Annotated in this window: 96 protein-coding genes; 33 read left to right on the plus strand and 63 right to left on the minus strand. The window is 61.3% G+C overall.

Annotation, left to right across the window (positions count from 1 at the left end):
* The 4 genes from ACOYQJ_RS16510 to ACOYQJ_RS16525 form a co-directional block, all read right to left on the minus strand.
* A partial coding sequence (locus ACOYQJ_RS16510) for a CoA transferase subunit A (RefSeq protein ID WP_422907148.1) occupies positions 1–350 on the minus strand: 350 nt, incomplete at its 3' end.
* Positions 347–1,207: a 3-oxoadipate:acetyl-CoA acetyltransferase gene (locus tag ACOYQJ_RS16515; protein ID WP_422907149.1), complete on the minus strand. Its 861-nt coding sequence runs from the start codon at positions 1,205–1,207 to the stop codon at positions 347–349. The genes ACOYQJ_RS16515 and ACOYQJ_RS16510, both read right to left, overlap by 4 nt.
* 236 nt (positions 1,208–1,443) lie before the next feature.
* On the minus strand, positions 1,444–2,301 hold the full coding sequence (locus ACOYQJ_RS16520) for an alpha/beta fold hydrolase (protein ID WP_422907150.1): 858 nt from the start codon (positions 2,299–2,301) through the stop codon (positions 1,444–1,446).
* Positions 2,298–2,678, minus strand: coding sequence for a hypothetical protein (locus tag ACOYQJ_RS16525; protein ID WP_422907151.1), 381 nt, complete (start codon positions 2,676–2,678; stop codon positions 2,298–2,300). The genes ACOYQJ_RS16520 and ACOYQJ_RS16525 overlap by 4 nt, the downstream gene beginning before the upstream one ends.
* A 284-nt stretch (positions 2,679–2,962) precedes the next feature.
* Here ACOYQJ_RS16525 and ACOYQJ_RS16530 point away from each other — a divergent pair, with 284 nt between their 5' ends.
* Both ACOYQJ_RS16530 and ACOYQJ_RS16535 read left to right on the plus strand, forming a co-directional pair.
* Positions 2,963–3,838, plus strand: a complete 876-nt coding sequence (locus tag ACOYQJ_RS16530) for a dioxygenase family protein (protein WP_422907152.1) — start codon at positions 2,963–2,965, stop codon at positions 3,836–3,838.
* A gap of 98 nt (positions 3,839–3,936) precedes the next feature.
* Positions 3,937–4,827: a LysR family transcriptional regulator gene (locus ACOYQJ_RS16535; protein ID WP_422907153.1), complete on the plus strand. Its 891-nt coding sequence runs from the start codon at positions 3,937–3,939 to the stop codon at positions 4,825–4,827.
* Between the two features lie 40 nt (positions 4,828–4,867).
* Here the strand turns inward: ACOYQJ_RS16535 and ACOYQJ_RS16540 are convergent, their stop codons facing one another.
* The 20 genes from ACOYQJ_RS16540 to ACOYQJ_RS16635 all read right to left on the minus strand — a co-directional run bounded on the left by ACOYQJ_RS16540 (position 4,868) and on the right by ACOYQJ_RS16635 (position 28,006).
* Positions 4,868–5,566 carry an ABC transporter ATP-binding protein gene (locus tag ACOYQJ_RS16540; RefSeq protein WP_422907154.1) on the minus strand — a complete coding sequence of 233 codons (699 nt, stop codon included), beginning with the start codon at positions 5,564–5,566 and terminating at the stop codon, positions 4,868–4,870.
* On the minus strand, positions 5,559–6,302 hold the full coding sequence (locus tag ACOYQJ_RS16545; RefSeq protein ID WP_422907155.1) for an ABC transporter ATP-binding protein: 744 nt from the start codon (positions 6,300–6,302) through the stop codon (positions 5,559–5,561). Before ACOYQJ_RS16545 ends, ACOYQJ_RS16540 begins: the two co-directional genes overlap by 8 nt.
* Positions 6,295–7,299 (minus strand): branched-chain amino acid ABC transporter permease, encoded by a 1,005-nt coding sequence (locus ACOYQJ_RS16550; RefSeq protein WP_422907156.1) that lies wholly within the window; start codon positions 7,297–7,299, stop codon positions 6,295–6,297. The genes ACOYQJ_RS16545 and ACOYQJ_RS16550 overlap by 8 nt, the downstream gene beginning before the upstream one ends.
* A gap of 4 nt (positions 7,300–7,303) precedes the next feature.
* Positions 7,304–8,173 carry a branched-chain amino acid ABC transporter permease gene (locus tag ACOYQJ_RS16555; protein WP_422907157.1) on the minus strand — a complete coding sequence of 290 codons (870 nt, stop codon included), beginning with the start codon at positions 8,171–8,173 and terminating at the stop codon, positions 7,304–7,306.
* 57 nt (positions 8,174–8,230) lie between these two features.
* Positions 8,231–9,403, minus strand: coding sequence for an ABC transporter substrate-binding protein (locus ACOYQJ_RS16560; RefSeq protein WP_422907158.1), 1,173 nt, complete (start codon positions 9,401–9,403; stop codon positions 8,231–8,233).
* 41 nt (positions 9,404–9,444) lie between these two features.
* Complete coding sequence (benD, locus tag ACOYQJ_RS16565) at positions 9,445–10,224, minus strand: benzoate diol dehydrogenase BenD (RefSeq protein WP_422907159.1); 780 nt, start codon at positions 10,222–10,224, stop codon at positions 9,445–9,447.
* The gene (gene benC / locus ACOYQJ_RS16570; protein ID WP_422907160.1) at positions 10,221–11,243 is read right to left on the minus strand and encodes a benzoate 1,2-dioxygenase electron transfer component BenC; all 1,023 of its coding nucleotides are present in this window, start codon (positions 11,241–11,243) and stop codon (positions 10,221–10,223) included. The genes benD and benC overlap by 4 nt, the downstream gene beginning before the upstream one ends.
* Before the next feature lie 70 nt (positions 11,244–11,313).
* The gene (gene benB / locus ACOYQJ_RS16575; RefSeq protein ID WP_422907161.1) at positions 11,314–11,841 is read right to left on the minus strand and encodes a benzoate 1,2-dioxygenase small subunit; all 528 of its coding nucleotides are present in this window, start codon (positions 11,839–11,841) and stop codon (positions 11,314–11,316) included.
* Between the two features lie 12 nt (positions 11,842–11,853).
* Positions 11,854–13,242, minus strand: a complete 1,389-nt coding sequence (gene benA / locus ACOYQJ_RS16580) for a benzoate 1,2-dioxygenase large subunit (protein WP_422907162.1) — start codon at positions 13,240–13,242, stop codon at positions 11,854–11,856.
* A 69-nt stretch (positions 13,243–13,311) separates the two neighbouring features.
* Positions 13,312–14,460, minus strand: coding sequence for a muconate cycloisomerase family protein (locus ACOYQJ_RS16585; protein WP_422907163.1), 1,149 nt, complete (start codon positions 14,458–14,460; stop codon positions 13,312–13,314).
* A 256-nt stretch (positions 14,461–14,716) separates the two neighbouring features.
* The gene (locus ACOYQJ_RS16590) at positions 14,717–14,860 is read right to left on the minus strand and encodes a hypothetical protein (RefSeq protein ID WP_422907164.1); all 144 of its coding nucleotides are present in this window, start codon (positions 14,858–14,860) and stop codon (positions 14,717–14,719) included.
* A 247-nt stretch (positions 14,861–15,107) separates the two neighbouring features.
* Entirely contained in the window at positions 15,108–15,728 is a 621-nt protein-coding gene (gene bchJ / locus ACOYQJ_RS16595) for a bacteriochlorophyll 4-vinyl reductase (protein ID WP_422907165.1), read from the minus strand.
* Positions 15,728–17,419, minus strand: coding sequence for a magnesium-protoporphyrin IX monomethyl ester anaerobic oxidative cyclase (gene bchE / locus ACOYQJ_RS16600; RefSeq protein WP_422907166.1), 1,692 nt, complete (start codon positions 17,417–17,419; stop codon positions 15,728–15,730). The genes bchJ and bchE overlap by 1 nt, the downstream gene beginning before the upstream one ends.
* 312 nt (positions 17,420–17,731) lie before the next feature.
* Entirely contained in the window at positions 17,732–19,636 is a 1,905-nt protein-coding gene (locus ACOYQJ_RS16605; RefSeq protein WP_422907167.1) for a heavy metal translocating P-type ATPase, read from the minus strand.
* Between the two features lie 357 nt (positions 19,637–19,993).
* The gene (locus ACOYQJ_RS16610; protein WP_422907168.1) at positions 19,994–20,620 is read right to left on the minus strand and encodes a class I SAM-dependent methyltransferase; all 627 of its coding nucleotides are present in this window, start codon (positions 20,618–20,620) and stop codon (positions 19,994–19,996) included.
* A gap of 22 nt (positions 20,621–20,642) precedes the next feature.
* The gene (locus ACOYQJ_RS16615; RefSeq protein ID WP_422907169.1) at positions 20,643–23,675 is read right to left on the minus strand and encodes a hypothetical protein; all 3,033 of its coding nucleotides are present in this window, start codon (positions 23,673–23,675) and stop codon (positions 20,643–20,645) included.
* A gap of 342 nt (positions 23,676–24,017) precedes the next feature.
* Positions 24,018–24,902, minus strand: coding sequence for a ribokinase (locus ACOYQJ_RS16620; RefSeq protein WP_422907170.1), 885 nt, complete (start codon positions 24,900–24,902; stop codon positions 24,018–24,020).
* A 9-nt stretch (positions 24,903–24,911) separates the two neighbouring features.
* Positions 24,912–25,769, minus strand: coding sequence for a MurR/RpiR family transcriptional regulator (locus ACOYQJ_RS16625; RefSeq protein WP_422907171.1), 858 nt, complete (start codon positions 25,767–25,769; stop codon positions 24,912–24,914).
* Between the two features lie 111 nt (positions 25,770–25,880).
* Entirely contained in the window at positions 25,881–26,858 is a 978-nt protein-coding gene (locus ACOYQJ_RS16630) for a sugar phosphate isomerase/epimerase family protein (RefSeq protein WP_422907172.1), read from the minus strand.
* A gap of 122 nt (positions 26,859–26,980) precedes the next feature.
* Complete coding sequence (locus ACOYQJ_RS16635) at positions 26,981–28,006, minus strand: aldo/keto reductase (RefSeq protein WP_422907173.1); 1,026 nt, start codon at positions 28,004–28,006, stop codon at positions 26,981–26,983.
* Between the two features lie 94 nt (positions 28,007–28,100).
* On the opposite strand from ACOYQJ_RS16635, the gene ACOYQJ_RS16640 reads away from it, so the two are divergent.
* The 3 genes from ACOYQJ_RS16640 to ACOYQJ_RS16650 are packed head-to-tail and all read left to right on the plus strand — an operon-like array spanning position 28,101 to position 31,497.
* Complete coding sequence (locus tag ACOYQJ_RS16640; RefSeq protein WP_422907174.1) at positions 28,101–28,907, plus strand: BtpA/SgcQ family protein; 807 nt, start codon at positions 28,101–28,103, stop codon at positions 28,905–28,907.
* Positions 28,904–30,004: a M20/M25/M40 family metallo-hydrolase gene (locus ACOYQJ_RS16645; protein WP_422907175.1), complete on the plus strand. Its 1,101-nt coding sequence runs from the start codon at positions 28,904–28,906 to the stop codon at positions 30,002–30,004. The genes ACOYQJ_RS16640 and ACOYQJ_RS16645 overlap by 4 nt, the downstream gene beginning before the upstream one ends.
* Positions 30,001–31,497 (plus strand): FGGY-family carbohydrate kinase, encoded by a 1,497-nt coding sequence (locus ACOYQJ_RS16650; protein WP_422907176.1) that lies wholly within the window; start codon positions 30,001–30,003, stop codon positions 31,495–31,497. Before ACOYQJ_RS16645 ends, ACOYQJ_RS16650 begins: the two co-directional genes overlap by 4 nt.
* Positions 31,498–31,552: 55 nt before the next feature.
* On the opposite strand, the gene ACOYQJ_RS16655 is transcribed toward ACOYQJ_RS16650, so the two are convergent.
* The 3 genes from ACOYQJ_RS16655 to ACOYQJ_RS16665 all read right to left on the minus strand — a co-directional run bounded on the left by ACOYQJ_RS16655 (position 31,553) and on the right by ACOYQJ_RS16665 (position 35,281).
* Positions 31,553–32,470 (minus strand): carbohydrate ABC transporter permease, encoded by a 918-nt coding sequence (locus ACOYQJ_RS16655; protein WP_422907177.1) that lies wholly within the window; start codon positions 32,468–32,470, stop codon positions 31,553–31,555.
* 1 nt (position 32,471) lies between these two features.
* Positions 32,472–33,575: a carbohydrate ABC transporter permease gene (locus ACOYQJ_RS16660; RefSeq protein ID WP_422907178.1), complete on the minus strand. Its 1,104-nt coding sequence runs from the start codon at positions 33,573–33,575 to the stop codon at positions 32,472–32,474.
* A gap of 62 nt (positions 33,576–33,637) precedes the next feature.
* Entirely contained in the window at positions 33,638–35,281 is a 1,644-nt protein-coding gene (locus ACOYQJ_RS16665; RefSeq protein WP_422907179.1) for an extracellular solute-binding protein, read from the minus strand.
* Between the two features lie 266 nt (positions 35,282–35,547).
* Between ACOYQJ_RS16665 and ACOYQJ_RS16670 the strand changes: the two genes are divergently transcribed.
* From ACOYQJ_RS16670 to ACOYQJ_RS16685, 4 genes are all read left to right on the plus strand, one after another.
* The gene (locus tag ACOYQJ_RS16670; RefSeq protein WP_422907180.1) at positions 35,548–36,612 is read left to right on the plus strand and encodes an ABC transporter ATP-binding protein; all 1,065 of its coding nucleotides are present in this window, start codon (positions 35,548–35,550) and stop codon (positions 36,610–36,612) included.
* Between the two features lie 10 nt (positions 36,613–36,622).
* Positions 36,623–37,075 (plus strand): RbsD/FucU family protein, encoded by a 453-nt coding sequence (locus ACOYQJ_RS16675; protein ID WP_422907181.1) that lies wholly within the window; start codon positions 36,623–36,625, stop codon positions 37,073–37,075.
* Positions 37,072–37,986, plus strand: coding sequence for a ribokinase (gene rbsK, locus ACOYQJ_RS16680; protein ID WP_422907182.1), 915 nt, complete (start codon positions 37,072–37,074; stop codon positions 37,984–37,986). The genes ACOYQJ_RS16675 and rbsK overlap by 4 nt, the downstream gene beginning before the upstream one ends.
* 195 nt (positions 37,987–38,181) lie before the next feature.
* A complete protein-coding gene (locus ACOYQJ_RS16685) occupies positions 38,182–39,189 on the plus strand; it encodes a LacI family DNA-binding transcriptional regulator (protein WP_422907183.1) in 1,008 nt (335 codons plus the stop codon).
* On the opposite strand, the gene ACOYQJ_RS16690 is transcribed toward ACOYQJ_RS16685, so the two are convergent.
* Together ACOYQJ_RS16690 and ACOYQJ_RS16695 are read right to left on the minus strand one after the other, a co-directional pair.
* Complete coding sequence (locus ACOYQJ_RS16690) at positions 39,190–40,323, minus strand: Gfo/Idh/MocA family protein (protein WP_422907184.1); 1,134 nt, start codon at positions 40,321–40,323, stop codon at positions 39,190–39,192. It abuts the gene before it with no gap.
* A gap of 169 nt (positions 40,324–40,492) precedes the next feature.
* Positions 40,493–41,590 (minus strand): Gfo/Idh/MocA family protein, encoded by a 1,098-nt coding sequence (locus tag ACOYQJ_RS16695; protein WP_422907243.1) that lies wholly within the window; start codon positions 41,588–41,590, stop codon positions 40,493–40,495.
* A 119-nt stretch (positions 41,591–41,709) separates the two neighbouring features.
* Between ACOYQJ_RS16695 and iolD the strand changes: the two genes are divergently transcribed.
* The 6 genes from iolD to ACOYQJ_RS16725 all read left to right on the plus strand — a co-directional run bounded on the left by iolD (position 41,710) and on the right by ACOYQJ_RS16725 (position 48,724).
* The gene (gene iolD, locus ACOYQJ_RS16700; RefSeq protein WP_422907185.1) at positions 41,710–43,572 is read left to right on the plus strand and encodes a 3D-(3,5/4)-trihydroxycyclohexane-1,2-dione acylhydrolase (decyclizing); all 1,863 of its coding nucleotides are present in this window, start codon (positions 41,710–41,712) and stop codon (positions 43,570–43,572) included.
* The gene (iolC, locus tag ACOYQJ_RS16705) at positions 43,572–44,552 is read left to right on the plus strand and encodes a 5-dehydro-2-deoxygluconokinase (RefSeq protein ID WP_422907186.1); all 981 of its coding nucleotides are present in this window, start codon (positions 43,572–43,574) and stop codon (positions 44,550–44,552) included. Before iolD ends, iolC begins: the two co-directional genes overlap by 1 nt.
* A gap of 9 nt (positions 44,553–44,561) precedes the next feature.
* Positions 44,562–45,401 (plus strand): 5-deoxy-glucuronate isomerase, encoded by an 840-nt coding sequence (locus ACOYQJ_RS16710; RefSeq protein ID WP_422907187.1) that lies wholly within the window; start codon positions 44,562–44,564, stop codon positions 45,399–45,401.
* Positions 45,398–46,240 carry a class II fructose-bisphosphate aldolase gene (locus ACOYQJ_RS16715; RefSeq protein WP_422907188.1) on the plus strand — a complete coding sequence of 281 codons (843 nt, stop codon included), beginning with the start codon at positions 45,398–45,400 and terminating at the stop codon, positions 46,238–46,240. Before ACOYQJ_RS16710 ends, ACOYQJ_RS16715 begins: the two co-directional genes overlap by 4 nt.
* Positions 46,241–46,333: 93 nt before the next feature.
* A complete protein-coding gene (locus ACOYQJ_RS16720) occupies positions 46,334–47,911 on the plus strand; it encodes an oleate hydratase (protein WP_422907189.1) in 1,578 nt (525 codons plus the stop codon).
* A gap of 528 nt (positions 47,912–48,439) precedes the next feature.
* The gene (locus ACOYQJ_RS16725) at positions 48,440–48,724 is read left to right on the plus strand and encodes a hypothetical protein (protein ID WP_422907190.1); all 285 of its coding nucleotides are present in this window, start codon (positions 48,440–48,442) and stop codon (positions 48,722–48,724) included.
* A gap of 53 nt (positions 48,725–48,777) precedes the next feature.
* Here the strand turns inward: ACOYQJ_RS16725 and ACOYQJ_RS16730 are convergent, their stop codons facing one another.
* Entirely contained in the window at positions 48,778–49,551 is a 774-nt protein-coding gene (locus ACOYQJ_RS16730; RefSeq protein WP_422907191.1) for an aspartyl/asparaginyl beta-hydroxylase domain-containing protein, read from the minus strand.
* Positions 49,552–49,949: 398 nt separating this feature from the next.
* Between ACOYQJ_RS16730 and ACOYQJ_RS16735 the strand changes: the two genes are divergently transcribed.
* From ACOYQJ_RS16735 to ACOYQJ_RS16795, 13 genes are all read left to right on the plus strand, one after another.
* A complete protein-coding gene (locus tag ACOYQJ_RS16735; RefSeq protein ID WP_422907192.1) occupies positions 49,950–50,588 on the plus strand; it encodes a hypothetical protein in 639 nt (212 codons plus the stop codon).
* Between the two features lie 9 nt (positions 50,589–50,597).
* On the plus strand, positions 50,598–51,260 hold the full coding sequence (locus ACOYQJ_RS16740; protein WP_422907193.1) for a hypothetical protein: 663 nt from the start codon (positions 50,598–50,600) through the stop codon (positions 51,258–51,260).
* A gap of 42 nt (positions 51,261–51,302) precedes the next feature.
* Entirely contained in the window at positions 51,303–52,037 is a 735-nt protein-coding gene (locus tag ACOYQJ_RS16745) for a hypothetical protein (protein WP_422907194.1), read from the plus strand.
* 134 nt (positions 52,038–52,171) lie between these two features.
* The gene (locus tag ACOYQJ_RS16750) at positions 52,172–54,748 is read left to right on the plus strand and encodes a lipase family protein (RefSeq protein ID WP_422907195.1); all 2,577 of its coding nucleotides are present in this window, start codon (positions 52,172–52,174) and stop codon (positions 54,746–54,748) included.
* Between the two features lie 2 nt (positions 54,749–54,750).
* Complete coding sequence (locus ACOYQJ_RS16755; protein ID WP_422907196.1) at positions 54,751–55,824, plus strand: hypothetical protein; 1,074 nt, start codon at positions 54,751–54,753, stop codon at positions 55,822–55,824.
* A gap of 46 nt (positions 55,825–55,870) precedes the next feature.
* Positions 55,871–65,410: a DUF6603 domain-containing protein gene (locus ACOYQJ_RS16760; protein WP_422907197.1), complete on the plus strand. Its 9,540-nt coding sequence runs from the start codon at positions 55,871–55,873 to the stop codon at positions 65,408–65,410.
* 30 nt (positions 65,411–65,440) lie between these two features.
* Positions 65,441–67,024 (plus strand): hypothetical protein, encoded by a 1,584-nt coding sequence (locus ACOYQJ_RS16765; RefSeq protein ID WP_422907198.1) that lies wholly within the window; start codon positions 65,441–65,443, stop codon positions 67,022–67,024.
* A gap of 6 nt (positions 67,025–67,030) precedes the next feature.
* A complete protein-coding gene (locus ACOYQJ_RS16770; protein WP_422907199.1) occupies positions 67,031–68,020 on the plus strand; it encodes a hypothetical protein in 990 nt (329 codons plus the stop codon).
* The gene (locus ACOYQJ_RS16775; RefSeq protein ID WP_422907200.1) at positions 68,017–71,865 is read left to right on the plus strand and encodes a hypothetical protein; all 3,849 of its coding nucleotides are present in this window, start codon (positions 68,017–68,019) and stop codon (positions 71,863–71,865) included. The genes ACOYQJ_RS16770 and ACOYQJ_RS16775 overlap by 4 nt, the downstream gene beginning before the upstream one ends.
* Positions 71,865–73,301, plus strand: a complete 1,437-nt coding sequence (locus ACOYQJ_RS16780; protein WP_422907201.1) for a hypothetical protein — start codon at positions 71,865–71,867, stop codon at positions 73,299–73,301. The genes ACOYQJ_RS16775 and ACOYQJ_RS16780 overlap by 1 nt, the downstream gene beginning before the upstream one ends.
* 21 nt (positions 73,302–73,322) lie before the next feature.
* A complete protein-coding gene (locus ACOYQJ_RS16785; RefSeq protein ID WP_422907202.1) occupies positions 73,323–73,604 on the plus strand; it encodes a hypothetical protein in 282 nt (93 codons plus the stop codon).
* A complete protein-coding gene (locus ACOYQJ_RS16790) occupies positions 73,601–74,836 on the plus strand; it encodes a beta-ketoacyl-[acyl-carrier-protein] synthase family protein (protein ID WP_422907203.1) in 1,236 nt (411 codons plus the stop codon). Before ACOYQJ_RS16785 ends, ACOYQJ_RS16790 begins: the two co-directional genes overlap by 4 nt.
* Positions 74,837–74,842: 6 nt before the next feature.
* On the plus strand, positions 74,843–76,483 hold the full coding sequence (locus ACOYQJ_RS16795; protein ID WP_422907204.1) for an AMP-binding protein: 1,641 nt from the start codon (positions 74,843–74,845) through the stop codon (positions 76,481–76,483).
* A 37-nt stretch (positions 76,484–76,520) separates the two neighbouring features.
* On the opposite strand, the gene hypE is transcribed toward ACOYQJ_RS16795, so the two are convergent.
* From hypE to ACOYQJ_RS16915, 24 genes are all read right to left on the minus strand, one after another.
* Positions 76,521–77,552: a hydrogenase expression/formation protein HypE gene (gene hypE, locus ACOYQJ_RS16800; RefSeq protein ID WP_422907205.1), complete on the minus strand. Its 1,032-nt coding sequence runs from the start codon at positions 77,550–77,552 to the stop codon at positions 76,521–76,523.
* A complete protein-coding gene (gene hypD, locus ACOYQJ_RS16805; RefSeq protein WP_422907206.1) occupies positions 77,549–78,697 on the minus strand; it encodes a hydrogenase formation protein HypD in 1,149 nt (382 codons plus the stop codon). The genes hypE and hypD overlap by 4 nt, the downstream gene beginning before the upstream one ends.
* Entirely contained in the window at positions 78,694–78,984 is a 291-nt protein-coding gene (gene hypC, locus ACOYQJ_RS16810) for a HypC/HybG/HupF family hydrogenase formation chaperone (RefSeq protein WP_422907207.1), read from the minus strand. The genes hypD and hypC overlap by 4 nt, the downstream gene beginning before the upstream one ends.
* A 3-nt stretch (positions 78,985–78,987) precedes the next feature.
* Positions 78,988–80,472, minus strand: a complete 1,485-nt coding sequence (locus tag ACOYQJ_RS16815; protein ID WP_422907208.1) for a sigma-54-dependent transcriptional regulator — start codon at positions 80,470–80,472, stop codon at positions 78,988–78,990.
* Complete coding sequence (gene hypB, locus ACOYQJ_RS16820; RefSeq protein WP_422907209.1) at positions 80,472–81,326, minus strand: hydrogenase nickel incorporation protein HypB; 855 nt, start codon at positions 81,324–81,326, stop codon at positions 80,472–80,474. The genes ACOYQJ_RS16815 and hypB overlap by 1 nt, the downstream gene beginning before the upstream one ends.
* The gene (gene hypA / locus ACOYQJ_RS16825; protein WP_422907210.1) at positions 81,327–81,668 is read right to left on the minus strand and encodes a hydrogenase maturation nickel metallochaperone HypA; all 342 of its coding nucleotides are present in this window, start codon (positions 81,666–81,668) and stop codon (positions 81,327–81,329) included. It lies immediately after the preceding gene.
* Entirely contained in the window at positions 81,661–82,512 is an 852-nt protein-coding gene (locus ACOYQJ_RS16830) for a hydrogenase expression/formation protein HupK (RefSeq protein WP_422907211.1), read from the minus strand. The genes hypA and ACOYQJ_RS16830 overlap by 8 nt, the downstream gene beginning before the upstream one ends.
* Positions 82,512–83,345 (minus strand): [NiFe]-hydrogenase assembly chaperone HybE, encoded by an 834-nt coding sequence (gene hybE, locus ACOYQJ_RS16835; RefSeq protein WP_422907212.1) that lies wholly within the window; start codon positions 83,343–83,345, stop codon positions 82,512–82,514. Before hybE ends, ACOYQJ_RS16830 begins: the two co-directional genes overlap by 1 nt.
* Complete coding sequence (locus tag ACOYQJ_RS16840) at positions 83,342–84,178, minus strand: hydrogenase expression/formation protein (RefSeq protein WP_422907213.1); 837 nt, start codon at positions 84,176–84,178, stop codon at positions 83,342–83,344. Before ACOYQJ_RS16840 ends, hybE begins: the two co-directional genes overlap by 4 nt.
* 13 nt (positions 84,179–84,191) lie before the next feature.
* Positions 84,192–84,572, minus strand: coding sequence for a thioredoxin domain-containing protein (locus ACOYQJ_RS16845; protein WP_422907214.1), 381 nt, complete (start codon positions 84,570–84,572; stop codon positions 84,192–84,194).
* A complete protein-coding gene (locus tag ACOYQJ_RS16850; RefSeq protein WP_422907215.1) occupies positions 84,569–84,889 on the minus strand; it encodes a HypC/HybG/HupF family hydrogenase formation chaperone in 321 nt (106 codons plus the stop codon). Before ACOYQJ_RS16850 ends, ACOYQJ_RS16845 begins: the two co-directional genes overlap by 4 nt.
* 4 nt (positions 84,890–84,893) lie before the next feature.
* Positions 84,894–85,502, minus strand: coding sequence for a HyaD/HybD family hydrogenase maturation endopeptidase (locus ACOYQJ_RS16855; protein ID WP_422907216.1), 609 nt, complete (start codon positions 85,500–85,502; stop codon positions 84,894–84,896).
* A gap of 271 nt (positions 85,503–85,773) precedes the next feature.
* The gene (gene cybH, locus ACOYQJ_RS16860; protein WP_422907217.1) at positions 85,774–86,529 is read right to left on the minus strand and encodes a Ni/Fe-hydrogenase, b-type cytochrome subunit; all 756 of its coding nucleotides are present in this window, start codon (positions 86,527–86,529) and stop codon (positions 85,774–85,776) included.
* A gap of 10 nt (positions 86,530–86,539) precedes the next feature.
* Positions 86,540–86,725: a hypothetical protein gene (locus ACOYQJ_RS16865; protein WP_422907218.1), complete on the minus strand. Its 186-nt coding sequence runs from the start codon at positions 86,723–86,725 to the stop codon at positions 86,540–86,542.
* Positions 86,726–86,749: 24 nt separating this feature from the next.
* Complete coding sequence (locus ACOYQJ_RS16870) at positions 86,750–88,540, minus strand: nickel-dependent hydrogenase large subunit (protein WP_422907219.1); 1,791 nt, start codon at positions 88,538–88,540, stop codon at positions 86,750–86,752.
* A gap of 3 nt (positions 88,541–88,543) precedes the next feature.
* Positions 88,544–89,632, minus strand: a complete 1,089-nt coding sequence (locus tag ACOYQJ_RS16875; RefSeq protein WP_422907220.1) for a hydrogenase small subunit — start codon at positions 89,630–89,632, stop codon at positions 88,544–88,546.
* Between the two features lie 256 nt (positions 89,633–89,888).
* Entirely contained in the window at positions 89,889–92,141 is a 2,253-nt protein-coding gene (gene hypF / locus ACOYQJ_RS16880) for a carbamoyltransferase HypF (RefSeq protein WP_422907221.1), read from the minus strand.
* Between the two features lie 70 nt (positions 92,142–92,211).
* Positions 92,212–93,642, minus strand: a complete 1,431-nt coding sequence (locus ACOYQJ_RS16885; RefSeq protein WP_422907222.1) for a nickel-dependent hydrogenase large subunit — start codon at positions 93,640–93,642, stop codon at positions 92,212–92,214.
* Positions 93,639–94,631 (minus strand): NADH-quinone oxidoreductase subunit B family protein, encoded by a 993-nt coding sequence (locus ACOYQJ_RS16890; protein WP_422907223.1) that lies wholly within the window; start codon positions 94,629–94,631, stop codon positions 93,639–93,641. The genes ACOYQJ_RS16885 and ACOYQJ_RS16890 overlap by 4 nt, the downstream gene beginning before the upstream one ends.
* Positions 94,628–95,947 carry a sensor histidine kinase gene (locus ACOYQJ_RS16895; RefSeq protein WP_422907224.1) on the minus strand — a complete coding sequence of 440 codons (1,320 nt, stop codon included), beginning with the start codon at positions 95,945–95,947 and terminating at the stop codon, positions 94,628–94,630. Before ACOYQJ_RS16895 ends, ACOYQJ_RS16890 begins: the two co-directional genes overlap by 4 nt.
* A 114-nt stretch (positions 95,948–96,061) precedes the next feature.
* The gene (locus ACOYQJ_RS16900) at positions 96,062–96,520 is read right to left on the minus strand and encodes a MarR family winged helix-turn-helix transcriptional regulator (protein ID WP_422907225.1); all 459 of its coding nucleotides are present in this window, start codon (positions 96,518–96,520) and stop codon (positions 96,062–96,064) included.
* A 4-nt stretch (positions 96,521–96,524) separates the two neighbouring features.
* Entirely contained in the window at positions 96,525–96,725 is a 201-nt protein-coding gene (locus ACOYQJ_RS16905) for a DUF2783 domain-containing protein (RefSeq protein WP_422907226.1), read from the minus strand.
* Positions 96,726–96,730: 5 nt separating this feature from the next.
* Positions 96,731–98,347 (minus strand): FAD-dependent oxidoreductase, encoded by a 1,617-nt coding sequence (locus tag ACOYQJ_RS16910; RefSeq protein WP_422907227.1) that lies wholly within the window; start codon positions 98,345–98,347, stop codon positions 96,731–96,733.
* A gap of 57 nt (positions 98,348–98,404) precedes the next feature.
* Positions 98,405–99,355, minus strand: a complete 951-nt coding sequence (locus ACOYQJ_RS16915; protein ID WP_422907228.1) for an MBL fold metallo-hydrolase — start codon at positions 99,353–99,355, stop codon at positions 98,405–98,407.
* A 56-nt stretch (positions 99,356–99,411) separates the two neighbouring features.
* On the opposite strand from ACOYQJ_RS16915, the gene ACOYQJ_RS16920 reads away from it, so the two are divergent.
* Positions 99,412–99,975, plus strand: a complete 564-nt coding sequence (locus ACOYQJ_RS16920) for a DUF2585 family protein (protein WP_422907229.1) — start codon at positions 99,412–99,414, stop codon at positions 99,973–99,975.
* A gap of 2 nt (positions 99,976–99,977) precedes the next feature.
* On the opposite strand, the gene fahA is transcribed toward ACOYQJ_RS16920, so the two are convergent.
* The 4 genes from fahA to ACOYQJ_RS16940 all read right to left on the minus strand — a co-directional run bounded on the left by fahA (position 99,978) and on the right by ACOYQJ_RS16940 (position 104,091).
* Entirely contained in the window at positions 99,978–101,243 is a 1,266-nt protein-coding gene (gene fahA / locus ACOYQJ_RS16925) for a fumarylacetoacetase (protein ID WP_422907230.1), read from the minus strand.
* A gap of 36 nt (positions 101,244–101,279) precedes the next feature.
* Positions 101,280–101,459: a hypothetical protein gene (locus ACOYQJ_RS16930; RefSeq protein ID WP_422907231.1), complete on the minus strand. Its 180-nt coding sequence runs from the start codon at positions 101,457–101,459 to the stop codon at positions 101,280–101,282.
* Entirely contained in the window at positions 101,460–102,821 is a 1,362-nt protein-coding gene (hmgA, locus tag ACOYQJ_RS16935; RefSeq protein WP_422907232.1) for a homogentisate 1,2-dioxygenase, read from the minus strand. It abuts the gene before it with no gap.
* Between the two features lie 145 nt (positions 102,822–102,966).
* The gene (locus ACOYQJ_RS16940; RefSeq protein WP_422907233.1) at positions 102,967–104,091 is read right to left on the minus strand and encodes an ROK family transcriptional regulator; all 1,125 of its coding nucleotides are present in this window, start codon (positions 104,089–104,091) and stop codon (positions 102,967–102,969) included.
* A 263-nt stretch (positions 104,092–104,354) separates the two neighbouring features.
* On the opposite strand from ACOYQJ_RS16940, the gene ACOYQJ_RS16945 reads away from it, so the two are divergent.
* The 3 genes from ACOYQJ_RS16945 to ACOYQJ_RS16955 all read left to right on the plus strand — a co-directional run bounded on the left by ACOYQJ_RS16945 (position 104,355) and on the right by ACOYQJ_RS16955 (position 107,464).
* The gene (locus tag ACOYQJ_RS16945) at positions 104,355–105,389 is read left to right on the plus strand and encodes a sugar ABC transporter substrate-binding protein (protein WP_422907234.1); all 1,035 of its coding nucleotides are present in this window, start codon (positions 104,355–104,357) and stop codon (positions 105,387–105,389) included.
* Positions 105,390–105,617: 228 nt separating this feature from the next.
* A complete protein-coding gene (locus tag ACOYQJ_RS16950; RefSeq protein ID WP_422907235.1) occupies positions 105,618–106,685 on the plus strand; it encodes an ABC transporter permease in 1,068 nt (355 codons plus the stop codon).
* The gene (locus tag ACOYQJ_RS16955; protein ID WP_422907236.1) at positions 106,682–107,464 is read left to right on the plus strand and encodes an ATP-binding cassette domain-containing protein; all 783 of its coding nucleotides are present in this window, start codon (positions 106,682–106,684) and stop codon (positions 107,462–107,464) included. The genes ACOYQJ_RS16950 and ACOYQJ_RS16955 overlap by 4 nt, the downstream gene beginning before the upstream one ends.
* Positions 107,465–107,553: 89 nt before the next feature.
* Here the strand turns inward: ACOYQJ_RS16955 and ACOYQJ_RS16960 are convergent, their stop codons facing one another.
* From ACOYQJ_RS16960 to dctP, 5 genes are all read right to left on the minus strand, one after another.
* Positions 107,554–108,570 carry a carbohydrate kinase family protein gene (locus ACOYQJ_RS16960; protein WP_422907237.1) on the minus strand — a complete coding sequence of 339 codons (1,017 nt, stop codon included), beginning with the start codon at positions 108,568–108,570 and terminating at the stop codon, positions 107,554–107,556.
* 3 nt (positions 108,571–108,573) lie between these two features.
* Entirely contained in the window at positions 108,574–109,548 is a 975-nt protein-coding gene (locus ACOYQJ_RS16965) for a hypothetical protein (protein WP_422907238.1), read from the minus strand.
* Positions 109,549–109,646: 98 nt separating this feature from the next.
* Positions 109,647–111,047: a TRAP transporter large permease gene (locus tag ACOYQJ_RS16970; RefSeq protein ID WP_422907239.1), complete on the minus strand. Its 1,401-nt coding sequence runs from the start codon at positions 111,045–111,047 to the stop codon at positions 109,647–109,649.
* A 12-nt stretch (positions 111,048–111,059) separates the two neighbouring features.
* Positions 111,060–111,692, minus strand: coding sequence for a TRAP transporter small permease subunit (locus tag ACOYQJ_RS16975; RefSeq protein WP_422907240.1), 633 nt, complete (start codon positions 111,690–111,692; stop codon positions 111,060–111,062).
* An 81-nt stretch (positions 111,693–111,773) separates the two neighbouring features.
* Positions 111,774–112,787 (minus strand): TRAP transporter substrate-binding protein DctP, encoded by a 1,014-nt coding sequence (dctP, locus tag ACOYQJ_RS16980; protein WP_422907241.1) that lies wholly within the window; start codon positions 112,785–112,787, stop codon positions 111,774–111,776.
* A 434-nt stretch (positions 112,788–113,221) separates the two neighbouring features.
* Here dctP and ACOYQJ_RS16985 point away from each other — a divergent pair.
* A partial coding sequence (locus tag ACOYQJ_RS16985) for an acetyl-coenzyme A synthetase N-terminal domain-containing protein (protein ID WP_422907242.1) occupies positions 113,222–113,470 on the plus strand: 249 nt, incomplete at its 3' end.

Here is a 113,470-nt window from a genome sequence, read left to right on the forward strand (position 1 = left end):
CCGGGAATGCCCGCGCCGCCAGCCCGCATACGCTCGGCCAGGGTGCCCTGCGGGTTGAATTCAAGCTCAAGCTCTCCGGCCAGGTATTGACGCATGAATTCCGCGTTCTCGCCCACGTAGGAGGACATCATCTTCTTGATCTGCTTGGTCTCGAGCAATTTGCCCAGGCCAAAACCGTCCACGCCCGCGTTGTTCGAGGCCACCGTCAGATCCTTGACGCCGCTCGCAACGAGGGCATCGATCAGCAGTTCCGGAATACCGCAAAGCCCAAAGCCCCCAGCGGCAATCAACATCCCGTCGTGCAAAAGACCGTCAAGGGCCTCCGCAGCCGAGCCATATACTTTCTTCATGCCGCTTGTCCTTCTGTTCTGTCTTTCGGAAGACGCAGTCCAAGAATTCTGCGCGCCTCGGTCCAGGTCGCGATCGGTCGATTGTGTCGTTCGCAAATTTCAGCGGCCCGGCGGACAAGCGCGGCGTTGGACGGGGCCAGCCTGTCGCGATCGAGGCGGACATTGTCTTCAAGCCCGGTCCGGGCGTGGCCACCCGCGGCGATGGCCCATTCGTTCAGCGTCAGCTGGTTGGAACCGATGCCCGCGGCGCACCACGGTGCACCCGCGCCAAACAGCCGATGAACTGTATGGATGTAGTAATCGAACACGTCCCGATCGACCGGCATCGCATTCTTCACCCCCATCACGAACTGCACATAAGGTGTACCTGCCAACTGCCCCTTGTCGGCCATGTCCTTGGCTTTCAGGATGTGACTCAGGTCAAAGGCTTCGATCTCGGGTTTGACGTCATAGGCCAATATTTCCGAGGCCAGCCAATCCACCAGATCCGGCGGGTTCTCGTAAACGCGGGTCGGGAAGTTGTTGGAGCCGACCGAGAGCGACGCCATGTCTGGCCCCAGCGACAGCATTCCGCCGCGTGTCTGGCCAGCGCCCGAACGTCCGCCCGTCGAGAATTGTATGATCATGCCCGGGCAGTGTTTCTCGATCCCCTCTTTCAAAGCCGCGAATTTCTCTGGGTCAGAGGACGGGGTTTCATCGTCATTGCGCACATGGGCATGAACGATGGAGGCACCCGCCTCGAAAGCTTCGTGAGTGGACTCTACCTGCTCCGATACGGTGATCGGAACAGCGGGATTGTTGGCTTTCGTGGGCAAACTACCCGTGATTGCCACGCAAATGATGCAGGGGCTTGTCATGATATCGTTCCGTTTGGACAGGTCGACAAACTTCAGTTTGGTCGAGGTCAATCTTTGGTCAGGGATGCGCGGCGGCCGGTGCAGGCGCTTTGCGGTTGCTCAAGACTTCCATCTCGTCACGTTCGTCATTCGTGAAGAACATCCAAACAGCGTCAGATGTCTTGTGTTTCTTGCATCCCGGACAGGGGTTACCTTCGTTCTTGCACATGGTTCCTCCTCCCGTGCGGTTCTGGGCATCAGGCGACTTTGGCAGCCGCTCCTGGCATTTTTTCGAGGGCTTCGACAAAAAATGGACGGAACCCGTCCGGGTGCTCGCTCATTGGGAAGTGTCCCAGCTCGTCCATCACAGCCAGCGTCGCTCCCGGGATTGCATTGGCGGTGCGTTCGGCGTCTTCCGGCGTGCAGGTCAGGTCGTATGCCCCAACGATGATGTGGACCGGCGTTTTTGCGGTGTCGATCGTCGGCAGACGCGGGATCAGGCTATCGTCGCGAGTGTAGAAGCTCAGGTCGCCCCGGAACACGCCCGGTCCGCTTTGCATGAACATCCAAAGGGTGTTCCAACGCTCGGAATTGGGCGCATATGGTGAGATATTGGCGGAAACCAGCGCCGCGCCCATCTCGCCACCATGGGCGTCGGGGCGGTGGAACCAGTCGATGTCGTACCAAGCGGGCTGGAAATCTGATGCCTCGATAGCGATAAAGCCGCTGAATTTCTGCGGGTGCAGTGCAGCAAGTTGCAACGCAATACGTCCACCCATCGAACAGCCCGCGAGAACGGGGCGATCCAGACCAAGCCCATCGATCACAGCGAGCACGGTCTCGATATAGGCCTCGGTCGTGAGAAGGTATTCCTCGGTCTCGAAACCTTCGGGGGGCAGCGATTTGCCATGCCACGGCATGTCAAAGGCGATCAGGCGGTTGGACGCGGTGACCTCGGCATCATTCATCAGGTGGCGCCATTGACGGGTATCGGCGCCCGCGGTGTGCAGGCAGATGACCGGACGGCCCTGCCCGGCCTCTTCGAAATAAATGCGGCGCGGTGCACCCTGAACAGTGACCGTCACGTAGCGGCCGGTGATGGGTTCGATGCTCATGCGGCCAGCTCCCTTGTTGCGCGGGCAAGCGTCAGGACTTCCTTGAAGAAACGCAGGTTCTTGACGAGCGACAGGATGTCTCCGTCGATCCGGCCGCGACCGATCTTCACCAGTCCAAAGACGTCGTGAAAGCCCGGTTCTGGCCGTGCCTGCCAGAGTTTCCCAAGGGCCTCGGCGTCCGTGCGCAGGGCAAAGCGCCATGGGGTTTTTCGGCTCGGGCCTTCGATCACCGAAAGGATGTGGCCCTTTTCGAAAGTCAGGTAGTATTCGTTGCCATCCACATCGATCAGGACTGTCTCTGAGAACAGACGCCCCAGACGCAGAAGATGCGGCGTTTCCTCAAGTGTGGATTGGATGTGCTTGAAGGTTTCTATCACCTGAGCCTCCCATGGGTTGATGTGTTACCCTTTGCTGGCACGAACAGCCGCACAGAGGCCATGCCACTGGGGGTATGGGTCAATACTCTGGGATTGATCGAGCCAGGAATATTCTGACAAACGGGGGGGATCTCATGGCACGGCCATCTTGCCTCGCTACGGTATCACCCGATACCGCCACAGGCATTGGGGTCTGAGCCCTTTTCGAGGAAGTCTGTTCGGTGACAGGGGGCGCCCAAACGTCCCGTGATCAGATTTCAGACTGCCAGGAGGAGGAAAGACCCATGGGCATCGTAAACCAAGACAACATCACGGACGTCGTGATTGAAAGCCTCGGCAAGAACGGCGATATCACCAATCGCCAGCGCGAGATCATGACCTCGCTGATCAAGCACATGCACGGCTTTATCAAGGACGTGAAGCTGCAGCACAGTGAATTTCTGGAAGCCTGCAACTACCTTGTACGGGCCGGTAAGCTGAGCAATGACAACCGTCAGGAATTCATCCTGCTGGCAGACATCATCGGTGTCGAGGTTCTGGTCGACATGATGACCAACCCGGTCGAAGGCAACGCCAGCGAATCCACGGTTCTTGGGCCGTTCTACCGCGAGAACCCGCCGGTTCTGCCCAAGGGCGGCTCGACCATTCAGAAGCATTATGAAAATGAAGAAACCGCCTATTACGAAGGTTACATCCGCGACGAGAATGGCAATGGCGTGGCCGGAGTGACCATGGACGTCTGGGAAGACGCTCCGAACGGCGTGTACGAGAACCTCGACCCCGACCAGCCGGAATACAATCTGCGTGGCCGCTTCGAGACCGACGAGAACGGGCACTATGCCTTTGTGGCCGTGCGTCCCGTGCCCTATCCGATCCCCGAAGATGAAACCGCCGGTGAGTTGCTGCGCTACATGGGGCACCACCCGAACCGCCCCGGCCATATGCACTTCATCATCTCAAAGGACGGCTTCCGCCCGCTGATCAGCCAGATCTATGACGCGGACAGTGCCTGGCTGGAAGATGACAGCGTCTTCGCCGTCAAGGAAAGCCTGATCGGCAAGTTCAAGCCGGCGCCGAAAGAGCTGGGAACCGACCTGCACTTCGAATTCGACTTCGTGCTCAAGGCAGCTGCTGCCGATCAGGCCGTCGCCGCCGAGTGAATTGCCGAAACCTCCCTGAAGACTGGCCCCCGACCAACGGGGGCCTTTTTTCGTTCAGAGGTATCGCTTATCGTAAATGCTTGGGGGAGAGCGAAAAAATGAACTTCAAACAATTGAGCTATTTCATCGCGGTTGCCGAAGAACTCCATTTCGGGCGGGCCGCTGATCGGCTGGACATGGCGCAGCCGCCGCTTAGCCGCCAGATCAAGCAGTTGGAAGAAGAATTGGGGGCCATTCTGTTCAACCGGGGCCGCAGCGCAATCACTCTGACGCAGGCCGGTGAACGTCTGTTGGCCCGAGGAAAGTCGATCATCGCACAGCTGGACGATACCCGGCTCGAGGTGCGCCGCTTGGGTCAAGGGGCCGAAGGCCGCCTTCGCATCGGTTTCGTGGGTTCAGCGACGTTTGGAATTCTACCCAATATCATAAGATCTTATCGGGCAAACTATCCCGAGGTGAACCTGAGCCTGAACCCCATGAACAACGCCGACCTGCACAGAGCTTTGGTCTCGCGCGAGCTTGACGTCGTGTTTGCACGACCGACACTCAAGGATCCCGAGTTTCTGTCAAAACACCTTGTCGAAGAAAGGTTGATCCTGGCTTTGCCGGATATTGTCGACACTGAATCGCGGACCGTTGCCAAACTTGAACGGCTGCAAAACCACCATCTGATCCTCTATCCCGAACGCCCTCGGCCAAGCTATGCAGATATGGTGCTGAAGGCGATCGAGGAGGCAGGTTTCGAAGCCCCGCTACGGATCTGGTGCATGGATCTTCAGACCGCACTTAGCCTGGTCGCCGTTGGTGAAGGGGTTTGCATCGTCCCGGAGTCGGTTTCGAATGCACCTCGCAAAGGCATGAAATTCCTGAAAATCGAACCGGAAATCGCACGAACCGAGCTATCTGTGAATTACCGCCTGGATGATCAGGGCGTGCACGTCAAAAACTTCGTGGGTATCGCGCAGAAGGTGGCGCGCAAGACCTTCTGACGCCGTCGCGGGCACGGCCCGTCTTGCGGGCCGCACCGGATCACACACCCAGCCAGGTGTGCTGCGCGTCCTCGTCAGCCTTGATGTCATCGGCGCTGCCGGTCCAGACGATCTGGCCTTTGCCGACGACCACAACATCGTCTGCAAGCGAGGTAGCAAAGCCGAAATTCTGCTCGACGATGATCATCGACAGCCCAGCCGCTTTCAAGTCCTGCAGCTTGTCATGGATCAGCTTGACGATGATCGGTGCAAGGCCTTCAGTCGGTTCATCAAGAATCAACAGCTTTGGGTTCATCAAAAGGCCGCGCGCAATCGCCAGCATTTGCTGTTCGCCTCCCGATAGCTGTGCGCCGCCATTGTCCATGCGTTCGCCAAGCCGGGGAAAAAGGTCCAGGACCCGTTCCATCGTCCATTCGGCACTGGCCCCGCCAAAGCGTTTGGCCGCGATTTCAAGGTTCTCGCGGACGGACAGTGACGGAAAGATGTCGCGCGTCTCGGGCACATAAGCGATCCCGCTTTTGGCGATGTCAAAGGGCTGACCGGCGATCGGTTTTCCATCAAACAAGATTTCCCCGGACTTCAGCGGCAGAAGGCCCATGATGGTCTTGAGCGTCGTGGATTTGCCCGCGCCGTTGCGGCCAAGGATCGCCAGAACCCGGCCTGTTTTCGCCTCTAGCGACAGGCCGTAAAGCACCTGCGTTTCGCCATATCCCGACTGAATTGCATTCAGTTCAAGCATCTTCCCAGCTCCCCAGATAGATTTCCTTGAGCAGTTTTGACCCGCGCGCCTCTTCTGGCAGACCGTCAAACACCACTTCGCCGTAGTTCAGCACCGTGATCGTGTCGGCCACGTCAAAGGCAAGGTCCATGTCATGCTCGATGATCAGCATCGTAAGATCGCGCGGCAGGTTGTTCAGTAGGTCGTGAAACCCTTTCGACATCTCTGGTCCGACACCGCTGGTGGGTTCGTCCATCAGCAGAACAAGCGGTCTTGTGGCCAAAGCGACGCCAACTTCCAGCTGGCGGCGCACGCCATAGCTGATCTCGGACACCTTCGCATGGATGTAGGGCATCAGGTTGACCTGTTCCGCCACCTCTTGCACGATCTCGCGCACATCGGGTTTGGCAAGGCTGTCCGACCAAAGCCGTGTCGCGTGGCCGGTATGGACAGCGGCGGCAAGCCCGAGGTTTTCCTCGACCGTCAGCCCGTCGAACAGCGTGTTCTTCTGATAACTGCGAGACAGCCCGCGACGGGCGCGCTGTGCCACAGGCAGCGCTGTGACATCCTCGCCCGCCAGATGAACCGACCCGCTGTCCGGCGTCAATTCCCCCACCAACTGGTTGAACAACGTCGTCTTGCCTGCCCCGTTGGGGCCAAGAATGACACGGCGCTCGCCGCGCTCCAGCTTTAGCGATACGTTCCGCGTGACGTGGACGGCGCCAAAGCTCTTGTCCAGATTGCGTGTCTCAAGCATCAGTCGCTACCTCCTCGGGCTGCTGTTTGCGGGTGGCATCGGCCACGCGGCGTTCGATTTGGGCACCCCAGCGGGCCTCGATCCAGCCAAAGATCCCGTTGGCACGGCTCGTCACGACGGCGATCAGGATAACCCCCACGACAAGGTGCCAGTAAGTCGTGACGGCACTCAGTTCGTGCTTGAGCAGGACAAAGGCCGCCGCCCCCATGAGCGGGCCAACCAGCGTGCCAAGACCGCCAAGAATCACAACGACCAAAGCTTCGCCGGACACTGTCCAGGCCAGCAGACCGGGCGAGATATAAAGGATGTGCTGCGCCGCAAGCGCCCCCGCCAGACCGGCGATCATGCCGGACAGACCAAAGACATCCGCCTTGATGCGCCAGACCGTCAGGCCCAGCGCGCGCATCCGCTGCTCGTTGTGCATCACACCCGTCAGCGACCGGCCAAGACCGGAGCGCAGGATCAGAACCGCCGCGCCATAGACCGCGCCAAGCACGGCAAGGCAGAACAGCGCAAAGCTGCGGCTGTCGTTCAGATCGACACCGAAAAAGCTCAGATCCAGCCGGGAAATGCCGCCCAATCCGTCGTCGCCGCCAAAGATCGGCGCTTCGAAGACATAGGAATAGGCCATCTGACCGAAGGCCAGCGTTGCCATGATGAAGTAGATCCCGTGGCTGCGCGAGCAGACAGCGCCAATCACCCATGCAGCCGCGCCGGTCACGGCGACGGCTCCGGCCATGGCGACCGGCGGCGCGATACCTGCCTTGGTGGACAGAAGCGCATAGGCATAGGCCCCTACCCCCATCAACGCGCCGTGACACAGCGAGACCATACCACCAAAACCGGCAACAATGTCGAGCGCCAGAACCAGCATGGCGAGGATCAGAATCTCGGTCAGGATTTCCAGCCCGAAGTATTCGGCGGTCAAAGCCTGGAACAATGCGCCGGCGGCCAGAAGCACGAGGGCGGTGTAGCGAAGTGCGTTGTGACGAAACATCGGCTTATCCTTTCGCGGGGAAAAGGCCCACCGGCTTGATCACAAGGACCGCGGCCAACAGGGCGTAAACGAGGACGGATGCCAGTTGCGGCGCAAGCACCGCGCCAAAGGTCTGCACGAAGCCGTAGATCAGCGAGCCCGCGATGGCGCCCTTGAGCGAGCCCAGCCCGCCGATCACGATGACGATCAGCGTCGGGATCAGGATTTGCAGCCCCATGTCTGGCGTCACACTCAGCAGCGGCGCGGCAACCGCCCCGGCCAGACCGGCCAAAGCGCAGCCGACGCAGAACACGGTGAAGAACAGCCGTTCGACATTGATCCCAAGACATGCGGCCATCGCGTCGTTGTCGACACCCGCGCGGATCATCGCGCCGATCTGGGTGCGGCTCAGGACGAAGGCCAGTGCAGCAAAGATCGCAAGGCCAAGGGCAATGATGAACAACCGATATGTCGGATACTCGACGCCCAGAAAGGCCAGGCGACCGGTCAGCAGCTCGGGCACCTCGATGGCCAGCGCCAGATCGCCCCAGAAGATGCGCGTCAGATCGAGCATGACAAAAATCAGGCCGAAAGTGACCAGAACCTGCGCCATTGGCCCGGATTTGCGCATCCGTTTTATCAGTCCGGAATACAGCAGGACACCCACGCCGGCCACAGCGACCGGAGCAAGGAAGAACCCCATCCAGTAGCCGCCGACAGCAGCCAGGGAAGCGGCAAAATAAGCGCCGAGCGCATAGAGCGATCCGTGCGCAAGGTTGACGAAATGCATCAGCCCGAAAATGACCGTCAGGCCGATGGAAAGCAGGAAAAGCAACATGGACAGTTGCAGCGCATTCAGCGCCTGAAGTGTCCAGAAACCAAGATCATGTGCCATGAGAAGTCCTCCTCGGATCAAAAGCCCGGCCACGCACAGGCGGCCGGGCTTGCAACATCAGTTAACGACGGGGGCCATCTCGCAGCCATTGGCGGGATCAGCCTCGGCGGGAAGCTGAGCCAGGACCTGTTGGGTCAGGCCGTTTTCCCCGGCCACGGTCTCGTAGACATAGATCGGCTGGACGACGTTGTTGGTCAAAGGATCGATCGACAGTGTGCCCCGCGGGCCATCAAAACTGACCTGTCGCAGCGCGTTGGCCAGCGTCGCGCGATCCGATGCACCGGTCTTGCTTGCCTCGATCAGCGCGCGGGCGGCGTCATAGCCCTGCACGGCGAATTCCGAGGGAACACGGCCGGTTTCTTCCGTGAAGGCCTCGGCGAAAACGCGGTTCGCGTCGGTGTCGATGGTCGGCACGTAATGCAGCGCCGTGATCACGCCCTCGGCGGCGGGGCCTTCGGCGTTCACGTAGAGCGGCGAGGTCAGGAAGCCGGACCCATAAAGCGGAAGCTCGGTTTTCAGGCCAAAGCTGTCATATTGCTTGACGAAGGAAATCGCTTCGCCACCGGCATAGAACACATAAACCGCATCCGCGCCGCTGGCCTTGGCCTGAGCGAGGTAGGGACCGAAATCCTGCGTCTTCTGGAATGGGGTGAATTCCTGCCCGACAACCTCGCCACCGGCGGCGGTGAAGCTTGCGGTGAAGGCGTCGATCATCTGACGACCGGCCGCATAATCGGGTGCCAGGGTGAAGACCTTGCCGATGCCCTGTCCCTGCATCCAGGCGCCCATCGGGCGGTTGACCTGACTGTTCGAAAAGGACATCCGCGTGATAAAGGGCGAACAGTCGGTTCCAGTGGCCTCGTCATTGCCCGCGTTGGCGACGATCAGCGGCACACCTGCGCCATGGACCATGTCGCGCATCGCGCCCAGCACGCCAGAGCTGACGATGCCGGCAATCACGTCGACATTGTCCTGCAGGATCAGCTTCTTGGCTTTGCCAAGGGCGACCGGCGGTTTGACCTCGGTATCCTCGCGGATGATGTCGAAGGTCGCATCGGTATCGCTGCCGAACTGTGCGATGGCAAGGTTGAAGCCCGCCTCGATGTCGTTGCCAAGCGACGCGTAGACGCCTGAGAAAGGCAACAGCAGGCCCACTTTGATGTCCTCGGCTGCGGCAGGCACAGCAAGACTGGTGGCGAGCCCAAGGGCCGCCAGGATTGCGCGTTTCATTTGTATTTCCTCCAGTTGGTTGTCGGGCCCCTCCTCAGGGCCTATCCCAGATCTCCGCCCCCCACCGGCACGGTGACGCCGGTGATGTAGGAAGCCTCATCCGACGCCAGGAACAGGATCGGGCCTGCCTGTTCGTCGAGTGTTCCGTATCGTTTCATGAACGAGGACTGGATCGTCTGGTCGACGATGGTCTTGTACCAGTCCTCGCGTTGTTCCTGATCCGCGTTCGGGTTGCGCGGGGTGACGCGCGGCGGCGCTTCGGTGCCGCCCGGGGCCGTGGCCACGACGCGAATGCCGCGTTCGGCCACTTCCCAGGCGAGGCTCGCGGTGATCGCGTTCACGCCGCCTTTGGCCGCTGCATAGGGCACCCGGTTCAGACCGCGCGTGGCGATGGATGACACGTTGACGATCACACCTGAGCCTTGCGGCAGCATGTGCTCGATGGCGGTACGGCAACAATACAGCGTCGGGAACAACGAGCGGCGCACCTCGGCGTCGATCTGCTTGGGCTCGTAATGCTCAAAGGGCTTGGCCCAGATCGTGCCGCCCACGTTGTTGATCAGAATGTCGATCCGGCCCCAAAGGTCGATGGCGCGTCGCATCGCCTTTTCACAGCCTGCCCAGGTTTCGAGATTGACCGAGATCGCCTCGGCTTCGCCGCCTGCGGCGCGGATCGCCTTGACCACCTCCTTGCGGGCGGGCGAACGATCCACGATCAGCACGCGGGCCCCCTCGGCGGCGGCGCGCTCTGCAACGCACCGGCCAATCCCCTGCGCCGCGCCGGTCACGACCATGACCTTGGTGTCGAAACGCGGTTTCATGCGGCTTCAACCTCGGCTTCGGTCGGGTTGAACTTTTCGAAGTAGAAATTGGTCGGCTCGACCCCGAGTTTGCCAAAATGCACGCGGACCGCATCAACCATCGGCGGCGGGCCGCACAGGTAGACGTCACAATCGCCGGCGTTCAGATCTTTGGCGGTCAGGTGGTCGGTGACAAAACCCTTGCGGTCATGATCGTCTTCGGCGGCGGCCAAAACCGTAACGACCGAGACATTGCCGATCTTTTCCGCAAGGTCTTTCACACGGTCCAGTTCCACAAGATCCGCTGCACAGGTCACGGCATAATACAGCACAATGGGCTGGTCAGACCCCTGCTCGGCCACCTGTTCCAGCATCGACAGGAAAGGCGCCAACCCGGTCCCGCCCGCAAGCCAAAGCTGCGGACGCTCGATGGGGCGCAGGTAGAATGCCCCCATCGGGCCAGTCGCGGTCAGCCCATCGCCGGGCTGCGCGCGCTGGCCAAGATAGGTGCTCATTACGCCACCGGGCAGGTTTCGGATCAGGAAGCTGGCCTCTTGCGCCCCCGGCGCAGAGGAGAACGAGTAGGCCCGGTGCTTGTCCGCGCCGGGAACCGAAAGGTTCACATACTGGCCGGGCAGGAAGTTTATTGGCTTGGCCAGCTTGACGCGCAGGCCGAATGAGGTTTCAGATAGACGATCGACGCTTTGCACCTCGGCCTCGACGGCTTCGGGTGCGGTCTTGCAAATGGCGGACGAGGCCGGAACCCGCACGACGCAATCGCTTTCGGGGATCATCTGGCAGGCAAGAGCGTAGCCCTGCTCAGCCTCTTCGTCGCTCATGGACTCGTCCATGTAGAATTCCAGCTCGTACTCGCCCTTCTCTACAAAGCACTTGCAGGTGCCGCAGACGCCGTCGCGGCAATCCATCGGCAGGTTGATCTTTTGGCGGAAGGCGGCATCCGTCACCTTCTCGTCGTCATCACATTGGATGACGCGCGTGACACCATCTTCGAAATTCAGGGCAACGTTGTAGGTTGTCATGGCATGCTCCTCCCTTGGCCGCGCACCTGCCAGCGGTGCGCGGGGGTTCAGTCTTGTCCGGTGTCCGGGGTCAGACGTGATAGACGTCGATCACGTGGTGGATGTGATCGTTCTTCAGGACCACCTTCTTGTCGCTGATCAGCGGACGCGCGCCGCTGGTGTCGATCGTGTAGAACGACGTGCCCCAGTGCTGATCCGTTTGATGGTAGCGATAGCTCAGCGTTTGCCAGTTGAAGCGCAGCTTGATCTGCGTCCCTTCACGGCTCAGCACTTCTATCGCCGACAGATAGTGGTTGGTGCGCGGCTCGGGCAGCGATGTCGCCGAAGACCGGTCGGTCTTGATCCGGAACACACGGTCCTCGATGCCCTGTTTGTTGGGGTAGTACATCAACGACATCTCGTTCTGCGGATCTTCCGTCAGCATGTCATAGTCATCCCAGGCAGGCATCCAGAACGGGCAGTCCTTGTGGTAAAAGGTCAGCCATGTGTCCCAGTCTCGATCATCCAGCGCGCGGGCCTCGGCAAAGAGGAAGGCCTGGATGTCTTCGAAGCTCAGCGCGGTGCTGGCGTCGGTGCGTTCAAGCATTTCGGTGCTCATTGTCTTTCCTCCTCATTCGGCCGCGACGGACGCGCCCGGCGCGGTTTCGCGTTCCTTGGCGATCGCTTCGCCCATGCGTTCGGACCAGTTGGTGTGCTGGATGACAAACAGGCCTTCGTCTTCAGTGCGGGCCCCGGACAGGACGGGGTTGATGCCCAAAGCCTTGGCGTCTTCATCGGGGCCTTCGATCCACTGGGTCGCGCCGCGCGTCAGGTCGTTCCATTTCGCATGGGATGCCCCGGCATAGCCGCGCTGGGTTGCGCGGAATTCTTCGGTATCGTCCGGCGTCGCCATGCCGGAGGCGTTGAAGAAATCCTCGTATTGGCGGATGCGCCGGCTGCGCGCCTCTTGGCTCTCGCCCTTGGGGGCGATGCAGTAGATCGTCACCTCGGTCTGATTGACACTGATCGGGCGGAAAACGCGGATCTGGCTGCTGAACTGATCCATCAGGAAGACATTGGGATACAGGCAAAGGTTGCGCAGCACGCCGACCATCCAATCGGCCTTGGTCTTGCCGTGCTTCTCGGTCCATTCTTCGAGGCGCGGATAGCCCGGGCGGTTGGTCGGGTCAGCCCATTCGGTCCAAAGCAGGATGTGACCGTTTTCATAGGCGTGGAAACCGCCACGCTGCTTGGCCCATTTGCTGGCGTCTGTGGCCTTGATGTTGTCTTCCTTGCCGTCATCGGTGCGGTGCGCGGTGGTGGCGACATAGTTCCAGTGAACGGCCGAAACGTGATAGCCGTCAGCGCCATTTTCGGCCTGCAGCTTCCAGTTGCCGTCATAGGTGTAGGTCGAGGAGCCGCGCAACACTTCGAGCCCTTCGTCAGCCTGATCGACGATCATGTCGATCATCTTGCGCGCCTCGCCAAGGTAGTCTTCCAGCGGCTTCACATCAGCGTTGAGCGATCCGAACAGGAAGCCACGGTAGTTTTCAAACTGCGCCACCTTGGTCAGATCGTGGCTGCCATCCTTGTTGAACTGCTCGGGATAGCCAGCGCCTTTGGCGTCTTTCACTTTCAGCAGCTTGCCGGTGTTCGAGAAGGTCCAACCGTGGAACGGGCAGGTAAAGGTCTTCTGGTTGCGGCGCTTGAAGCGGCACAGCTGCGCCCCCCGGTGCGAACAGGCGTTGACCAGCGCGTTCAGTTCCCCATCCTTGTCGCGGGTGATGACGACGGGCGTGCGCCCCATGGTCAGCGTGAAATAGTCGCCGGGCTCGGGGATCTGGCTTTCGTGTGCCATATAGATCCAGTTGCCTTCGAAGATGTGCTTGATTTCAAGCTCGAACAGCTCTTCGTCGGTAAAGATGTCGCGACGGCAGCGGAAAATACCGTTTTCCGGATCGTCCTGAATGGCGCCGTCGAGACGGGCCTCGAATTCATCGAGATTGGATTGGGTGAACATGGTTTCCTCCTCCTGACTGCCGCAACGCTTCAACTGGCGTCCCGGCTGGGTTTGATGTCGTGCCGCCGGTTACTGCCCGGCGACGGCTTTGATGGTTCTGCCGCCATCGCGACGGAAGAATGCGATTTTGTCGGGATCGAGCGCCGCGCCAATGCCCGGTCCTTTCGGGATTTCCACATTGAAATCGCGGTAGATGATCGGCGCTGCCAGAATGTCCTCGGTCAGCAACAACGGACCAAAGAGTTCCGTGCCCCAGTGCAGCGTTTCGACCGTCGAAAAGAGTTGCAGCGCTGCTGCGGTGCTCAAACCGGTTTCAAGCATCGTGCCACCATAGAGGCCAAGCCCTGCCGCCTGAGCGATTGCGATCACCTCGGACGCCCGCTTGAGCCCGCCCGATTGGCCAATCTTGACCGCAAAGACATCAGCCGCTTTGGCCGCCACCACGTCCAAGGCGTCTTCTGGCCCGTTCAGGGCCTCGTCCGCCATGACGGCGATCTCATAGCCACTGGTCAGTTCCGCCATCGCGCGGCGATAGCGCGCCGGAACCGGTTGCTCGACCAACTCGCATCCCGCGTCTTGCAGACCTTTCAAACCCCAGCGTGCGTCCTGAAGCGACCACGCGGTGTTTACATCAACCCGGACGCTGGCGGCGTCACCGACGGCCTGTTTGATCCGGGCCACATGGGCCACGTCATCACGCACAGACCGCTTGCCGATCTTCAGCTTGAAGATGTTGTGGCGGCGGGTCTCGATCATCTGAAGCGCTTCGGCGATATCCGTCTCGGAATTGCCCGATGCCAGCGTCCAGGCAACCGGAAGCTTGTCGTGCACAGCTCCCCCGAACAGCTGAGCGACCGGCACGCCAAGCCGCTTGCCCAGACCGTCCCAAAGCGCAATCTCGACCGCGGTTTTGGCGATGCGGTTGCCCTTCACCAGCTTGTCGATCAGCTGGATCGCCCCGTTGATATTGTCTGCGTCGCTTCCCAGAAGGGCCGGTGCGATATAGGTGTCGATGGCAGACTGAATGCCCTCGGGGCTTTCAGGGCCATAGCTGAGGCCCCCAATCGTGGTGCCTTCGCCCACGCCCTCGGACCCGTCCGAAAAATTGATCCTGACAAGAACAGCTGTCTGCGTCCGCATCGTAGCCATGGAAAGCACATGCCCCCGGATGGTCGGGATATCGAGGATCAGGGTCTCGATCTGGTCAATCTTGGTCACGGGGTTCACCACATCTGTAAAGGTTTCGTTGAGATGCAGATTGCCTTTTGGAAGCGGATTCTGTCGATGATGGGTGGGGTCTTGGGTGATACCCTGACGAGATACCTATTCGCTGACCGCACCGGACAAAGGGCCAAGAGACAAAGTCCGGCACCGCTTTTGGCGACACCTGACGTGGCGACTGCCTGATTTTCGATCGGATTGGGCGGTGCAGCCCGTCAGAAATCGACCTCGATGGCCATGCTTATTTCAACTTTCAGATTGGCCACAGCGCGGCGGCAACCGCGAGAACCTGCAAGCCGATGCCCGTGCCATCGAACAGCGTCATATGGGTTTCGGAGATCCGGCCCGGATTACGGCAGTTGATCGCGGTGCCCAATCGCATAATGTCGCTTGCCACCAAAACCTCTTGCGCAACCGCGTGCTGCGTCATCGCGACCTTTCAAGAGTGTCTGACGTGGAAAGTGCTGCGCAAACGCCACGCAGTGAACCATATCACGATACGCGGCTAGCCAAATAGCGCCACCCGATCGGGCCGCATCGCGGCGCTCACCTTAACCGTTTCGAAGAGGCTTTCGACGGATAGGAAGAGCAAGCCGAAGATCAAGTCGAAATTGATGCCGGATACCGCTTGGGTACGGGATTCATCAAGCGACCCTTCGGGAAAGGGTGATTTCAAACCGGCAGGACGGCGCACCGTGCGCGCAACACCTGGTGTGAGACACCAGAGCACCTTTCGCGACAAGCGCGCGGAACAGCCGTTCGAAAACGGCCACATGCCAAGGACACATCGGCTGAGCCAGTGGGTTATCAATGATCTCAAGCACACAAGGATTTCCGACCTCGATCGACACCTGCCCTGTCCCTGCATAGGTCCATGCATTCGACGCCATTGCCTTGAGCAGAATCCGCGCCGACAATTGTGGCGGCACCAGCTTCATGACCAATTGCGCGGGTCGTGGGATGCGATTGGCGAGCAGGTAATCAGCCGTCCTGCGGCCCGCATCCGCCGCAATCCTCAATGCGTCTGGCTGAGGCAACGCCCTGCGCAGCGTGTCGTGCAGCTGTGCGGCGACGGCCTGGTTTACCATATGCTGTGGCGGGCTTTCGAGAATGTCCGACAGATTTGCCGCCTGAAAGACCTGCGCCGCGAGGCTTTCGCCTCCCAGGGCCCGCAAGGCTGCGGCCACTTGCGTCACCGCATTGGGACCAACCTTGGCGTCCGGGTTCGCCCCGGCGCTCACGCCTGCGACCATCACGGACGTCATCAGGCAGTCTCTTTACTTTGTGCGGCTGCATCAGGCATCCGGAAGGCCTGCTCTTCCTCCATCTGCTGTGTTCCGCCACCGCAGGCCATTACCTTGGCCGCATTGCGATCTTCCGCGCGGGCCTTGCCCTGGGCGCGCACCGCTTCGCGACGTTCTTGCGCTCGGGCGGCGCGGTCTGCCGCAGCTTCCCAATCTGCAATCTGCGCGGGCGCAATCTTGCGGCTGTCGTCAAAGTGGAAATCCACCTTCTTCTTGGACTGTGGCCCGGTGTATCCGACCTTGCCCAGATCATAGAATGTGCGGGCAAACCCGGCTTTGGCAAAGGCTTTGAGACAACCAAGCAGATAGCGGCGCCGAAACCCGGTGCCGCGCCATGGATAATGGAACAACGCCTTGATCATGTAGAACCGCCGATAGTTGTTCATAACGCGGTCTAGCAGTTCTGCACGATCCATCGCCTCGGGGCGCATGATGGGCGTAACAAAGTTGTATTTGTCGAAATCGAACACTTCGACCTTGTCCCCCAATTCCTGATAGAGCGGCGTGAAGGGCCAAGGTGTGTACATGGACCAGTTCGCCAGATCCGGGTTCCATTCGCGCGCATAGCGATAGGTTTCTTCCAAGGTCTCGGGCGTTTCATTATCGAGACCAACAATGAACTGCGCCTCGGTGAAGATATCAGCGTCGCGCAGCAACTGGATCGCACGGCGGTTGTCTTCGACCTTGGTTTCTTTGTTGAACAGGTCCAGTTTCAACTGTGCGGCAGCTTCGGTGCCCAAGGACACATGCACCAGTCCCGCTTTTCGGAAAAAGGGCAACAGTTCCTCGTCGCGCAGAATGTCCGTGACCCGCGTGTTGATGCCCCATTTGACCCTATCCGGCAGGCCGCGGTCGATCAACTCCTGACAGAACTGGATGAATTTCTTTCGGTTGATGCTGGGTTCCTCATCCGCGAGGATGAAAAAACCGACCTCATGATCGTTGACCAGTTTCTCGATCTCATCCACGACTTTTTTCGGGTCGCGCACGCGATAATCGCGCCAGAATTTCCATTGCGAACAGAAGGAACAGGTAAACGGACAGCCACGCGCCATGCTGGGGATCGCGACGCGCACGCCAAGCGGGACATAAATGTATTTGCTCCAATCCAGTAGGGACCAATCAGCCTCGATCGCGTCCAGATCCTTGACGGTAGATGCCGCCTGTGTCGCAACGATCTCAGCCCCGTCGATATAGGCGATGCCTTTGATGGATTTACGCTCGTCCGGCCAGCGGCCCTCCTCATAGGCGCGCAGGAGGTCGACGATGATTTCCTCGCCTTCGCCGCGAACGATGACATCAATCCAAGGGGCCTCTGACAGAACCTGTTTGTACATGAAGGTTGCATGGACGCCGCCCAGAACGCCCAAGGCATCGGGACAGACCTCTTTGGCAATCTGCAGCACACGCTCGGCCTTGTAGATCGAGGGGGTGATGGCGGTTACCCCAACGACATCGGGCTGCAACGCACGCAGCTTGTCCGCCAATGCGTCGTCATCAATGTTGTGCGTCATCGCATCAATGAAACTGACATCGGAAAAGCCCGCGGACTTCAGCGCGCCGCCGATATACGCGACCCATGCGGCAGGCCAGCTGCCCGCAATTTCTGCCCCGCCTGAGTGATAATTCGGATGAACGAGTACGATCTTCACGGCAGCTCTCCCAATCGGTTTGGAAGTCAGCCTACAATTAAACTGTCATATTTAATTGACACAGATCAAGTATCAAAAAGTTTACAGCACTTGGCTGGACGGGCCAACCCTTTCACCCTTTGGGCTGCCTGCCCAATCTTTGAGGCCGTGCTCGTTTCGATCCGCAAGTGCGACGCTTGGTTTGGAAAGCGCCGGAAACCGTCCAATGACTGGGAAGGTCCCGGTTGCGTCCGCCGCGCTTCCACAGCGGCCTTCCTGCAAGTTTGAGCGGCGCTCGGCGAAAACCGGCACACAGGCTTTCGCCCGAATGTTCTAGATACTGCCTTTTACGGCAAGGCCGTCCGGGCCATCATCAATTACCGCTTGCGAGGCGACCGGCTCATACGGCTGAATTCTAAGAGCCCGCAGTGCGTTCAGTATGACCGCCACGTCGATCACCTCTTGCAGCATCGCCCCCTGAACCGGCGTCAGGTATCCAAAGGCGGCGGCGATCATGCCTGCAACCGACAGGCCGATCCCGGCAACGACGCTTTCGACGGCGATGCGGCGGGCGCGGCGGGCGATTTCGATGCCCGGCCCAAGCCGATCAATCCGGTCGACCAGCAACACCACGTCAGCCGCCTCGGCCGAGGCGGCGGCGCCCCGCGCGCCCATCGCCACCCCCACATCCGCCGCCGCAAGCGCGGGGGCGTCATTCACGCCGTCCCCGACCATCATGACCGGGCCATTCTTGCGTTCGGTCAGCACCAGCAAGACCTTTTGGTCAGGCGTCAGCCCCGCACGAAGCCCGTCCAGACCCAGGCCCTCGGTCACGCGCTCAGCCACCGCGGCCCGGTCTCCTGTTGCCAACAAGATGCGTTCGATCCCTTGACGGCGCAGCCCTTCCAGCATCTCGCCCGCACCTTCGCGCAGCGGGTCCGCCATGACGAGATGCCCGGCCATATGACCATCGACCGCCACCGCAACAAGAACCGCGCCCGCCGAAAGCGCCGGATGCCCCTCCGCAGTTCGGCCAACGCGCCGCGCAACGAAGTCGTCGCCGCCGACGATGACCTTGTGGCCTTCGACGCTGCCGACCACGCCTTCGCCGGGGATCTCTGCCACTTCGGTGGGCACGGGCAGAGTAAGACCCTGCACCTTTGCAGCCGCGACAATGGCCTGCGCCACCGGATGTTTCGACGCCTGATCAAGCGCAGCGGCAAGGCGCAGGATGTCGCTTTGGTCCATGCCGTCATGGCTGTCGACCGAAACGATGCGGGGGCGCCCGTCAGTCAGCGTACCCGTCTTGTCGAGGATCAAGGTTCGGATGCGCGCCATCGTTTCAAGCGGCCCTGCCCCCTTGATCAAGACACCGAAATGCGCGGCCCGCGACAGCCCCGCCACCAAAGCGACCGGTACGGCCAGGATCAGCGGGCACGGAGTTGCCACCACCAGAACGGCGACGGCGCGGATCGGATCCCCGGTAAGCCACCAAGCGGCAAAGGCAATCGCCACGGTGACGACCAGAAACCCGAATGACCAACGATCCGCCAGCCGCGCCATTGGCGCCTTGGACCGCTGCGCCTCTTCGACCAGACGCACGATCCCGGCATAGGTGCTTTCCTTGGCCAGACGCGTCGCGGTCAGATCGAACGGTTCGCCCGCATTGGTCGCGCCGCTCATGACGTCAGCCCCGCGAGACAGGCGCGCGGGCAGCGATTCACCGGTCAGCGCGGATGTGTCCACAAATGCCGCCTTCGACGTAACAGAGCCATCGACGGGCACCACATCGCCCTGGCGGATCAACAGCCGGTCACCGGGCTCAATTTCATCCAGCGGCACCTCTTCGAGGCCACCATTCCGGTGCCGGGTCGCAGTGCGCGGCACGCGGGATAGCAGGTCGTGCATCTCGCGACGGGCGCGGCCCTCGGCGAAGTTTTCCAGAAATGTGCCGCCGGAATACATCACGGCCACAACCGAAGCCGCGAGCGTTTCGCCAAAGACCAGCGCTGCCGTCATCGACAGTGCCGCAACGATGTCGAGCCCGACCTCGCCGCGCCACAAACAGCGCAGGATCTCGACCAGAAGCGAGATCAGGACGGGAACGACCCCGGCGAACCAGACAAAGCCCGCCAGATCGGTCCGGCCTGCAAGATGAAGGGCAAGTCCCGACAACAGGCTGACCACCGCCACCAAAAGTAGCGCCGTCCTGAGCCGGTCAATGCTCGTGTGTTCCATTCAGCTCAATTCCCTTTGGCCGCGGCGATCCGTGCAGAGTTCCTGCCTTTCAGGCGCTTGGTCCGGTGGATGGATCATCGCGCAAGTCAAAAGGCGCGTCGAGCCTCTATGAATGCACCGGGCAGCCCATGTCGTCCGCTTCAGAACCCGACCTTGTCGGCGCCTTTGAGCAATTGCGACATGGACGGCGTGTGACTGGCGCCGGTGACGGCACAGGGGATGTTGACCTTGCGGGGACTGGCCATGGCCATTGCTCCTTCAGGATTGTTCGGATGCGAGATGCGCGGGGCACGCGCCTTGGTTTCGACCACTTCACGCCAGTGGAGGCCCGGGCCAAAGCTCTCGGCGGTACTCAATTTACTTGTCGGTGCGCAAGAACACGGTTGTCTGGAAGTCTTGCGCGTTGCCCTTCGGGGTAATGTGGGTGAAATCCTCTGCGCCTATCGCAGCAAATTTCCCCGGCGCATTGGCCTCGATCCTTTTGGCAAGCGCTTCGGAGGAATAACGCTGAACCGGAAGGTTAGAGCATTCTTCGGGGCCATTTTCGGCAAAGGTCATGATGATTGCGACCCCGCCGGGGGCCACGGCCTTGCTCATCACGTCGCAATAGGCCTTCTGCGCAGCTCGATCCTGTAGAAAGTGAAATACTGCACGGTCGTGCCAGACAGCATAGGGTTTGTCCGGGGTCCATGACGTGACATCCCCCACAACCCATTCGACCTCATTCGCCCGCTGACCAAGTCGTTTCTTCGAGACGTTCAAAGCCGAGGAGGCCAGATCCAGAACGGTAATCGGTCCGAGACCGGCCTCAAGCAGCTTGTCCACCAGCCTTGACGCACCGCCACCTGCATCAATGATCGCATCGCCCGGCCCTGCATGCGCGCGTATCACTTTGAGTGAAGAGCTCGCGTCAGGATCGAACCAGGTCAACGCCTCTTCGGCCCGGTTTGAATAGACAGCATTCCAGTGCGTTTCGCTATCCATCCAACCTTTGTCCTCCCGCGCTTTACTTAAGCTGTGCGCTATCGCTTTGCACCTTGAGCTTCCAATTGTGGATCGCTGTCCCCTCGGTTTCCAAGCGGCTTGCCAGATAGTACAGCCGCTGCGTTGCCGGACCTTTCGGCGCCGTCTCAAAGCGTTGCTTGAGGTAATAAGGCGGGATGGCCTGAGAATACAGCGTCGCGGACACCGTCACGCGTTTCGGATCGACATCGGCCGGCAGGGTGATCTTGTAGGTCAATTCATCCTTGCCCGCCTTGACGCCTGCATCGTGCTCGGCCCGGCCCTCGGGCATGGTCGCCTTCATGAAGGCCGCGGTGATGTCCGAGTCGCCAAACCGCGCGACAAAGGCCTCGGTCCCCGGCTCGGCGGCGCCCCAGGGCAACAGGCGATTGTCTTTCGGGTGATAGACCCGGTGCACAAAGCTGGTGGTGAATTTCTTTTGCGCGTTCTGCGTCAATTCTTCGTAAATCTGAACCTGCGTCTGATCGTCGATCACATCGTAATGCGGTTGATACAGCGCCTCGGTTGCGCCTTCCGGAACCACATCAAGAAACTCGGTCTTGAGGGGCTGATCGTCCGGGCCGATAATCACACCCGCGCCGTTCGTGCACCCCGAACACCAGACCTGTTTGCCGCTGGTATCGGTGACCAAGACTTCAAGAAACACGCGCCGGAACCCAACGCCCGACGGCAGACGGTGGCCGGTCTTGTTGTCAACGCTGACCGCCACCTCAAGCCCGCTCTCCGTGCCGGTGAGCGACTCGATCGTGACATCTGCGGTTTCATTGCGGGCCTGCAACAGCATCGTGTCCACCGAAAGCTCCGCGCCGTTGGTGGCATAGGTCATCGGGTCCTTCGGCCCAAGCCCCATCTCTTCATCGAACTGCGACAGCATCTCGACCATGAAGGCGTTCAGACCAACAAAGTTGTGGCGTTTGTAATCCTTGCGGAAAGGCACTTCGATGTCCTCATGCGGCAAGGAATTGGCCACCTCGGGCAGATTGGCGTCTTGGATCGAGGCGATTTGCGTGGTCAGGCTGTCGATCTTTATCTTGCCGTCAAGCGTTTCAAAATTGCCCTTCATATGGCAATCCTGACAGGATTTGGCTGTCCCCTCGTCGGCGAATTCGCTGTTCTGCCATTCGAGAAAAGTTGCCTGTTCGACCGAGTGCTGGAACTTCACCAAAGGCTCGCGGTAGGTGGCGCCGACCTGTTCCGACAAGAAGACGACGGCGTTTTTCGCTGCCTGGTTGAGGATCGCCTGTTCCGCCTCGGTGAAGCCGGGCAAAGGTTTGTCCATCGCTGCATCGACATTGGGCAGGTTGATGGTATGGCAGGCGCCGCACATCTCGCTGTCCTTGATATAGGCGTCCTGCACAGGTGTGATGCCCATCGCGTTCTGCATCGGCTTCTGCCGGACATTCTCGAATGGACCAACCAGTTCATCCGCAGCATTCATGCGGAACACACCCGTCGTGCCGTTCATCAGATAGGTGTCGAGCTTGTTATACGCCGGCTGCCCCTCGGCCTGCTGCGGCGGCGCGATGTGGTGGCACACCGCACAGGAAATGCCTTCGCGCGCGAGATTGCCGTATTCGTGATAGGGATAGGTGCCTTCGGCGATCTGCTTGTCCTGCGCCTCCTTGGTCAGCGGATCGTGCAGCAGGGCGTATTCAGGTTTGAAGACATTGCCGTTCAACCCCAGATCCGGAGAATTATGGGCGTCGATCTCCAATTGCCGTTGGCCCATCGCGCCGTGGCAGGACAGGCAGGTTGTGCCAAGGTTGTCCGCCAGATCGCCTGCGTCCATCTTTTTCAGCAAGGCAAATTCGGATTCGAGCTGGGCGAAAAAGATCGGGTCGCGCCCGGCCAGCCCCATCGGTGACCAGCGCCATTCGCCGTATTCCGAGATGTTGTAGCCGTCGCCATAGCTTGGGCCATTCTTGATGAACATCGTCACCCCCGACGGCGCGCCGCCCAACCCGCCGTGGCAGCCAACGCAGTTGTCCGAGGTCAGAAAATGCTGGGTATCCTTGGGCCGGGCGGGCACGTGATCCAGCCACTCGCTTGGCAGGGTCTGAAGGTTGGCCCGCGTGACATCGATGCCGTCCTTGGGCGGGAACATTGCGACAAACTCGGGGTTCACCGCAACCGGAGACTTTGTTGCCGCCGCCAGATGCGCCGCGCGCATGGCTGCCGGATCATGGGCGTCATTGACGTAAGACTTGATCATGTCGGCCAGATCCGCGCCAAAGGCCGGCAATTGCTGCTTGGGCAGATCGCGCCAGCTTTCATCGACGCGAAAGATCACCGGATCGCCGGGATAGCCTTCTACATTTTCCAGTGCCGAGAAAATCAGCTCTTCCGCGGCCGAGGCATGGCAGCGCATGCACATGCCATCCCCCCCGGCCCCCAGCGGTGGGCTGTAGGGCGGCTGAAAGGCGTCGATCACCGGCTTGCGCGCCTTCATGTCGTCCTTGTTCGCGAAATAGACCGAGGCAAAGAACCAACCACCATGCGACAGCTTGCTGTCCTTGACCATGACGGTCCAATTCAGACCGCCCGTGTCATAGGCGTATTCGGTCATTGCCTCTTCGATCTTGCTGGGCTCGTCCTTGTATTTCTCAACCAGAGACTCGCGGAATTCGTTGTATTTCGCCGAAGGAGGCGAGACCATTTCCTTGATGACAATGGCACCGTCGGCAATCACACCTTCGCGTCCGCCCTCAAGCCAGGACATGATTTCAGGTGAATAATACATCCGCACCGCCGGATGGATACCAAAGCTCATATTGAAGACAAACGGCCCGGTGTCCCGCCAGCTTTTGTCCCGGGCCCAGCCAAGGCCCACGTAGTCGCGCTTGGCAACAAAGGGAAAAAGTTGCTCTTCGTAGTCGATCAGCGGCATGCTGTGGGGCAAAGGCAAGTCAGCAGGCACAGCCTTTTGCACAGACACCGTCGCATCAAATGCCAATCCGGCGCTGGCCAAGGGAAGTGTGACGCACAGTGCCAATGCGAGAACCTTAAGTCGTATCATGCGCCCACTCCGGTTGAATTTGTTTCGCCAGCATCACCTTAAAAGCGATTCGGATAAACCTACGGGTTGGAAATATTCTGTGCGCCTGTCCGCGACGAAAAGATCATTCCGAAATGTGCGGTATCAATCCCGCCACAAACCGTTTATGCCAGCCTGAATTCCTGAAAGGATACCCCATGCCCAAATCCAAAAAGCCCAAGGCGAAACGTGCCGGTGCAAACCCTGTCCAAAAGCCCGCTTGGTACCAATCGTTGAATGGCGCTGCCGGACAGCACGGGGAGAAGCCGACCAAGACCGGCAAAAAGGCCCAAAACAAATCGGCCTGAACCGGCCAAGGCGGGTCTATGTGATGACGGCATCCGCAGACCTGCCAGCGACATGGCCCGCGGCAGACAGGTTCGCGGCCAAGACGGCATCGCCGAAGGCCGCCCCCTGCGCGCAGCCCGAGATCAGCTTTCCAATGAAATGATCCCCTGCCCCGTGGGTTGAAACGACTGTAACGCGCTGGCCCGGGATCGCTCCTGCTTCGCCTGACCCGTCGTAGGCAACACCACTGGCGCCCGCTGTCACGATGACTTGCTCAAATCGCTCTCTCAGCTTTGCAGCGGCCACCTGCGCACCAGAGAGACTGTCGACCACTGTGCCGCACATCGCCTCGGCCTCGATCGCATTGACCACCAGAATATCAACGTTTCTCAACAACGCCTCGCTCATGTCGCGATAGGGGGCTGCGTTCAGGCAAACCACAACGCCTTTTTCGCGGCCAATCCGCGCCGCTGCGATGTTCACCGCCTCAGGAATCTCGTTCTGCAGGATCAGATACCCGGCGTCTTTCCAAAGCCTTTCGTCGTCCAGCACAGCAGGGTCGAGCGCCAGATTAGCCCCCGAAACAATGACCGCCCCGTAATCTCCGCTGGCATCACTGATCGCAACGCTCATACCAGTCCCGACACCGTCGATGCGCGAGATGAAATCGGTCTCGACCCCGGTTTCCGCCAGATGCGTCATGGCAAATGTTGCCAGATCATCCTTTCCCACCGCCGAGACAAGCCGCGTTCGGACGCCGTTTTCCGCCACCGAAACAGCCTGATTGCCGCCCTTCCCGCCGAATTTCGGACGCCATGAGAACCCTGTCACGGTCTCACCGGCCCCTGGACGATGCGGAGCGTCAACAAAGATGTCGTAGTGAATGGAACCAACAACGACGACGACTGAGGAACTGGACATGCGTGGCTCCTATTTCTTTCGCTTTGCGACGACCGACGCCATCGTCATCGACAATTGCGTTTCGGCTTGGGCAAAATCGCGCTGCGCGACCCCAACAAAGACCGAGTCCATGATGCAAAGCTGCGCAATCCGGGCAGCCGCGTTTTCGCCAAGCAGCGGAGAGCCCTGCGCCGTTGAGCACAGCGTCACGTCCGCCATTTGCGCGACGGGCGAGCCTGCGTAGTTGGTCAGAGCGATCACGCCCGCGCCGTTTTGCCGTGCCAGCGCCGCCGCTTCGATCACGGCGGTTGTCGCGCCGGAATGGCTGATGGCGACGACAACATCCTCTGGGCCCAGCAATGAGGCCGACATTATCATCATATGCGTGTCGTCATAAACGCTGCTGCGCAAACCAATCCTGAGAAACTTGTGAGACACGTCCCGTGCAATCTGGGCAGACCCGCCAAGGCCATAGAACTCACGGTTGCGCGCGCCATGCAGCAAATCCGCCGCGCGATCGAAGGCGTCCATGTCGATGATCGACATCGTCTCTTCCAAGGCCTGCATGGCGGTGTTGAACACCTTCTTGACGATATCGGCGGAGCTGTCTTCCGGCGATATCTCGGCATGCATGGCTGCGACGTCCGACTGCCGGTAGGACACGAGGGCCGCGCGAAACTCGCGAAAGCCGTTGAAGCCAAGTTTCTTGGCGATTTTCACGATCATCGCGTCCGAGACGCCAGCATCGTCGGCAACCTCACGAATGGAGGTCGTCAGATCAAGTTGCGAACGTCCCGTGATGGTGTCGATCACACGCGCTTCGAGCGGCGTCATCAGCGGCATCTTCATCCGCACCTGAGCGCCCACAGTCCGAGGGTCTATGTTCATGGTCCTCTGATCCCTCCGATGGGGGCCGCGTTGTTTGGATTATGCCCCCGAGAACAGGGCAGCCATCCCAAGCGTCCCCGCTTCACAAGCGCAGACAAACTCATAAACTCTTTAGTCACCTGCCAGAAGTTTTTGCACCACCCTTTGCGACAAAGGTGAGTTCTGTGTCTCAATGGCCGAGCGCAACTCGTTGCTCGCCTCGACCTTATCGGCGAGCGCCATCAACCGCTCGGTCATTTCGATATTCGCGGCGCATTCTTCGACCGGATCGATCCCCGAGGCATCGGGGAATGTGTCGAAATAGATCACGCCATCGTAGCCGTCCCGCTTGATCTGCGCCAACAGTTCCAAGGTCGCCAAGGGATGCACGGAGCCGACCATCAGACCGTCATCCCGCTTGCCGTACCCGTCATTCAGGTGCACCCCCAGCAACCGCGACCGGCGGGCGATCAGTGCGGCGGCAAAGGCGGGCATTTCATCGGCATAGAGCACATGTGCGAAATCCAGCGTCACCCCCATATTGTCCAGACCAACGTCATCAATGGCCAGAAGGGTGGTCGCCACGTCCGGCAAGAGTGCAAAGGCCCGCGGCTCGTTTGGCTTGTATTCTATGGAGACCATGCACTCCGGCGCATGTGCTGCGACTTCGCGGATACCGTCGATCTCATCCGCCCACATCTTTGCGTAATCGCCCTGAAAGCTGTAATCGAACCCGTCTTGCCCCAGCCAGAGCGTCATCAGTGGCGCTTCCATTTCAAGCGCGGCGTCGATGCCCCTTTTGGTCAGATCAATCGCCTCGCGTCGGATCGCGGGGTCAGGATGGGTGAACGCGCCCAGCTTGAAACCGGGGTTGGTGTAATACCGCATAGCCAAGCCGTTGATCTGAAGGCCCATGTCATTGATCTCATCGCGCACCGCTTTGGGATCCTCGGTGACGTGGTCGGGATAGTTCAGATCGACATGGGTCAGCCCTTTGACCCGCGATGCGCGACGCGCTGTCATCATGGCCGTCGGTTTACCCTTCAAATCCGGCCATTCCGCCTCGGCCTTCGCTGCGAAGGAATTCAAGCGTGTCGCGAAGCGTGTCATGTAGCTCTCCCACTATTTCTTCACGAAATCGCATATTCTTGTGAATTTTTCAATCGAACTCTGGGCAAGGCAGCTCTACCCGCGCCAAACGCGCCCCTTACTCCAAGACACTCCGTGCAGGATCATGTGGGCGCCGCGTCGTCCATAAGCCCGGCCGCTTTCAAGTCAGACCAGAGCGCCTGCGGAATGGTGGTCTGGGCCGCCAGGATATTCGACTGCATTTCGCTCTGCCCCTGCCCCCCCGGAATGACGGACAGGACAGCCGGATGCCGAAGTGGAAACTGGAAAGCCGCATCGACCAGTCTGATCCCGTGATTTTCACAGATCGCCTGTATCTTGCCGACCCGGTCGCGGATCTCCGGAGGGGCGATTTCGTAGTTGAAATGGGCACCTTCTATTGGTCCCGTCGCAAGGATGCCGGAATTGTAGGGGCCGCCGATCACCACCCCGATGCCGCGCGCCTCGCACAGCGGAAGGAAGGTTTTCAGCGCCTCCTGCTCTAGCAAGGTATAGCGGCCTGCCAACAGGAAGATGTCGAAATCTCCGCGTTCGGCCAGCCATTGGCAAGGCTCCCATTCGTTGACACCCGCGCCAAAGGCACCGATGACCCCCTGCTCGCGCAACTCGAGCAGAGCGCGATAGCCGCCTTCCATCAGTTCGGCCAGTTTGGTGTCCAGCACGCTCTGACTGCCGTGGTTGGCAATGTCGATGTCATGGGCAAACAACATATCGACCCGATCCACGCCCAAGCGTTCCAGCGAAAATTCAAGTGAACGCATCACGCCGTCATAGCTATAATCGTAGATCTCGCGCCGGTTCGGGACGTCGAACCATTTGCCGATGCCATCGCGCGTTTCCGCAGTCGCGGGGGCCAGAAGACGGCCGATCTTGGTCGACAGCACGTAGTCTTCGCGCGGCTTGTCGCGCAAAAAGCGGTTCAGCCGTGTCTCGCTCAGACCGTAGCCATACAGCGGTGCGGTATCAAAATAGCGCAGGCCGTTGTCCCAGGCCATTTGCAGCACCGCATGCGCTTCATCGTCGGACACCGCGCGATACAGATTGCCCAGCGGCGCTGTCCCCATCCCGATCTCGGTGAAGGTCAATCCGCCAGAGTTGTGCCGGTCCCAAGTCCTTGTGCGCTGTTGCATCCGATCCCCCTGTTTACGGGCCGAGTGTACACGGAAATTTCTTGGCTTCCATACGTCCCACCACTAGACTTTTTGCGGGAGCGAGGGAGAAATTATGTCGCGATTTTCAAAGACTTTTGGCACCGATCGACCAGCCATCGCCATGGTGCATCTAGGGGCCTTGCCCGGAACGCCGCTGTATGACGCCGACGCCGGACTCGAGGGGCTGGTTGACGCCGCGCACAGCGATCTCAAGGCGCTGCAAGACGCCGGGTTCGATGCCGTTATGTTTGGCAACGAAAACGACCGGCCTTACGAATTCAACGTCGATACAGCCTCGACGGCGACGATGGCCTATGTCATCGGGCGGCTTCAATCCGAAATCACGGTGCCTTTCGGCGTCAACGTCCTGTGGGATCCCCGGTCCAGCATTGCGCTGGCGGCCGCGACAGGCGCCGCTTTCGTGCGCGAGATCTTTACCGGGACCTATGCGTCAGACATGGGCCCCTGGACACCCGACGCAGGCGCCGCACTGCGATATGGCAAACGGCTGGACCGCGGGGACCTGCTGACGCTTTTCAACGTGTCAGCGGAATTTGCCGACAGTCTGGACCGTCGGCCGCTTGCCGATCGCGCGCGCTCGGCAGTGTTTTCGTCTATTCCCGACGCGGTTCTGGTGTCCGGCGCGATCACCGGTGAAGCGGCGAAGATGGAAGATCTCGAAGCGGTCAAATCCGCCCTTCCGGCGACGCCCGTTCTGGCCAATACGGGGGTGCGCCATGACACGGTTGCGCAGGTCTTCGGCATCGCCGACGGCTGCATCGTTGGATCGGCCCTCAAGGTCGATGGCCATACATGGAACGCCGTCGATGCTGATCGCGCGGCGGATTTCATGGCGCGCGTCAGGGCCGCCCGATCATGACACGCAGCATCGCAAAAGACCTTGCCGCGCTGATGATGATCCCTGGCCTGTCCGGCCACGAGGATCGCGTGCGCCGCCATATTGCCACCGAACTGGACGCGATGGGCGTGGATAGCCGCGTCGACACCTTGGGCAACCTGATCGCGACCTTTCCGGGAAGTGCTGACGCGCCGTCCGTGATGGTCTTCGCGCATATGGACCAGTTGGGGTTTTTCGTACGGAAAATCGAAAATGACGGGCTGATCCGGGTCGAACGGATGGGCGGCGTGCCAGAACGCGCGCTGGCATCGCAAGCGGTGCTTTTGTGCGTCGAGAACGGGGAAGACGTGCCGGGATTGATCGCCAACAAAGCCCACCACGCCACCACACCGGACGAAAAGTATCATGTCCTGAAGGCGCCTGAGATTGCCATCGACACCGGGCACGGATCGAAGCAGGCGGTGATGGCAGCCGGTATCGGCATCGGCACGCCGGTTGTCTATCGCCCGCAAGTCATCGAGTTGGCCGGCCAGTGCATCGCCGGGCCTTCCATTGATGATCGCGCGGGCTGTGCCGTGCTGTTGGATATGGCGCGGCGATTGAAGGACCGCGCGGACGGCGCCACCGTTCATCTGGTCTTTTCCGTGCAAGAAGAATTCAACCTGCGCGGCGCCATGACAGCGGCCCGCGCACTGGCCCCTGACATTGCCATCCAGATCGATCTGATGCTGGCCACCGACACCCCGGACATGGCCGATCGGGGCGAGATGAGCCTCGGCGGTGGACCGGGGATGAGCCACTATTCCTTTCATGGGCGCGGCACGCTGAACGGCGTGATCCCGCATCCTGCCGCGCGGCGTCTGATAAGGGCAGCGGCAGATCGCGTGCAAGTGCCGCTGCAACATTCCGCCCAGGTCGGCGTGCTGACGGATCTGAGCTATGTCCAGCAACTCGGTGAAGGCGTGATCTGCGTCGATGTCGGGTTTCCCATGCGGTATTCCCATTCCAGCCTCGAAATGTGCGACCTGAGGGATCTGGAGGCACTGTCGCAACTGCTGGCCTCGGCGCTGGAAATCGTGCCGGGCTTTGATCTGTCGCGCGATGGCGTAGGCGCATGAACTATACCATCGGCATCGACATCGGCACCTATTCCTCGAAGGGGGTGATCGTCGATGCAGGCGGCGCAATCATCGCGACGGCAACCACTCCGCATGACATGATCGTCCCTCGCCCGGGGTGGGCGGAACACCGCCCCGATGAAGACTGGTGGGGCGATCTGGTCAAATTGACGGGGCAGCTGCTGGCCACGTCGGGGCTCGATCCCGCAGACATCCGCTGCGTTGCGACATCGGCAATCGGGCCCTGCATGTTGCCGGTGGATGCCGATGGGCGTCCGCTGATGAATGGCGTGCTTTATGGTGTAGATACGCGCGCCTCGGACGAAATACGGTGGCTTGACGGGCAGATCGGGCCGGACCGCATCTTTCAACAATGTGGCAATGCCCTGACCTCGCAATCCGTGGGGCCGAAAATCCTATGGCTGAAACGCCATCGGCCTGAGATCTTTGCGCAGACCGCACGGATCCTTACAGCGACCTCCTACCTGACGTTCAAACTGACCGGGGAATACGCGATCGACCACTACACAGCGGCCAACTTCTCGCCGCTCTATGATGTCGAAACGCAGGATTGGACCACGGAACTGACTTCCGAGATCGTCGGCAAGGAGATGCTGCCCCGGCTTCTCTGGTCAACGGAAATTGCCGGACAGATCACCGCACAGGCGGCGGCAGAAACCGGTCTTGCCGAGGGCACGCCCGTCACCGTCGGCACCATCGACGCTGCCGCCGAGGCGGTCAGCGTGCAGGTGCAAGGCCCCGGTGACATGATGATGATGTATGGGTCGACCATTTTCATCATTCAGGTCACCCAAGACAGGGTGCGCGATCCGGCGCTGTGGTATGCACCTTGGATAACGCCCGGAACACATGCGTCGATGGCGGGTCTTGCGACTTCCGGCACTCTGACCCACTGGTTTCGGGATCAGTTCGCCCGCGAGATGGATGGCGATCAGGCCTTTGGCGCTTTGATGAATGAGGCCGCCGCCACGCCGCCCGGTGCGGGCGGGCTGTTGGCGCTTCCGTATTTCTCGGGTGAGCGCACGCCGATCCATGATCCCGCCGCGCGCGGATGCTTTTTCGGCCTCGATCTGACCCACACCCGCGCGCACATGTACCGCGCGCTGATCGAAGGCATCGCCTTTGGCACCGCGCATGTGATCGAAACCTTTGTCAAAGCTGGCGCTACGCCCGAAAGGATTCTGGCGGTGGGCGGCGGCACGAAAGGCGATCTTTGGATGCAGGCGACATCGGATATCGGGGGCGTGCCGCAGATCGTATGCGACAATACCGTTGGCGCCTCGTACGGGGATGCCTTTCTGGCGGCCTGCGCCATCGGAACCGCAGAGCCGAATGACATCACGACGTGGAACCCGATTGCACGGCACGTGACGCCAGAACAGCACCCGGTCTACGCCCGGCAATTCGCCCTGTTCAAAAATCTCTATCTTGCGACAAAGGATATCGCGGCGGAACTCGGCGCAATCAAGTAACAGGGCTTTCGCGCTGTCGGCGATTGGCCGGGGCGCTGATCTATCGCTTTCAGCGCTATTTCACCGCACCCGCCGCCATGCCCTTGATAATATACCGCTCAAGGATGATGCCGATGACGATCAGCGGCAGAATGGCGGCGAAGGACAGCGCGGCCATGGACCACCAGCTGATGCCCTGACTGCCAGTCTGACTTGCCACCATGACCGGCAGCGTCTTGGCATTGGTCGAGGTCAGCAGCGCCGCGAAGAAGTATTCGTTCCACGTCAGCACAAGGCTTAGGATAAAGGCCGCCACCATGCCGGGCAGCGCGATGGGCATGACGATGGTCAGGAATGCGCCCCAGATCGACAGACCGTCCACCATCGCCGCCTCTTCCAACTCGGTCGGGATTGAGCCGAACTGGTCGCGCATGATCCAGATGACAATCGGCAGGACGGTCAGCGTATAAAGCAGGATCAACCCGATCCGCGTGTCGAGAAGCCCCAGTTCCTTATACAGCACCAAAAATGGCAGGGCCAAGACGACCGGCGGCAGGATCAACTGCGACAGGAAGAAGAACGAGATGTCTGAATTCTTCATGAAGCCGAACTTGTACTGAAAGCGCGACAACCCATAGGCCGCGCAACTGCCCAACACGACGGCCAGCAGCGATGCGCTGACCGAGATGATCGTCGAATTCCAGAACCGTTTCAGAAACTCCGCACGCACGGTCGATTCCGTGCCGATGGTGTCCGGCGACAGCCCCAAGGACCGGAAACCCAGCCATTTCGGCGTGAAATCCCACCAAGGCACAAGGTTCCCCTTCATCACGTCGGGCGCGATCTTGAAGCTGGTCGTGATGGTCCAATAGATCGGGAACAGGCAGATGAAGGCCCAGAAGATCAAAATCGCATAGATGCCGACCTTGCCCAAAGTGCGACCGGGGCGAAAGCTGCGATCGCTGTCGCCGTCGTGGAAGATTTGTGCGCTCATCTCAATACCTCGGCTTCATCCAGCGATCCGCCACCTTCATCAGGATCGTCATGGCGATGACAATCACCACGAGATAGACCATGGCCAGCATCGTGCCGTAGCCCACATTCGAGCGGTCCCGGTATTCGCGGAAGATGAAACTGGTCACCGAATCCGTGGCGCCGCCCGGGCCACCGGCGGTGACATTGATGATGATATCAGCAAGCTTGAGCTTGAAGATGATCCGGATCAGAACCGCGGTGATCGACACCGGCAGCATCAGCGGAAAGGTGATTTCCCAAAAGCGCCGCCATGCGGGGGCGCCGTCGACCTCGGCCGCTTCGTGCAATTCCTTCGGGATCGCCTGCAGACCGGCGAGGATCATGATCATCATGAAAGGAATGTAGGTCCATGCGTCCATGATCATAATGGTTGCTCGGGCGATTTCTGGCGTGCCGAAAAAACTGGGCTGCTCCCATCCCAGATTGCGCAACAGGCGTGCCACGGGGCCAAAGCGGTTTTCCAGCATCGATTTGCCGATCATCCAGCTGACAGCAACCGGCGACAACATCAGAGGCAGCAAAAACGCCACCCGAAAGAACTTGCGCGCGCGGATATTGCTGTTCAGCATCAGCGCCAATCCAAAGGCGATGGCATATTCCACGACGATGGCCAGCGTGTACCACACCATGTTCAGCATCGCGTTCCAGTAGAACGGATCGCTCCACATCTGCACGATGTTGTCGACACCGTTGAACTGCCGTCCATTGGGTGAAGCCAGGTTCCAGTCCGACAGCGCAATGCCGACCGAGAATATCAGCGGAAAGACCACCAAGGCGACGACGAACAAGGCTGCAGGCAGCACGAACAAGGTGCGCTTGCCGCGCTCTCCGTGGATCAGAACCTGCGCCCAGCACAGGCAGATGGCCCAAAGCACAAAGGCGTACAGCGAGGGGCGCCATGTCTCGAACCCCAACGCGATGGTGCCCTGCTGGTCCAGCCATTGCAAAATTACGGTGACGACCAAAATCGCCAGACTGCCGCGCACAATGGTGCGCCCGAATGTTCGCTGTCCGTCAGAGATGTCGTCACGTGTCACGACATGCAGGAATTCACCTTCGCTCAAGCGCCCGCCCCTTTTGCTCATGGTGTGGCCCGGCGGAGTTGACCGCCGGACCGATTTTGGCGTTACAGACCCAGCGATGCCTTATACAGCGCGATCTGGCTTTCACGGCCAATCTGGTCGGTGATACCCTCCCAGGCCGCAGCGATGGCGTCGGCTGTTTCCTGTGCGCTGCCGTACTGCCCGGCAAAGCCCTTGGCCAGTTCGTCCTCGGCCACCGAATAGTACTGGAAGATCCCGGGGATACGCGGCTCGATCGCAGCGTTGGGGTGGTTGTAGCTGTCGCGGTTCGACCCGAGGTAATCCTCGATATAGGCCCGGTCATAGCCTGCCGCTTCCCACTCGTCATAGTCGAAGTGCGAATTGCGATAGGGCTGGAACCCGGAGGGATAGGCCGCCGTCCAGAGCGACAGGTCCTTGCCACCCAGATGCGCCGCCGCCGACCAGGCCGCCTTGCGCTTTTTCTCGTCGCCCTGCACGCGGTTGGTGACGTAGACACCCCAGCCGATATAGGCCATCTGCGGCGCTTCGTTGTAGGTCTCTTCCCATTCGCCGGTCTGGCTGTTGTAGACCCGGTCCGATCCGGGGTTGATGCCAAAGCCGACCACATCGCCGACAACAGAGGTGTCCGATGTCCGCGCGCTGGAGCCGACATCGCCCCACCACATCAGCATGGACCCGGTCCCGGCAAGGAACTGCGAGAAGGCCGTTGTACCCGGGTCGGCGTTGATCTGATCGGGCGGATAGGCGTTGTCGGTTGCGATCAGGTCCAGAACGTCCTGAATCGCCTGCACAAAGGCAGGATTGTTGACGCGCGGCTTCATGGTGTCGGGATCGAACAGCCAGGCGGGATCGTTCGGATGTTTGCCATAGGCCGCGACACGGTTCAGGATGAAGTACATGCCAAAGCCGCCCCAACCCTTCAGCGGGTCAAGATAGCCATAGGCGGGCAGCCCGGTCAGCGGGTCTTCCTTGCCGGCCAGATCTTTCGAGATCGCGTTGACCTCCTGCCAGGTTTTCGGCGGCTCGGCGCGGCCAGTCACTGAACCCTCGCCAAAGTAATCGGTGCGATAGGCAAAGGTGTGCGCGTCGCCATCAATGGTGACCCGGTAGGTCTTGCCATCCCAGGTGCCGACCGGTGCCTTGAGGTAGTCCACCAGATCGCTGGCGTCGATCTGCTCGGCGACCCAATCGGGCATCTCGTCCAGCAGGCCGCGCCCGGCGGTGTCCCCTTCGAAAGGCGCGCCCATTTCCAGCACATCGAAATCAACGGTTCCGGTCGCGATCGACTGTTGCAGACGGGCGTTATAGTCGGCCTGTGCAAGGTCGATCCAGTTGATCTTGGCGCCGGTGTATTCCTCCCAGGGCTTCAGGAAGCCGCGGAACAGAAAGTTGTGCAAGTTCTGGTTGTTGAGCCCCATGAAGGTCAGCTCGACCCCCTCGAACTCGCCTTCGGCGACATTGGCCTTGGTGGGCTCCAGACATAGGGCGCCAACCTTTTGCCAATCGCTGTCGGTGGGCGAACCCATGCCGACGCCGGGGATCTTCAGGATTTCCGCGCGCACGCCGGAATGAGCCGCCGCTTGCGCAGGTCCCGCCGTCAGGCCGCCCATGGATGCCAGTGCACCGGTCGCCACCGCGCCTTGCAGCAGCGTGCGGCGGCTTAGCGTCTGGCGCGCCATAAGGTATTTGTAATGGTCTAATTTCATGGTCTTCTCCTCCCTGGAAAAACAGAAGGTCGGGCTTGCAGGCGCCGATCTGCCGTTTTCGACTGTGGCCGCCCCAAGTCGCCGTCGCGGACCTTCACCCGTCTTGTTACGCCGTGGACGCATCGGGAAAATACCCCGACGAAAAAAACCTTGCACGCGGCCCACAACGCCTGTCAAGTGTTTGGTATACCAAAGGCACGAAAGCAGCGGCACGAGCGGATCGGCGTATTTTCAACTGCTTGCGGCGCGAAAAACCGGGGGGGCGGATGGCAACGGTCAAGATCCAGAGTTTAACGAAATCCTATGGTGCCGTGGAAGTCATTCCCGGACTTGATGTTGACATCGCAGATGGCGAATTCGTCGTTCTCGTAGGTCCATCGGGCTGCGGCAAGTCCACGCTTTTGCGGATGATCGCGGGCCTTGAAAGCATCACCTCAGGCCAAATTTCCATCGGTGAAAAGGTGGTGAACAACCTGCCCCCGGCCGACCGCGATATCGCAATGGTGTTCCAGAACTACGCGCTTTACCCACATAAGACCGTTGGCGCAAACATGGCGTTTTCGCTGCGGATGCGCAGGATGGACAAGGCCGAGATCGACCGCAGGGTGGCCCGCGCCGCCGATATCCTTGGGCTTGGCCCCTATCTTGATCGCTATCCGCGTGCCTTGTCGGGCGGCCAGCGGCAACGCGTTGCCATGGGCCGGGCCATCGTGCGCGACCCGCAGGTTTTCCTGTTCGATGAACCCTTGTCGAACCTTGACGCCAAGCTGCGCGTCCAGATGCGCGCGGAAATCCGAGAGCTTCATCAGCGCCTGCAATCGACGACCGTCTATGTCACCCACGACCAGATCGAAGCGATGACCATGGCGGACAAGATCGTTGTCATGCAGACGGGACGGATCGAGCAGCAAGGGCGCCCTGTGGACGTCTATGACAAACCGGCCAACACCTTTGTAGCGGCCTTCATCGGCTCGCCCTCCATGAACCTGATCGACGGGGTCGTCGTCCACAAGGATGGTGCGCCCTTTGCCCGCCTTGGGGATATCGACCTGGCCCTGCCCCGGATTGCGGGCCTTGATGAGAACCGGGAAATCATCATCGGCATTCGCCCCGAGGAGCTCAAGGTCGCGGAGGCTGGCCTGCCCGCCGAGATCAGCGTCGTCGAGCCGACCGGCGCCGAAACCTTGGTGATGAGCCGCTACGCCGGGCGTGAATTGACCTTGATCGACCGCGAACGGCGCAGCTATCACTCGGGTCAGACGATCCATTTGACGGCAAAGCCCGAGGCGATCCACGTTTTCGATCGCAAGACAACCAACCGCCTGGACTGAGGAGACCACAATGCTTAAGGGAATCGACCCACGCCTGAACGCCGATGTGCTGTATGTCCTGAGATCAATGGGCCACGGCGACACGCTGATCATCGCGGACGCGAATTTTCCATCGGATTCGGTGGCGCGCAGCACGGTCTATGGCGATCTGTTACGAATGGAGAACCTGACCGCCGGACAGGCGGTCGAGGCGGTACTGTCGGTCATGCCGCTGGACACCTTCGTCGAGGATTTCGCCGCCCGGATGGAAATGGTCGACGACAAGGACACCGTGCCCCCCGTCCAGGAAGAAGTGCAGAGCGCCATCGACGCTGCCGAAGGTCGCCCGCGCCCGATGATCGGGATTGAACGGTTTGATTTCTACGATATTGCCCGGAAAAGCTATGCGGTCATCCAGACCGGCGAGCGGCGCTTCTACGGCTGCTTCCTGTTGCGCAAAGGTGTGGTGGGGCCTGACGCATGAGCATCGTGATCCTTGGCGTTTTCGTCGCCGATACCGCCTACAGGGCCAAGCGAATGCCGGTCATGGGCGAAACTGTCCTTGGGGATTCCTTCGCGCTCGGACCGGGCGGCAAGGGGTCGAACCAGGCCGTGGCGGCATCCATGGCCGGGGGCGACGTGCATTTTCTGACCCGGCTGGGCGTTGACACCTTCGCCGATATGGCGCGCGAGACCTGGAAAAAGGGCGGCGTTACTCCGCACGTCATTGACGATCCCGACAGCTATACCGGGGCCGCGTTCATCTTTCTCGAAGCGACCACTGGCAACAATGCCATTATCGTCTCGCCCGGGGCCGCCGGGCGGATCTCGCCCGCCGATATTGACGCCCACGCAGACCTGATCGGCGGCGCCGATGTGTTCATCACCCAGTTGGAACAGCCTTTGGACGCGGCCATGCACGCGCTTGAAATCGCCAAAGCGGGCGGTGCCCGCACCATTCTGAACCCGGCGCCAGCAGCGGAATTGCCCCCCGGCATGCTGGCGCTGTGCGATTTCGCCACCCCAAACGAATCCGAAGCCGAAGCCTTGACCGGGATTGCCGTCACATCGCCAGAGGATGCCAAACGCGCCGCCGACGCGCTTTTGGAAATGGGAGTCGGGGCGGCCATCATCACGCTGGGCGAAAATGGCGCGCTTTACCATGACGGTGAAACAACCCTGCATGTGCCCGCCGTCAAGGTTGGCAAGGTGGTCGAGACCACCGGCGCCGGTGACGCTTTCAACGGAGGCTTTGCAGCGGCCCTGTCACGCGGCATGTCGCCAACCGAAGCCGTGCGCTACGGCAACGCAACAGCAGGCATCTCGGTCACCCGGGCTGGAACCGCACCCTCCATGCCCTCCCGAGAAGAGATCGAGGCTTTGCTCAATCTCTAGGCCCCAGCGGCTCAGCGGCCAATCCTGTGCAGGCCCTTTACCGCAAAGCTTGGATTCTCAACCGTCATTCAGTCAGCACAAATCTTGAAACTGTCGCCCGAAACCCTCTGCAATCGGTTGCAAAAATCTGCCCCCCGATTATTGATAGGCTGCAGGCAAAACCACTCCTGATGCCGCCAGAAACGGGTAACAGTGATGACAGCAACACTCAAAGACGTGGCACTGCGCGCCGGGGTTTCCACATCTGCGGTATCGCGCACCTTCACTGCTGGCGCCTCGGTATCGGAAAAGATGCGGCGCAAAGTCGAAAAAGCGGCCGCCGAACTGGGCTACAGCCCGAATTTTCTGGCCCGCAGCCTGACGACACGGCGCACCAAACTGATCGGCCTGGTGTCCAACAACTTTCACAACCCGATCTTTCTGGAGGTGTTCGATCTGTTCACCCGCGGCCTGCAAGACCGTGGTTTGCGCCCTCTTCTGGTCAACCTCAGCGATGAAACCGATCCCGAACACTCCGTTCAGATGCTTCAGCAGTATTCGGTGGATGGGGTAATCGTCGCCTCATCGACACTTCCACCTGCGTTTTCCAAGGCGTTCCGGGACAAAGGCATGGCTGTCGTCAATACCTTCGGGCGCTACGCCAGCAGCCCGGATGTTCATGTGGTCGGCATCGACAACGCCGAGGCAGGCCGGATCGCGGCGCGCGAACTTGCGGCTCGGGGATACAAAAACGTCGGATTTCTGGGCGGGCCAGAGACCGCCACCTCGACAACGGACCGCTTGCGGGGTTTTACCGAAGAGATCGCGCGGCATCCTGACATGAGTTGCAGCCATTCCTTTGCCACCGCCTATTCGTTTCAAGCGGGCCGGACGGAAATGCTTCGCCTGCTGGAAACCGGCCATGCCGAGGCGTATTTTTGCGGCGATGACGTGTTGTCCATCGGTGTGCTCAGCGCAATCCGGGATCGCGGGCTTCAGGTACCGCAGGATATTGGCGTGATCGGCCTGAACGACATGGAAATCGCCAGTTGGCAAAACATCGCGCTCACGACCATTCATCAGCCGATCCGGCAGATCATCAACTCGTCGGTGGAGCTGATGGTGGCGATGCTCGATGAGCCGGACCGCTACCCCGAAGCGCGCCTGTTCCCCTGTCAGGTAATTGAACGCGAGACCCTTCGACCCCGCGTTCAAACTGGGTGATCAGCGAAACATCGGCGGACGTGCGTCCAGCCAAGCGCCGTTGCCCTTGGCCGAGTCGACCGCCGCATAGACCGCCGCCATCGACCGAAGGCCGTCGGTTGCCGTCGGCAGACCATCGCGGGTCTCACCCCTGATCGCATCGGCCAAATCGCAATAGATATTGGCGACGGCCAAAGGGAAGCCTTCGGGGTGTGCGATAGAGACCCGAGACAAACGCTGGGCGTCCTCATGCAGGCCGCTTTCGCCCTTTTCGATGATCTGGGTCCGCCCACCGACTGGTGTATAAATCAATTGGTTAGGCTGCTCGGACGCCCACCGCAATCCGCCGGTTTCGCCAAAGACCTGAATGTCGAACCCGTGTTGCCGCCCGATAGCCACAGACGAGGTCCAAAGCCGCCCGACCGTGCCCCCCGCCATTCGGAAATTGACCATCGCGTCATCCTCCAGCACCCGGCTGGGAATGGTCGAGGCGAAATCGGCTGACAGCTTTTCGACCTGATCGTCGCAAATGAAGCTTGCCATATGTAGGGCGTGGATACCGCAATCGGCGAACTGTCCGGACACGCCCGCCATTTCCGGATCATAACGCCAGCGCACGCGCGGGTTGTCCGCGTCGGTGGCGTCGCCGTGGTGCCCGTGGCTGAAATTGGTCACCACGAGGCGGACCTTGCCGATCTCTCCGGCGCGCACCATGGCGCGGGCTTGCCGCACCATCGGATAGGCCGAATAGCAATAGTTCACCGCGCAGATCTTGCCGCTGGCCATGGCCACCCGCACGATCTCTTCGCCCTCGTCGACCTGCATCGTCATCGGCTTTTCGCACAGCACGTTGAACCCCGCCTCGAGAAAGGCCTTGGTGATTTCAAAGTGGGTGGAGTTCGGGGTCGCCACGGTTACCAGATCCATCCGGTCAGGGCGGTCCTGTTCGCCAGCCAGCATCTCTTGCCAGCTGCCATAGGCCCGGTCTGCCGAGATGCCCAGCCGCTGCGCATAGTCGCGTCCCGCATCGGCGCGGTGATCCAGCGCGCCAGCGACAAATTCAAACAGCCCGTCCGCCTGAGCGCCCAGTCGATGCGCCGGTCCGATCTGGCTGCCTTCGCCGCCGCCGATCATACCCCATTTCAGTTTTGCCATTTCGTTCATCCTAAATGCCGATGGATTGCAGATATTTATGGTTTGCGTGCGCCGTTCACAGACGTAGTCGGCGCGATCGGCTCACTGGCCTTGCAGCGCTTACTTGGCCTTTCCCCTTGGACCACCAGTGGTACCGGTGCTTACAACCATTGTGATGCCTTTCGAGGTGTCAGAGCGTAGCGACGTCAACCCAAGCCTTGGCATGGGAGGACGCCAAGGCCGCCGCCACGACTTGATTGACTTCCAAGCCATCCTGAAAGGTCGGCCAAACGGGGGTTCCGGTCTCGATTGCGCGCAGAAAATCGCGGGCTTCGATGATGATCTGATCCTGATACCCGGTGCCGTGCCCCGGCCCCTGACAAAAAGGCTCATAATCGGGGTGCGCCGGGCCGGTCAAAATCTTGCGAAAGCCGCGCGTCGCCTCGGGCTCGTCCGATTGATAGAACCACAGCGCGTTCTGGTCTTCCTGATCAAAGCGGATCGCGCCTTTTGTTCCCGTGATTTCATAGGCATAGCCCATCTTTCTGCCATGGCTGATGCGGCTGAAATACATCTGTCCCATGGCGCCATTTGCAAAGCGGCACATCATCTGGCCGTGATCGTCGTTCGTCACTTCGCCGCCCGGACGCTTGGCGTGGACGGTTTCGACCTCGGCGATCAAAGAGGCAATCGGCCCGGCAAGCGCCAGCGCGCCATTGATCATATGCGGGGCCAGATCGCCCATCGTGCCATTCGCATCCCCGGTGGTGCGCCACGTCGCGGGCTGTTGCGGATCAGCGAGGAAATCCTCGGTATGCTCGCCCCGGAACCATGTAATGTCGCCGATTGCCCCCTCAGAGATCAGACGGCGGGCGAACTGGCTGGCGGGCGTCCGTATATAGTTGAACCCGGTCATGCTGACCTGCCCCTGCGCCGCCGCCACCATCGCTCGGCTGTCCGCCAATGATGCTCCTAAGGGCTTTTCGCAGAACACGGGCTTGTTCAGCGCGAAAGCTGCGGTAGCGATGGACAGATGGGTTTCCTGTGGTGACGCGATGATCACCGCCTCGACCTTGGGGTCATTCACCAGCACCCGCCAGTCGTCCGTGCAGCGCGCAAAACCATAGGCTGTGCGATACTTTTCGGCAGACACCGGGTTGGTGGCGCAAACCATCTCGAGCCTTGGCCGCAGCGCCGTATTGAACACCGCGCCAACGGCAGACATCGCCACGGCATGCGCCTTGCCCATGTAGCCTCCGCCAACGATCCCAATGCCGATTCCTGTCATCATGCCGCCCGTGGTTCGATTTCGGTTTGCAACCGGTTGCAAAATTTGTATCTTCGGATTCGGCAATGCGCAAGATGCAATCGCCCATCCGGCACCTTTGAACGAAACGCGGGCAGATCATGAACAGCACGGTAAGACTGACGACGGCGCAGGCAATCATCCGCTTTATAGCCAACCAATATATCGTCATCGACGGAGAGGAGATGCGGGTCTGCGGCGGTGGTTTCGGCATCTTCGGTCATGGCAACGTCACCTGTCTGGGCGAGGCGCTGTATGACGCAAGGGACGCCCTCCCGCTGTATCGCGGCCAAAACGAACAAAGCATGGGCTTTGCCGCAGCGGGCTATGCCAAGCAATGGCTGCGCCAGAGGTTCATGTTCTGCACCGCCAGCGCGGGGCCCGGCACAGCCAACCTGCTGACCTCGGCCGCCCTTGCCCATGCCAACCGCCTGCCGATGTTGATGCTGTGCGGCGACGCCTTTCTGACCCGCCTGCCCGACCCGGTCCTGCAGCAACTGGAACACTTCGGAAACCCGACGCTGGGGGTGAACGATGCCTTCAAGGCGGTCTCGCGGTTCTGGGACAGGATCACTCATCCAGCGCAGATCCTGCAATCGCTGCCAGCCGCCTTTGCGACGATGCTGGACCCGGCCGATTGCGGCCCCGCCTTCCTTGGCCTGCCGCAAGACGTGCAAGGCTGGACCTATGATTACCCTGTCAGTTTCTTCGACAAGCGCGTGCATCGCATCCGCCGTCAGGCCCCCGACACGGCCGAGGTCACAGCGGCGGCCGAGGTACTGCGGTGCGCCGAACGCCCTGTGATCATCGCGGGAGGCGGCGTGCAGTATTCGGAAGCGGTGGCCGAACTGACCCAGTTCGCCACAACCCACAACATCCCGGTGATCGAGACGATTGCCGGGCGCGCAAACCTGACCCAGACCCATCCGCTGAACATCGGCCCCGTCGGCGTCACCGGATCGGACAGCGCCAATACCGTGGCGGCGCAAGCCGACGTCATTCTGGCCGTCGGCACGCGACTTCAGGACTTTACCACCGGGTCATGGACTGCCTTCGCACAGGATGCCCGGATCATCGGACTGAACGTCGGACGCCATGACGCGGCCAAGCACCTTTCGCTGCCCGTCGTGGGGGATGCCAAGCTGGGCCTGACGGCGCTCGGCGATGCCCTGCCCGGCTATCGTGCACCGGCAGCATGGACCGATGGCGCCAAGGCCGAGCGCGACAAATGGATCGCCTACACCGACAAGGTCACAACGCCCGGCAACGGGCCGAATTCATATGCGCAAGCGATCCGCGTCGTGAACGATCTGTGCGACCCGCGCGACCGGGTGGTCGCCGCCGCCGGCGGCCTGCCCGCCGAAGTCACGGCGCATTGGCAAACCAAGAGTGTCGGCACCGTCGATGTCGAATTCGGCTTTTCTTGCATGGGTTACGAGATTGCAGGCGGCTGGGGCGCGCGGATTGCCCAGTACGAGCGCGAGCCAGATCAGGACACCATCATCTTTACCGGCGACGGCTCTTATCTGCTGATGAACTCGGACATCTATTCCTCGGTGCTCACAGGGCGCAAGCTGATCATCTGCGTGTTGGACAACGGCGGTTTTGCCGTGATCAACAAGCTGCAGAACAACACCGGCAACGAAAGCTTCAACACCCTCATTGCCGACTGCCCCACGGTATCAAACCCCTTTGCCGTGGATTTCGAAGCCCATGCCGCCGCCATGGGCGCGCATGCCGAAACGGTCGCGACCCCGGCAGACTTCGGCGAGGCCTTCAAACGCGCCAAAGCCGCCGACAAGACCTGCGTGATCGTGATGCAGGTCGATGCCTACGACGGCTGGACAACACAAGGCCATGCCTGGTGGGAGGTCGGAACGCCCCACATAAGCGACAATCCGAAAATCAACGAAAAGCACGCCGAAATCGAGGCCGAACGCGTCAACCAGCGAAAGGGCGTCTGATGAGCGTTCTCGCCAGCATCAAGAAAAACCGCTTTGTCATCATCGGGCGCGTCGGCATGGATCTGTTCACCGATCCCGGTGGCGCAACCGAAGAGGCAGCACATTTCACCGCTGACATGGGCGGATCTTCTGCCAATATCGCGGCGGGGATCGTGAAACTGGGTGGACAGGCCTCGCTTGTGACAACCGTGTCCGACGATGCGGTTGGGCGATTTTGCCTTAACAAGTTGGACCACTACGGCATTGAGAGGGTTCATGTCCGGTCCGTCGGTGGTGAAGCGCGCAATTCCCTTGCGGTGTATGAAAGCCGCGTCGAGGGGCATCAATCGGTCATCTATCGCAATGGCGCCGCTGATTTCGAGATGACGCAGGATGATGTTGCCGCCGTGGATTATAGCCGCTTTGGTGCGCTGGTAACTGCAGGCACGGTCTTTGCCGCTGAACCATCACGCTCAGCGACCTTCCATGCCTTTGATCTGGCCAAAGCCGCGGGCTTGCCAGTCATTTTCGACGTGGACTACCGCCCCTACTCATGGCCGTCACCCGAGGTCGCGGCCAAAGTTTTATCGTGCGCAGGCGCCTTGTCCGACGTGATCGTCGGCAATGATGACGAATTCGGCTTCATGGCTGGCGGAAAGGACAAGGGGCTGGCCAAGGCCCGCGAATTGGCGGCAACGACCGCTTCCATCGTCGTCTACAAGATGGGCGATAAGGGCGCGATCACCTTTGCGGACGGCCAGGAAATCCACACCGGCATTTATCCCGTGACCGCCCTGAAACCGACCGGCGCGGGCGACAGCTTTATGGCCGGAACGCTGTGCTCCATTGCGGATGGGCATGATCTTCGGACCTCGGTACTGCGCGGGTCGGCCTGCGCGGCCATCGTCGTGGCCAAACCCGGCTGCGCCCCCGCCATGCCCGACCGCGCTGCCTTGAATGCTTTTCTGGCCGACCATCCCGGCCCCACCTCACCCAGCTAAGGATCTGCCATGCATATCGCGCCCCATGACAACAGGAACAAGCCAATCGTGGATGCCAACGATCCACTGGTCCCGCTGACCTATTTCAACATCGTCAAGCTGAAAGCCGGCGAGGCCTTCGAATATCAGGTGCCGGGGTATGAAACCTGCATCGTGCCCGCGACCGGCACCGTGGATGTCGACGTCGAAGGCGTGGAGTTCAAAGCCCTCGGCAACCGCACCGAAGACGTTTGGGACGGCGAGCCCGAGGGGGTCTATGCCCCCGTTGGCGCAAAGGTGACGATCATCGCAACCCGCGACACCGAAACCTTTGTCGCAGGGGCGAAATACGACAAGGTTCTGGACCCTTTCGAAGTGCGCGTGGCCGAGATCGACAAGGTGCAATACGGCTCGGACGACACCAAGACCCACCGCAAGATCAAGCATATTCTGGGGCAAAAACAGCACGGCAAAGTTGGCCGCCTGCTTGTCAGCGAACTGTTCACCGTGGGCCAAGGCGGCTGGTCCGGCTTTCCCGCGCACAAGCATGACACCGACAACCTGCCGCATGAAACCCGCCATGATGAAACCTACAACTTTCGCTTTCGCCCAAAGCACGGTTCGGGCGTGCAGATCCTGCAGCGCGAAGAAGGCAAGCCGGGTGACGCCTACCAACTGATGGACGGCTCGACGATCATGATCGACAAAGGCTATCACCCCTGCGCGGTGATGCCCGGCTACGAGATGTATTACTTCACCATTCTGGGCGGCCTGAGCCAGCGCAGCCTGGTGCAGTTCTTCCAACCGACCCACGCCTATCAGATCGAAACGATCCCGGGGATCAAAGACATGGTGGCCAAGTTCAAATGAGCCTCGCCACGCTTGCCGAGGTTCTGCAACCGGCGCTCAGGGGGCACTACGCCGTGGCCGGACTGGTCACGCTGGGCTGGGAAGACATGTGCGCCTTCGTCGCCGCCGCCGAGGCCGAAGGCTGCCCGGTGATCTTGCAGGCGGGCCCGTCGTGCCGGGCGCATACACCGCTGCCGGTGCTGGGCAAGATGTTTCGCCATCTGGCCGAACGGGCCTCGGTGCCTGTGGTGGCACATCTGGACCACGGCTACACGATGGACGACTGCCGCGAGGCGCTGGACAGCGGCTTTACCTCGCTGATGTTCGACGGCTCGCGCAAGCCGCTTGCCCAGAACATCGCCGAAACCGCCGCGATTGCAGAAATGGCCCATGCTGCAGGGGTTTCCTGCGAAGGCGAGATCGGCTTTGTCGGCTATGCCTCGGGCGAAGGCTCGGCCGGGACCGATCCGGAGGAAGCCGCGCAATTCGCGCGGGAGACAGGCGTGGACGCCATGGCGATTTCGGTCGGCAACGTGCATCTGCAACAGGACAAGCAAGGCGGTCTTGATCTGGCCCGCATCCGCGCGATCGAAGCGGTCACCGGCGTCCCGCTGGTCATCCACGGCGGATCGGGGGTGCCGGTGGCGCAGCGCCGGGCGCTGGCGAGCGGGTCCAACATCTGCAAATTCAATATCGGCACCGAATTGCGCATGGCCTTTGGACAGGCCCTGCGCGCCGCCTTGGATGCGGACCCGGTGCGCTTTGATCGGGTCGACATCCTCAAGGACACGCACGCCCCCATGGTCGCAGCGACCCGCCGGGTTCTTCAAGGCTTTGCACACCCCGAAATGGCCTCTTAAACCTGCTGCCTGCGGCGGCCATTGATCCACGTCAACGCTTTGTCCTGCCCCGTGACGCACACTGATCGGGCACAACAATCAAGGCGGTAGTCGATGTCAAAAAATGCGTCGCAAGACTTGCACCACATCGTGGGCGGCGGCATCGCCGGGCTGGCAACCGCCGTCTATCTGGTCCGCGATGCCGGGGTCGATGGAAAGAACATTCGCATCCATGAGCAGCTCGGACTTGCCGGGGGGTCGCTTGACGGGTCAGGAGATGCAGAGACCGGATACATGATCCGCGGCGGGCGCATGTTCGAAAAGCATTTCGCCTGCACCTTCGATCTGTTGGACACGATCCCAACCGGCAATGATCCGGATACCTCCGTGACCCAGGACATCATGGCCTTCAATCGCATGGTGCCGGGTTCCTCCAACTGTCGCCTCGTGCGCGATGGCAAGCCAGCCGAGGATCGCTATGACCTCACGCTAGGCGCGCATGACATCGTCGATATCAACCGCCTCATCCTTCACCCCGAACACAGTCTTGCCGGGCAACGCATCGAGGATTGGTTCAAGCCGTCCTTCTTTGACAGCAACTTCTGGCTGATGTGGGCGACGATGTTCTCGTTCCAGCCTTGGCATTCGCTGATTGAAATGCGGCGTTATCTGCGGCGGTTCATCCACCTCTTTCCCGGGTTCACGCGCATCGCCGGGATTCTGCGCACGCGTTACAACCAATACGATTCCCTGATTGCTCCGATCGTCACTTGGCTGGAAAATCGCGGTGTCCGCATCTCGACCGAGGCACAGGTCGTCGACGTGACAATCGATGGCACGCTGCAAGACCGCCACGTCACGGCGCTTGCCCTGTCCGATGGCAGCGTCGCCCCGATCGCCAATACGGATTGCGTTTACCTGACCTTGGGGTCCATGACCGATGCCTCTGTTCAGGGATCGAACGACCGCGCCCCCAGTCTTGAGGACCACGCGGGCGGCGCTTGGACGTTGTGGCGCATGCTTGCCGAGCAGAACGAAGGCCTTGGCCGCCCCGAGGCGTTCTGCGGCGATACGACCAAAACGGCGTGGCATTCCTTTACCGTGACGATGGATAGCCCGGAATTCTTTGAATTCATGGAAGATTTCACCAACAACCGGACCGGAACCGGGGGCTTGATCACCTTTGCCGGGTCAGGCTGGATCCTTTCGATCGTGCTGTTTCACCAGCCGCATTTCCGCGACCAGAAACACGGCACCTACACCTTTTGGGGCTATGGGTTGCGCGGGGATCGCCCCGGCGACTTCGTGAAAAAACCGATGTGGGAGGCCACCGGTGACGAGATCATCACCGAGCTTTGCGGACAGCTGAAACTGACGGATGAGCAAAGCGCATGGTTTGACAAAGCGCGGGTCCTTCCCTGCCGGATGCCGTTTATCACCAGCCAGTTCATGCCCCGAAACCCCGGCGACCGGCCTGACGTACGCCCCGAAGGCGCTCGGAATTTCGCGGTGATCGGGCAGTATTGCGAATTGCCGCGCGATTGCGTCTTTACGGTGGAATACTCCGTGCGCTCCGCCCGGACCGCCGTGGCGAGCCTGACAGGCCGCGTGAAACCGCCGCCTCCTGTCGCGCGGACTGACCTTGACCCGATGGTCCTGATACGGGCCGCCCGCGTTCTGATGGGCGTCTGATCAAACCGGCAGCCAAAGCGCCAGCCTCGCCCTTCCGGGCGGCCTTGATGCACGGGCTCCAACATTGGCACTGTTCAAAAGGCCCTGCGCCACGCAAGATGAGAACAGGTGTGATAACAACAATCCACGATAAGATTTCGCACCACAGATGTCGAAGATACAGCGTCGATTTCCTGAAAAGACACCCAAAAATCGTGCCCCCGACACGCGCAAGGATCCTCTGAGTCAGGTCCGTCTTGATCCTGAAATATCAGGATCAAAACGACCTTGGTGGAATAACTTGGCACGATAAAACCTCAAAACACATCCCCTAAAGTGATCAATGGATTGATCTCTCTATTGCCGAAACTATTAGGGAAAGATCGCAAAAACCGCGTCACGCCATCCAAATAGGTAAGGTGATCTTTCTTAGGAGTTTTCTCAAAACTTAATTTCCATGACCCAATTTCCATTTAACATTGATTCAACACGCATAACGTGTACCCCTGTTAGCAAGGCTTGATCCACTTACGATGGAAGGACCTCATTATGCCACTCCCAACCGAAGATAGCGCTGTCACACAAGCGCAAGTCAATGCAGCAGTAAACCTGGCGAATTTTCCCGGCGCTGTCCCCGGTGAGAAAGGCTGGCACTATGGTCAGTTGGAAGGCTGGGCATTTGAGTTCGGCTATCCGGAAGGCATTCCGATTTATGCAGAATGTGTGGCGGGCGGCGCCTCGTATCACATCTACTGGCTCAACGACGGGCATCAAGCGCCGATCATTCTTGGCATAGGACAAACCCCCGCCACTTACGGTGTGATGCCTCAGTAGGTTTCGCGTCGGTCTGCCGGGATAACCGCCTTTGGACAGTGACGCGCGCGGCCCTACGCCGGAGGCGGCAACAGTGCATCCATGCTCTTCAAAACTCGCGGCGCATATCGCCAGTGGGCCACAAGCTCCATAAAACGCGCAATCGCCGACAATGGGAATGGCATCGGGCGGCGGAAGTCGACCATCAGGATTACGCGTATCTGCGAACTCTCGTTGATCACCTCGTGATCCCACGAGTCGTCGAACAGCACGCTCTCGCCCTCAACCCAAGTGTAATACTTATCTTTCAGACGGATGCGAGGTGGGTTTTCATCCGGAACCATCAAGGCAAGGTGATAGCGCAGATAGGCGCGCGACGGTCCGGTGTGTGCCGCAATGTTCTTTCCCGGCTCGAGAATGGACAACATCGCCTGATGAATTCCCGGAATCTGACGGGCCAATTCAAGCGTCTTCGGAGCCAGGGCCGGAGCGGCAAGCGGGGTGCGTCCAAAGCAGGTCAGCATGAAAACACTCCACCGCTTGTCCCGCTGGGTCCGCCCGGATGTGCGGATGACATCCGTGTCGATTGAATGATAAGACGGCAGACGCCCATAGGCGGCCAAGACCGCGCGCGCCTCGGATTGTATCACCTCAAACTCCGCTTCAAGCGTCCGCAACTCGGGCCGCGTGGCATCAATATCGTGAAAGACGGGGCGCGCATCCCCTCCCGTGTACACATCAAAAATCGGGTTGAGCCACCCCGCCATGTTGTAAAGCGAAAGGGATTTTTGCCACCGGCGCAGGGTCGGGGTCAGGCCAGCTCGGTAGAACTTTTTTAGTGCCAACATTCTGCTTTCTCTCAGTTTCGCAATCAAGGAACCGCCGGCGCAGGCTTGCCTTCAGCAGGCAAGCGAAAAACAACCACCACAGCATGCAGGTTTTTCCCGTTTAAAGATAGTTCAATAAATTTTTTTCGCCTCTAACGCATGAAGAGACTTAACAGGTGATTGACTTGGGGTTAACCTGCAATGAGAATCGCGTTGACAGCGATAGACAACAAACAAATCAACACGTGGGACATTGTATTATTTCGTTGCGCCCTTTTATGGTTTGAAGACCTTTTGCTTTCTGCGACCCCCCTCCCACTGATGTGATCCATACTGACAAAGCCAGTGGCAAACTGGTTGTTTCATGTGTCTTTCGGCGCATAAATTTTTATTGCGCCCTTATCAGGGAGAATTCCGTCGTGACTCTTAAGTCATATTCCGAAGATCATCAAAAAATCATCACAAATGCCATCCGCACTGTCGGCCTGAATATTAGCGACATCGAGGGGAAATCTTATGGCCCTCAATCCCATAAAGGGGCAATGGTCATATCCTCCGATCCGGGTCAGGACAATTTGAATTCGCGTCTGGTAAACGTCAATTCCATCGCCGAGCTCAAAGCCATCGGCGGCATTGCGGACAGTCACTTTGAAAGTGCCGGAGACAAACACGTCGATTATCCGGAGGACGCGCTGAAAACCGATGTCGGGGCGGCGATCGAACGGGCTCGTTTGGACAGTTGTTCGCTTGAAAGCCTGCTGCATCCGGACGATCACGCCGTCGTCGATCAGGCGATGATGGCCTATTTGAACGGCAACAGCGCCAAGGTCAAAGACTTTGAGCCCGTGATCAATGCCCTGAGATTCCCCATGCAGATTCTTGTGACGGCGGGCGAAGACATAACCGTCACCAAGGACAATCCACTGATCATCGGTCAGGACAGCCCCCACGTACAGGGTGGCAAGGCCATTTTTGGAACCGTCACAGTCGAAGAAGGAGGCCAGATCCAGATCTTGATACCGGTCACCTTCGAAGCCGCCCAGATGATCTTGAAATGAGGGTGTGACATGGCAATCGTACCAAATGTATCCGTCGTTGGCACCAATGGCACCACAGGAACGGACGGCACCGACAGCGACGTCGGCTCTACGGGATCGCCGGCCTATGCAGGCCAGTGCGGAGGCAAGAACAACAAGGATTGCAATGTCGCCCCCCATCCGGGCGGCACAGGCGGCCCCGGCCCCAAGGGCGGTGATGGCTCAATCGGTGGCGATGGCACCTGCCCTGCCTCGCTGACCTTTAAGGTCGGAGAAATCTCGGGTGAGTTTCTTGTCGCGGTGGTCAATGGCAATGGCGGCAAAGGCGGTGATGGCGGCAAGGGCGGACCGGGCGGACCCGGAGGCCCGGGCGTAGATGTCCTGTCCTGCTGTCAGGGCAAATACGGAGCGAAAATGGCCGCGGGCGCCACTGGGCCAGGCGGCGACGGGGGCGTCGGCAAGAACGGCGGCGCGGGGGCGCCGATTGGCACCCAGATCACCATTCTCTACAAAACCATCGCCCCCGGCACGACTTACAAACTGGATACCTCGCAATTTGGTGCGGGTGGTGGCGCAGGCGCCGGCGGCAGTCCCGGCGGAAACGGCGGCAGTCCGGGCCCCAATGGCGAGACTGGCCCATCCACGCCCCCGGGCAAAGGTCCCACCGTGACGTTGCAGCAAGATTTGAGCTGACAGCAGACCTCTGACGAGACGACGACTTCGGAAGGAAGAGATGTGAAACAAAGTGATGCACAGATAGTGGTCGTTGCCGCGGACGGCGCACCGGGCCTGCCGGGACAAGCTGGAAACGTCGGAGCGCTTGGCGTCGATGGCACGCCCGGAAGATGCCAGACCAGCAAGGGATGGTGGCACAAGCTGGACTGCGATTGCGCGGGCAACGGCAACGAAGGCGGTCCCGGCGGCTGCGGCGGGACCGGGGGCAATGGTGGCAATGGCGCTTCGGCTCCGCCCTTCACCCTGAAATATCACACGCTCACGGGATCCTTGTTGATTTGGTCCCAAGGCGGCGCGGGCGGTGAAGGCGGCAAAGGCGGTGCTGGTGGCATTGGCGGAACCGGCGGGAATGGCGGCACCAATGCGCCCGAATGCATCGACAACGTTGACAAGGTGCCCAAGTGCGACATGTCCGTGGGCGGCCTTGGCGGCTACGGTGGAAATGGCGGCGCCGGCGGCGATGCCGGGAACGGCGGCAATGGCGGTGATGTGACGATCGGCTATTACTCGGCCGCCCCGGGCAATGTCGTCATTCAATCTCCGGGCGGGGCTGCAGGTGCTGGCGGCAAGTCAGGAGATCCAGGAGCTGGCGGCAAAGGTGGCGCGAACGAAGTGCCAAAGGGTACAGACCCGACCTATGGCCCCCAAGGTGCCAACGGCGGCCCTTCTCATCCCGGCCAGAACGGCCAGACCGGGAAGAACGGCACCCCGGTCTACAAACAGCTCACCGATTAGATCGGTGCCCCCGCGCCCGTCACAGTTGCCGGGCGCGGGGGCCGTTTTTCGCCCTTTTTGGCGTTCCGATTTCGGCGCTCGGGCTTGGCAGGTGATCAAGATCCTGCACGCATTTCAATCGAAAGCTTTATGCCATGGGCACTGTCACCACCTATGCGAAAGAAACCGCCTCGGCCTTGCTTGACTTGATCGATGTCGCTGGCGGAGATCTTCAGAATGTCCGCTTGCCCAACAAATCTCCGACCAGACTAAATATCGCTACGGTCTTCCAAAGCCCCGGTCTGACGACCGGCGGCGGTCAGGGGGTTCTGGCTTATGGAACCGTGGCCGGTATCGCCGATCCGGTTGCCGTCCTGGCAATCTCGGTCAACTGGCCAAACTTCAATACGTTTTTTCTGCAAAGCTATCTGACCAGCGTGCTGACGCCGCCTCCTTCATTGGCGCTGCCTTCGCAATTGATCAGCGGCGCGCCGATGGCACAGATGGCGCTTGGCTATCAGGTCATGTTCGGCAACCTCCGCAGCAAGATCTGGACCGCGCTTGAAAAATTGGACTTCGTTCCGGGCTTTGGCGCGTCGTATCCACTTCTTGTGGTGGGAATGGGCCCTTCGGCCCCCATCGCGCAGATGGTCGCCGCCGAACTGCGCCCGGGTCAAGACAACCCCAACGGGCCCGACGGCGCCAAGTCCAAGGTGACCTCGGTGGCCAGCTATGCGTTTTCCGCCGCGAGTTATGGCAATGCCAACTACAACGCTGGACTGAACAATGTGGTTCCGGCCTCCTTTGTCGTAAATCTGGACGGTCTGGACTTTTACCCGTCAAAGGTGGGCGCACCGCCGGACTGGGTGCCTTCCGGGGCTCCGCAAAAGATTTCGGCCAAGGTTCCCGCAACCGACACGCCATGGCTTGAACGAACCCCGGCGTTTTACCAGACAGCCTATGGCGCGGCGCAACCGGACTTGACGGAAGGCGGCTATTTCCCGACGCAGCCCGCCGGGTTTGACGCGGATCTGGCCTATACCCTTTCGACCTTGGCGCTGATTGCCTATGCCCGCTTTCAGCACCCCAACCTTGGTGTCAGCCCCGCCCTGCCCGGCGGCTATAACCTTGCCGCCGATATCAACCTTGGTGGAGTTCTGTGGGGAACGATCTTTACCTCACTTGGCAAGACAGTTGTCGCCCTGCGCGGCCCTTGTTCGTGGGTCGAATGGCTGGCCCTGAATGCCCAAGGCGAAACCACCCCCTTCCCCGGAGATGGCCTGGGTTTTGTTCTGACCGGGCTGGCGGATGTCTATCCGGACCTGCTGGGCGCTGTGACGTCAGCACTGGCAAGCGTGCCGAATGTTGCCCAAAGCGCGCTTTATTTTACTGGCCATGACTTTGGCGGTTCGCTGGCCACCATGGTCGGCCTTACGCAAAAAACTACACCGGCGACAGGCACCCCGGCCACCACGGCGATCTACGGTATCGGAACCAATAGGTTTTGCGACTACACCTTTGCCGCGACGCTGGCAGCAGACTTGCCGGGCATGTGCTATCAGATCACCCGGCCCGTGGATGTGATTGCCCAGTCCAGCGGCCGCAAGCTGCTTGCACCACCACCTGAACAGGTCTCCTTGTCCGGTGGCACATCGACAGCCGCCAACAGCACGACCGGGCATACCTTGGCGCTCTACCATGCTCTTATGGATCCGCGTGCCATGGCGCTGCGGTCCAAACCCCACGCGACCGCAGATTTTGCACCGAACGCCATCGCGCTTGGTTTGATGCCCGCACCGACACAGATCAAGCCCAGCGCCAGCACGGCGCCCCTCAAAGGCATGTTGGCCAAAGTCGCGAGATTTCACGGCGTGGACCCGGCGCATCTGACCGAAACGTATATGGACACCGCAGATCACAACGGCTGGCTGAGCCTGTCCTCGGACCCGGCCAAATCCAGCCACCCAGCGGCGCAGGTCTTTGCCTCTGGCGTGACCACCTATGCCGCGCAAACCATCACGGTTCGGGCTGGGCAAAATCTGCTGATCAACAGCCCCGATGGCCGTCCAGTGCAGATCATGGCCGACAATATCCATATCGAAAAGGGCGGCATGATGGCGATCTCGACCGATGCGATCATTACCACCAACAGCCTGACGACGGATGGCAGCAACCCGCCGGAGATTTCTGTCATAGGCACGGACGGCGCAGACGGAACCAATGGCCACGATGGCTCGATCGGCGCCAACGGCGTGCCGGGCGCTGCCGGAGAGAACGGCAGAGACGGAGGGAACGGGACCGATGGAACCGACGGCACTTGCCCTGCCAACCTTGTGCTCAGATTGAACGACATCACCTCGGACCTCACGATCGAATACCTTAGTGGCAATGGCGGCCGGGGTGGCAAAGGTGGCAATGGCGGCCCGGGTGGCGATGGCACCGTCGGCGGCAGCGGTGGCCGTGGCGGAAATGCCGGAAACGGTGGTCCGGGTGCATCCCCGGCGCCGAAAATCATGGTCTATTACCACACCAAAGCGCCGGGGACCAACTTTACGCTGAAATTGCTCGGCGGGCGCGGCGGCGATCCGAATCCGTTTGGCACCGGTGGAGCTGGGGGCAAATCGGTGATCACCGGAAAGGCATCCCCGAACGGACGCGATGGAACCCCCGGACATATTGGGATCAACGGACCATCCGCCACCGTGACCTTGCTGCAAATCTCGGACGATTGATCATGGCAGAGGGCGGGACACAACGGCGGATCAGGTCAGCATGGCCAAGAACCAAGCGCGACCAAAGCTGCGATCCCTTCGATCCCCCCCTGCCGCGCTATTCCGGCCCGCAAAGCAGCGGCCACCTTGAGATGCCGACCGACGCATGCGCTCATATGGACCGTGTGCTGGATTTCATCGGCATCAATCCCGAAGAAATCCGCGGACGATGGCTCGATTCCAAGCGTCACGGCAGCCAATTGCGCCTGTCATGGATCATCGACAGGTCGTTCCACGACCCGGCCGAGACGTGGAAACACCTGCGCGTGCGCTATGCCTACGATCACATCGTGCTGCGCGAGGGCGCAACACTTGAGCTGGAAACCCCCTTTGAAGACCCGGTTGAGGTCTATGTGCACAAGCTGACGATGTTGGCCGGGGCCAAGGTCCTGCTCAACGGAGGCAATATTACGCTTTGCGTCGGGCAATGGGTCGGCGCGCCCCAGCCCGGAGAGGATCAGCCTGAACTGCTGTTGACCAGCGAAGACGGCGGGGTCGGACAAGTTGGCAACGCCGGTCAGGATGGCGCTATGGGCGACCGGGATCATTCAAACGGCGGCAATGCCTCGGCGGGCGCAAACGGTGGCACGGGACGTGATGCTGCGCCCTTGGGCGATTGTGCCGTGGCGGTGCATACCATGACAGGCCACGGACGCGTGACGGTTCGCCCCGGGCGCGGCGGGGCCGGTGGTCCGGGCCAACCCGGTGGGCGCGGCGGGCGCGGTGCCAGCATCTCCTTTTTCAAGATCGGCGAAGGTGGCGCAGGCGGCAATGGCGGCGATGGCGGGATGGGCGGGGCTGGCGGCAACGCAGGTCAGCTTCGGCTGGATTTCCGCAACCGCCAGCCCGACAGCGACGTGATTTTCGACATCTCGCACGGGATGGGAGGCGCAGGTGGCCCCGGCGCAGCAGCTGGGCTCGGCGGATTGGGCAACCCTGATGGCCGACCCGGACGCAATGGCCGCACCGGCGATACCGGACCGACTGGCCGCCCGCCGCAAATCCGCTGGGTCAACAAGTGGGGCGAAACGCCATGATCTTGCGCCTTGCCGCCCGAAACGCAGCCTTGAAGGTGATTTCGCCATGACCAGCCCCATTACGATTTCCGCCACCGAGACTGACACCCAGATCATCCAGCTTGGCATCGCCTGCGGCCTGCTCCGCCCGGTCGCGGGTCAGGATGGCGTTTACGAGATCGACCCGGACTGGTTCACCGATCCGGTTGGCAAAACCGGTGAGGGCCTTGGTAACAACCCCGAAACCCTTGCCACGCTGATTGCCGGGCTGATCGGCGATCTGTCCGGCAGCTCGCTTGGTATCCCGGTCAAGGAACCGGGTGATCTGGGCACATGGTATCCGATCAACAAGCCCGGCACGTCCGAGCCAAGCGGCCTGTATCTGGCGACGCAGCCCACCAAGGAAGAACTCAGCGGCAAGGGTGAGCCGCCGACGGTTTTTGGCATCGGTGTGATGTACACCAAAAGCGTCGTCCTCTCCAAAGAGGAAAAGGCAGATCTTGATCTGGCTGCCACCGGCCCCGACGGCATCGATATCAAGGTTTGGGGCCTGATCCCGATCGTGCTGTTGGGCGATGGCAAGGTCAAGGTTGTGGCGGGCAGTGAACAGCACCCCTTCACCGTCGGCTTCGAGGTTGTCGGCAGCGGCAATAGCCCGCTGGTCTCGGTCGCGGGGTTTCAGTTCGACGGGGTGCGCATTTCAGTCAACCTCTCGCCTCTTGCCACGCCACCTGTCTCGGTGTCCCTCGTGGTTCTGCAACTCAAGCTGCCTACCGACGCCGCGCCCAGCGACCGAACACTTGCCGATCTTGAGGCGATCAGCGGCGCCGAGATCCTGGCGACCGCCGCGGCGCTGGCCCTTGCGGCGCTTGGCAAACTGGTGGGGGATCAGCCCTCGCTGCCCTATCTGCTGCCCGCGCTTGGGCTTGGCCCGACTGTGCCGGGGGTGACCGGGGTTTCTCTGCCGATCCTGCGCTGGGACCAGTTTGTCGAACATGCCATCAGCGGCGGCAACCTCGCCCAGCCCTTCCTGAACTGGTTTACCGCGCTGGCGGGCGATCCCAAGCTGCTATCGGCGTGGATGCAAGCCGTGAGCGGCGCGATTGGCGGGGTCACCGGGATTGCCGCCAAGTTGGAGGGCACCGGCAGCCGCGAAGATCCCTATGCGGTTGCGGTCTTTGAAGTCGCCAGTATCGGCAAGCTGGAATTGACCGCCGCCAGCGCCACAGACACGCAGGGCGTGCGGCACTTCTACCCCGGTCTGGCTTTTGCATCGGACCCCGCCGTTCTGGGCGGCAGCGATGTCGCGCTGACGGGCAGCGCAGCGATGGAGTTCCTCGACTTTGCGCTGTGCAGCGGCGGCACCCCGCTTGCGCCGGGGCAGTTCCACGCCGGTCTGACGCTGGGCAACAAGACAGCGGGGCAACCGCTTTTCTCGGGCGATGTGAGCGGCAACGCCTATAGCTTTGGTGCGCTCACCATGGGGCTTTCGGTGGCCTTTGGTTCTGCAGGCGTGACGGTTCTGCCCGCCTGTGCGCTGGTCAGTGTGACAACGCCCACGGGCAAGTACCCTTCCATCGACCTGACCCAGCCAGATCAATTGGTTGACGCCGTCGAAGCCGAGCTGACCGCCGCCATCAACGCCGTCTTCAATGATCTTTTCGGGCTGGGCAAGGACAGCAAGGTCGGCACCTCTTTGGCTGCGCTCATCGGTGTCACGGCCCCGGATGGCCGGCAGGACGACTGGCCTTTGACCCCACCATTCGGCGCAAAAGGCATCGTGAATTCCATTCAGAACCCGGTTGATGCGCTAGGCGCCTACTGGGGGGATCTGATCCGCACCACCACGCCTGTCGGGGGCCAGCCGCCGTTTTATTTCATGGTGCAGGCTTTGGGACATGTGCTGCAACAGGACGGCGCTGGCGCTGTATCCGGGACCGGCAGCAAAGCCGCGCCGTGGTCGGTGCCGCTCAGCAGCGGGACGGGCAGTGCTGCCTTGCAGGCCTATGTCACGGACACAGGGACCAGTGGCACAAAGCGGCTGGTTCTGGGGATCGGAGCGCAGACCTCGGTGCCGGTTGCGGGCAGTTCGCTCAATCTGGCGTTTGATCTGGATATGCTGGGGCTGGATGCCGGTGCGATGGCAGGCTCGGGGCTGACGGGCGCGCAAATCCTGCCCGGCGTGAGCTTTACCGGCACCCTGCCCGACGGTGTCAAAACCCCTGCTGTGGCCGGCGCGGTGCTGAAGGTCGCCAGCGGATCGCTCAGCGTCGGGTGGAGCCCCTATTCCTCGTGGGGTTGGTCGATGGCCGTGGCCGCGCCGGTGCTGATGCTGGACGGGGTAGAGCAGCCGATTGGCGGCGCGATGAACTACTCGGACGTTGACAGTCTGGAAAAGCTGGTGACCGAGCAGGCGCAAACCTTTGCCTCGATCCTGATGGCGATGCTTGGCGTTGCCCTGTACCGGACCGAAAACCGGGGCGGTCTGGCGCTGACCGGATGGCTGGGCCTGTTGCCGAAACTCGGCAGTTTCGCGCCCGAGGGGGTCACTTGGCCGGACAGCATGCCTGTCCTCAAACCCACCAGTTTCTATAATCCGATTGGCCAATTGCGCGATCAGATCAAGGCGGTTCTTGCCAGCGAAAATCAAGCCCGGGCCGCGCTTGGCCTGCTGGGCTGGGCCATCAACGGCAAGGCCCCCAAGGCCGCAGCCATTGCCGGGTCGGGCACGCAGCAGGCCCCCTATGTCCTGCCCTTGGGCCTGCCGGGCGGCGTTCAGGGCAGTCTGTGGCAGGACGAGGCCAAAAGCTTCGTCGCCCCCGGCGTGACGACTCAGCAAAACGCCACGCTTGGCGCTGTCACCGCCAAAACTTCGGTGCAACTGGATCCGGTGGCGCTTGGGTGGAGCACCGGCCTGCCGCTGAACTCCGCCGGACTTCCGGCGCTGAGCATCCGATCGGTTCTAAGCGGCAAATCCGGCCCACTGGTCACCGTCGACGGCATCGAAGTTCAGACCGTCACGCTTGGTCTGGATCTGAGCCTTGATCTATCGGGTGCCCAGCCTGCCTTTACCGTCAGCCCGGTGATCGCTGCCTCGCAAACCGGGGCCGAGGGCCTTGCGCTGAGCGCCGAGCTTGACGTTGCCTCGCAGAACGATCTGTTTGCGTGGGTCAACGCCGGTATCAATGCCGCAGGGCAAGCCTGCGCCGGGAATGCCGATTTTGATCTGATCTACAAGGTTTTGACCGGTCTTGGCCTTGCCGTACCGCAGTTCCAGAACCTTGGCCTTGCCCAGCCATCGGCCAAGGCAGGCACCGCTTACGGGATCGACTCCGCCGGATGGCGGGCGTTGACCGCCAATCCGCTGGGCTTCATGTCCAACGCCTTGATCTCCGCACTGGCCAACCCCGCGACGCAGGCCGACCTGTTCAGGGCGATCCGGGCGACGCTGGGGTTCGAATTCTCCGAACCTGTTCCGCAACCGCTCTTGGCGCTGCTCTCCGGGCTGGGCATCTTGCAGGACGAGGCGCATGGCTTTGCGCCGAACCCGATGGCCCTCATCGCCGTGCTGCGCAATCCCGCAGGCGAGCTTGCCGCGCGCGTCACCCAATTGGTCAGCACGCCCGCCACACGTTCGGCGGTCATTGCCACCATGGGCAAAGGCTCAGGCAGCTTCAATCTTGGCCCGCTTCAGATCGACACGGCCAACGGGCGCACTATCAACCTGTCGCTGCCGCGTGGCGGCCTTCCCTTTGGCGAATTTGCCGATCCCTCAGCGACGTACACGATCGACCTGATGTCCGGAGAGATGGCGCTGTCGCTGGATCTGTTCATTCCCGAGGTCGGTTTCAGCCTTGTCACAGGGCTAAACTACAGCGTCGGCGGTGCCCCAAGCGTGACCACCGCGCTGGTCTGGGGCGATGGCAATCAGCCGCAGCCTTCTGCGCTGACGCTTTACCCCTTTGATCAGAACGCTTTTGTCGATGAACTGGCTGCGCTGGCCCCTGCCTATGTGCTGTCGATCTTCGTGGCCGAGGTGGTGCAGGATCGTCTGCTTGACCAATACCCACTGGCCCAAAGCCTGTTTACCCTTTTCGGTCTGGCCGATGAGATGCCCGCAGGCAGCGGCAAATGGGTGATGAAATCCACCCTTGGGCTTTTCGAAGATCCGCTTGGATGGCTGTTGTCCGACGCCGTGGTTGGCGACGGCGGCCGGTTGAACATCAAGACCTTGAACAAGGCTCTGACCACCCTGCCCGAAGGCGCGGCCGCCGGGTTGATGCTGGCAAAGGCCAGCGACGGCGTGGTGCTGACCGGCCTGCCCTATGGGCTGCAACTGCAAGCAAGCGCCAGCACCTCAACCGGGCTGTTTTCGCTGACACCCGGGCTGACTGAGAAGATTTCGGTTGGCGGTGGGAAAGTCTCGCTTGACGATCTGGGCTTTGGCCTGACGCTGACCTCTGATTTCCAGCCCGGGCTGATGGGTGCGGGCCGGATCACTGCACAAATTCCCGGACTGGACGGCGGCCTGTTCCTGAAAGGCGGCTTTGACAAGGGCTTTGATCTGACCATCGGTCAGGTTGGCGATGGCAAGCCGACCCTTGACCTGATCCCCTTTGGCAGTTGGCAGACCTTTGCCCTGACAGTTGGCGCAGAAGCGGCGCAAAAGTTGCTCGGCACCCTGACGGACGAGCTGTTGACCGGGCTAAAAGCCAAGGGCGACGACAAGCTTGCGGATTTTGTCGACAAGATGCGCACCACGGCCAGTTCGTTGCAGATCGATCAGTTGGTCTCGGCGCTGATCGCGGCGCAGCCGGACACCGGCAAGCTTGAAACCGCCGCTTTTGATTGGCTCAAAGACCGCCTCACGCCCGAACATGCTGCCGCCACGGCCGCTGCCGCAGCTGACCTGATCAGCCTTGCGCTCAAGGGGGTCACCGCACAGGGCGGGCTGCTGTCTTATGCGCCGTCCGACAAGGTTCCGGTTACCATCATGGCGGGCCTTAAGGGCGAAAGCGGCGCACAGCAGATCGGCATCTGGGCCAGCCTCGCCGCCAAGGTCGCCGGAGATCATGTCGTGATTGGCATCGCGCCCACCGGCGTGGGCATCCCGGTACAGGGCGACCCCACTCCGGTTGTCACCTTTGGCCTGACGACGCAGGCGGTGGTGGCGCTCGACGAAGGCCCCGGCCTGAGCGTCAGTTTTGACAGCGGCAGTGGCGGCAAGATCTCGGCCCTGATCGATCCGATGATGACGCGGGGCCAACCCGGCAAGCTCAAGGTCGAACTGCTGCCCATGCTCTTTGGGGTCACGCACGACAAGGACTACGAGAAAAACCTCACGGCCGCACTCGAGACATGGCTGCTGGACGTGCTGAAATACGTGCTGCCGCGCTATGTGTCGATCGTGGTGCTGAACACCAAGGCCGTTGAAAGCTGGCTCGATGCGCCACTGACCGAAAAGGTCGCGCTGAAGCCCGGCGACGTGCTGGTGGAAACGCAGCTTTTGGTGAAAAGCGGTCCGACTTATATCCTGAACGATCTCGACAGGCTGCTGGAACTGGGTCCGAAGAAATTCCTTGGCGGTTTCGTCAAGGCGCTGACACAGACCCAGATCCAGATCCTCGAATTTGCCAAAGGCGGCGGCATCTGGCTGGAGCCTGACCCGAACGACAAGTCGGCCTTTGGCATGCGCTTTTCGATCACCGATCTGTCGCTCAAGGCTGCGCCGAATTTCGTCTTCCAGATTGGTGCAGAAGATACCAAATGGATTGCCCTGACCGGTGCCAAACCGGAAGAGTTTCAATCTGGCATCGCGGCCTATGTGCCGCTGGATGACCTGATCCCTGACTTCGCCAAGATCAAGCTGCGGCTGATCAATGTCGGCGTGGATTTCCAAGGCAAGACCGGCCAGCCGCTGATTGATCTCACCCGCTTCCAACTGGGCAAGATCAAACCGCGCGGGTTGATCTCGTTCGATTTCGCCAAGACCAGTTTTGTCGGCAGCTATGGCGGCGGACTGGATTTCGAAGACATTGCCATCTCTCTGGCGCCGAACACGCTGGTTCCGGCGAAAAAGAACGGCAATGCCGTGGCGCAGAACCTGCTGGGATCGGGCGACGACGCGAAACAGGAAAATCCACCGACCAACCCCGGTTTTTCCGCCCGCGCGGGCTATATCAAAGGCCATAACCTTGGGGTCGAGCTTTACGATTCAAGCGGCGCCAGCCAGACCAAGATCTGGATACCGGTGCAGCGTTCCTTTGGACCGGTCACCGCGAACAAGATCGGCTTTGGCTGGGACAACCCAACGCATTTTGCCAGCGTCCTGTTTGACGGCAGCCTGAACCTTGCCGGGCTCAAGGTTGATCTGATCGATCTTGCGGTCAGTGTGGATGTAACCCGGATCACCGATTATTCGGCCTATGAAATGGATCTTGGCGGGCTTGCCGTCAGCTTCAAGGGCGGTTCGGTCTCGATCGACGGCGGCCTGCTCAAGAACGAAGACCCGCTGCGTTATGACGGCCAGTTGCTGGTCAAGGTCGCCAGTTTCACGATCTACGCTGTGGGATCATTCACGATGATCCCGAACGATCCGAACGACCCGTCTAAAGGTCAGGCGATATCGTTCTTCGTATTCCTTAACCTCAACGCCCCGCTTGGCGGCGTGCCGGCGTTTTTCGTCAACGGCATCGCGGGCGGGTTCTCGATCAACCGCAATATCACGGTGCCGGACGCCGGCGACATCATGGGCTTTCCGCTGATCCAAGGGGCGATTTTTCCGGCGACCTTTGGCGATGATCCGACGCCGAAAAGCGCGCTCGCAACGCTATCCGACACGGTCTACCCGGAAATCGGGTCCTATTGGGCGGCGGTGGGCATCAAGTTCTCCAGCTTCGAGCTTGTCGATGTCTTTGCCATGCTGCTGGTCAAATTCGGCCGTGAGTTCGAGATTGACGTGATCGGCATCGCCAGCGCCAGCCTGCCACCGGAAATCCCGCCCGCCGATGCGTTGGCCTACATCGAACTGGGGATCGTCGCCTCGTTCAAATTCACCGAGGGCGAGATTTCGGTGACAGCCCAGCTGACGCCGAATTCCTTCCTGCTGGTCAAGGCCTGCAAGCTGACGGGCGGATTCGCGGCCAAGTTCTGGTTCGGGCCCAACCCCAAGGCAGGCAATTTTGTCATCACACTGGGCGGCTATCACCCGGCGTTCAAGCCGCCGGACTTCTACCCCAACGTGCCCCGGCTCGGGTTTGACTGGCCGGTGATCGACACCTCCAGCGTCAAGCTGAGCATTGGCGGCGGAACCTACTTTGCCCTGACCCCCTCGATGATCATGGCGGGCGGCTATCTCAAGGCGCTGTTCAGCGCCGGGCCGCTGAAAGCATGGTTCGATGCGGGCGCAGATTTCCTGATCTCGTGGCAGCCCTTCTACTACAACATCGAAGTGCACATCACGGTCGGCGCCTCGCTGGGCGTCACCATCGCCGGGGTCGACATCTGCCTGACCGCCGAACTCGGCGCCCGGCTGGAGATCTGGGGGCCGCCCACGGCCGGCATCGCGCATGTCAGCTGGTTCGTCATCTCTTTTGACATCCCCTTCGGTGCGCAGGATGACGGCACGAAAAGCAAACCGAAACTGTCCTGGGGCACATTTGAACAGCGTATGCTGCCGCAGCCCGATGCGAAAAAGGGCGGTGGCGACAACGACATCGTTCTGTTGGCTGTTGAAGAAGGCTCGGAAGCACCGCCCAAGCCCGGCTATGACCAAGTGGTTATGAAGGTGCAGATCACCAACGGGTTGCTCAAGGATGACACTGGCGATGGTGCTGTCGTCCACCCCATGCCCTTCTCGATCGAAGTGCGCTCGGTCATGCCCGGTTCGACCGTCGAGGCGTCTAATTCAACCTTCAAAGTGACCAGCCCGGCCCTTGGCATCCAGCCAATGGGCCAGACCGACGTGACCACCGACATCACCGCGACGCTGCAGCTTTGGAGCGAAGAAACCAACAGCTGGAGCGAGTACAATCTCGACAGGACCGGGATTGTGCTTGCGGGGCTGTCCGGCGGCGCGCCGGATGCGATCTGGTCAACCAAAGTATTTGAAGCCAAGGGGGAACCCTCCGCTACGATGATCGACGGGGCGCAATTCGGCCTGTCGATCAGCACCACCGGAGATCAGCTTGTCGACACGCTGAAAACCATGGATCTGGCGAAATCCTTTGGCCACGAAAGCGCCGCTGCCCTGCCCCTGCCCTTTGACGCGACGCCCAGTTGCCGCATCCCGGATCTGCCGGGCCAGGAAAATCGTTTCGCCACCTTGATGAGCTCGGTAATGGACGACACGACCCCGTCCTCTCCGGCCTCGCGGCGGGCGGCGATCATGCAGGTGCTCGTTGACCATCAGGTCGCCGCCATTGTGGATCAGAACCTGAGCGTTCTGGCGCGCTTTGCCGATGATCTGTTCCAGGCCCCGCCGCATCTGGCAGAGCTGGGCTTTGATCAGGCAGGCGTCTCGCATCCGCTGGTCGAACTCAAAGCCGCGCCACTTGCCGCAGCCGCGCAGATCGAGCCGGACATACCGCCCCGCTTTCTGGGCGGCGCGCAAAGCTTTGCCTTGCCCGGCGATCAGGCGCAGGACACTCAGGCCCGTTCGATCCTATTGCCCAGCCCCAAGGTTGTCGCCAGATGGAGCGACGTCGACCACACCGCCCAGAACGCCCAATTGCGCGCCCTGCATGATGACAACAGCCTGCAAACCGACCTGCGCCATGGTACGCTCGCGGTGCTCGATCTGGGCACAAGTGCGGGCGCCCCGATGATCCAGACCGACGGCGCGGTGCCGGTCAAGGTCTATGCCTTTGACAGTTCAGGCCGCATTCTGTCGGACGAGGTGCTGCCCGATGCATCCGGGCCAATCGCCCTGCCGCAAGAGGCCGTGCAAGTGGCCTGTCTGGGTCTGGGCGATCACGACCCGGGCGCGCCCGAAGGCTGGAACCTGCGCAGCACGTTGTTTCAGGTCAGCCATCACACCATGTTGGGCGATGGCTGCACCGTACGGCCTCAGAACAGCCCGCGCCTGCACCGCAACCGGCGCGAACAACGGCGCGGCGCCATCAGCGGCCATGATCTGATCGAGAGCAATCAGATACAGTACGGCGTTGATGAAACCCGCGCCGGCTGGGTCGAGACGATCTTTGGCGCGGCGGTGCGTACAGTGGCCGTGGTTCTGCAACCCGGCGCAGATCCTTACAGCGCGCGGGTCAAACTGGCGGGAACGAACTCGCCCTGGCATGTGGCCTATGACGGTGCCGCCGCTGCGATTGAAATGTTCGATACCGATGATGGCACTGCGCTGCTGTTCGATGCGGCGGGCGTCACCACCGACCGCAAGGGCCGCCACGCGGTGCTGGTGTCGAGGGTCGAAGGGCTGGCTGGAGTCTACGGCTGGCAGGACGATCCCGCCCTCGTGCTTGAGCGCTGGCAAGGTCACGCGCTGAAGTCGCTGGCCCGTCCAGTGCCCTCGCTTGAGCAGCGGCTTGCGGCGCGCGCGGCGCCCAGCGCGGCACGCAAAGCGACAAGGCTTCGGGTGTTCCGGGGATGACACAGACAATCGCAACAATAAGGGCATGTCATGGCTGATCAGATCGCACTTGCCACCGGAGACGAGATCAATCCCGGCGAAATCCGCTTTAGTCAGGCCGCCCTGCCGCCGCTGATCGCGGGAAACTATCAACTGTCGGGCACGCAAAAGGTCGTACTGCAACACGACGACGACAAACCCGTCTATCAGGCCAAGCAGGCCTTTACTGTCGATGGTCCGCGCTTTGCGCTGGCACCGTCGGATGTGCAGATGGTGATGCCCCCCGCCAATCAGGCGGGCGATTGGGAAAACTACATGCCCAATATCGTGCTGCGACGGCGGATCTTGCCGTGGATGCGCACGCTTGATGGCAAGCCGGTGCCGCCGGGAAAGGTCTCGACTCCGTGGATGGCTTTGATCAGCGTGACCGCCGCAGAGTTGGGCGGCAAGGCCGCCGAGATTTCTGCGCCCTCGCCGGTGGTGACGGGCACCGCGGCCGACCTTGTCCAAACGGCTGACACCACCATTGCCGGCCCCGATCTGAACCTGAATGCAGACGAGAAAAAGACGCCCATGCTCTATCTCGATCTGGACGCGAAGCTGTTTCAGGCAGTGGCGCCAACGCAAGAGGATCTGATCTGGCTGGCCCATGTGCGGGACGTCAACACGGACAACAAAGAGATCCTTGGGCTCGACGAAGACGGCAGTTTTTCGATCGTGGTGGGCAACCGCATCATCCAGACCTCAAAAGACAGCGACGTGGTGAACTACGTCTTTTTGATCTCGCTTGAGGGCCATCAGGACCATCTGCCCGGCCACGCCATCCCGGCCCGGGTAACCACCTTCCGATTTGCCTCGCTTGCGTGGTGGAAAGTGCAAGCCCTGAAGGCCTCTGGCGATTTCATCGAGATCATGCAGGAATTACCCCATCGCGGCGGAGATCACCTGATCGGCCTGCCGCACAAGCCGATTGACGCCTGCGATGACAATTCTGATGACAATTCCAAAGCCGCCGCCGCAGCGCTTGCCATGGGCTATGCCCCGCTGACCTACCGGATGCGCGCAGGCGAAGAGGCCACCGCCTGGTATCGCGGCCCGCTGTCTGCGGTGCCAACCAAGAACGACGGGCTGGGGGCATTTCAATACGGCGATCTGGCCATCCGCTATGACCCAAAGACCGCGCTGTTCGATCTGTCTCAGGCGGCGGCTTGGCAAATCGGGCGCCTGCTGGGGCTGTCCGACAGCACATTTGCCCGGCAGTTGTTCGAATGGCGCAAGGCGATGCACGCCACCTCCAAGCAAACCGCCAACCTGAACGCGCTGAACATGGCCCTGCCCGCGGCTGAGACCCCAACCTACAAAAGCCATGACATCGGGACCGCAAGCCGCGCGCAGATGATGGCGCATTTCGCAGCGACCACGGCGCTTGGCAATGCCTTTGCAGGCGGCGGGGCGCAGCCCAAGACCCCGGCGGCGGGCATCGCCAGACGCGAGCGCCGCGAAGATCGGGTGCCCAGTCACGCCGGTTCGACCCCGATTTTGAAGGTCGCACCGCAGGCTTTTGTTCCGCAAGGCACCGACGCACTGGAAGACCTGCTGGATCAGGTCTTTGCCCCCACCGAAATGCAGGAGTGATTGCGCATGACCGACCTCAGAAAAGCCCGGCGCGTTCCCCTGACGGATGTGATGCGCATCGCCGCTGGCCCGATCCTTGACGCGCAAAAGGGCAACGCCCGGCTGACCGCCACGGCGGAGGCTCAGCCTGAATTGCCCGTGCCGCTTCCTGACTCTGTGATCAACTGGCTGGCGCAGGCCTCACTGCTGTATGGCGTGCCCTTCGAATACCTCGTGCCGGATGCCCGGATGCTGCCGAAGGAATCTATCCGGTTCTTCTATATCGACGGGAACTGGTTGCACCGACTGGTCGAAGGCGCGGTCAGCATTGGCCTGTCCAGCAGCGCGGACACCGTGCAGATGATGGGCGCCATCGAACAAATCGTCGATCAGGCATTGCTGAAAACCTCTGAGGTGCGCGCGCGCATGCGCGGGAAACCCTGTGCGCAAACCGCTGACGTTGTCGGGCCGATCACCGGGTTCTTGCTCCGTTCTTCGGCTGTTGCAGGGTGGCCGGGAATGGAAATCTCGGCCTATCCTGCGATCGAAGACACCTCTGTGAAACTGCCCCTTTTGCGGCTTGACCGGCTGTCGGACAACATCCTGATCGCCCTGTTCGATGGCGAACCCAAGCGGGTCGATATCCTGCAACCTCCCGAAAGCCTGCATTTCGGCATACGCCCCAATAATCAGGGCTATTACAGCTTTTTGCGCGGCCTCGGCTATGGCGCCCATGAACCGGGCATTCAGATCGATAGTGTCGAGGCCCCAGTGGCAATGCGCGAAGACACCGCCCATCCCGGCGTGGTGAACGTCAGCCAGACCGCCGCAAATCTCAAGGCGGCGATGATCGCGCAAAACGCCCTTGATCCGAAGGAAACCTTCACATCGGCGGAATTTGCCGTGCAGATGGTCCGCTCGGCCGGATTGCAGAGCTTCAATTGGGGGGCACCCACCCCACCAGACCCAGACCCAGACCCAGACCCAGACCCAGACCCGGGGAGCAAACCTCAATGACCACGCCAATCCCAGTCTCGACCCAAGGGTTTGACAACCCGCTCTGGCCCGGTCCCCGGCTTTTGGTGCCAATCACGCTGGAATGCCTGCTGATCGGCCAGCCCAACCAGACAGGCGACTGGGCAGATCTGGGCATAGATTACCGCCAGCTTGCTTCGGCTGGTGATCCGGAAGCCAAGGCGTTTGCGCCCAGATCGACGCCGCCGGAGACAGGCGCGCATCTGCAAGTGACGCTGCCTTCGGGGTTTCGCAACGGGACGCAGTTGCCCGATGGATCGGTCAAGTTTCCGGCCATCCCGAACCGCTGGTTGTTCCTGCGCTTTGTCACGACAACCCCCGGTACTGCCCCGGTTCTGACCGCCACGGTTCTGCAATCGGATTACCTGAACGATCAGGACGGCGCCAACAGCTATCCCGATCCCGGCAGTCCCGGCAAAGCCACATGGATCGGCAAATCTTTTGACTTGAGCAAGTGGACAAACCCGAGCGGACCCGCCGAGCCGATCCTCGTTTCCATGGGGCCGGGCAGCGTGTCATGGGTCGCCAGCTACCAGAACACTCGCGACGTGCTGTGCTTTCATGATCCGTTGACCGGCATCAACGCGGGCCAGATCACCTTTGCCGCCATGGGCTGGTATTCCGACCCCGCGTTTGACCCGGTTTTGGGCGTGACAAAAGACACCCCCAAAGGCTTTACCGACCAAGCGGACTGGCAGAAAATCCAAAGCGCCTTGCAGTTCGGTCTGGGCGGCGCTGGCGGGCTGGACGATGCGCAAAAGGAATGGAAAGATTGGCAAAAAGCCCATCCGATCACCAACCCCATCGCCATCCCGGCGGTTCAGGATGACCTGGCCAGCCAATCGCTGTGCCACGGCATGGTTTACGGCATCAACTGGACAGGGCCGGAAAATCGCTATCCACGCGCGCCCATTCTGGACGGGCAGAACAGCCTGTCCGTCGCCATCGGCGGCACCGGCTTCGAGGCGATTGCCGCATGGCTGTCATCCGAACTGAAACAGCCCGAACTTGAAGACCTGCTTTTGGCGGTTCAACAGGATCTGGCCTTTGACTATCTGCAAGACCCGTCGATTTTCGAGGAAAAGACCTTTGGCGCGCGCTTTCCCAAGATCGACGGCGGCACGCAATGGGTGGTCGCCCCCCCTGCCAATTCCGAAGCAAACCGGGGCAAGTCGGTTCAGACCGTAAACCTGAGCACCGATCAGACCAAAGCCCTGACAGCGCTGAATAAAAGCCAGGCGGCGCTGGACGCCACCATGCAGGCCATCGCGGGCCATGCCGATGAGTTCTTCGCGCTGGTCTACAAACTGATCCGCACACCCGACAACCCCTTTGGCGGCGACGACAAACGGCGCAAGCAAATCGAGGCGGCGATCATCCGGATCAGCGCCACCCTGTCCGATCTGAAAACACGGCAATCCAAGCAGCAAACCGCCCGCGACACCAACCAAGCGACCCTGACAACGGCGCTGGGAAACGCGTTCGAGTTGACCAGCAGCGCGGCGCTGCGGTTCCGCGCGCCTTCGGCCCCGAGCCTGATGATCGCTGGTGCGAAACAAGACACCCGTTTTCTAGCCCCCGGCGATGACGGAAGCCCGGAGGACACCCTGTTCTGCCGCTTTACCGGACAGACGGAATCGGCCCTGACGGTGGCGGTGCCGGGTGCATCAGTGGAAACCATCACGGCGGATGATCTGGCCAGCGCCGTCGATCTGCCCAAGGCACCGGCAGGCATTCCCAAGGAATTTGACGATTACCTGATCGAGGTTTTGCTGTTCGACACCGCCAATGCCACGCTTTTGGCCAAGATCGCCTTTGCCAAGGCTGGGATCGCAAACCCGGACCCGGCGCAGCTTGCGGCTTTGGCCAAGACCATCGCGGCGCAGCAATCCGCCCCCGGCTCGGCCACGTCAAAGACGGATTTCACCGAACAGACGGTGGGCGCCGCGGTCGGTTTCAACAAGGTGGCGCCGATGAAACGCGCAGTATTGCTGTGGACACCGCCATGGTCGCCGCTGTTCATCGATTGGCAGGTGACATGGCACCCGTCCGCGCAAGACGCAGCCGGCATGTTGGCTGACTGGGATCTGACCGGCATCGAATTCGAATGGACCGGCACGACCATTGGCGCCGAGGCCGAAACCATTCTGGGCAGGACGGTGCTGGGCACCCAGATCGCCGGAGGGCTGGCGCAAAAGCTGAAGGAGTTCACCACCAAAGATCCGAACTTCAAAAAACTGCCAATCTCGCAGCAAAAGGAACTGCAAGACGCCTTTGGCATGATTGACGAGTTCGACGTGATCACCGGCGCTGTCGATGCCTTTGGCAGCACCATGTTGCAAAGGGTCAACCAGATGACCCAGCTGACCTATCCCAGCGATCCTGACCTCGACAGCTATCTGCGGCAGGCGCAATCGCTGGTGCCGTTGCCCGGCAATGGCGCCGCGCCGGGCTTTTACCCGCTGAGGGCCGGGCATTTCACCGTGGATCAGGTCTGGCTGGTGGATGTCTTTGGCCAGATCCTGCGCACCACCAATCCGGGCCAAACGGTTTTCCCGGTGCGCGCACAGTCCGTTGTGACGCCGGACCGGGACGGCGGCGACAACCGGCGCTATGTCCAGATCGCCCCGGCCATGCAGCAGCCCAGCCGCCTCCGGCTGGATCTGCTGGATGCCACGGATGATGCCATAGAAACCAACTCCGCGAACCTGACAAACCCGGTGGTGGGGTGGCTTTTGCCGAACCATCTGGACAACTCGGTGCTGGTCTTTGACCAGATCGGCACGCCGCTGGGCGAGTTGCTGCCGGTCATCACCGATGCAGGCCACAGTATTCGCTGGGACCCCACGCCGGGATCAAGCGTGCCGCTGGGCGCGCCGCCTGCCATCGACAACAAACATCTGCTCGGCTTCGTGACTGCCTTGCTGGCGCAGGCCGAGATCAGTGGCGATGCCGCGCTGCACGATCTGCTGGACGTGATCGACGTGACCCTATGGGCCACTGCCGCCACGCAACAGCCAGCGGACGACAATCTTGCGGTGTTGATCGGGCAACCAGTGGCAGTGGTGCGCGCGCAGATGAACCTCGAACAATCCGGCCCGCCAGCCGTCAACCAAGCCTGGGACGACACTGGCAAGAACAACACCGGCGGATTGCCGGACCTGCCCCTGACCACGCATATCGGTGACATCCATTTTTCCGGCAATGGCGCACTGGGGTATTTTCTGAATGACGACTACGACCTGCTTAATCCTTTGCGCGGGTACTCGGCTTCGATGGGCGGCGTGCGGCGGGCCGCGGGCGCGCCCGGCCGCGCCCAACTGGCGGACACCCTTCTGGCCTTGCCTGACCAAGTGGCGCTGAACGTGCCTTCAAGCTCGGGCTATCTGAACCCCGATCCTGCAGTGGCTTTGAAACCCGGCGGAGCCACCGCAAAGCTGACAGTGTTGATGGACCCACGCGGCGTGATCCCTGTCATGTCGGGCCTGTTGCCGGTGGAAACCGTTTCTCTGCCCGCCGCATCGGTGGCGGCGATGAACCAGCTTCTGGCCACTTTCCGCATCGGCCCGATCCTGACCAATCCCCGGCAGGTGCAGATGCCCCTGCCCGGCAATGTCGCTGGCGATTGGAGCTGGATCGCCCGCACAGGCATCACCACCTGGGAGACGGTCGCCAACCTGCAACCGGCGCAGCCCAGCAACGTCGTGCCCAACCGGGTGCCCACCCTGCGCGAAGGCTGGCTGGGGCTGGTGCCGAAAAAACCTGTCGGGGGCGACGCCAGTGCCCCCTTGGCCGAGATGAACTTTATCGAAAGGGGGGACGAGTGATGGAACTCTCGCAAGAGCAGGCAAACAGGATCCTCAAATCGGCCGCCGACGGGACGGACCCTGACCCTATCTATCATTATCGTTTTGACCCGGATATCCTATTCACCAACGCGATGGCGGCACCGACGCTGACCGTGACCAACCCCAAGAACCAGGACGGCACCGGCCAGCAGACGATTTACGTCATGGTCCCCATTGGGCCCGATCCCGAAGACATCACCGCAGCGGCAGGCGGGTTGACCATCACCACTGCCGACCGCAACTGGCAGGTCACCCCCTACCTGACCGCGAAGCCGCCCTATGTGGTTTTGACAGGGCCATCCCTGAAGGCGCTGGCCAGCGTCAGCTTTACTTTTCAAAACCTTCTGGTCAGCGCCGCGAAAGGCACGTCGCCTTTTGTGATTCAGGAAAGTGTCAGCCAAGGCACAGTCACGAAAACCATCCAGCGGGTCCCGTCCAAGCTGGATATCCAAAGCTTTTATGCCAGCCCGGTCACCGTCACAAAGGGTCAGGAAACCACCCTGACCTGGGTGGTCTCTGGCGGCAGCTATGTGGTGCTGCAACCCGGCAGCATCCGGCGCGATGTCAAAGGCGCGGGGGCATTTACCGACAGCGTTGAAATCGCCGTTCCTGACCCGTCGCAAAGCTATCTCTTGCAGCTTTACACCGATGACCGGCAGTTCACTCAGGCGGTGACCGTGGCCTTTGTCGGCAGCGTGATGACGCAGATCACCAGCAATGCCAAAGGCCCCATCAGCACCACGGACCCGGTCACCCTGACTTGGGACGCAGAATTCGCCGATTCCGATCCAAAGCTGGTCACCCCGACCAAGTCCATCATCGTCGACAGGTCAGGCAGCATGACCCTGACACCGGGGTCTTACCTGACCGGCAACGCCTCGTCCGTCGAGCTGATGCTGACCGCAACCGGCTTTGGCGGCCCATCGACAAGCAGCGTGACCATCGATTTCGATCCGGTGCGCATCCGCTGGTTCCGCTACACCGACATGACCAAACAAGCCTTTTTGCCCGCAGAGGTCGCCAATCCGGCCCCGGGGTGGCCGCAAACCACTGGCCCAAACGACAATAGAGTGCTGACAACCTATGGCCCCGGCGCCGGCGAAGGGCCGCTTAAGGCCTATCTGGGCGACGGGCCGCAGTTGCAGGTGCAGGTCTTGCTGGCCTCGCCGCAACCTGCGGCACCGGGGCAGGATGTGGTGCTGACCTATGCCACGGGCAATGCCACCTCGGCCGCGCTATCAATTGGCTTGGATCAGCCCTCCAAACCTGTCAACCTTGACACGAACACACAGACCGGAACGACAACCATCAAGGCACCTGAGGCCTCGACCACCCTTGTTTTGACCGTGCAGGGCACAGACACGCCCGCCGTCACCAGTGAATTCGACCTGATCGTAGAGCCCGCGACCACCTGACAGAACATCGGAGATTGCCGCATGACCACGCCGACCTCGTCCCAGCCCGATGCAACCGCCGTTTGGGGCGACATTCGCGGCTGCATCAATACGGTTGTCCCAGCTCTGGCGAACGTGACCATTGAGCTTGATACAGATTTTTCGACGCTCAGCGTGACATCGATTGAAATGATCACCGTGATCTTCGAGGTCGAAGAGCTTTACGACATCATCATCGTGGACGCGGGGCTGGACGTCTTCGACACCCCGGCTGAATTTGTGGACATCGTTCTGATGCTGCTGAAAAGAAAAGAGGCCGCATGAGCGCCGTTGACCCGCGACGTCCCGATGGCACGCACCGGGTTGTGGTCACCGGCATGGGGGCCGTCACCGGCTTTGGCCTTGGCCTTGCGCCCTATTGGGACGGGATCGCAGGCGGCAAAACCGCCATCAAGCTGACCACCCGGTCCTTCGAGGATCTCGAGATTACCCGCCCGGCGGCGACCGTCGCCGATTACATCCCCGGGGATCATTTCACCGACAGTGAGCTGCTGATGTCAGAGCCTTTCGTGCAGTATGCCCGACTGGCTGCGCGCGAAGCGCTGGCCGAGGCCGGTCTGTCTGGCGAGCAACTGACCGATGCGGCCATCGTACTTGGCTGCGGCGGTGGCGGCGAGCAATCGCGCGAGGATGCCGCAAAGCAGATGTTCGGCAAGAAACGCCCCCGCGCGCACCCCATGTCCGTGCCGCGCATCAACCATCAGGCCGCTGTCGGGATGATTGCCATCGAACATCAGATCTTTGGCCCCGGACTGGTCATCGCCACTGGCTGCGCTGCGGGATCACACGCCGTGGCGCAAGCGACGATGATGCTGCGCCATGGCTATGCCGGGATCGCCCTGACCGGCGGTACCGAGGCCAACGTGCTTTATTCCTCCATAAGGGGCTTTGATGCGGCACGCATCGTTGCTTCAGACACTTGCCGCCCCTTCTCGGCGGGGCGCAGCGGGTTGGCCTTGGGCGAAGGCGCTGGCGTTCTGGTGATCGAAACGCTGGCCTCGGCGCAGGCGCGCGGGGCGCAGATCATCGCCGAGATTGCAGGCTTTGGCATGTCCTCGGACGCGCGCGACCCGGTGCAACCCACCCAGCGCGGCCCGGTCCGGGCGGTCAGGCAAGCGCTCAGCGATGCCCAAATCCCGCCCGACGCCATCGCCTATGTCAACGCGCATGGCACCGGCACCCTGCTCAATGACGTGGTCGAAACCAATGTCGCGCGCGAGGTCTTCGGCCCCCACGCGGACAAATTGATGATGTCCTCGACCAAGTCCCAGATCGGTCACACATTAGGCGCAGCTGGCGCGCTTGAATTGATCGCAACGCTTATGGGGATGTCAAAAGGGGTTATCCCGCCGACGGTGAACTTTCTGGACTCAGACCCGGAATGCGACATCGACTGCGTGCCAAATGACGCCCGCGATGTGAAATTCTCTGCCGCTTTGTCGCAGTCCTTTGCCTTTGGCGGAGTGAATGCCGCGCTTGCCGTTCGCAAGGTCTGAGCCGCGATGGGGTCGTTGCAGCAAATCATCGCCGCGACACCTTTTCGCGATCCAATGTGGCGGTTCCCGGCCGAGGGTGGTGAGTACCCGCTGTCCGACCTTCTGGCACAGTCCGAACGTCTGGCCGCTGGTCTGGCGGAACAGGGCGTCAAAGCCGATGACCGGGTGATCACGCTGTTCGATACCGGATCGGCTGCGGTGACATGCTTGCTGGCCATCTGGCATCTGGGCGCGGTTGCGGTGCCCTTGCGCCCGCAGCGGATCAACCAATCTGGCAAGGGGCTGGTGCCCGATGTCATCAGGATTTGCGCGGCCAAGGCGATTGTTCATACCGCCCCGCAGGTGACATTCAACTGGCCAGGCGGCACGCTTGATCTGTCATACCAGCAGCTACTCCGAAACAACGCCAAGGCCGTTCCGAGGGCAGACCGCGCGCTGCGCGATCTGGCGCTGATCCAGTTCACCTCGGGCAGCACCGGGCGGCCTCGCGGTGTGCGGGTGCGTCATGACATGGTGCTGACCCAGCTTCGGCAACTGTCCGAAAACTACCGGGCCGAGGGGCCTGTCGCAGTCCCGCAGTCGGTTGGGTCATGGTTGCCGATCTATCACGATATGGGGCTGTTCATCGGTATGTTGCTGCCGCTTTTCTGCGGCGCAGATGCGCTGTTGGCCCCGCCCGAGTATTACGTCCGCAATCCCGCCCGCTGGTTCCGCGCCCTGTCAGACCAGCGCTGCGATCTGAGTTTTTCCACCAGCTCAGTCCTTGCCGCCACCCTGCGCGGCACCAAGCGCCTGACACCGCAGGACTGCGATCTGTCGCGCCTTGTTCTATACATCGCTGCGGAAAAGATCAGCCCTGCCGTTATGGACGATCTGAGCCGCAGACTTGGCCCGCTTGGCCTGTCTCCGCAAGGGCTGCGCACCGGCTATGGCATGGCGGAATATGCGCTTGGCTGTACCAGTTCGTTGTCCGGCCCGGTTCCGCGCCAACATGTTCGCATCGCGGGCGACGTTGTCACGCCTTGCCCGACCTCTGCCAACAGCTTGGAGTTCGTGACCATCGGGCGGCCAAATTCCGGCTGCGATCTGGCGATCCGCGATCCCGGCGGGCGACGATTGCCCGACTGGCGACTGGGCGAGATCACCGTGGCCGGCCCCTGCCTGACGGAAGGCTACGAAAGCGACGCCGCCGCTACGGACAAGGCCCTTGGACAGGGCTATCTGCGAACCGGCGATCTGGGGTTTCGCGTCAACGGCGAGGTGTATTTCGTTGGCCGCAAGGACGATACCATGACCGTGGCAGGCCGCCATATCGTCCCGGCGGACATTGAGCATGAGATCGAAGCCCTGTCCTTTGTCGGCGCCGGTCGCGCCCTGCTTTTTGGAACCGAGGCACAGGGTGCAGACCTGTCGCGCCAGATTTTGCTGATCGAAAGCCGCAGCGCTTGGACACCGGAGCAAGCGACCGAGCGGATCGCGGCCATCCGGCAAATGACCCGTGATCGCTTTGGTTTTGTACCAAGTGACATCGTTCCGGTGCCGCGCGGTACGGTCGAAAAGACCTCGAGCGGGAAAAAACGCACTCGGGTCATCAAAGCCCGATGGCTGCGAGGCGAGATTTTCCGGCTTAGCACCGAAGATGCCTGAAACAGGTACTGCCTCGTCCAGGATTGCCGCCTGATTGTCAGCAGATGCGCGGCAATTGATCCCCGACCAGCATATCGACGATGCGCGCTCCGCCAAAAGGCGTTCGCATGGTGACACGGCCGGCCTGCCCATCACGGACGCGACCGATGATGGTGGCCTCACGCCCTTCCGGCATTGCCCGCATGGCGGCCAGTGCTGCTTCGGCCTGATCTTCAGGGACAAACAGCACCAGAGTGCCTTCGTTGGCAAGATACAGCGGATCAAGGCCAAGGATCTCGCACAGGCCTTTGACCTCCGGGCGGATCGGCAAGGCCGTTTCTTCGATCTCGATGGCAAGGCTGGCGGCTTCGGCTATCTCGTTAAGCACCGAGGCCACGCCGCCGCGTGTCGCATCACGGGCGCAGCGCGTGTCCGGCGCGGCCTGCAGAACGGCAGCCATCAGATGGCCAAGCCCCTGACAATCCGAAGGTATATCCGCCGTCAGCGCCATTTCCCCCCGCGCCGCCAGAATAGCGGCGCCGTGATCGCCGAGCACGCCATTGACGATGGCCATGTCTCCGGCCCGAATGGTCTCGGCCCGCAGATCACGCCCGGGCGGGATCACCCCAACCCCAGAGGTGGTGACAAAGACCTTGTCCGCCGAGCCGCGCCCAACCACCTTGGTGTCACCCGTCACGATGCGCACCCCGGCCTTGTCCGCCTCGGCCTGCATCGAGGCGACGATGCGGCGCAGCAGGGCAATCTCGGTTCCCTCTTCGATGATGAAGGCCGCCGACAGCCAAAGCGGCGTCGCACCGCCAACCGCCAGATCATTAACCGTGCCGCAGACAGCGATCTTGCCGATGTCCCCACCGGGAAATTCGACCGGGTCCACCACGAAACTGTCGGTGGTGAATGCCAAACGCGCCCCGGGTTCCTGCAAGGCGGCGGTCATCAGGCGCGCCTGATCCTCCATCGCATCGGGTTGGAAGGCGGCGGTAAAGACCCCCTCGATCAAATCGCGCATCGCCTTGCCGCCGCCGCCGTGGGCCAAGGTGACGATTTCGCCGGGTTTCGTCATCATGTTCATTCCGCTGGCTCCGCTGCGGGCGCGCGGGCGCCGCCGTATTGATAATAGGCCGCACAGGCCCCTTCCGAACTGACCATGAGCGCGCCCAAGGGCATTTCCGGCGTGCAGCCGGTGCCGAAATGCGGGCAGCCGGTGGGTTTGATCCGGCCCGTCATGACCGCGCCGCAGGCGCAGCCTTCTGGTTCGCTCACATGACGCGGTCCTGCTGCATAACCGATGCCGAACTTTTCTTCGGCGTCGTAGGCGGCGTATTTGCGGCGAATGCGCAGGCCCGAGGCGTCAATCTCTCCCAGACCGCGCCATTCAAAACTGGGCCGGGTTTCATAGACGTCAGCCATGGCGGCGATGCTGACGGGGTTGCCATGTTCCGGCACCACGCGGGCGTATTGGTTTTCCACTTCGGCGCGGCCTTCAGCGATCTGCCGCAGCACCATCAGCACCGATTGCAACAGATCCAATGGCTCAAAGCCCGCGACGACGATGGGCTTTTCATAGTCTTGCGCAATGAAATCATAGGGATGGATACCGATCACCATCGACACATGCCCCGGCCCGACAAAGCCTTCGAGCACCATATGCGGATCGTCCAGCAGCGCCTTGATCGGGGGCGGCACTGTGATGTGGTTGCAAAAGACACTGAAATTTTCCAGCCCTTCGCGCGCCGCCTGCTGGATCGACAGCGCGGTTGACGGCGTCGTGGTCTCAAACCCCAGCCCAAAGAACACCACCTGCCTATCCGGGTTGCGCCGTGCAATCTCCAACGCATCCAGAGGCGAATAGACCATGCGGATGTCGCAGCCATCGGCCTTGGCCTGAAGCAGGGATTTGCGGGTTCCGGGGACGCGCATGGCATCGCCAAAGGTACAAAAGATCACCCCCGGCTGTTCTGCCAGTTCCACGCATTCGTCAACGCGGCTCATCGGCAGAACGCACACCGGGCAGCCGGGGCCGTGGATGAACTCGATCCCCGGATGGGTCAGTTTATCAAGGCCATAGCGAAAGATTGCATGGGTATGGCCGCCGCAAATCTCCATGATATGCACCGGCTTTGCTGCCGTCGCCCCGATCTGATCTGCAACCTCGGCGATTTGTGCCAGCAGCGCCTTGGCGGCCTTGGGATCGCGAAATTCGTCTGCGTATTTCATAATCTGCCTACCAATGCGGCGTCGCCTGCGGCCATTGCCTCAAGGGTTTCCTGTGCCTCGCCCAGACCGCGCAGCGCCTCGAGTGTGGCGGCGGCTTCGTCCTCGTCGATTACTGCCATGGCAAAGCCGACGTGGATCAGCGCCCATTTGCCGATCAGCCCCTCCAGGGGACCGTCGGCGATGCAGGCGACATTGACCGCGCGGCGCACGCCCGAAACGTCGGCTTCGGCCGTCATGCGCGCCGCATCAATGACGGCCACGATCTGGCCGGGTATTCCTAGGCACATTGGTCACTCCTCCCTTTCATCCTTGGCACCCGCCCGTACGGGTTCGGCAATGCCGTAGCGGTCGATCTTGGCGCGCAGTCCGACACGGGACAGGCCCAGTTCAGCGGCGGCACGGCTTTTGTTCCATTTCAGCCGGGTCAGGGTTTCACGCAGAATCCGCATCTCGATATGCTCGACCCGGTCCTTCAGCGTCCCCGACCCGGTCAACACGGCATCCACAGCGGGGGCCGGACCGTCAGGATTGGGGCTGGCTTGCAGGATGTGCCGGCTGATCAGCTCCGGGCCAAGAATGGGGTCCTGAGAAAAGATCAGCATGCGGACCATCTCATTTTCCAGCTCGCGCAGATTGCCGGGCCAGTCGTAGGTTTCCAGAAACTCCAAGACGTCGTCCGAAAGGCCCTGCACCGGTTTGCCATGGGCGTTGGCCGCGTCGAACAGAAGGCTTTGCGCGAGGATCGGCAGATCGCCAAGTCGCTCGCGCAGGGGCGGTACGGCCAGCGTGATCTGACCAATGGCATAGTACAGATCTGCGCGGAAACGCCCCCCGGAGACCTCTTCACGCAGATCGAGGTTGCTGCCGGTGATCAGCCGCACATCGCTGCGCTGCACTTCGTGAGCGCCAAGCGGGCGAAAGCTGCCGGTCTTGGCAAAGCGCATCAAGGCCAGTTGCAGACGCGGGCTGAGGTCGGAAATCCCGTTGATGAACAGCGTGCCCCTGTCCGCCTTTTGCAAAAGGCCCAACTTGTTGGTTTGCGCCCCGGCCAGCGCGCCGCGCTTGGCGCCGAACAATTCGATCTCAAGCAGGTCATCGTCGACACTGGTGCAGCACAGTTCAAAGAAGGGTCGGTCAGACCGAAGCGAACTATAGTGCATCGCCCGCGCAATCGCAGCCTTGCCGGTTCCGGCCTCGCCGCAGATCAGCACCGGCACATCAAAGCTGGCAAACTGGCGGGCCTGCTCGATCACCGCGTTCAGCGGGGAATTGGGCGCGCGCAGTACCTTTTCAAAGCCCAGCCCCTCGCGCAGCGCCTTGCGCTGGGTTTCCAGCTTGCTTTCGACCGAGCGCGAAAGATAACGCATTTCCAGAGACATACGGTCGTGATCGCGCGACAGGCGGAACAGATCGGCAGCGTTTTTGGCGGTCATCAGAAACTGATCGGGGTGCCACGGCTTGGTCAGAAACTGATAGATGCCCGCATCGTTGATCGCGGCGATCATATCGTTGGTTTCGGTATAGCCGGTGATGATGATGCGCACCGTATCAGGCCAGCGATCGCGCACTTCGCAGAGGAATTCGACCCCGGTTCGCCCCGGCATCCGTTGGTCGCAAAAGATCACTTGAACAAAGTGCTCTTCCATAAGGGCGCTGGCCTCATCCGCGCTTTGGGCCGTGAGGATGTCAAAGTCATCCTCCAAGGCCATGCGCATGGCCGCAAGCGAATGCGGCTCGTCATCGACCAGAAGCAGGCTGGGCAGCGCGTGCGCCATTATTCCGCCGCCTCGGTGGGGCGCGCCTTGGCCAGATTGGCGCGCAACCAAGTGACCCAACTTGCCATGCCCTCGCCGGTGCGCGCAGAGACCCGCAGGATCTCGATCCCCGGGTTCACGCGGCGCAGGTTTTCTTCGTAAAGGTCCAGATCCACGTCGCAATAGGCCGCCAGATCGACCTTGTTGAGGATCGCCAGACGCGCTGCGGTGAACATGTCAGGGTATTTCAGCGGCTTATCCTCCCCTTCGGTGACCGAAAGGATGGCAACCTTGCACGCCTCGCCCAGATCGAAGGCGGCGGGGCAAACCAGATTGCCGACGTTTTCGATGAACAAAAGGCTTTGCGGCATCAGGCTGAGATGCTCCATCGCGTGGCCGACCATATGGGCGTCAAGGTGGCAGCCTTTGCCGGTGTTCACTTGAACGGCGGCGGCGCCGGTGGCGCGGATGCGGTCGGCGTCATTGGCGGTTTGCTGGTCGCCCTCGATCACCGCCAGAGGCTGGTCACCCAGCAGCTCGATCGTCTTGCACAGCAGTGACGTCTTGCCCGACCCGGGCGACGACACAAGGTTGACCGCAAAGGCCTCCAGCCCCGCCAGCACGGCGCGGTTGGCCTGGGCATAGCGGTCGTTCTTGCTCAGGATGCCGGTCTCGATCTCGATCAGGCGATCCTGAGTCATCCCCGGGACCTCGGTGCCTGCGGGGCCATGACCAAAGTGCAGATCATGTGAGTGGTGGTGGTGGTGGTGGTGGTCGTGGTGGCGATGATCAGCGTGATCGTGAGAATGCCGATGATTGTGGTGATGGCCCTGCCCTTCGACAGTCCCTGTTCCGCAGCCGCAAACCGTGCACATCTATTGCACCTCCATATCTTTGATCCGCATTTCATCGCCCGCCACGGGCATCAGCTTGCCGCCGCCGCAATCGGGGCATGGGTCCAGTCGTTGCATGATCTCGACCTCGTGCATGCAGTCGTAGCACATGGCCCGTCCGGGCAGATCGATCATCACAAGTGCCGCGCCCTCTGCGAGGCTGCCGCGCATGACCACGTCAAACGCAAACGCCATCGCGGGCTTTTCGACCCCGGCAAATCGGCCAATCTCGAGCCGGATGCGTTTGACGCGGGCAAAGCTTTGCACTTGCGCCTGCTGTTCGATCACCTGACGGATGCCTTCACAAAGCGACATTTCATGCATGTTCCGGCCCTCCCGTGATCTCAATCTTACAGCACGGATCGAGGATATCGACCAGCAGCGGCACAAGGCTATGGTTTTCGGCACGCAGAGTGGCAAGGCTTTGCGCCATGATGCCGTCCTTCGCCATCAGGTGATCGGTCGGCGTGACGCGGGTCAGGTCGGAGACGCGGCCCGCGATGGTGCTGACCGCGATGGCATAGACTCCTCGGGCGGCAGGCACCATGGCCGCGCCGGGGCCGATGCCGCGCGGTGCCGGCAAAGCGGCGCGCAGGCAAGCATCAAGGTCCAGCATCCGGGCAAACACCCGCCACAGCGGGCCGCGTCCGTACTCTGCCTCAAGCGCCAGCAACAGAGGATGACCAAGGTGGCGCACCGCTGGCGAATTCTCGACCGCCCCTTCGCGCAGCGCGTTCCATTCGGTCACTGGGGGCAGATCGGCGCAGGCCTCGCCCGGGGCAAAACACTGGGCAAGCCTGCGCAAAACCGGCCCAAGACCCGTGTCCGAAGCCATCAGCGCCCTCAGTTCGGGCATGGTTTGCGGGCAGCGCTCGGCCCAAAGCGCCGAGGCGCCATCGGAAATCGGCAGGGAATGGAGGCCAAGGCGCGCTGGCAGGATCACCCCCAGCCGCATCAAGTGATCGCGGGCAATCTCGCGCGGGAGGTCGGCGGCATCAAAGTCATCCCCCAGCGCCATGCGGATCGCGGCCCCTTGCGCCGCGCGGCACAGGTTGAACAGCCGTGGCAACAGCTCGGCCACCTCCGCTGTCGGCCGCCCTTGCACAAGCCGCGCCACAGGCAAGGGCGGCGCCGCAACGGCGGTCAAAGGCAGGGCCGAAACAAGCATCAGCCTTCGTCCACCGCAAGACCCGCGGTCAGCACCTGACGCCGGGTCGGTGTGATGGCAAGATCGGGCGCCAGTTCCGCCTCGGCTGCTGCACAGTCCATGCCCTCGGTGACCAAGGATTCGGCTGCTTCGGCTTGCGCAAGATCCACTTCGCGCGCGGCACGAATATCGGCGGCGCGGTCGGTTTCGGCCCGATGTTCTTCCTGAAACAGTGCCGACATGACGGCCTCGGCAACCTCGACAGCCTGCGCTTGGGTCTTGAACTCACCCATCGGCGAGAACAGCGAACAGGCCTTGTAGCTTCCGGTCTGCTCACGCGAGTTTTGCAGGAATTCGTACTCTCCCGAAGGAAAGCCGATCACCTCTTTGGCGCCCGCCTCCAGAGCTGACCAATCCTCCCCCTCGGCGGGCAGCAGGATCAGGTTCATGAACCACGGAGAGACAAGAACGCCCAAGGGCCGCCCCTCGTGCAGCCGAAAGCCGACCGCCTGCACATGCAGCAGCTTGTTGACCAAAGGCACGTCGCGCATCTTGGCGTGCCAGACTTCGGTGAAATCCGCCACAAGGGCGCTGGTGCGGCGGTTCAGGATCGCGGCTTCGATCACGGAAGCCGCGCCCGGATCCTCCAACACCAGGAATTGCTCGGCAGGCGCGTCGCAGTTGGGGCAGGACCAATCGCCGGGCAGATCGCTAAAGGCCGTGCCCGGCAAGACCGAGCGGGTGTCGTCGCCCGTCGCAGGATCGTAGGAGGTCCAGCATATCTTGCATTCCATGATCGCCAGCGGGCTGATCTTTGCGTCTGATCCCAGATAGGAGCCCTCGAAACCGCTCATCTTATGGCCTCCAGAACCTCAAGGATGCGCGCAGCGCTGTCTGTCAGATCTTCCGGCGCGGCCAGCGTGACTTCGGGCATCGTCGTGACTTCAAAGGTGTCAAGGATCAGCGTGTCCATCGAGTTGAAGAACTGCACCCGCCAGACATGCGCCAGCGCGGTGGCGCTGACCCGGCAATTGCCATACCCGCGCGACAGGATTTCCGTGCTGCCCTGCCCGAGTGCCAGATCGAGCCAGGCAAGATCCTGTTCGGTGTGCGGCAGAAGCGTCAAGTTGACCACATGCGGGTCCTGTCCCTCCCTTTGGCTGGCGGATTTGTCCTGCAATTCCACAAGGATCGGCGGTGCATTCAGCACGCCGGGTTGGCGCGGCGCTTCGGTGCCTTGCGCCGGGCGGCGCGGCTCGAACGCGCGGGTGCGTGCGGCCTGTGGAACCGGGCCAACTTCGATCGCGTCCTGCCCTGCGCCTTTCAGCACCCAGACGCCAGCAAAAACGCTTTCCTGAACGGCGATTGCCGGAATGCCGTAGATGCGCATGGAAACCTCGCCCTCGCCAAGCGTTTCGGCCATCAACGCGCGGTTGGCCTTGTCCAACGCACTAAGGTCAAAGCGCCGGTTTTCCGCGCCCAGCCCACTGGTCGCAGCGGCCTTGGCGACCTGCGCCAACAGGTCGAACGCGGGCTGCAAGGAAGGATCTCCCTGGACCTCGGGGATGTGAAGCGAAAAGGTGCGCATGTCTTGCGGCATGGGCATGTATTCCAGTTCCGCCCCATCGTCGGTTGGCGGCTGAGATCCGGGGCCGAAACCAACGGGCGGCAAAACGAAATTCGACATGGCTATGGTCCTTTCAGGCGGCGACAGGCAGCGCGAGGATTTGCGCGATGCGCAGCATGTAATCGTCCCAGTCGCGCACCTTGGGGATGCCCGCCAGAAACGCCCCATCCTTGAAGAAAATCAGACTGGGGGTTTTCAACACGCCGGTGTCCTCGCGCAATCGGGTCTCAATCGCTTCGGTGACGACGGCGCAGTCGAACCGGCCCTGAAAGGCCTGTTTCAGCTCGGGCAGGATCACCGCGACATCGGCGCTTTCGAGGTTGCGTTTGGGATCGCCCGGCACAAACAGCGCATGGGCGCCGGGCCCCGCGACAAAGGCCTTTAGCGCGTCTTGGCTGTCCAATCGGGGCCAGCCCATTTCGGCGGTTAACCGGTCGATCAAAGGATGTGTCATGCGGTTGTCTTTCCGTTGTTCAAAGCGGCCTGCAAATGGGGCGGCAATTGCGGCGCCGCGTCATCGAGATCGGCAAAGGCATCGCCCAGCCCCTGCCCCTCCATCAGCGCCCGAAGCCCGCCAAGGGCGCGGGTGATCTTGTCGGCCTGATCGGGGTCGAGAACCTCGCGCGCGGCGCCAAGGAAGGTCAGGATCCACGTGCCGGGCGGTTGCGGGCCGGTCAAAGACATGTCGATGAGGTGAATATGCTCGCCCTCGCGGGCCTGTGCTGCGATGCCGTCACAGCCGATGACCTGCATGGGAATGCCAAGGCACATCGCGTCAGTCCGCCGCCGGAAAGAAACGCGCATCGCCGCTGCGGCAGGCCTCTTGTTCCGAGGGTCGGCCCTGTTCATAAGCGCCGCGCAGGATCGATGGATCGGCCAGCAACGAGGCATCGCTTTGTCCGGCGCTGGCGTGGACCCCCAGCGCCTCCAGCTTGCTCAGGGCCACGTCGATCGCCGGATCGACCTGCGCCGCCACGATGGCGCGCAAACCGCCACCGTAATCTTCAAGCTCTTCGGGCTGGCAGCCGATCAGGATCAGTGTTTCCGGACAATAGCCCATCAGTTGCGCGGTCGCGATCACGTCTTGAAAACCCGTCTGGTGCAAGCTCATCTTCTTGGCGCCCATGAAGGCAGGCACCTCGTCGTTTTCGACAATCTTGAGCGTGCCCGGCGTCAGCCCGTAATCCACCGCGTCAAAAACCAGAAGTATTTCCGCCTCTTCGAGGAAAGGCAGCAGGTAAAGCCCCTGAGTGCCGCCATCCAGCAGCGTCACGTCACCGTCGAAACGATGGGTCTCGGCCAGCCGCTCGATGCAGCGAACGCCAAAGCCCTCGTCCGCCCAAAGCACGTTTCCGATCCCAAGGATTAATGCCTTGCCTGCCATCTTCGCCCTCCCTTGCGAATGTGGTGGGGATGTTTTCCATCCTGTTGTCAGATGACAATAAACTTTCCTGTTTCTTAGCCTCCAGATTTTTTGAAAGACCGGAGAATTCCAACCAACACTCTGAATTAGATGTATAAATTGAGAAATTCGGGCATATCGTCAAGCAGACTTATGAAAGGTTACTTTCCAATTTTTTCAAAAACCGAAAGCCCTGCGCTCAAAAAAGGGCGGGGAAATCCCCGCCCGTCACGCAAACCCGACTCGTCCGGCGTCAGTCCGGGCGGTCGTCCTTGAAGGTCCGATGCCCCGAGATCATCGTCGAGACGATGGATTGGCGGGACATTATGTCTTCGCGGATGGCGACATAGATGTGGATGATCATGAAGATCACGATCCACCACATGCCGAGATGATGATAGGTGTGCACCAACATCGAGTTGTCGCCAAAGATCGTCAGCACCCAACCGAACAGCGATTGCAGAACACTGTCCCGCCCCAGCCCTTCGGAATAAAGCGCAAGCCCGGTGAAGATCATGAAGGTCACTCCCAGCGTGATGAAGCAGAACATTGCCAGTTGCGCCAAAGGGTTATGGCCAACATATTTCTTGGGTTCCTTGGCGATGAAAAGATACCACTTCACTTCGTCCATCACCTCGGACCACCACTTTCCGCTGAAGATCGGCAAAAGGAACATCTGCCGCGCATGATGGTTGCCAAAGATCGCCCAGTAGATGCGCCCGGCAAACCCCACGGTCAGTATCCAGCCCGCCGCGAAATGGGCGAAACGGATGTAGCCAAAGACGAACTGGTACACAGGTTCGGCGATCTGCATCGACGGCGGCGGCGAGCCGATGAAATAGCCCGTCACACACAACACGAGGATGGCCGCCGCGTTGATCCAGTGCCAGATCCGCACCGGCGCCTCGTAGACATAGACGCTGGTCTGGCGCGATGCCGAGGCAAGATCCTCGGCATCGGCATGGGCGCCTGACAGCGCCATCGGGGGTTCTATCTCTGCGTCTTTCATGACCGCCCCCTCATTCGCGACGGCCGCGCAGGCGGGTGACGCCCCAAAGCGCGGCAGCCAGTGTGATCACGGCAAGCCCGTGAACCGGGGACAGCGCGTAATGCACAGCCCCCGGCAGGGTCGTATCGTGCCCGGGATGGGCCGAGGCAGCCGATGCGGCAAAGGTCACAAGGCCAATCAGTGCAATGTTTTTCATAGGTCTTTCTCCTCCCGTGTCCGCCTAGCGGACCTTGACGGTGGTCAACTCGTCGCCATCGGGCGACATCACGTGCGTGGAACAGGCAAGGCAGGGGTCGAAACTGTGCAGGGTGCGCAGTATTTCGACCGGCTCGTCGGGGCGCTCCATCGGAGTGTTCATCAAACTGGCCTCAAAGGCTCCGATGTTACCTTCTGTATCCCGAGGCGAGCCGTTCCATGTGGTTGGCACGACGCATTGATAATTGTCGATGCGCCCGTCCTTGATGCGGATCCAATGCCCCAGCGCACCGCGAGGTGCTTCGGTCATGCCGACGCCCTTGGCCTCTTTGGGCCAGGTGCTCGGGTCCCATTTCTCAATATTTGCAGTACTTTCGTCGCCGTTCTTGATGTTCTGAACCAGCTTGTCGAAGAAATGTTTTTGCAGGCGGCCACAGTATTCGGATTCCAGCGCCCGCGCCGCAGTGCGCCCCAAGGTCGAGAATACGGCCTCAAGCGGCAGGTCCATGGTGCGAAGCAAACCGTCGATCTGATCCTTGATATCCTCGTGGCCTTTGGCATAGCCGACGACATACCGCGCCAGCGGTCCGACCTCCATGGCGTGCCCCTTCCAGCGCGGCGCTTTGATCCACGAATATTTTGCGGCCTCGTCAAGTTCCTGGATGTTGGTGCGGGTGCCCTTGGCGTTGGGGCCAAGTTCGTATTTCGGCGCGGTTTCACCATCCCAGGGGTGCAGACCCTTGCCGGCCTCGGCGTATTCGTACCACGAATGGTCGACGAATTCCTGCACCTGTTCGGGATCGCGCGGATCGACGTCATGGACTTGCGACAGATCGCCATTGATGATCGCGCCGCGCGGCAGGTGCAACTGCTCGGGCGAGAAGTCATTGGGATGCTCGGGGATATCGCCATATGCCAGACAGGCCTGCGAGGACAGCCCACCACCGTAGAGCCAGTTCTTGTAAAATCCGCCAATCGCCACAACGTCGGGCAAATAGACGTTGCGGTTGAACTCGATACATTTCTCGATGATGGAGCTGACCATGTTCAGCCGCTCCATGTTGATCGCGCCGACAGCCCCGGTGCCATGCACGTTGATCGGGCAAGGTACGCCGCCCACAAGCCAGTTGGGATGCGGGTTCTTGCCGCCAAAGATCGTGTGAATCTTGACGACCTCCTTTTGCAGGTCCAGCGCTTCAAGATAATGGGTGGTGGCCATCAGGTCCGCCTCGGGCGGCAGTTTATAGGCCGGATTGTCCCAATAGCCGTTTTTGAACAGACCCAACTGGCCGGATTCAACGAATTTTTTCAGGCGGTTCTGCACGTCGCGAAAATACCCAGGGGAGGAGAGCGGGTGCGACGGGGACACCGCCTGCTGCAACTCGGACGTGGCTTTCGGATCGGCCTTGAGGGCATTCACCGGGTTCACCCAGTCCAGCGCGTGCAGATGGTAAAAGTGCACGATGTGATCGTGGATTTGCAGGTTCAACTGCATGATGTTGCGGATGCTGTTGGCATTGTCCGGAATCAGGATGCCCAGCGCATCCTCGACCGCGCGCACCGAGGTCAGCGCATGGGTGCCGGTGCAGACGCCGCAAATGCGCTCGGTAAAGGCCCAGGCGTCGCGCGGATCGCGCCCCTTGAGGATCACCTCAAGCCCGCGCCACATGGTGCCGGTGCTGACGGCGTTGCGGATGACGCCCTGATCGTCGACGTTCACTTCGCAGCGCATATGGCCTTCGATCCGGGTGACCGGGTCAACAACAATGCGGCGGCCGGTGGTGTCGAGGTCGAAACCGTTGGGTGTGGTAACCATGGGTTACGCCTCCTCTTTGTTCGATTGGGTTTTCTTTTGCGCCGCCTTCAGGGCACTGATCGCGGCATGGGCGGCAACCCCCGCCCCCACGACCCCGGCAGCGGCCATGCCGACCATGTCGGCATTGGCCTCGACCCCGAATTGCGTCAAGTCGGTCACGCGGTCATAGAAACTGCCCTGATCCCAGAAACCATCCTCCGAGCAACCGATACAGCCGTGACCCGACTGGATCGGGAAGGACGTGCCTTCGTTCCAGCGGATGGTTGAGCAGGCGTTGTAAGTGGTCGGCCCCTTGCAGCCCATCTTGTAGAGACAATAGCCCTTGCGCGCGTTCTCATCATCCCAGGCCTCGACGAATTGGCCCGCGTCGAAATGCGGACGGCGGTAGCATTTGTCGTGGATGCGCTGGGAATAGAACATCGCCGGGCGCCCCTGACGGTCCAGTTCGGGCAGCCGGTCAAAGGTCAGCATATAGGTGATCACCCCGGTCATCACCTCGGCAATCGGCGGGCAGCCCGGCACCTTTATGATCGGCTTGTCGGTGATGACTTTATGTACTGGCGTCGCCCGCGTCGGGTTTGGCTTCGCCGCCTGCACACAGCCATAAGAGGCGCAGGCCCCCCAGCTGATCACCGCCTTGGCGTGTTCCGCCGCGTGGCGGAGCTGTTCGACAAAAGGTTTGCCGCCGACAATGCAGAACATGCCGTCCTCGTTCAGGGGCGGGTTGCCTTCGACCGCAAGGATGTAGTTGCCCTTGTACTTCTCGATGGTCTCTTGCAGCGCTGCCTCGGCCTGATGCCCCGCAGCCGCCATCAGCGTGTCGTCGTAATCAAGGCTGATCATCGACAGCACCACGTCCTTGGCCAGCGGATGCGCGCTGCGGATAAAGCTTTCCGAGCAGCATGTGCATTCCAGCCCATGCACCCAGATCACCGGCGTGCGCGGCTTGGTCTCCATCGCGTGGGCGATCTTGGGCACGAAGGCGGGCGACAGGCCCAGCGCCGCCGCCGTCAGCGAGCAGTACTTCATGAAGCTGCGCCGGGTGATCCCCTGCCGCCGCATCACGTCATAAAAGGTTTCGATCTGGCTCAAGGCTGTGTCCCTCCCTGCTGGTCCTCTTGCGCTGTGTGCGATGGCACACCGCACCTTGGGGTACAGGATTTCAGGGGGTGAGATTTGGATCAAAGGCTTTGACATAGAAAGGAACAGCCCAGTTCTTCAAGCTATATCAACGCGCTACAGGAGAAAGGGCGCAAAGGTAGCGACAAGCTGCATGCCACCTTTCCAGACCGGCGGTCAGCGCCCTTCCACCCGGCCCATGCGCCCGCCGCTCCTGTGGGGCGGGGTTTTACCCCGCCGCCCCGGGCAAAGACCGCGCCGCCGCGATCACCGCTTGGCCAAGCGCCAGCCCGCCATCGTTGGCGGGGGTTTCGCGGTGGACCATGACCGGCACATCGCCCAGCGCCTCGAGCATCAGGCGGGTCAAGAGCGCGTTCTGAAAGCAGCCCCCCGACAGCGCCACGGCCTCGGCGTCTCCGTCCAGCACCAGCCGACGCGCCCGCACTGCAAACAGGATCACCAGCCATTGATGAAAGGCAAAGGCCAGCGCCGGCCGTGTCCGCCCGCCTTGCGTCATGTCTCGGATCATCCGGTGAAACAGCGGGTCTGTTTCGATCTCCGGGTCCGGGCTGTGACCTGTCCGTTTGGCCCAGTCGATGCCCAAGGCCTCTGCGGCCTCCGACGGCTCTGCCAGCGTTTCCAGCCACATGGCTGCCTGCCCTTCAAAGCTCTGCGCCTCGCCGCTGCCTTCCAACACCGCCGCCACCGCATCGAACAGCCGCCCGGCGCTCGACGACAGCGGCGCATTCACGCCCTTCTCCGCCGCCATGCGTGCCATGGCGAGCGGCTTGTCCGGGAAAAGGACATCCGCCCAATCGGACATGCCCGCCTGACCCAGCCGCACCAGCGCATTGCGCCAGGGCTCCCGTGCCGCCATATCGCCGCCGATCAGAGGCGCAGGTTTCAGCCACGCCTTCCGCTCGAACCCGCGATAATCGCCCAGCAAAAGCTCCCCGCCCCAAAAGGTGCCATCTGTGCCCAACCCCGTGCCGTCCAGAATGATCCCGGCCACCTTGCCGCCCTCCAAAGGCCAACCATTCTCGGCAAGACAGGAGGCCAGATGCGCATGGTGATGTTGCACCTCGACCACCGGCAACCCTTTACTGCGCGCATGTACCGAGGCGCGGTAATCAGGATGCAGATCGCAAGCAACCAGATCAGGTCTGTGATCGAACAACTCTGCATAGTCCAAATCCGCCTGCAAAAAGGCGTCATAGGTCAGCGCTTCATCAAGCTCTCCCAAGTGATGGCCCAGCAGCGCCTGACCGTTTTTCAGCAGGCAAATCGCGGATTTCATCTGCCCGCCATAGGCCACCACCTGCGGCGCGTCCTCGAACCCTTTAGGCAGGGGTAAGGTTCCCGGAACCCGCCCGCGCGCGCGGCGCAACACCATGGGCGGTTCTGCGCGTTCAACGCTGTCATCCAGCCGCCGTGCGATTTCGCGGTCATGCATCAAAAAGCCGTCGGCAAAAGCGCCGAGCTTTTCGCGCGCCTCATCGTTGCCGATTACCTGAGGCTCGCCGCTCAGATTGCCCGAGGTCATCACCAAGGGGCGCCCCACCGCCTGCAACAGCAGATGGTGCAATGGCGTATAGGGCAGCATCCAGCCCAGACTGACCATCCTCGGCGCCACCTCCTCGGGCAAGGCCTTGTGGCCCTTGTCCAGCAGGACAATCGGCGCCGCCGGATCGCGCAGCAGAGCCTCTGCCTTGGGTGATACCTTTGCATACTGCCGGAGCAGTTCCAAAGGCGCCATCAGTGCGAAGGGCTTGCCGGGGCGGTGTTTGCGTTGCCGCAGCAGCGCCACCGTCAATGCATTTGTCGCGTCACAAGCCAGATGGAAACCGCCCAGCCCCTTGACCGCCAATATCCCACCACCAAGCAACAAGGTGGCCGCTTTGGGTATGCCTCCGCCTCCCGGTTCCAGCCAAAGACGCGGCCCGCAATCCGCGCAGGCCACCGGCTGGGCGTGAAAACGGCGGTCACCGGGGTTCTCATACTCGGCGCGGCAGCCCGGACACATCTCGAAGGGGGCCATGGTGGTCTGCGCGCGGTCATAAGGCAAAGCGCGCAGGATGGTAAAGCGCGGCCCGCAGTGGGTGCAGTTGGCAAAGGCATAGCGATGCCGCCGGTCCGCAGGATCATTGATTTCGGCCAGACAGTCCGGGCATGTGGCCGCATCCGGTGTCACGCGCGTCGCGGCCCCTGCACCTTGCGAGGCGGCAATCTCAAATCCTGACGGCGCCGCACCGTCCAGTTCGCTGACCTCGACCCGATCCACGCGCGCCAGTGGCGGCGCCTCGGCGGACAAAGCCACTACGAAGCCCTCAAGGTCTGCGCCAAAGGCCCGGATCAAAACGCCCTCGGGATCATTCAGAACGTCGCCCCGCAAATCATAGCGGCGCGCCAATTGCCAGACGAAGGGCCGAAAACCAACGCCCTGCACCTGTCCGCGCACCCGGATCAGCCGCCCGCCCGTCATCCGTAAGGGCCATGATGTCTTGGGATCAGACCATCCGGGGGCCCCAAAGCGCCAAGACCGGGCATCGCCATCAATGCACCGTGCAGACCATGCAAGGGTCAAAACTGCGCACGATATGCTGCACCGACAGCGGCGTCTCTTCGCCCTCGCCCACCGCAGCGCCGACCAAGGCCGCTTCGAGAGGGCCCGGCACACCGGCTTTGTCGCGCGGCGAAAAGTTCCACGTGGTCGGCGCGATGATCTGGTAAGAGGCGATCCGACCATTCTCGATGGTGCACCAATGCCCCAACGCCCCCCGCGCCGCTTCGACCAGGCCGGCCCCGGCACCATCGGCTGGCAGGCGCAGATCACGCATGAATCGTTCCGCCGGGTTGATGTCGTCCAAGAGCTGCTCAAGCGCGATCTGGGTCAGGGCAATCTCCAGAAGCCGTCCGATGACGCGCGCCCGTACGCCCCCCTCGGCGGCCAAGGCCCGTGCAAGCGGATGGCCATCCACAACCTGCCGCGCCAAAGCGCCGGTTTCATAGGTCTGCCCTGAAAGGCGCGGCGCCTTGCACCAACTATAGGCGCTTTCCCGCATTGTTTCGTCCGGCAGGGTCTGGCCGGTACTGGGATGGGCATCCTCACCCAGCATCCACGCATGGCTCAGATCTTCGACGATCTGGCCCGGCTTCAATGGATGCAAATTGCCATCGCGCCAAAGGCCGCGCGCGAACACCGGCCCTTCGTCATGGGGGTAGGCACCGAAAGACAGATAGCGCCCAGCGCCCTGCCCCATGGCCTGCAACCCAAGATCCTCGGCGATTTCCAGAAAGATCGCGACATCGCCAGTCTCCCATGCCGCCAGCGCGGCAAGGCTGTCCATCGAGGCAAAGGCTTCGATCGGGGCGCCAAACAGCTGCTCTTCGAGGTAATCGCGAAAGGCCCGCAAATCGGCCCCCAAACGCATCTTGTCGCGCATCGAGGGCGCGCGCGTCACGCCTCCGGGCTGGATGGCCAGCGTGTGCGGCCACTTACCGCCCAGCAAACCGACAATATGCAACAGCCGCGCGCGGGCCTCGGTGGCGCGGCGCAGCGCCGAGCCTTCCATCGCGGTAAAGCGCTGCACCACTCGGCCATGCCAATCACGCCCGGCATAGTCCTGACGGGCGAAATCGGGCATGAAGAACAGGTTGAAATGGGTCAGATGGTCGGCCAGATTTTCCACCGCGTGCAACAGCGCCGCAACCTTGGCCCCTTCGGGTGCCATGCCGCCCCCCGCCAGATCGGCCAAGGCAAAGGCCGCCGCTGCCGACTGGCTGATCGAACAGATGCCGCAGATCCGCGGCGTGATGGTCAGCGCGTCCATCGGCCCCTTGCCCAGCAGCATCCGTTCAAAGCCGCGAAACAGGGGGGAATTGCAATAGGCCGCCGTGACTTCCCCATCCGCGACCTCAAGCCTGACCTCAAGATCCCCTTCGACGCGGTTGAAGGGACCGACAAGCAGGGTCGTACCGGTCATCGTTTCGGAGCTTTCAGGCTGGGCGGAACGGTGATGCGATCCGAGGTGGCATTGGTGCCGATGCGCGGCGGCGTCGCGGCCTTGGACAGGGACGCCAGCGCCATGAACCAGGCCTTGGGCATGTCCGAGGGCAGACCCACGGGGATGCCGGCAAACTTCGGCGTTTCGGTAAAGCCGTGCCCGGGTTCCTCGAATTCGGGCGCGGTGCAGTTGATGCAGGGATAACCGGCGCGGGTGCAGGAACCTTCACCGTTCCAGCTGCGAATGTTGCAGTCACCTACGGCCTGCGTGCCGATGCAGCCCAGATGCTCCATCATGCAGCCGATTTCCGACAAATGGGTGGCGCTGGCCTTGTACTCGTAAAACTCGTTCTTGGGGCAGCCGTGGTGCACCAGATGATCGGCATAAAAACGCGGGCGGGCGTAGCCATCCAGCGCATCGGCAGGCAGTTCACCCGCCTTGATCAGCAGCAGGGTTTCGGTCACCCAATCGGGATGGGTCGGACAGCCCGCCACATTGATCACAGGCAGGCCCGCGCGGCTGGTGAACCCGGGCGGCAAGGCGCCACCCTTGTGACTGCCGTCATATTGCACACCGACCGCATCAGCCGGGTTCTCACCGGATGACGTCACGCCGCCGTAGGTCGCGCAGGTGCCAACGGCGACCACATGCGCGGCCAGAGGTGCAAGGCTTTGCACCCAGTCCAGCATGGAGCGGCCGGTTCCTGCCAGCATATGATACCGCCCGGTGCCATTGGGGCCGCGCAGGATCGACCCTTCGATACACAGGATATCCAGCGGTTGCTCGCCCGCCTCAATCGCCTGCAAAAGGCGGTGGACAGGGGCGCCCGTCATTTCCGACAGCGACGGATGCCAGAGAAAGGACAGCCCCGCACCTTTGAGCAGATCGAATACGCCGGGGCTTTCGGCGCAGAGCAGCGACATGGTGCAGCCGCCGCAGCCCGCAGATTGCAACCAGAGGATTTTCATGTCACGTCCCCGCGCCGCAAGGTCAGGCGAAAGCACGCACCGCCATCGCTGGGTATATGCGTCAACGCTCCGCCATGTTCCTGCGCGATCTTGTGCGAGATCGACAAGCCCAGCCCCGTGCCCTTGCCCACCTCCTTTGTGGTAAAGAAAGGGTCAAAGATCGAAACCGCCAGATCGGCTGGAATGCCGGGGCCCGTGTCGCAAATCTCCAGCACCGCCTCGTTTTCATTGGTCGAGACCGTCAGGCGGATTTCGGGGTGCTCTTGCCCGGCCATGGCATCGACTGCGTTTTGCACAAGGTTCATCACCACCTGCTGGATATGCCCCGGACGGCCAATGACCCGGCACGAGGCGTCGCCCTCGAAACGCAGAGTCAGGTCGGTCTTGGTGCCACGCCGGACCCAGCTTGCGGCGACGCGGGCGGTTTCGACCAGATCAAACTCGCTCATCGCGCCGGCGCCATCCGCCGAGAGGCGGCGCAGGTCTTCGACGATGGCGCGGACGCGTTCAGCCCCGTCATGAGCACCTTCGATAGCGGTGCGCAGGTTGCGCAATTCACGGTCAAGGCGCAGGTCTTGCCGCAGGGCCACCAGCTCCTCGCGCTCGGCCCCCGCCTGCACGCGGTCAAAATAGGTCTCGAACCGGTCGAGGTATTTGTTCAGCGAATGGGTGTTGGCATAGACAAAGCTGATCGGATTGTTCAACTCATGCGCGACCCCGGCCAGAAGTCGCCCCAGGGACGCCAGCTTTTCGTTGCGCACCAGATGCGCCTGCGCCTGTTTCAGTGCCTCGTGGCTGTCCTCCAGTTCCGCAAAGGCGCGGCGCAATTCGCCAAGAGGGCGGCCTGTCAGGATGACCCCGGTGATGCGGCGACGACGATCAAGGCGCGGGGCAACGCGAAATTCCACCGGGGCGGCGCCCGTTGCGGTGCGCAGCTCAACCTCCAGCGTGGCCTCGCGCCGCAACCCGATGGTCTGGCCGATGCCTTCCATCAGGCGCTCGTATTCGGCCTTGCCAAAGAATTCGCCCACATGGCGCCCGACCAAAGCCGCGACGCTTTCGCCCAGGGCTTCGCTGAAAGAGGCGCTGACATCGACAATGCGCCCGTCTTTTTCGGTAACGACAAGATAGTCGCTGATCGAGGTCATGATCGAGCTGAGAAAGCCGCGCAGAGCCATCAACTCGGCGTTGCGCGATTCAAGCTGTTCCTGATAATCGACCAGTTCCGCATATGTGCGGTCGACCGCTGACAAGACGTCCATCCAGACCTTGTCGCCGTCGATGTCGCTGGTTTCGCTTTCGGTTCCGCGCGCCATGGCACCCCTTTCCTGCGGATCAGACTAGGCGCAATGGGGCGCGTGCGAAAGAGGACAGTCACTTTCCACAGCGGCGCGGAAAGATGGTTGATGACTTGCCAGTTGGCCGCGCGTCTAGGCGCTGTCCGCGGCGGTCCTTTCCAGCGCGCGGATCAACGCGGAAAGCCCTTGGTTAAGGGCCTGCTTGTCCTCGGGGGACATCGCGTTCAGGATACGGGCGGCGCGGTCTTGCACGTCGGGCAAGGCGCTGGCGAACAGCGCGCGCCCCTTTTCGGTGCAGGCATAAAGGCGCAGGCGGCGATCTTCGGAGGCAACGCAGCGGGTGATCAGCCCCTTGTCCACCAGTCGCTGAGAGGCCCGGCTGACCTGTACCTTGTCCAGCGTCGTGCGGCGGGCAAGGTCAAGCGAGGTTACCTGCGTCTCGCCCGCGAGCAGGAACAGCAGCCGCCATTCTTCGCGCGAGAGCCCAAAGTTCGCACCGTAAACCTCTGCCAAGGCTTGGGAAAAGCGTTCCGCCCCCACCGCAAGACGGTAAGGGAAAAAGCTTTCCAAGGGGGTCGGATCACCCTTCACTGGATCAGTCCCGCCCGGTGCGACGCGCCTCGGACAGGGCGGCACTCAGCACCTCCCGGTCGCCGATATGGTTGGCCAGAAGCAGGACCAGCCGGGCGTTCAGGGCGGTGCTTTGATCGTCGGACAGCCCGTCATGGCAGGCGATCAGTTCGGCGTAAAAGCCATCGGGATCGGCGATATTGGGGTTTGTTTGCAGATCGGCCATTGGCTTTACTCCTTTCCGCAGGCGCGGCGCAGGGCGGCGCGGATCGCGGTTTCGTCAAAACTGTCCCAACGGGCCACCACGTGCTGGTCGGGACGGATCAGGTAGACGGCGGATTTGGCATCTCCCAGATAACGCTCTGGCAGTTGCGCAGAGGAGTCGGCCTTCAAGGCCAGTCGGTCGACGACCACACCGCCCTCATCCAGGGTCTCCGGCGCTTCGGCGTCGATGGTCAGCAGGGTAAATCTGCCGCCCAGCCGGTTCAGCAGGAACCCATCCGCCAGCGGCGCATCGGGGCACGGGCTGCCGGGTCGGGTGCGAAGAGGCCCGCCGGTCAGGGCATCCGGCCCGTTCAGCGACAAGCCGTCATAGGTGCAAGGCACAGACAGGCGCCCGGAATTGACCAGCGGCCGGGCAAAGGCGTGATGCTCGGCCAGATCGAGAACCGCGTTGCGGAAGGTGTGGCTGATCTTCGATTTAGGCGTGATGAAATCCGTCGCGCGGGTCGAATTCAGAATGTTTTCGTCCGCACCAAAAACGCGTTCTTCGTCATAGCTGTTCAGCAGGGTCTCGGGCGCTTGTCCCTTGATCACCATGCCCAGTTTCCAGCCAAGGTTGTCGACATCCTGCATCCCCGAATTCGCGCCGCGTGCGCCAAAGGGGCTGACCTGATGCGCCGCGTCCCCGGCGAACAAAACGCGGCCATGGCGGAATTGCTTCATCCGGCGGCATTGGAAGGTGTAGATCGAGGTCCAGACGATGTCGTACTCCACATCGCCAAGCATCGCATCGAGCCTTGCGCGGACGTTTTCCTCTTGCAGTTCGTGTTTGCGATCCACGTCCCAGCCGATTTGAAAATCGACGCGCCAGACACCATCGGGCTGTTTGTGCAGCAAGGTCGAGGCCCCGGACTTGAAGTGCGGTTCGAACCAGAACCAGCGCTCGGTCGGGAAATCGTCGTTCTTCATGCGAATGTCGGCGATCAGAAAGCTGTCCTCAAAGACGCGGCCTTCGAAATCGAGACCCATCATACTGCGCAGCGGGCTCGAAGCGCCGTCACAACCGATCAGCCAGTCAGCCTCGATCGCATAGGGGCCTTCGGGCGTGGCGATCTGCAGCCGGGCGCCGTCCTCAAGGATCTCCACCTCGTCCACACGGTTCTTGCCGCGGATTTCAATCGGCGCGCCCGCCGCCTGCGCCTGCCGCACCCGTTCGACGATGAAGCGTTCGAAATAGGGCTGCTGAAGGTTGATGAAAGCAGGGAACTTGTGGCCCTCTTCGGGCAGCAGGTTGAATTCATAGACCTGCCGGTCGTCATGAAAGACCTTGCCAAGGTTCCACACGATGCCCTTGTCCAGCATCGGCTCGCCGCAGCCATAGCGGTCGGCGATCTCAAGACAGCGCTTGGCGAAACAGATGGCGCGGCTGCCCTGCCCGATGCCCTCGTGATCGTCCAGAACAACAACCGGAATGCCCTGCAAGCCAAGGTCGAGCGCGGTGGCAATGCCGATGGGACCACCGCCCATGACCACGACGGGATGGCGGACCGGGGTTTCCGAGTCCTGATCGGCGCTGCGCTCATAGGGGTACAGCTTGAACGCCAGTTGGTAACGGTCATGAATCATCTCGGCTCTCCTCCTTGCCGGGCGGTGTTGGGGGGCGTGATCGCCCCCCGTCTGGCGTCAATTTTGCAAAGATGCCCACATCTCTTTGTCCCTTTGCGCCGTCCAGACGCGAGGGGTGTCGATACCTCGGGCCTCGTCATAGGCGCGGGCGACGTTGAACGGCAGGCAATGTTCGTAGATGGCATAGTCCTTGAACTTCGGATCACATTCGGCGCGGCAGGCGTCCCATGCCTCTTTCAGACTGCCGCCACGGGCAACGACCTTGGCGATGGGCTTGTAGGTCGAGTTGACGAAATCGGCGGTGGCGGCGATGGCCTTGGCCACCATCTCTTCACCGACCAGCGCGTCACCGCGGCCCGGCGCGATGGATTTCGGCTCAAAGGCGGCGATGTTCATCAGGGTGTCTTCCCAGTCGCCGAAATGCCCGTCGCCGCAGTAACAGGCCGAGTGGTATTCGACGATGTCGCCGGTGAACATGACCTCTTGGTCCGGCACCCAGACAACCGCATCGCCCGCCGTGTGGGCACGGCCCAGATGCATGATCTCGACCTTGCGGTTGCCAAGGTAGACGGTCATCGAGTCGCTGAAAGTCGTGGTCGGCCATGTCAGCCCGGGGATTTCCTCGTGGCCCTGAAACAGGCGCGGGAAGCGGTCGAATTCGCTGTCCCAGTCTTCCTGGCCGCGTTCGGCCACCATCGACCGGGCTACATCCGACATGATGATTTCGCGCGCGCCATAGGCGCTGGCCCCCAGAACGCGGACCGCGTGATAGTGGGTCAGCACCAGATGGCTGATCGGCTTGTCGGTGACGCTGCGCACGCATTCCATGACCTTGCGCGCCAGACGCGGGGTGGCCTGCGCCTCGACGATCATCACGCTCTCGTCGCCGATGATCACGCCGGTGTTGGGATCGCCCTCGGCGGTAAAGGCGTAAAGGCCCTCACCCACCTGGGTAAAGCTGATCTTCTTTTCTTCCATGTCGCCCGCTGAGGCAAAAGCCTTGCTCATGTCGCGTTCCCTATTTCTGTAGACGCTGCCGCGCCTTTGTGATTGCTATTCAGGCCATGACAGACGCCAAGCGCCCCGCCCTGATTTTCCTGTGTTTGTCCGCCCTGATGGCGGCGGTGCTGTACCTGATGGGGCGCAATCTGATTTGCCCCTGCGGCTATGTCGATCTTTGGGCCGGTCCAAAGATCCAGGCCACCGAAAGCAGCCAGCATCTGTTTGACCTCTATTCGCCCAGCCATGTGATCCACGGGCTGTTGTTCTATGCCGGCCTGTGGCTGGTGCTCAGGCGCTTGCCTTTGGATGGACGTCTGGCCATCGCCTTGCTGATCGAGGCTGGCTGGGAGATCCTTGAAAACTCGTCCATCGTGATCGAACGCTACCGCACGGTCACTGTGTCCTCTGATTACAATGGCGACAGCGTGGTGAATTCCCTTGCCGATCTGTTTGCGATGACCGTCGGTTTTTACCTTGCGCGCAGGCTGCCGGTCTGGGCCAGCGCGGCGCTGATCATCGGCTTTGAGGTGCTGACTGCCTGGCTGATCCGTGATGGGCTTGCGCTGAATGTGCTGATGCTGCTCTGGCCCTCCGAGACCATCTTGCAATGGCAGCAGGGCCTCTAGGCTCATTTCGCGCCTCCAAAAGGGTCGTCCAGCGCGGGCAGAACCTGCCCGGTGCATTCGCCAAAACCGACGCGGAAGCCATCCCCCTTGGCCGCTCCGCGCAGGGTCAGCGTATCGCCATCCTCAAGGAAAGTGCGGGTTTCGCCCGTGTCCAGAGTGACCGGTTCCTTGCCGCCCCAGCTGAGTTCCAGCAAGGCACCCCGCTGATGTTTTTCCGGGCCCGAGATGGTGCCCGAGCCCAAAAGATCGCCCACCCGCATCGGGCAGCCGCTGGTGGTGTGATGTGCCAGTTGCTGGGCCGAGGAATAGTACATCGCGGCGTAATTGGTGCGCGAAATCACGGTTTCCGCCTTGCCTTCGGGGGCAAGGCCGACCTCAAGCTCTATGTCGTACAGCATCGGTGCGGGTTCCTTGAGGTAGTCCAGCAAGGGGCGCTCGCGGTCGGGTGTAGTGGTGCGGAATGGCTCCAGCGCGGCCTTGGGCACGATCCACGGCGAAATCGTTGTCGCGGTCGCTTTGGACTGAAAGGGCCCTAGCGGCTGGTATTCCCAAGCCTGAATGTCGCGCGCCGACCAGTCGTTCAGCAGTACATAGCCAAAGATCATCTCGTCCGCTTTCTGAACCGTCACCGGACCGTCCGAGGGCTGGCCAACGATGGCGCCCATTTCCAGTTCCAGATCGAACCGCGCACAGGGGGCAAAGCGTGGCAGGTCATCGTTCGGGCCTTTCAACTGGCCCCAGGGGCGGCGCACCGGGGTGCCCGACACCACAACCGAAGATGCGCGGCCATTGTAGCCAATCGGCATCGACAGCCAGTTCGGCGGAAGTGCGTTTTCAGGCCCGCGGAACATCGTGCCGACATTGGTGGCGTGATGTTTACTGGCATAAAAATCGGTATATTCGGAAACCGCAAAAGGCATGAGCATCTGCGTGCCCACCTGCGGCACCATGAAGGGCACCAAGCCTTCGGCATCCTCGTTTCCGTCCGCCAACAGCGCGGTCACCTCGGTGCGGAAGGCGGCCCAGACCTTGGGGCCAAGAGCCATGAAATCCGTCCAGTCGCCAAAGAAAAAGACCTCGTCCTCGTCTTCGATCTGGAGGATCCCCGCCTCTTCCAGCGCCGTCACGTCAAGGATCATATCCCCGATCGCCACGCCGCAATGGGCCTCGCCCTCTTCGGACAGAAAAGCACCGTAGGGCAGGTTGTTCAGGGGAAAGTCCGTGTCGGGCGTGTTCGCCGTTTCGACCCAGGATTTGATCAGGCTCATCTCGTTTCCTTGTTCGTTTGTCCCAGCGGCTTGCGCTCAGTCGCCGCCGTCGCCGCCACCATCGCCGTGGCCATGGCTGTCAATCCAGCCGCCGCCACCGCCAGCGTCCGGAAAAGACCCGGATTTTCGGGCCTTGCGGCGACGCCGCTTGGAAAAGTGATACCACAGCAGCCCCAGCAGAACTGCGCCGCCCAGCAGTTTTTCAGGCAGGCTCACTCACTTCTTTCCCGGTGTGCCGTCGAACTTCTTTTCAAGGCTCTCCCAGCAGTCGATGTAATCGTCCTGCAGGGGCGCCTCCTTGGCGGCAAATTCGGTCAGATGCTGCGGAAACCGGGTTTCGAACATGAAGGACATCGTGTTGTCTAGCTTTTCAGGCTTGAGATCGGCGTTCGAAGCGCCCTCAAAGGCGTTCTTGTCCGGGCCATGTGGGATCATCATGTTGTGCAGCGACACGCCCCCGGGAACAAAGCCCTGCGGTTTGGCATCGTACTGGCCATAGATGTTGCCCATCAGCTCGGACATGATGTTCTTGTGATACCACGGCGGGCGGAAGGTATCCTCGGCCACCATCCAACGCTCGCGGAACAGCACAAAGTCGATGTTCGCGGTGCCCGGCACGCCCGAAGGCGCGGTGAGCACGGTGAAGATCGACGGGTCCGGGTGGTCGAACAGGATCGCGCCGACCGGGCAATAGGTGGTCAGGTCGTATTTCACCGGGCAGTAGTTGCCGTGCCATGCCACCACGTCCAGCGGACTGTGGCCGATCTTGCATTCATGGAACTGGCCGCACCACTTGATGGTAATGGTCGACGGCGCTTCGCGGTCCTCAAAGGCGGCCACGGGGGTCTTGAAGTCGCGCCGGTTCGCCATGCAGTTGGCGCCGATCGGTCCCCGCCCCGGCAGTTCGAACTTTTGCCCGTAGTTTTCGCAGACAAAGCCGCGGCACGGCCCTTCCAGAACCTCGACCCGGTAGACAAGGCCGCGCGGGATCACGGCGATTTCCTGCGGCGCAAGATCGATCACACCCAGTTCGGTGCAGAACCTCAACCGCCCTTCTTGTGGGACAACCAGCAGTTCGCTGTCCGCCGAGAAGAAGTATTCGTCCTTCATGGAATCCGTCACGAGGTAGATATGCGTGGCCATGCCAACCTGCGTGTTCACATCGCCCGCCGTGGTCATCGTGCGCATCCCTGTCAGCCATGTCAGGCGCGCGTCGGAATGCGGGACCGGATCCCAACGATACTGGCCCAGCGAAATCACGTCAGGATCGACATTCGGGGCGGATTTCCAATAAGGCAGGTCGATCTTGGTATAACGCGAGGAATGCTTGACCGAGGGCCGGATGCGGTAGCACCAGGTCCGTTCGTTCTGATGGCTGGGCGCTGTAAAAGCGGTGCCGGTCAGCTGCTCACCGTACAGGCCATAGTTGCACTTTTGCGGCGAATTCATGCCCTGCGGCAGCGCATCGGGCAGCGCCTCGGTTTCAAAGTCGTTGCCGAAACCAGGCATATAGCCTTCGTGCGTTCCTGCGGTGTGGGGCGCGCGAACCATGCCTTTGGGCAATTCAAAATGGGTCATGTCGATGTCCTCCTCGTTTGCACCCCGAGTCGCCTTCGACCGCAATGAGTGCCTTGCCGGAAGATAAACGTTGCAGATGCAATGATGTCAAGGAGTTTGTTGCAGATGCAATGAACCACGCGAGGCATTGCCGGTGACCGAGGTGTTATTCTATCAGGAAACGGTGCGACAGCGGCAAGCTTGCCGCGCCCAGAACACGCGCGTCGGGGCCGACATGGCCGGGGCGCACAGTTGGGCGCTGAATGCCGGACAGGTCCATCTTGTCCAGTGCCGCATTGGTCATGGTGACCAGATCGTCGCGCACATGCGTTGGCAACCAGCCGTCAATCATGACCTCGGAAAGGTCCAACACGCAGACGGACGAAACGATGGCATGCGCCAACCCCCTGCCCGCCTCTTGCACCCAATTCGACAGGATACCCGGCGGAACGTCCCACGCTGCGGGCGGCTCCCACAGGCTGGCAGTCTCGTGATCGGCGGCGCGCATCGCCCGCTCAAGCACGCACAGCGAGGCGCGGTCGATCAGCTGTACCAGCCCGCCCTGCCCGTCCGGCACAGGAATCGAGCCCAGAGCGCCGGCGTTGCCGTTGCGCCCCGTGAACAACTGGTTGTTCAGGACGACGCCGCCGCCAGCGAAATAGCCAAGATAGAAATAGAGGAAATCGCTGGCGCGATCCTCGGCACCAAAGACCAGTTCGGCCCCGCAGGCCGCCGAAGCATCGTTCTGCATAAAGATCGGCAGGTCCAGCCCGTTTTCCAGCTCGGTCGCGATATCATAATCGCGCCAACCTTCCATCTCTTCGGGGGCCAGCCCCAACGAGGTTGCCCAATCCCAAAGCCGGAACGGCATGGCAACGCCAAGGCCCGCGATCCGCGCTCGCTTCACCGGGTCCAGCTGTCCAGAGAGCTGCTTGAATGTATCGCATGCAAAACGCACGGTCGCCTCGGGGCGCGGAAAATCATAGGTGATGCGGGCGCGCGACATGACCTTGCCAAGAAAGTCCGTCAGAACAAGATCTGCGCTGCGCCTGCCGATCTTGAGCCCGCCGAAGTAGGCGCCCGACCCGGCCAGACGCATCGGCACCGAGGGCTGCCCCACCTTGCCGCGCAATGGCTCGCCCCGGCGCAGGAACCCTTCCTCTTCGAGTCGCCGCATCATGACCGAGACGGTTTGCGCCGAAAGCCCCGTCGCCCGGGCGATTTCAGCCTTGGCCATCGGTCCATGGCGGCGCAGAATCGTCAGGACAAGGCGTTCGTTATGCGCCCGCATGCCACTTTGGTTTGAGCCGCGAGATAGTATTTCTACACCAGTCTCAACAACTTGCGTTGTGATCTTCTGTCCCACACCAAGTCCTCCCTGCCGTCTAGGATGACGTTCTGGACGGCGATCTGTCAATAAATAAATCATGGTTATTTATTTATTGACATTTACCGCGAATCCGGCTTTTGTCAGTGGCGAGGGAGGTGGAGCGCATTTTCAAAACCGAAATGCCAGGACCGCCGACTTTCACGGACCTTAGGGAGGAATTTATCGTGACCAAACTGACTAAGAAACTGGCTCTGGGCGCATCTGCTCTGGCATTCACCGCACTTGCCGGCGCAGCTTCGGCTGAGAGCCATTCGATCAGCGCCTGCCTGATCACCAAGACCGACACCAACCCCTTCTTCGTGAAGATGCGCGAAGGCGCGACCGCGAAGGCCGAAGAGCTGGGCATCACGCTGAACAGCTATGCCGGCAAGGTCGACGGCGACCACGAAACGCAGGTTCAGGCCATCGAAACCTGCATCGCAAACGGCGCCAAGGGCATCCTGCTGACCGCATCCGATACCGCCAGCATCGTTCCTTCCGTGCAGCAAGCGCGTGACGCCGGCATCCTGGTGATCGCGCTCGACACGCCGCTGTCGCCGATCGACGCCGCTGACATGACCTTTGCCACCGACAACTTCCTCGCCGGTGAGCTGATCGGCAAGTGGGCCGCCGCGACGCTGGGTGATGCCGCCGCTGACGCGAAAATCGGTATGCTCGATCTGGCCATCAGCCAGCCCACCGTTGGCGTTCTGCGCGATCAGGGCTTCCTGACCGGCTTTGGCATCGACGTCAAAGACCCCAACAAATGGGGCGACGAAGATGATGCGCGCATCGTTGGCAACGACGTAACCGCAGGCAACGAAGAAGGTGGCCGCAAGGCGATGGAAAACCTGCTTGCCAAGGATCCGACGATCAACGTCGTCTACACCATCAACGAGCCTGCTGCTGCGGGCGCATACGAAGCCCTCAAGGACATTGGTCGTCAAGACGACGTGCTGATCGTGTCTGTCGATGGTGGCTGCCCGGGCATCCAGAACGTCAAGGAAGGCGTGATCGGCGCCACCTCGCAGCAGTACCCGCTGCTGATGGCCTCCAAGGGCGTCGAAGCGATTGCCGCATGGGCCAAAGACGGCGTGAAGCCCTCGGCCACCGAAGGCAAGGACTTCTTTGACACGGGCGTATCCTTGGTCACCGACAAGCCTGCCGAAGGCGTCGAGTCCATCGACACCACCAAGGGCACTGAGCTCTGCTGGGGCTAATGCTCTTTCCGGGTCGCTGATTTCAGCGGCCCGGTTTCCACCGCTTCTTCGGAAGCGCTGTACAAGGTCAACACGGGGGTCGCCCCCGCCGCGTCCGATCCGGCGCTTGTTCTTGACCGAACTATACCAGTCAAAGCAATGTAATTCTTTGGGGGGCAGGTGTCTGCCCGCCCCCGCGACCTATGCCCGGGCGCAGCCATTGGGCACAACCACTAAGGGGAGAGGCTCATGTCCCAATCGGACAACTATGAAGCAGCCGCCAGCGGAGCGAACACGGAAGTGGCGTCTTTCGCGGATGACGGCAAGGGGCTATTGGGGCGCTTTCAGCATATGCTGCACGTGAACCCGGCCATGGTGCCGCTGATTGTTCTGGTGGCCGCCGTTATCGTCTTTGGGGCGGTACTGGGTTCCAAGTTCTTTTCGCCATTTGCCCTGACGCTGATCTTGCAGCAGGTGCAGATCGTCGGAGTTCTGGCAGCGGCGCAATCGCTGATCATCCTGACCGCAGGGATCGACCTTTCGGTCGGCGCCATCGCGGTTCTGTCCTCGGTGATCATGGGACAATTCGCCTTTCGCTATGGTGTGCCTCCCTTCTTCGCGGTGGTCGCAGGCCTGGCCATTGGCACCGGGATCGGCGCAATCAACGGCTGGCTGGTCAGCCGCATCAAGCTGCCCCCTTTCATCGTGACACTGGGCATGTGGCAGATCGTTCTGGCTGCTAACTACCTGTATTCGGACAACGAAACCATCCGCAGTCAGGACATAGAATCCGACGCAGCCTTCCTGCAATTCCTTGGCACCAAGCTGCAATTCGCAGGAGCCACCTTTACTCTTGGGGTCATCCTGATGATCCTGCTGGTGCTGGTGCTGGCCTATTGCCTACGTGCCACCGCCTGGGGCCGCCACGTCTATGCCGTGGGCGACGATCCCGAGGCCGCGGAACTGGCTGGTGTGAACGTGCACAAGACGCTGATGTCCGTCTACATGCTGGTCGGTTTCATCTGCGGACTTGCCGGATGGGTCATGATCGGCCGCTTCGGTTCGGTTTCTCCCTCGGCGACGACTGGTGTGATCGGCAACATTCAGGCCATCACGGCCGTCGTGATCGGGGGCATATCGCTGTTTGGCGGACGCGGCTCGATCGTTGGGGCCTTCTTCGGGGCGCTGATCGTGGGCGTCTTTGAACTGGGCCTGCGTATGGCCGGAGCCAACCCTCAGTGGACTTTCCTGCTGATCGGTACGCTCATCATTGCCGCTGTTGCGGTTGACCAATGGATCAGAAAGGTATCGGCATGACACAGCAACCCATTCTCAAAGGCCGTGGTCTGGTCAAGCGCTACGGCAAGGTCACAGCCCTCGACCGCTGCGATTTCGATCTCTATCCGGGCGAGATCCTCGCTGTCATCGGAGACAACGGCGCAGGCAAATCGACCTTGATCAAGGCAATCTCGGGTGCGGTTCAGCCCGATGCGGGCACGGTGGAACTGGATGGCAAGCCGATCCATTTCAATTCCCCCATCGACGCGCGCGAAGCGGGGATCGAGACCGTCTATCAGACGCTCGCCATGTCGCCTGCCCTGTCCATCGCGGACAATATGTTCATGGGCCGCGAGATTCGCCAAAAGGGCATGATGGGCAAACTGTTCCGCAAGCTCGACAAGACCGAGATGGAGCGGATAGCCCGTGAAAAGCTGAACGATCTGGGATTGATGACCATTCAGAACATCAATCAGGCGGTCGAGACGCTTTCGGGCGGTCAGCGTCAGGGTGTGGCCGTGGCTCGCGCCGCCGCCTTCGGGTCCAAGGTGATCATTCTGGACGAACCGACGGCTGCACTGGGCGTCAAGGAAAGCCGCCGAGTGCTGGAACTGATCCTCGACGTGCGCTCGCGCGGTATTCCGATCATCCTGATCTCGCACAACATGCCACATGTTTTCGAGGTCGCCGATCGCATCCACGTTCACCGCCTTGGCCGCCGCCTGTGCGTGGTGGACCCCAAGGACTATACCATGTCCGACGCGGTGGCCTTCATGACCGGCGCCAAAGAACCCCCGGCGGATCAAGCTGCTGCTTGATAACACAGGACATCCGGATAAAAGAACGGGGCGCTTGAGGGCGCCCCGTTTTGTTCTTGGCCCTCAGGACGCTGCGGACAGTCCCTGCTCTATAGCGCCTCGCGCCAGCCCCAGCGGTCCGCCAAGGCCATGCATCGCTCGGCGGATTCGACCCCAGAATAGGTGTCCGCCGCCCGCAGGCTTGCGGCCGCCGTGGCATGCGCCATTCGCAGGCATCGCTCAAGCGCCCACCCCTCGTGACGGCCATAAAAGAACCCGGCGGCAAAGGCGTCTCCGGCCCCGTTGGCTCCCACACGTTCGGCATCGGGAATGGCGACCGAAGGCACATGCAGCGCCGTTCCGCCGCGGGCCACCAGCACCGCGCCCGAGGTAAAATGCACCACGATCAGCTCCATCGCGCCGATGCCCAGAACCTTGCGGGCCGCCGCCTCGCAGGCCGCCGGATCAGCCTGCCCATCGCGGCCTGTTCGCATCTCGCCCAAAGCGCCAATCTCGACGTCATTGACCACAAGCGTATCCAGATGCGGCAGGCAGGGCCCGACGATCCGGCGAATGGTCTCATCCGTCGCGGTGACCAGTTCAAGGTTGGTTTCCAGTCCCGCCGCGCGCCCGGCCTTCAGCACCGTTACCCAGCCGTTGGCGTCCGTGCCCCACGGCCCATCCATGCCATCGTGAATACCGGGCAGACCCATGTGCAGAAACCGCGCCGTTGTGCGGGAAAAATCAAAATGTTCAGGTGTCATCAGCGGCGCCGCGCCGGGAAAGAGGATATGCGTCCTGCGCCCCGTCTTGAGCGAAAAATAGGCATCCGTGACCTGCGTCTGGGCGCGGTCCGTGCGGTGCAGCCCCGTGGCATCAATGCCGTGGTCAACCGCCACCTTCACCAGAAAATCGGCCCAACTGTCATCGCCGATCAAGCCCTGCGTCTCGACCGGGATTGACGGGTCCAGCCGCCGGATATCGCAGCCAAGGTTGCAGGCAGGCCCGCCCCCCGCCGGGTCCATCTTTTGCACCGTGGCCAGCATGTCTTCGCCCGGCCAGTGGTCAACGCTGATGTTGCGATCCACGACCCATGTTCCGGCGGTCAGAAATCCCCGGCGCGCCATGGCTCAGGCGTTGTCCCTGAGCAGCTCATCCGTCAGCTGCAGATCGTCCTCGAGCGCGCGATACGGCATGATCCCCGCCTCTTGCAGATCGCCGTGGAAGGCCCGCACCCCTTCGTCCGAGCCGATGCGCTCTTCGATCACCCGGCGCATGGCGCGCAGCATCAAAACCGAGTTTTCGGACTGGTAGATCTTGCGCCCGAACAGCGCGACCCTTGCGCCGTATTTTTCGGCCTGATGGATCAATTCAAGACAATCGCGGGTGGTGCCTGCGCCGCCGCCAAGGATGCCGAAGATCAGGTTTTCCGGATCGTAATTGGCGATCTCTTCGGTCGCGGCAGGGCCGTTGTAGCTGGCCTTCAGAAAGACCGGGCGATCGTGGTGCGACACCCCGGCAAGGCAGCGCGCGATCATGTCGTTGTTATACAGCGCAAAGGGGCCATCGGTTTCCACCGCAATCTGCGGGTTGAAGACCTCAAGGAAATGCCGGATGCCCGCCGCTTCGCATTCGTTGCGGAAAGTGGCATAGGCCTCGAGCATGGCGTGATCGCGATCGAAGTCGTTGTAGAAGGTGACCGAAAACAGCCCCAGATCGGCCACCGGTTTGACCCGGTCCAGACGCGCCGAGCGGAACTGTCTTGCCGGGCGCGACGGAAACACGCCGCCGCGCGCCTGCCAGATATCCGTGGTGTCGTTCAGACGCACGGCCGGGGTCACGTCACTGCCCGCGAACACACCTTTCGACTGCAGCACTTCGGCGCTCGACAGCGACATCAGCATGATATCGGCCAGACCGGACGCGGTCACCGCCCGCATGTCGTTGCGATAGTCCGACAGCGGCCGCATCTTGCCATCCGGCCCCTGCCCCGGCGTGGCACAGCCAAAGGCCATGTCGCCATCCTTGGCGTCGGCAATGATAAAATCTTTGGGCGTGTATTGCCCGGCCCGGATGCGGGCCAGTTTGGCGTCTAGCGTCTTCATGAAAATCCTCCCGTTGGCGCCATGTTAGCGACAACAGGAGGCGGGCGGCAAGATGCGCTTTGGCCTTGCCGCCCGTCATTTCCAATGGGTCCGGCCGCTCAGGCGAGCGAGGGCAGCCAGAGCACAATCGACGGGAAGGCCACCAGCAAGGCTATGGTCACCGCGTCGGCGACGAAAAACGGCGCAACCCCGCGGAACACATCCTGAACCGACAATTCCGGCCGCACGCCCGCCACCACAAAGCAGTTCAGGCCGATGGGCGGCGTGATCAGGCAGAACTCGGCCATCTTGACCACCAGAATGCCAAACCAGATCGCGCACATCGGGCCGCTCATCCCAAAGGTGCTTTCGGCGGCCGTGACAAACTCGCCCCCGTTCAACGCCATCACGGCTGGATAGACGACAGGCAGCGTCAGCAGCAGCATCCCGATGGCATCCATGAACATGCCCAGAACCGCATAACCCAGAAGGATGCAGACAAGGATCATCAGCGGCGGGTAATGCAGCGAGGTGATCCAGTCGGAAAAGGCGCTGGGAAGATCCGCAAAGCCAAGGAAGCGCACATAGATCAGCACGCCCCAGATGATCGAAAAGATCATGATCGACAGCTTGGCGGTCTCGATCAGCGCATCCTTGAGTTCCGGCAGGCGCATGCCCCGGAACACCGCCATGCAAAAGACGATAAAGGCCCCGATCGCGCCGCCTTCGGTTGGCGTGCCCCAAGCGTCACCGCCAAAGGGGTTGTAGACAAAGAAGATGATGATCACCACAACCGCCACGATGGGCAGCGCGGGCGGCAGGCTGGCGAAACGTTCCCGCCATGTAAAGCCGGTGACCGGCGGGCCAAAGTTCTTCATGGTCAGCGCCAGGCCGATGATCAAAGCCGCGTAGATGAAGGCCGAGAACACGCCGGGAATGAAGCCAGCCAGCAGCAGCTTGCCCACATCCTGTTCGACGATGATCGCATAGATGACAAGGATCGCCGAAGGCGGGATCAGGCTGGCCAAGGTGCCGCCCGCCGCGACGACACCCGCCGCAAAGCGTTTGTCATAGCCGACCTTGAGCATTTCGGGGATGGCGATGCGGGCAAAGACGGCTGCGGTGGCGACAGACGCCCCAGATACCGCAGCAAACCCCGCCGTGGCAAAGACCGTGGAGACCGCAAGCCCGCCCGGCACCCAGGCGATCCAGCGCTTGGCCGCTTCGAACAGCGCGCGGGTCAGCCCCGCGTAATAGGCCAGATAACCGATCAGAATGAAGGTCGGGATCAGGCTGAGCGCCTGAGAGGCAACCTTGCCATGCGGCACCTGGCCGGCGATCTTGACGCTGACCTCCAGCGCCTTGCCAAAGCGCGCGGGGTCATATCCGAACTGGTCCCAGCGCAGCCAGATCAGCCCCACCATACCCGCAAACGCGGCGGCAAAGGCCACCCGCATCCCCAGCACGACCAGCAGGAACATCCCGCTCGTGACCCAGAGGCCAATTTCGATGGAATCCATGTGATCCGCCCCTCAGTCGTCGTGACCTTGAATATGTGCCGCTTCAGCGGCGGCTTGTTCGGCGACAGTCTGAACCAGCGGCACCGCGACGGGCCGCTCAGCCCCTGTCATAAAGCCCCGCGCATACCCCCAAAGCTGCAAGACCAACCGCAGGCACATCACCGAAAAGGCCACCGGCACCACCAGCTTGGCTGGCCAGATCGGCAACCCAACGTCGATCGAGCTGTCGCGGCTCCAATTCGGTTTGGACATGTCAAAGCTGCGGTCGAAATGCGCCCATGTGCCCCAGACCAACAGCACCATAAGGATCAGCACCGCTAAGGTCGTCAGAAACTCGGCCAGCCACAGCGGGCGCCCTTTCAGACGCCCTACAAGGATATCCATGCGGATATGCCCGCCTTCGCGCTGCACATAGGAAATGCCAAAGATCGCAATCAACGGCATCGCCGCCTGAATCCAATCGACATATCCCCTGAGAGGTTCGTTAAAGAAATTCCGCCCCGAGACCGAAATGACCGCCAGAACCATCAGCGCAAAGGCCCCGATCCCGGACACAAAGGCCATTCCCCACTCGACCTGCGCCAGCCGTCTGTCCAGACGACTGAGCAGAGTGTCGTCGCTCAGCACCGTTGCGCTGCCCGCCATGTTATCTGCCTTGATTTTAGGGCGCCGAAGGAGGAAACGAATTTTCGCAGAAAATTCGCCTCCCCCGAAAGCGCAGACACCTTAGTTAGAGGCACGCACCTCAGCGAGTGTCTTGAAGACAAGATCATAGAGCTCTTGCGCGGGCAGGCCCTGCGCGCTCATCTCTTCAATCCATGCCTTGTGAATGGGCTTGCCGGCCACCTCCCGGAACTTTTCCAGTTCCTCGTCCGAGATCATGACCTTCTGCACGCCCTTCTCTTCCAGCACGCCGTCCCATTTCTTGAGCAGCTCGCCGTAGTTCTCGAGGTAATAGGCGATGGCCTCATCGACTGAACTGTCCAGCGCCTCGCGCTCGGCATCGCTCAGCGCATCATAGGCGTCGATGTTCACAACCACCGGGCAGTTCACCGTGCCGGGGTTGAGGTTCGCGGTCCACCAGTCGGCTTCGTTGATGGTGCCAAAGGACAAATGCGCGTGCTGGGCAAAGGCCACGGTGTCCACGACGCCGCTTTGCATCGCCTGATAGGCTTCGGAGGAGGTCACCGAGGTCGGCACGCCGCCGACTGCGGAAAACGCCTTGCCCAGACCGCCGGTGGCGCGCACCCGCATTCCGTCAAACTGCGACAGCTGATCGCGCGGCTCGCCCGTGCCCACAAGATTGTACTGCGGCATCGGCGAAGTCATCAGCATCTTGGCATTCCACTGGGCCATTTCCTCGGCCACCGCGGGGTGGGCATAAACCGCGTGGCTGACAGCAACCTCTTCGTTCAGATCGGCTACCCCGAGGAAAGGCAGTTCCAGCACAGTGATCGCGCGGTTCTTGTCGGCGTGATAGCCGGCACAGAACTGCGCCATCTCAAAAGCGCCGATCGAGATGCCGTCAAGGTTCTCGGTGTTCTTGGACAAGCCGCCATAGCTGATGTTCATGGTGAATTCGCCATCGGTCTTCTGTTCGACCAGCTCAGCGATCTTGTGGATGTGCTCGGTAAAGGCGCGGCGCTTGCCCCAGACCGAGACGTTCCATTCGGTCGCCGAGGCTTCGGTGACAAAAGTCACGGCGATGGCCGTGCACAGCAGTTTTCCGGTGATGTTCAAAGGTAGACCTCCCATTGGTATCTGTGGCGGTCGACGCCGCCTTGAGGGGGGAAGTTAGAGCATCACACGCAGGGTGCAAGAGGTTAAGGATTCGCCAGACAAATCGGAGGCACTCCCGTTAGCGGTATACATTTGTGTACTGAAACGATTTGTCGCACGGGGCTGCCGCCCCAGCCCGGCGTGAATTCCGGTAATGCCGCTGTAAATCAGGTCAAAATGTTAGCGGTGTAGAAACCTGCTTTAACAAACACTTAACGTTGAGTAAGAAAATTAGTTTACTGATTATCCTCCCTCTAGAAAACGGATTTACAAATTAACTCTTACTTTTTCATCACTTATTCCCTTGTTTTCACTCTCTGCTATGATCGCCATAAGGTTGCGACGCCACGTAAAGCATGGCGCGCAATATGGATCATTTGAGAGGGAGGATCGACATGACCGATCAGACACCAGTCGCAAAGACCTATCCGCCGAGTGCCGAGATGTCGGCGCATGCCAACATTGACGCGGCGACTTATGATGCGATGTATGCGCAGTCGGTGAACGATCCCGATGCCTTCTGGGCCGAGCAGGCGCAGCGGCTGGACTGGATCAAGGCTCCGACGCAGATCAAGGACGTCGATTTCACCCTCGGGCAGGTCAAGATCGAGTGGTTCAAGGACGGCAAGCTGAACGTCGCCGCC

It is taken from the genome of Pacificoceanicola algae, assembly GCF_049341065.1.
Taxonomy (GTDB): Bacteria; Pseudomonadota; Alphaproteobacteria; order Rhodobacterales; family Rhodobacteraceae; genus Pacificoceanicola.

Excerpts from the sequence above, each read along its gene's own strand:
- ACOYQJ_RS16790 (WP_422907203.1), top strand. The coding sequence starts at position 73,601 with ATGAGCGCCGTTGACCCGCGACGTCCCGATGGCACGCACCGGGTTGTG.
- hypC (WP_422907207.1), bottom strand. The coding sequence starts at position 78,984 with ATGTGCCTAGGAATACCCGGCCAGATCGTGGCCGTCATTGATGCGGCG.
- ACOYQJ_RS16690 (WP_422907184.1), bottom strand. The coding sequence starts at position 40,323 with ATGGCAAAACTGAAATGGGGTATGATCGGCGGCGGCGAAGGCAGCCAG.
- ACOYQJ_RS16795 (WP_422907204.1), top strand. The coding sequence starts at position 74,843 with ATGGGGTCGTTGCAGCAAATCATCGCCGCGACACCTTTTCGCGATCCA.
- rbsK (WP_422907182.1), top strand. The coding sequence starts at position 37,072 with ATGAGCATCGTGATCCTTGGCGTTTTCGTCGCCGATACCGCCTACAGG.
- ACOYQJ_RS16895 (WP_422907224.1), bottom strand. The coding sequence starts at position 95,947 with ATGGCGCGCGGAACCGAAAGCGAAACCAGCGACATCGACGGCGACAAG.
- ACOYQJ_RS16535 (WP_422907153.1), top strand. The coding sequence starts at position 3,937 with ATGAACTTCAAACAATTGAGCTATTTCATCGCGGTTGCCGAAGAACTC.
- ACOYQJ_RS16975 (WP_422907240.1), bottom strand. The coding sequence starts at position 111,692 with ATGGCGGGCAGCGCAACGGTGCTGAGCGACGACACTCTGCTCAGTCGT.
- ACOYQJ_RS16665 (WP_422907179.1), bottom strand. The coding sequence starts at position 35,281 with ATGAAATTAGACCATTACAAATACCTTATGGCGCGCCAGACGCTAAGC.
- ACOYQJ_RS16540 (WP_422907154.1), bottom strand. The coding sequence starts at position 5,566 with ATGCTTGAACTGAATGCAATTCAGTCGGGATATGGCGAAACGCAGGTG.
- cybH (WP_422907217.1), bottom strand. The coding sequence starts at position 86,529 with ATGAAAGACGCAGAGATAGAACCCCCGATGGCGCTGTCAGGCGCCCAT.
- ACOYQJ_RS16750 (WP_422907195.1), top strand. The coding sequence starts at position 52,172 with ATGGGCACTGTCACCACCTATGCGAAAGAAACCGCCTCGGCCTTGCTT.
- ACOYQJ_RS16640 (WP_422907174.1), top strand. The coding sequence starts at position 28,101 with ATGTCGCGATTTTCAAAGACTTTTGGCACCGATCGACCAGCCATCGCC.
- benD (WP_422907159.1), bottom strand. The coding sequence starts at position 10,224 with ATGAAACCGCGTTTCGACACCAAGGTCATGGTCGTGACCGGCGCGGCG.
- ACOYQJ_RS16960 (WP_422907237.1), bottom strand. The coding sequence starts at position 108,570 with ATGGCGCGCCGGGGATTTCTGACCGCCGGAACATGGGTCGTGGATCGC.
- ACOYQJ_RS16920 (WP_422907229.1), top strand. The coding sequence starts at position 99,412 with ATGACAGACGCCAAGCGCCCCGCCCTGATTTTCCTGTGTTTGTCCGCC.
- ACOYQJ_RS16620 (WP_422907170.1), bottom strand. The coding sequence starts at position 24,902 with ATGTCCAGTTCCTCAGTCGTCGTCGTTGTTGGTTCCATTCACTACGAC.
- ACOYQJ_RS16720 (WP_422907189.1), top strand. The coding sequence starts at position 46,334 with ATGTCAAAAAATGCGTCGCAAGACTTGCACCACATCGTGGGCGGCGGC.
- ACOYQJ_RS16965 (WP_422907238.1), bottom strand. The coding sequence starts at position 109,548 with ATGAAGACGCTAGACGCCAAACTGGCCCGCATCCGGGCCGGGCAATAC.
- hypD (WP_422907206.1), bottom strand. The coding sequence starts at position 78,697 with ATGAAATACGCAGACGAATTTCGCGATCCCAAGGCCGCCAAGGCGCTG.
- ACOYQJ_RS16865 (WP_422907218.1), bottom strand. The coding sequence starts at position 86,725 with ATGAAAAACATTGCACTGATTGGCCTTGTGACCTTTGCCGCATCGGCT.
- ACOYQJ_RS16730 (WP_422907191.1), bottom strand. The coding sequence starts at position 49,551 with ATGTTGGCACTAAAAAAGTTCTACCGAGCTGGCCTGACCCCGACCCTG.
- ACOYQJ_RS16695 (WP_422907243.1), bottom strand. The coding sequence starts at position 41,590 with ATGACAGGAATCGGCATTGGGATCGTTGGCGGAGGCTACATGGGCAAG.
- benC (WP_422907160.1), bottom strand. The coding sequence starts at position 11,243 with ATGACAACCTACAACGTTGCCCTGAATTTCGAAGATGGTGTCACGCGC.
- iolC (WP_422907186.1), top strand. The coding sequence starts at position 43,572 with ATGAGCGTTCTCGCCAGCATCAAGAAAAACCGCTTTGTCATCATCGGG.
- benB (WP_422907161.1), bottom strand. The coding sequence starts at position 11,841 with ATGAGCACCGAAATGCTTGAACGCACCGACGCCAGCACCGCGCTGAGC.
- ACOYQJ_RS16605 (WP_422907167.1), bottom strand. The coding sequence starts at position 19,636 with ATGGAACACACGAGCATTGACCGGCTCAGGACGGCGCTACTTTTGGTG.
- ACOYQJ_RS16755 (WP_422907196.1), top strand. The coding sequence starts at position 54,751 with ATGGCAGAGGGCGGGACACAACGGCGGATCAGGTCAGCATGGCCAAGA.
- ACOYQJ_RS16635 (WP_422907173.1), bottom strand. The coding sequence starts at position 28,006 with ATGCAACAGCGCACAAGGACTTGGGACCGGCACAACTCTGGCGGATTG.
- ACOYQJ_RS16670 (WP_422907180.1), top strand. The coding sequence starts at position 35,548 with ATGGCAACGGTCAAGATCCAGAGTTTAACGAAATCCTATGGTGCCGTG.
- ACOYQJ_RS16545 (WP_422907155.1), bottom strand. The coding sequence starts at position 6,302 with ATGCTTGAGACACGCAATCTGGACAAGAGCTTTGGCGCCGTCCACGTC.
- ACOYQJ_RS16550 (WP_422907156.1), bottom strand. The coding sequence starts at position 7,299 with ATGTTTCGTCACAACGCACTTCGCTACACCGCCCTCGTGCTTCTGGCC.
- ACOYQJ_RS16940 (WP_422907233.1), bottom strand. The coding sequence starts at position 104,091 with ATGCGGGCGCATAACGAACGCCTTGTCCTGACGATTCTGCGCCGCCAT.
- ACOYQJ_RS16615 (WP_422907169.1), bottom strand. The coding sequence starts at position 23,675 with ATGATACGACTTAAGGTTCTCGCATTGGCACTGTGCGTCACACTTCCC.
- ACOYQJ_RS16890 (WP_422907223.1), bottom strand. The coding sequence starts at position 94,631 with ATGAAAATCCTCTGGTTGCAATCTGCGGGCTGCGGCGGCTGCACCATG.
- ACOYQJ_RS16685 (WP_422907183.1), top strand. The coding sequence starts at position 38,182 with ATGACAGCAACACTCAAAGACGTGGCACTGCGCGCCGGGGTTTCCACA.
- ACOYQJ_RS16850 (WP_422907215.1), bottom strand. The coding sequence starts at position 84,889 with ATGTGCCTTGGCATTCCCATGCAGGTCATCGGCTGTGACGGCATCGCA.
- ACOYQJ_RS16885 (WP_422907222.1), bottom strand. The coding sequence starts at position 93,642 with ATGACCGGTACGACCCTGCTTGTCGGTCCCTTCAACCGCGTCGAAGGG.
- ACOYQJ_RS16645 (WP_422907175.1), top strand. The coding sequence starts at position 28,904 with ATGACACGCAGCATCGCAAAAGACCTTGCCGCGCTGATGATGATCCCT.
- ACOYQJ_RS16830 (WP_422907211.1), bottom strand. The coding sequence starts at position 82,512 with ATGCTTGTTTCGGCCCTGCCTTTGACCGCCGTTGCGGCGCCGCCCTTG.
- hmgA (WP_422907232.1), bottom strand. The coding sequence starts at position 102,821 with ATGACCCATTTTGAATTGCCCAAAGGCATGGTTCGCGCGCCCCACACC.
- fahA (WP_422907230.1), bottom strand. The coding sequence starts at position 101,243 with ATGAGCCTGATCAAATCCTGGGTCGAAACGGCGAACACGCCCGACACG.
- hypF (WP_422907221.1), bottom strand. The coding sequence starts at position 92,141 with ATGACGGGCGGGCGGCTGATCCGGGTGCGCGGACAGGTGCAGGGCGTT.
- ACOYQJ_RS16765 (WP_422907198.1), top strand. The coding sequence starts at position 65,441 with ATGGCTGATCAGATCGCACTTGCCACCGGAGACGAGATCAATCCCGGC.
- ACOYQJ_RS16655 (WP_422907177.1), bottom strand. The coding sequence starts at position 32,470 with ATGAGCGCACAAATCTTCCACGACGGCGACAGCGATCGCAGCTTTCGC.
- ACOYQJ_RS16785 (WP_422907202.1), top strand. The coding sequence starts at position 73,323 with ATGACCACGCCGACCTCGTCCCAGCCCGATGCAACCGCCGTTTGGGGC.
- ACOYQJ_RS16740 (WP_422907193.1), top strand. The coding sequence starts at position 50,598 with ATGGCAATCGTACCAAATGTATCCGTCGTTGGCACCAATGGCACCACA.
- hypA (WP_422907210.1), bottom strand. The coding sequence starts at position 81,668 with ATGCATGAAATGTCGCTTTGTGAAGGCATCCGTCAGGTGATCGAACAG.
- ACOYQJ_RS16520 (WP_422907150.1), bottom strand. The coding sequence starts at position 2,301 with ATGAGCATCGAACCCATCACCGGCCGCTACGTGACGGTCACTGTTCAG.
- hypE (WP_422907205.1), bottom strand. The coding sequence starts at position 77,552 with ATGAACATGATGACGAAACCCGGCGAAATCGTCACCTTGGCCCACGGC.
- ACOYQJ_RS16715 (WP_422907188.1), top strand. The coding sequence starts at position 45,398 with ATGAGCCTCGCCACGCTTGCCGAGGTTCTGCAACCGGCGCTCAGGGGG.
- ACOYQJ_RS16760 (WP_422907197.1), top strand. The coding sequence starts at position 55,871 with ATGACCAGCCCCATTACGATTTCCGCCACCGAGACTGACACCCAGATC.
- ACOYQJ_RS16530 (WP_422907152.1), top strand. The coding sequence starts at position 2,963 with ATGGGCATCGTAAACCAAGACAACATCACGGACGTCGTGATTGAAAGC.
- ACOYQJ_RS16560 (WP_422907158.1), bottom strand. The coding sequence starts at position 9,403 with ATGAAACGCGCAATCCTGGCGGCCCTTGGGCTCGCCACCAGTCTTGCT.
- ACOYQJ_RS16725 (WP_422907190.1), top strand. The coding sequence starts at position 48,440 with ATGCCACTCCCAACCGAAGATAGCGCTGTCACACAAGCGCAAGTCAAT.
- ACOYQJ_RS16815 (WP_422907208.1), bottom strand. The coding sequence starts at position 80,472 with ATGGCGCACGCGCTGCCCAGCCTGCTTCTGGTCGATGACGAGCCGCAT.
- ACOYQJ_RS16610 (WP_422907168.1), bottom strand. The coding sequence starts at position 20,620 with ATGGATAGCGAAACGCACTGGAATGCTGTCTATTCAAACCGGGCCGAA.
- hypB (WP_422907209.1), bottom strand. The coding sequence starts at position 81,326 with ATGTGCACGGTTTGCGGCTGCGGAACAGGGACTGTCGAAGGGCAGGGC.
- ACOYQJ_RS16840 (WP_422907213.1), bottom strand. The coding sequence starts at position 84,178 with ATGTCGAATTTCGTTTTGCCGCCCGTTGGTTTCGGCCCCGGATCTCAG.
- hybE (WP_422907212.1), bottom strand. The coding sequence starts at position 83,345 with ATGAGCGGTTTCGAGGGCTCCTATCTGGGATCAGACGCAAAGATCAGC.
- ACOYQJ_RS16710 (WP_422907187.1), top strand. The coding sequence starts at position 44,562 with ATGCATATCGCGCCCCATGACAACAGGAACAAGCCAATCGTGGATGCC.
- ACOYQJ_RS16955 (WP_422907236.1), top strand. The coding sequence starts at position 106,682 with ATGACACAGCAACCCATTCTCAAAGGCCGTGGTCTGGTCAAGCGCTAC.
- ACOYQJ_RS16515 (WP_422907149.1), bottom strand. The coding sequence starts at position 1,207 with ATGACAAGCCCCTGCATCATTTGCGTGGCAATCACGGGTAGTTTGCCC.
- ACOYQJ_RS16970 (WP_422907239.1), bottom strand. The coding sequence starts at position 111,047 with ATGGATTCCATCGAAATTGGCCTCTGGGTCACGAGCGGGATGTTCCTG.
- ACOYQJ_RS16845 (WP_422907214.1), bottom strand. The coding sequence starts at position 84,572 with ATGACACATCCTTTGATCGACCGGTTAACCGCCGAAATGGGCTGGCCC.
- ACOYQJ_RS16625 (WP_422907171.1), bottom strand. The coding sequence starts at position 25,769 with ATGAACATAGACCCTCGGACTGTGGGCGCTCAGGTGCGGATGAAGATG.
- ACOYQJ_RS16555 (WP_422907157.1), bottom strand. The coding sequence starts at position 8,173 with ATGGCACATGATCTTGGTTTCTGGACACTTCAGGCGCTGAATGCGCTG.
- iolD (WP_422907185.1), top strand. The coding sequence starts at position 41,710 with ATGAACAGCACGGTAAGACTGACGACGGCGCAGGCAATCATCCGCTTT.
- ACOYQJ_RS16950 (WP_422907235.1), top strand. The coding sequence starts at position 105,618 with ATGTCCCAATCGGACAACTATGAAGCAGCCGCCAGCGGAGCGAACACG.
- ACOYQJ_RS16870 (WP_422907219.1), bottom strand. The coding sequence starts at position 88,540 with ATGGTTACCACACCCAACGGTTTCGACCTCGACACCACCGGCCGCCGC.
- ACOYQJ_RS16770 (WP_422907199.1), top strand. The coding sequence starts at position 67,031 with ATGACCGACCTCAGAAAAGCCCGGCGCGTTCCCCTGACGGATGTGATG.
- bchJ (WP_422907165.1), bottom strand. The coding sequence starts at position 15,728 with ATGACGTCCGTGATGGTCGCAGGCGTGAGCGCCGGGGCGAACCCGGAC.
- ACOYQJ_RS16650 (WP_422907176.1), top strand. The coding sequence starts at position 30,001 with ATGAACTATACCATCGGCATCGACATCGGCACCTATTCCTCGAAGGGG.
- ACOYQJ_RS16915 (WP_422907228.1), bottom strand. The coding sequence starts at position 99,355 with ATGAGCAAGGCTTTTGCCTCAGCGGGCGACATGGAAGAAAAGAAGATC.
- benA (WP_422907162.1), bottom strand. The coding sequence starts at position 13,242 with ATGTTCACCCAATCCAATCTCGATGAATTCGAGGCCCGTCTCGACGGC.
- ACOYQJ_RS16775 (WP_422907200.1), top strand. The coding sequence starts at position 68,017 with ATGACCACGCCAATCCCAGTCTCGACCCAAGGGTTTGACAACCCGCTC.
- ACOYQJ_RS16630 (WP_422907172.1), bottom strand. The coding sequence starts at position 26,858 with ATGACACGCTTCGCGACACGCTTGAATTCCTTCGCAGCGAAGGCCGAG.
- ACOYQJ_RS16855 (WP_422907216.1), bottom strand. The coding sequence starts at position 85,502 with ATGGCAGGCAAGGCATTAATCCTTGGGATCGGAAACGTGCTTTGGGCG.
- ACOYQJ_RS16675 (WP_422907181.1), top strand. The coding sequence starts at position 36,623 with ATGCTTAAGGGAATCGACCCACGCCTGAACGCCGATGTGCTGTATGTC.
- ACOYQJ_RS16910 (WP_422907227.1), bottom strand. The coding sequence starts at position 98,347 with ATGATTCATGACCGTTACCAACTGGCGTTCAAGCTGTACCCCTATGAG.
- ACOYQJ_RS16780 (WP_422907201.1), top strand. The coding sequence starts at position 71,865 with ATGGAACTCTCGCAAGAGCAGGCAAACAGGATCCTCAAATCGGCCGCC.
- ACOYQJ_RS16905 (WP_422907226.1), bottom strand. The coding sequence starts at position 96,725 with ATGGCCGATCTGCAAACAAACCCCAATATCGCCGATCCCGATGGCTTT.